The sequence below is a fragment of the Chromatiaceae bacterium genome, from assembly GCA_024235395.1.
Lineage (GTDB): Bacteria > Pseudomonadota > Gammaproteobacteria > Chromatiales > Chromatiaceae > Thiosocius.
The window spans coordinates 801,537-916,879 of the sequence record JACKMK010000002.1; the positions used below are offsets into that span (position 1 = coordinate 801,537).

The following is a 115,343-nucleotide window of genomic DNA, read 5'->3' on the forward strand; positions in this document are numbered from 1 at the left end:
CAATGCCCGTCCGCCCGCGAGCCTCGAACTGTACGAGACGATTCTGCCGCGCGGCGGCTGCCTGACGCATGTCGACGCCTGTCGTGGTCGCCTGCCGGCGCAGCCCGGCAGCGATGTCGTGCGCGGTCTGCGCATCGTGTACGCGCGCCGGCCAATCACCGTGCGCTGCGTCGAATGGCCGTCCTGGGTCAGCGATTGCCCGGTACCCGGCTCTTCGATCCCTGCGGAGGCGCCGCTTTGTACGGTACATGCCGAAGGGCGAACGATCGAGGCGGTCGCCGGGCAGCTGAGGCAACACACCGACAGCGTGTTGCGCCTGGCGGGCAGCGTCCATGAGCAGGCCGCCTGACATGGATGCCCCGACCCAGGACCTGGAGATGAATCGACGCGCCGGGCGATTGCTCGACGCACTGGTCGCCGATGCCGGTACCCTGCGAATCGGTGTCACCCGGCTTGCGGACGGCGCGCAGGTGATCGATGCGGGCATCGAACATCGTGGCGGCCTCGAGGCCGGCCGGCGAATCAGCGAGATCTGCATGGGCGGGCTCGGCAGAGTCGCGTTCAGCGGTCAAGGACCGGTGCCGCAATGGGCGGTCAACGTCACGGTGCACAGCAGCGATCCGGTGATGGCCTGCCTCGGCAGTCAGTACGCCGGTTGGAGCCTCTCGTCGGGCGAGGGCAAGGGGGCGTTCCAAGCGCTCGGTTCCGGCCCCGGGCGGGTGCTCGCGCGCAAGGAAAAACTGTTCGACGAGTTGCGCCTGAGCGAACAGGCGGATCGCGCCATCCTGGTACTCGAGGCGGACCGCATACCGCCACCGGCGTTGGTCAGCAAGATCGTCGACGACTGCGGCGTGTCTCCGGAGTCGTTGTCGTTGATCGTCACGCCGACGCGCAGCCTGGCCGGCACCACCCAGGTGGTCGCGCGCGTGCTGGAGGTCGCGCTGCACAAGGCGCACGAGATCGGTTTTCCTCTGCACGATATCGTCGACGGGATCGGCACCGCACCGCTGCCGCCGCCGGCCGCAGATTTCCTGGCCGCGATGGGGCGCACGAACGACGCGATCCTGTTTGCCGGCCAGGTGCACCTGTACGTCGACAGCGACGACGCCGCAGCGTCGCGGCTGGCGAATGCGTTGCCGAGCAGTGGGTCGAGCGACTACGGACGTCCGTTCGCCGAGGTCTTCAAGGCGTACGGCTTCGATTTCTTCAAGATCGACCCGATGCTGTTCAGCCCCGCAAGCGTCGCAGTCACGGCGCTGCGTTCAGGCCGCACCTTTCGCGGCGGCGCGATCGACGCCGGCCTGCTCGGCGATTCGTTCGGGGTGGCGTTTTGAACATGCATGTCGCGATTGTCACCGACGATCCGGGTTGGCACGGTGCGCGGCTGCGCGAGGCGTTTGCCGCGCGTGGGGTGACCGGCGCGTTTTCCTCGCTCAGCACCGCGGTGTTGCGTCTGCAGGATGTACCGCCGGTGGTACTCGGGGGTTTCACCGATCGGCTGCCCGACGCGGTGTTCGTGCGCGGTGTGCCGGGCGGCACGCTGGAGCAGACGGTGTTCCAGCTGAATGCCCTGCACGCACTGCAGGACCTGGGCGTCCCGGTCTACAACGACGGGCGGGCGATCGAGCGTTCGGTCGACAAGGCATACACCACGCTGCGCCTGCACCATGCCGGCATAGCGACGCCGCCGACCTGGGTCACGGCCGACCCCGACGTGGCGCGTGAAATCGTGCGACGCGAGACCGCGCGGCGTGACGTCCTGTTGTGCAAACCCCTGTTCGGCTCGCAGGGGCAGGGTATTGCCGTCGTTGCCGCGGCGTGCGACCTGCCTGACGTCGCGGAGGTCAACGGTGTCTGGTATCTGCAGCGCTTCGTCGGCGAACGTTCGGATACCGCGACGGATTGGCGGGTGATGGTCGTGGGTGGCCGCGCGATCGCAGCGATGCGCCGCAGCGCACCCGGCTGGCGTGCGAATGTCGCCCAGGGCGGTCAATGCCAGGCGGCCCTGCCCGAAGGCGAATGCGCGCGACTCGCCGAGGCGGCTGCCGGCTGTCTGGACATGGCCTACGCCGGGGTCGATCTGATGCGCGACCGCGATGGCAGCTGGTGGGTGATCGAGGTCAACAGTATTCCGGCGTGGCGGGGACTGCAGAGTGTCTGCCAGATCGACATCGCCGCGAGCCTGGTCGACGACCTGCTGCGGCGCTGTGGGACTTCACGGCTCGACGAGGTGGTGTCGTGACGGATCACGCCAATCCTTCGCTGGCCGACCTCTATCGCGAGGCCTGCGTCGCCGATGTCACGGCGTTCAAGCCCGGCAATGTCTCGCTGGCGTCGCCGGGACACGGCATGACCGCCGACGCCTTTCTGCGTAGTGCCGACGCCAGTGCGCCGCATATGGCGCGCGCTGGCATCCGACTGGGTCGGCGCGTTTGGCTGTCGGTCTCGGCAACCCGTAGCGCGGTCGGCTGCAATACCAACCTCGGCATCGTGCTGTTGTGTGCACCCTTGATCCAGGCGGCGATGGATTTTCCGCGCCATGGGCTGCGCGACGCCATCGACCTGGTGCTCGATGCGGCCGACGCTGCCGACGGTGACGCGGTGTTCGCAGCGATTCGCCTGGCGGCGCCGGGCGGCCTCGGCGAGGTCGCCGAACACGATGTCGCCACGCGATGCCGGGTGCGTCTGACCGAAGCGATGCACGCGGCTGCCGCCGGTGATGCGATTGCACGACAGTACGCGAATGGCTTCGCGGATCTGTTCGACGACGCCGTGCCGGCACTTGCACGCGAGTTCGGGCGGACCGGCGCCGTCGCGCCGGCGCTCACCGGTCTGTTCCTGCACCTGTTGTCGCGTCATCCGGATACCCATATCCGGCGCAAGCACGGTGCCGCTGCCGCGAACCGGGTGATGCAGCGTGCCGCAGAGGTGCGGCGCGACTGTGCGGCGGCAGCCAACGATCACACCGCATATGCCGCGCTGCGTACATTCGACGGCGAGCTCAAGCGCCATGGTTTGAACCCTGGTACGACCGCAGACCTGTGTGTCGCCAGCCTGCTCATGTACCGCCTGCTGACGCGGACGGTACGCAACCCCGGAGACCCCGGAAAACCCCAGCACGCCGAAACGCCGCACCCGGCTGAGAGTGCTGCAACTGTCCATTAGCCAAGCAAAGCAACGAAGGAGAAACGACATGGCAACGATAACCAAAACCCTGGTGGGCGAGTCCCTGGTGGGTGACGGCAACGAGGTCGCGCATATCGACCTGATCATCGGACCGCGCGGTTCGGCAGCAGAGACCGCGTTCTGCAACGGCCTGGTGAACAACAAAGACGGCTTCACCGCGTTGCTGGCGGTGGTGGCTCCGAACCTGCCCTGCAAGCCGCACACGATGATGTTCAACAAGGTGACCATCAAGGGGGCCAAGCAGGCCGTGCAGATGTTCGGCCCGGCTCAGCGTGGCGTCGCGATGGCCGTGGCGGACTGCGTCGAGGACGGCACGATACCGGCCGCAGAGGCCGAGGACCTGTTCATCTCCGTCGGTGTGTTCATCCACTGGGAGGCGGAAGACGACGCGAAGATCCAGGACTACAACTACGAGGCGACCAAGCAGGCGCTGAAGCGCGCCATTGCCGGGACCCCGACCGCAGCGGAGGTGCTTGCCGGCAAGGGCCAGCAGGAACACCCGTTTGCGGCTCACGCCTGAGTGTTGCTCGGTGGGGTCCCAGGGCCCCACCGAGCGCGCCGACCCCGAGGGCAACGCGATGAAATGTCGAGAGTGTGGTGCGGAACCGGAGCGGTTCGACAACGCGCATCTGCTGCATTGCAGCGGTTTGACATTGCAGGAGTACGCAATTCGCCACCAGCTGCCGCTGGAACTGGTCGTACCCAGCGACCTGGTGAATGCGGCCGACTCACCCGACAACTACCGTCGCACATCGAAATGCCCGGGTGAGGACGCACGGGCGACACTGTGCGGCCTGCGTTGGGCCGGTCTGGTGCAGACCCACGACGGCCTGGCCGAGGTGCGCGGCGAGGTGCGCCGTCTCGAATTGCTGTTGTGGGCTCTCGAACGCCTCGCCGACTACGGTTTCCGTTACTGTCAGAGCTACGAGTACACCGCCGACACCCATCGGGTGGTCGCGCGCAACCAGCTGCGCACCAGGGCCGTGAATCTCGGTCGCGACCCTGCCTGGGTGGGGATGGAACCGCCGCCCGCGTTCCTCGACGCGCTGGCCGTCTATGTGGCACACAGCGCGGAACTGCTCGGCGGTTATCTGTTCATGCAGTTCAACTGCGCACATCAAGGCGAGGATGTGCGTCAGGCGTTGTGGCGGGATCACGCCGTGCACTGCAAGGCGCTCGATGCGGCGGACCATCCGGGCGGCCTGCTGCTGCGCACCTGCGAGACGGCCGACACCCGTCGCCTGCTCGATCTGCTGGACGGTCGCCTGCGTTCGATGCCGACCGCGGCGGAGCGGTTCAATGCGGACACGCCGGCAGCCACGGTCAGCAAGGAACTGGTGTTCGATGCGGCGCATTTCATCACCGACCACCCGGCCAAATGTTCCAACCTGCATGGCGGTCGCTACGTTCTGCAGGTCGAGGTCAGCGACCGCATCGATCCGATGACCGGCTGTGTGGTCGACTACGGCTACCTGAAGCGGGTGGTGTCGAAGCAGGTGGTCGAGCGCTTCGATCATCACAACCTGAACTATGCCGCCGGGGAACTCGCCTGGCGCTCGAGTACCGAAATGCTGTGCGCCCACATCTGGGAGTGCCTGATCGACTACCTGCCGGCACTCAGCCGCCTGCGCCTGTACGAGACACCGCAGTCATGGTGCGACTACCGCGGGCCCACGCTGGCCGACTATCAGGCGCAGGGTTCCAACACGCTGCTGCACCCGTTTGCCGGGCCCGCCGACAGTGAACGGCGCAGGCAGTTGTTGTTGGCCGAGCCGGCGACCCTGCGGACCGTAGCCGGGCAGTCGGTTATCGGAGCCGGGCGATGATCCGTGCATCGAGCCTGCCGTCGTGCAAGGCACTGGCCACCAGGGTCCCGGCGGCGCCGGCGCGCGCGATCGTCTCGAGATCGGCGACGTTGCGTACGCCGCCTGCCAGGTACAGGCGCGCCGAAGGTGCCTCAGCCCGCCAGTGCTCCAACATCGCCAGGTCGGGGCCGCTGTCGGCGCCGACACGTTCGAGGTTCATCAGGATCAGGTCGACGGGACGGCGCGCGGCATCGTGCGCGATGCCCGAAGGGTCACGCAGGCCGTCGACGCCTCGGTCGATCGACAACAGCGCCTTGTCGCCGATGGGTGACGCAGGGTCGGTCCAGGTCTCTGACCCGACCACCGGAAGGATGCGTTCGTCAGTCGCCGCTGCCAGGCTGGACGGTGTCCTGAAACCACCGTCAAGCCAGATCTGCAGATCGGGAAAGGTATCGGCGATCTGTCCGACCAGTGCGAGCTGGCTCGCTTGGCCCTGGATGGCATCGAGATCGGCCAGGTAGATCAGCGGGAACTGCAACTGTTCGTGGAGGCGCCGCACCAGCGGCAGTACCTGTCCATCGGGACAGAGCACACTTTGCCAGGGACGGTACGCGGATCGCCGACCACGTATCGCGTGCACGGCGCGACCGCGGAGAAGGTCGATGACGGGAATGATCTTCAAGGAGTCGGGATGCGAATCTTCGTATTCGAATACGTGACCGGCGGGGGATGTTACAACGACGCGATGGTAGCAGACCTCGCCGTCGAGGGCGATCTGATGCTGAACGCCGTGGTGCGCGACCTGCTCGACATCCATGGCGTCGAGGTGTTGGTGTGCCGCGACCGTCGTCTGCAGATGCCGCAGCTGCCGATCGAGGTGCATTGGGTGGAGGGAGATTGGCAGATGGGGTGGGCGCATTGCCTGGCACAGGCCGATGCAGTACTGCCGATCGCGCCGGAGAGCGACAATGTGCTGGAGTCTCTGTGTCACGACGTCGAGTGGGCACGCAAACCCCTGCTCAACAGCACGGCCGGCGCGGTCGCGATTGCCGCCGACAAGCAGCGCACCTTGGATCTACTGGGTCGTTGCGGCGTGCCGGTCGTACCGAGTTGGCGTGCCGACGGTGTGTCGTCGGTCGACACCCCGATCCTGGTAGTCAAACCGAACAAGGGGGTTGGGTGCCGGGGTATCCACCTGCTGACGGACGGGCGTGCGCTCGGCGACTTTATCGACAGCCAGAGCGAGCCGTCGCAGTGGCTGGTGCAACCCTATCTCGAAGGGCAGGCCGCGAGTCTGTCCCTGTTGGTCGACGAACACTGCGTGTGTCTGCTGGGTTGCAACGTGCAACGTGTCGCCCAGGTGGATGACGGTTTCGTGCTGCTCGGTTGCGTCGTCAACGGTCTGAACGAGTCGCGCGAGCTGTTGGGCCAACTCGGTGAACAGGTGTGTCGTGCGATTCCCGGCCTCTGGGGGTATGTGGGCGTGGACCTGGTGATGACGGACCGCGGCCCAGTGGTGCTGGAGGTCAACCCGCGACTGACCACCTCATATGCCGGTATCCGGCGCTCCACCGGCTGGAATGTCGCCGAGCTGTTGATACACATGCTGAACACCACCTCGACGTTGCCGTTGCCACTGGTCGGCGCGCAGAGCATCCATGTGGACCTGGAGTTGGGACGTGTCGCGTAAGCTGGGCATCATCGGCTGGGATCTCGGCGGCGCGCACCTCAAGATGGCGGTGCTCGATGCACAGGGCGGTCTGCAGTGGATCGCGCAGCGAGCGACTCCGCTCTGGCAGGGACTGCAGCCGCTCGACGACGCGTTTTGCGACCTGGGGAAACGTGTCGAGTTCAGTGCCTTCGACCACGTGCTCACCATGACCGGCGAACTGGCGGACCTGTTCGAGAACCGCACGGTCGGCGTCGCCACACTCGCCGCCTTTGTCGCCGAACGCCTGCCCGCGGGCAGCCTGCGGCTGTATGCGGGCCCGCTGGAATTCGTCGATCCCGCGCAGTCCGCCAGCCTGTATCGCAACATCGCGTCGGCCAACTGGTACGCCTCGGCGGCTTGGCTTGCGGCCACTCGTGGTGAAGGACTGCTGGTCGACATCGGCAGTACAACGACCGACCTGCTGCCGTTTCATGGGCGGGTGGTGTGCAACCGCGGCTACAGTGATCGCGAGCGGCTTGCGTGCGAGGAACTGGTGTATACCGGTGTGGTGCGTACGCCGGTGATGGCGGTGGTCCAGCGGGTGCCCTTCGCCGGTGACTGGATGGCGGTCGCGAGCGAACACTTCGCCACCATGGCCGACGTCTACCGCGTTCTCGAGGTGCTGCCGGATGGTGCCGACCAGTATCCGAGCGCGGATGGCCGAGACAAGGACACGACATCCAGCATGCGCCGCCTCGCCCGCATGATCGGCGCCGACCTGGGCGATGCCAGCGTGGACAGCTGGCGGGCGCTCGCGGCGTTCGTAGCCGAACGCCAGCTTGACCTGATCGCCGACGCCTGCTGGCGTCAGCTCAGTGTGGCACCGACACTGTCGCTGCCACTCTATGCCGCCGGTGCAGGCCGTTTCCTGGTGCCGCGTCTGGCACAGCGCCTGGGCCGTGAATGTCACGATGTCGACACGTTGATCGGTGCGCCGGCCAGCGGTGGAGGGTCTGGTGCGGATTGCGTACCGGCGGTCGCCATCGCACAGCTGGTCGCAATGCAGAGGTTGGCATGTGCCTGTTGACCGAGCTTCCCTATCGACCGGACAGCAGCCAGCTATTTGCCGGAATCGCACAGCGCCCCTGGGCGGTGTTCCTGGACAGCGGCCGGCCCTATTCGCAAGCGGGTCGTTACGACGTCTTCGCTGCCGATCCCTATCTGACGCTGTGCACCCGTGGCCTGTTCACCGAGATACGTGACGGCGACGGTGTGCGCCGCAGCAGTTCGGACCCGCTTCGTCTGCTGCGCGAGGCGCTCGGCGAGCCGATCGTCAACGATACCGGGCTGCCGTTCTGCGGCGGTGCGCTCGGTTGGTTGTCATATGACCTCGGCCGTCGATTCGAGCGCCTGCCGAGTTGCGCCCGGGATGCCGAGGACCTGCCGGAAATGGCGATCGGGCTGTTCGACTGGGCCGTGGTCGTCGATCATCAGATGCGGCGCAGCTGGTTGGTCGGGCAGGGCAGGGATCCGCGCACGCGGCGCCGCTGGTGGTCGCTGCTGCGGCAGTTCGGTCGACCTGCACAGAGCGTGGTCCGCCGACCTTTCCGGGTCACAGGTCCGGTGCGTTCCAACATGGATCGTCGACAATACGATGCCGCGTTTGCGCGCATCGCGCGCTATATCCGCGACGGCGACTGCTACCAGGTCAATTTCGCACAACGTTTCACCGCACCGGCAGAAGGCGACGGATGGTCGGCCTATCTGCGTCTGCGCGAGCTCAATCCGGCGCCGTTCAGTGCCTTCGTCAACACGCCTTACGGTCAGGCCCTGAGTTCATCGCCGGAGCGCTTTCTGTCTCTGGTCAATGGGCACGTGGAGACCAAGCCGATCAAGGGCACGCGTCCGCGCGCCGATACCCCCGAGGGGGATTCGGCGATGGCTGCGGAGCTGGCCGGCAGCCGAAAGGACCAGGCCGAAAACCTGATGATCGTGGACCTGCTGCGCAACGACATCGGGCGTACCTGCCGTATCGGCAGCGTGCGGGTACCGAAACTGTTCGACGTCGAGAGCTACGCGACGGTACACCACCTGGTCAGCACGGTGTGCGGCGAACTGGGCGAGGGACGGGATGCCTTCGACCTGGTGCGCGCCTGCTTTCCCGGGGGGTCGATCACCGGTGCACCGAAGATCCGCGCGATGCAGATCATCGAGGAACTCGAACCTCACCGTCGCGGGCTGTATTGCGGTTCGATCGCGTATTTTTCGGCCGACGGCAACATGGATTCGAATATCGCGATCCGTACTCTGGTCTATAACCATGGCAGGGTCCGATGCTGGGCCGGAGGCGGGATCGTCGCCGATTCCACTGCGGATGCCGAGTATCAGGAGACGTTCGACAAGGCCGCGGCGATGTTGCGTCTGCTCAATGGCGAGGGCCTTTCCGATGTGGGTCGTTAAGCTCGGCGGAAGTCTGTGGGACTCCCCCTATCTCGCGGACTGGTTGCAGCAACTGGAGCGCGTGGAGCAGCCGCTGGTGGTGGTGCCGGGGGGAGGTCCGTTCGCCGATCAGGTGCGCACGGTGCAGGCCCGCTGGGGGTTCGACGATGCCGCCGCACATGCGATGGCGTTGCGTGGCATGGAACAGATGGCGCAGATGCTGTGTGCAATGCAGCCCGGGATGGTCCCGGCCGCCGAAGCCGACGAGATGCGTCATGCGCTGCGCAGCGGCAGGGTCCCGGTCTGGCTGCCCAGCCGGATGGTCCTCGCCGAGCCGGCGATCGCAGCGAGCTGGCGTGTCACCTCGGACAGTCTGGCCGTGTGGCTTGCCAGTGTCTTGAACGCCAGCGGTGTGTTGCTGGTGAAATCGGTCGAGTTGCCGGTGACGGTGGCAGACGTCGGTGGCCTGCAGCGCAGCGGCCTGCTGGACGCCGCATTCGACGGCTACCTGCGACACTTCCCCGGTCCGGTCTGGATGATGTCGCGCAAGCACAGCGCAACGCTTGCGGCGGTACTCGACGGGCGCGAAGGACCGATGCTGTCAGTCGCCTGCTGATCGGTCCTTCCGCGTGGCCGGACTGCTGTTCAGGCGTCGTACTTCAGGTACTTGAACCTGGGGTCATCCGGTGTGCCCTCGAGCGCGCTTCCCGGCTCTCGACCCGGTTGCCACATCACGACCTCTTCGATCTTTCTTGCCAGCTCAAAGTCCTTCGCGGTAACGCCCTTGGCGGAATGCGTGCACAGCTTGACGATCACGAACGCGTAGGACGCGGTGAGATCGGGGTGATGAAACGCCGCCTCGGCGAGGTGGCCGACGGTGTTGATCACCATCAGCGTGCCTTTCCATCCGCTGGTCTTGTACTTGCGCCGGATCCAGCCGTCTTCGAGATACCACTTCGGGAGTTCGTCTCGCAGGCGCGCCTCGATATCGGCGTCGCTGTAGACCTCGTCGTTCGATTTGTTACGCCATTGGCTCATGGTTCGATCTCCGTGTTACGCCGCTCGCCAATCACGGACCGCGGCGCAGTGTCTCCGGGTGCCGCGCTCAGACCAGGCGCCATTCCAGGTGCGTCGGATGCAGCGCCTGCTGAATATAGTCCAGGCAGAGTGCCGGTTCGAAGCGCCGGCAAGAGTAGACGTCCAGCGTGAAAAGACGCCGCTCGCGCCAGGTGTATAGCGAACAACCCGATTCGGCCCAGGCCTGAAAGCCGCCAACGCCGTGATGCAGTGTGCTGACCGCATCCGGCGAAAAGATCAGCGCGTCGGCGATCGGTGTCATGCGCAGTCGCTCGGTCAGGCCGCGAAGCAGGGCACCGACGAACGTGGCGTCGACCGCGGGGATGCCGTACAGACCCTCGATGACCAGGCGCTGACGCAACACCTCGGGACACAGGGTCGTCATACGGCTTCCATGCGGCGGTGACGCGGCGCCTTTTTCGTTGTCCGAGTTGGAATCCGTCTACGGACGCGCGCGACCGCGTCCGGGTCGATCCCGGCAGCGCGGTCGCCCACGCACAATGCGCTGCGAAACCCGAGATAGTCGGCACCGATCGGCAACAATCGGGCGATATCGTCGGACCTCAGGCGTCCGGCCAGACCACAAACCAGGCCAACGCTGTGGGCGGCGTCGACGAATCCGGCGATCCACTGCCGTGTCCGGCATTCGGTCAAAGATCCGGCGTGCTTGTCGTGCGTATCGAGCATCGCACCGTAGACGCCGGCATCGGCCAGCTGTGGCAACAGGTCATTCGGGTCGTAGCGATCGGCAAAACACACGGCGACCAGCTTCAGGTCTGCGACGCCGGGTCGCACCGCGGCCAGCATCTGCGATGCGGCGTCGCTGTCGTACAGGCCGAACTTGACCATGTCGACCCCGCAATCCGCCGTTGCCTCGATCTGTTCGCGCAGCGCCCGGGCGTCCGGTGCGGGACGGCCGGTGGTGGCGCTGACCGGACGCTTGCCACCGACCACCGCCACGACCGCACGGATGTCCCTCGCGGGCAGGGCGCCGAGCGCCCCGTCGGCCGGTTCTTTGCAGTCGATGATGTCGGCCCCGCCATGCAAGGCGATCAGTGCCTCGTCGGCGGAGCGGATGCTGGCGAGCAGTCCTGTCATGCACAGGCCCGCGCACGGTGTTCTTCGACCCGCCGCAGCAGCCACCGCCATGCCTCCCGCTCCTCGGCGCCGGCAGTCTTGTCGATCGCGATCTGCAGGTAGGCGATCTCGCTGTCGATCTTGTCGTCCGGCAGCCTGTCCAGGCGACTCACCAGGATCGCAAGTTCGAGTACCGCGGCCTGTGCCCGGTTGTAACCGGCGAACGGACGATGATTCTCGATGTGCACGGTGCGGCACAGGAACTGCGGCCGTTGTTCGTCCTGCTCGACACGCACGACCTCGACCTCGCGGTGGCTCAAGGCCCCGCTCAATCGTGTGCACGCAATCCGGGTGCAGCGCTGCGTCGGCCAGTCGCGCCGCCCGGTCAGGCAGCCGGCATACAGGCGAACGTCATCGGTGGTGTTGATGCTCGCGTGCCGGTCACGCAACAGGTTGTCGAGTGTGCGCGATGGCCGGAAAGGCGCGAGCAGGCAGATTTCACCACGCCAGCGCAGACCCATCGGTGCAATGTGTGCGCTGCCATCCGCATCGTTGGTGACCAGCAGGATTTCGTTGATGCGTTCGCTCATGACAGGTCCTCAATGGAGGACGATTTCGTGGCCCAGGGTCTCCGCGAGGTGCGCAACCGAGAGCTTGAAATTCGTCGGGCTCATGAAATGGTAGCGGTCGAAATAGGTACCGATGGCGCGTTCGATGCCGGGCGTGAACTCGGGGTTTACGGCATGCGTACGACCCGGGCACGACTGAGTGACCCGCCCCTTGTACACCACCTGGCGCCCGTCCTTGAACAACATATGTGCACCGGCAAACATTGCCGCCTTGTCGTCCAGTTCCTCATACACCGCAATGTCGGCACGCGCGCCGACACCCAGGTGACCGCGGTCGCTGAGTCCGAGCAGCCGGGCGGGTGCGGCGCGGGTCATCACGGCGATATCGTTCAGGTCGTATTCGCGCTCGAGGTGACGCAACAGGCATACGTCCGCGGCTTCTGCGTTGATCCGGGAAAGCCAGCGGTTGCGGTGCTCACGATCCATCAGCAGGTGAAACAGTTCCGGATAGCGGGTGAACGGTGCCCCGTTGGGATGGTCGGTGGTGAAAAACACCCGCCAGGGGTCGTCGATCAGCAGGAACAACTCCAGGCCGATCGCCCATTGCAGCGCATTCACGTAGTTCGCGGCCCGGTAACGGTACGGCACAATGCCGCCACCCCCATCCTCGGCCTCCCAGATCACGGGTTTACGCGGGCTGGCGATGCCGCGCGCGTCGAACTGTCGCAACACGTCACCCGAGATCGTGACCGTCTGTCCGAACATCACCTGGCCGATGTCCACCGAGACGTTGCGATGCACGTTGACCGCATCGGCGAGGGCGCGTGCGCCGGACGAGAAGCCGCGTTTGCCCTCGTCGCCATAACCGTAGAACTGCACGTGCGCCAGGTGCATCGGCAGGCCGTCCGCGGCATCGATCGTTGCCAGCGCGGTCTGCACGTTGCCGGCGACGCCGAGGTTGTTGCAATGCACGTGCACCGGATGGGCGATACCCAGTTCGAACACCGCGCGCTGCACCGCGTTCAGGATGGCGCGCGAACTCACACCGTACATCGGCACCTGTTCATCGAGACTCATGTGCCGCTGATTGAACTTGAATGCCGCGGCGCCACCGGCATTGATGACCTTGACGCCGAGACAGCGTGTCGCGTGCAGCGTCCAGGCGACGTAGTCGTTGATCCGCTGCTGCTCGGCACCGTCGCGCAACAGCCGCAACAGAAAATCGTCGTTGCCGAGGATCGCGAGCCCGGCCGTATCGATGATCGGGATGCTGGCCAGTTCGGCGTGCGCCTGGCTCGCGTTGATCGGCAGCACTGCGGGCTCGACGACGGTGGTGAAGCCCATCTCGGCGTAGCGATAACCGGTGTCGAAGCTCGACCACTTGGCGCCGGCGAATGGCAGACGCGCGTAGCGGGCGCGTTCGGCGAGGTGCTGCTCGGGCAGCAGGACGCGCGCCCCGTTGACGTTGCCGCCGGCGATGTGGCTGTGAATATCGATCGCGCCGGCCATCATGACCTTGCCGTGCAGCTCGATGGTCTGATCGGCGCTCTGCGCGTCGCTCGGGGCCGCGCAGATCCGTTCGTCGCGTATCCAGACGTCGCGCACCTCGCCGGCGACCTCGTTCGCGGGATCGTAGACCCGAGCGCCGACCAGACGGGTCAACATGTCCGACCCTCCGTCTGATCGGCGTCGAGCAGCTGCGCGACCAGCTGTGCGGTGCCGGGCAGCGAAGACGCGGCGATCGCCCGCAACGGCAGCATGTGCACACCATCGGCACGGTGCATGTACCCGGCGCGGTGCACACCCGGGACTGCGACCGGCAGAAACACCTGCGGTGGTGCACCGTCGAACCGCATCTGCGGATGGCCGATCGCAATCGTGGGTTGGCGGCATGCCGGCGGTGGGTCGTCGCTGAGGCTACTGAACCACACCATCAGGTCGACTTCCTGATCGGCCAACAGCCGCGGGGCGGCAAAACGTACCCGGTCCTGTTCGGCGCAACCGTGCGCAAACCGGGTACGCAGACCGAATCCACAATGCCATGCACTGGCCTGCAATGCCGTTGCGGCACCGATGTCGGTCGCCAACATCAACAGCGCCGCGCGTCCACTCCCGTTGAGCTGCCCGACCAGGTCGCCTGCCGAGCGCAGCACCTGCTCCGCGAACCGGTGATCCTTCAGTAGTGGTACCAGTACCGGGTAGCGGCTGCGCAGGATCTGTTCGTGCAGGTCGACCGCACGCCGATCCGGGTTCGGCAGCGGGCGCGCACGCTGCAGCACGCGCACCTGGTCGAGGATCTCGAGCGCGTCCTGGTCGAGATGCACTACCTGTGGTGGGTGTTCCGTGTGCAGGCGGTCGGCTGCCTGCAGCAGGCGTTGTCTCAGGCGCGGCATCAGGTCGTCGGGATCGGCGCCGATCCACACGATCAGGTCGGCGCGATTGCGCACCTCGCCCAGACTGGCCGCAAACCAGCCGCTGTCCTGGTACACCGCGAGGCCGTCGGCCACAGCGGCGCCGCTGCGGTGGTCCACGACACCGCCGAACCGCTCGGCGAGTCGCAGCGCAGCGCTGCAGTCGAGCAGATCACCGACCAGGCCGTGCATCAAGGGTGCCCGGGCCGCTTCGAGCAGGGCGCGTGCCTGGTCGATTGCCTCGGTCCAGCCGACCGGCGTGCCGGCGATCGTCGGGGTGGCCTCGGTCGCCTGCAGAGCGTGCGAGAAACCGGCGGTCGCCAGCGCGCAGCGGTGCGGCTCGGTCAGCACGTCGGCGTCGCGCTGTGGCGGTGACAGATCGTCACAAAGCAGCGCGCAAAACGGGCAGACCAGCGTGGGGCGACCGGTTGTGTCGCCGTCGAGTGCGGTGTCGTCGGATCGTGTGGCCATGGCAATGGGCATCCCAGCAAGAGGCGCGCCAATGGGCTTCAGCTGCCGGCCGCGGACTTGGTGCCTTTGGTGGATGCCGGTTCCGCATACTCGAGCCGGTCGTCGGCCTGTTCGGCCAGTGCGGCACCCCAGCGCAGCGGCTGGTCCTGGGTGTAACGTTTGCCCAGCCGCAGCGCGATCTCCGCACGCGCGAGTTCGACACCGAGATAGAATGCATGTCCGCCGTCCTGCGCGACCTCGAGATGAGGAAACAGGGAAAACGGCTCGTCGGCGATACGATGCAGCTCGCGGTTGTAGATATGGATGCCGTCATCGGCGACCTGGATGCGAAAATTGCGGTCCTTGACGGCTTCAGCGGCCCGCTCGATCTCGCGTCGATCGTAGGGGAACGGTTTGCGCTCGTGCAGACCGGTCAGGCCGCCATGCAGCAACTTGGGCAGGGTGCCGTCCTCGCGGGCACGGTACATGATGCGCCGCGCCAGGTCGGCCTCGCGGATCGCCGACCGGCAATGCGGGCTGACCTGGGTGGTGAGTACCGCCGCGACGCGCAGTTCTGAAACGATACCGAACAGCACGGCGTTGATGCCACAGGTGTCCGCCTCGGTCAGCTCGGTGACGTTGCCAATGCCCATCATCAGCGCGGCGTCCGGAAGGCGTTGGCGCAGTTCGCGGTAACGCACGATCGATTCGACGAAGCCGAAATGGATCGGCTCCATGATCGGGTCGACCAGCGCCGCGCGCCCCGCGGCGTGCAACGTCTCCCAGGCCCGCTGCAGGCTGTCGAGATCGCCGGCCTGTGCCGGAATCAGCACCGGCGTCGACGGCACTTCATCGGCGATCCACAGCGTCTGTTCGGTGAGGCTCAACAGGTAGTCGGCGCCGGCCTGGCCGGCGCGGATCAGTTCCTCATCGAGCAGCGAGTCCACGCTGACCTGCAGGCCCGCCTCCTTCAGCATCGCGACCGCCTCGGCGAGATGCGGAAAAGGCTGTTCGGGGAGGCAGCCGAGGTCGATCACCTCGGCGCCGTCCGCGCGGTGGGCGAGGGCACGGGCGAGGATGCCGTCCAGGGAGAGCCGCGGTGCGTCGACGATCTCCGCGAACAGCGTCACGTCGTGCCGGCTCAGGTCGATCGGCCGGCCTGCCTGTCCGAGCCACTCGGGCAGGTCACGCAGTTCCTCGGGTCCGCGCTCGAACGGCACGCCGAAATGGTCGCTCAACCGCGCGAGATCGCCTCGGCAGCGCCCCGGCAGGATGACCCGGTCGGCACGCCCAATGTCTGGCAGGCGCCGGAGGATCATGTCAGCGGTCATCAGTGCGGCGACCTTGAGTCCCAGCTCGCGGACCTCCCAGGAGAACGTGGGCGCCTGCAGATCGTGCAGCACACGGTGCAGGCTGGGGGCGGCCAGCGAGCCGGTCAGAAAGAGGAGATGTTCGGACATGGTTCGGCGGCCGGCAGGGCGTCACGCAGCGCATCCAGGCTGGTGACGACCCGGGTGTGTTCGAACGCCTTCAGGCGCTCGGTGTTCTGCAGGTCGATCGGACGCGGATAGACCTTGACCATGCCACCCGGTGCCTTGGTGTCCATCTCGGGTGCCGCGTCGCAGGCGAACACGATGCTCGGAACCCGGCACTTGCCGGCCTGCGCATAGACGTTCGTGACCAGCGTGTCGGAAATCCCGAGGACCATCTTGGCGACGCTGTTCGAGGTGGCAGGGGCGATCACCAGCAGGTCGTACACCCCCTTGTAGAACAAGCCCACCGGCGGTGCGCTCGCAGTGCTGTCGCGAAACACCCGGAAGCGCTCCTTGAGCCGTTTGACCGGGTGGCCATAGGCCTGCAGGACCTCTGCCGCCGCCTCGCTGAGGAACAGATCGAGCAGTGGCAGGCGTTCGGCGATCTCCAGGCACTCTTCAATGTAGTGCCCTGAGCCGGTGATTGCCCATGCGATGCGTCCGCGCTCATGCATGCTCGATCACCCGGCCGCAGACGCCCCACTGGTTGTCGGCCTCCTCGACCGCCACCTCGAGGAAGTTCAGATTGCCGAGTGCTTCGTTGGCCCGCAGCTCGGTCAGCAGGCGGTCGCTGATGTGGCGTGCGAGCATCTCGGCCGTGGTATTCGGGATCGGCAGCAGGATGCAGCTGGTGCGGCTGAGGATGAACTGTTTGCCGTAGCTGCGGATCTCGACGAGGTCGTCGTCCCGTACCTCGACGGCAATCTCGTCGCCGCTTTGCGGCACCAGCACACCGTCGTGCAGTTCGCGGCAGATCGCGGCCGCGAGCCGGTTCAGCAGCACAAAGTCGACCACGAACGCGTCACCGGTGTTGTCGCCGCGGGCCTCGATGCGCACGTGGAAATTGTGCCCATGGATGTTCTCGCAGACACCGTTGAACGTGATGAAATGTGCGGCGTTGAAATGCAGTTCGCCCGGACTGACGCGAACTGCATAGATGGACGTCGACATGGTGTCCCCGAGGCCGGTAATACGCTCAATCAGTTGCAAGCGGCGGGCCAACAGGTCCCGCGAAGTGCTCCGCCGGCCATCCCGGTCAACGCGGGGGCCTGATGTCGAACCGTTTCATTTTTCGGTACAGGGTGTTACGGCTGATGTTCAATTTCGACGCAACCCGGGTGATGTTCCAGTGGGCGGCCTCGAGTTCGCGCATGATCGCGTCGCGCTCGGCGATGTCCAGCGGGTTGCTGGGGCGGAAGCGTTGGGCGGCCTCGTTGCAGGTCGCGGCACCGAAGATCTCCTCCGGTATGTCGTCGACCCGGATCACCGGACCGTCGCACAGGCCGATCACCGTGCGCAGCGTGCTACGCAGCTGGCGGATATTGCCCGGCCAGTCGTACTGATCGAGGACGTCCAGCGCCTGCTCGTCGATCTCGACGATCTCGGCCCCGCCGGCCTCCTGATCGAGGATGTGCTTGATCAGCTGGCGCCGGTCTTCGCGGTCGCGTAAAGGTGGCATCTGCAGGCTGATGCCGTTAAGGCGGTAGTACAGGTCTTCACGGAAGCTGCCTTCCTCGACCCGGCTGCGGATGTCCTTGTGGGTCGCGCTGATCAGGCGGATATCGACCTTGATCGGGACCTCGCCGCCGAGCGGGATGACCTCGCGCTCCTCGAGCACCCGCAGTAGCCGGGCCTGCAGATGCAGCGGCATGTCGCCGATCTCGTCGAGGAACAGGGTGCCGGTATGGGCCTGGACGATCTTGCCGCGCGAGCCCTCACGGCTGGCACCGGTGAAGGCGCCGGACTTGTAGCCGAACAACTCGCTTTCGATCAGCGTCTCCGGTAGCGAGGCGCAGTTCACCGCAACAAAGGGTTTGTCGGCGCGGTTGCTCGAGCGGTGGACTGCCGTGGCGAACAGGTCCTTGCCGGTCCCGGTTTCGCCGAGCAGGATGAACGGGATATCGCGTTCGAGCAGCTTCTTCGCGCGCTCCACGTTGCGTCGCATGCGGGTGTCGCCGAACTCCAGCCCGTCCAGTTCCGGCGTGGCCTTGCCGCAACGACGCTGCACCTGGGCCGGACAACGGCGGTTGGCCGGGCTCTCGATGGTGCTCGCTGGCGGTTGGAAAGTCGCGAAGAAACGCCGCCCCTGGTGCGTCTCGTGCACGGTGTGCTGCGTACCGGCGCGCTGATGGGCGTTCTCCAGCGCATCGTTCATGCGGATCGTGAACAGTTCCTCGACCGGCTTGCCGAGCAGGCTCTGGGTGTCGCTGGCATCGAGTTGGAACAACGCGCTGCGATTGGCGGCCACGATGCGCCCGTCACCATCGAACGCGATCGCGCCTTCGCCGAGCGTACTGACGAACTCCGGCCGACTGTGGAAACGCAACACATAGTTGTCGCGCATGCGACACAGGAACAACCGGTTCTCGATCAACTGCGCGGACATGTTGACCAGCACCATGGTGTGTTGTTGTGCGCGGCTGGAGTCACTCGAGGCATCCAGTACCGCCAGCAGTTCGCCGGTGGGGTCGAAGATCGGCGCCGCAGAGCAGGTCAGCTTGGTGTTCTTCGTAAAGAAGTGTTCATCCTGGTGGATGATCAGCGGACGCTTTTCGACCAGGCAGGTGCCCATGCCGTTGGTGCCCTGCGCCTGTTCCGTCCAAACTGCGCCGGTCTGCAATGCCGTTTTCGACGCGGTACCGGTGAACATCGGGTCGCCGACATAGTTGAGCACCACGCCGTCGTTGTCGGTCAGCAGGATCGCGTGACCCGAACCGGCAACCTGCTGGTAGAGATTGGTCATCTCTGCGCGAGCGATCTCGGCCAGGGTGCACAGCTTTTCCTGGCGGTCGAGCAGTTCGCTGCGGTCGACCACGATCGGTTCGGGCAGGCGCTCGGGGTCGAGTTCGTACTCGTTGATGCAACGCCGCCACGAATCGATGATCTTGGTGTTAATGGCCAGGGTCGCGGACCGGTTGCCACGAACGGCATCGGCCACTTGGCCGCCGTGGGTTTTCCCGGTGATTAGGTCCATCACTATTCCTCTGTCGTATGGCACCGGTTGGCGGCAGGGCGTTGGACTGCGCTGCGGTCACCGTACCTGTAGTTATTCGACGGCGCCCCTGCCGCGACGCATCGCGTCGGCGGGCCCCGCGTTCTGACCCGGACCTGGTGGGGGTCGCGGGCCGGCCTCAATCGGCCAGGGTCGGCACATTTACAGGCCGGATCGACCGGCCCGACGATCGCCAGATCGTTGCTTCCGGGCCCATTGCGCAGCCCACCGGTACAGCAATCCGCTCGATCGCACCGCCTTGGAAGCAATATTTACACCATTCGCTGCGTCCGAGTGTGATCCTCGGCGCGAATTGGGTTGTCGGGATTGGGAACGCAGGTGGTCTTGAGGGCTCCTTCGCGCGACCGACCCCCTGATCAGGGGCCTTCCGACATCTCACGTCCGTATGCCGGATCTTTTGGTTCCAGTATAGAGCACGCAGCGGGTTTCGACCGTGCTCGTGCGGGTCCTTGCGCGGTGGTGGCGTCGACTGTCAGCTTTTTTTCCGCCGGCGCCGCCTGGTGCTCGATCTGTCGTGAGACAGCGTTGCCAATACGCTGAAAACAAAGCGAATAAATTTTTCGGTATGGGTTTTGCTCGGATTCAGTCAAAGGCATCGGTCCCGTGCGATGCCCGGCCAGCTCAGATGTAGGAGGTGTTGGTCATGAACACGCGGTTTGGTATTCAGCCCGGCGATTCCGGGGCGCCCGAAGGTCGCTCGCAGGTGATTGCGGCGCAGAGCATGGACAGCCTGTCTGGCTGTTTTTCGAGGCCACGCGACCCACAGTATCCGCCGGCGGTCGAACGGCTGGTGTTTCCGCGTGTCGCGGATCGGCTCGGTCGCCCGATGCGCGATTGCGCCGGTCGCTGATCCCGGGTACAGGCGCGACCCGGGACAGCCGGATCGCAGTGGATGCCGCGGAGCGATCGATTGTCACCGGGCGGTGTCGACCCTCGCGCGGTCAGCGCGAGACCAACGTCATCAGCCGGTCGCCCCGGCGCAATCGGATCTGATTCACGCCGCCCTGGGCGGCATCGTGCAATTCGCCGAGTGTCCGCACCCGGACACGGTTGACCTGAAACAGCACGTCACCGGCGCGCAGGCCGCTGTTCCACGCGGTGCTGTCTTCGTCCACCCGGCCGATCGCGATCCCCGGATTCCTGCCCAGACCCGATTCGTCGACGACCTCGCCGAGCAGTGCCCCGTCGAAACGGGAATGCACCTGGCCGCCGCTGACGTAACCCTCGAACGGATCGGCGATCCGCGCCGCGAGTCGCTGACTCCGGCCGTCACGCAGAATGTCGAGATTGACCTGGTCGCCAACACGCATCAGCGCGAACTGGGTGTGCAGATCGGTCGCACTGCGTACCGTGTGCTCGTTCAGATGCACGATCAGGTCGCCTGCGCGCAGGCCGGCGCGTGCGGCTGAAGAGTCCGGCTCCACGCCGGTAACGACTGCACCTTTGCTATCGGGAGGCAAGTGCAGGGCGCGCGCCAGGTCGGGGGTGAGATTCTGGGTCGATACGCCGAAGGTGCCGCGTTGTACACCACCGAACTCGACGATCTGGCGCCTGATGGCCGCGGCCATGTTGATCGGGATCGCGAACCCGATGCCGACGTTGCCGCCGCTCGGCGCCAGGATCGCGGTATTGATGCCGACCAGTTCACCGCGCAGGTTGACCAGGGGCCCACCGGAATTGCCGGGGTTGATCGAGGCGTCCGTCTGGATGAAGTTCTCATAGCCTTCGATACCGAGACCGCTGCGTCCCAGTGCGCTCACGATGCCCGAGGTCACGGTCTGGTTCAGGCCGAAGGGATTGCCGATCGCCACCACGAAATCGCCGACGCGCAATGCATTCGAATCCGCCAGAGGAACCGCGACCAGGTCGTCGGACGCGACCTGTAGCAGCGCGACATCGGTTTCGGGGTCGGTGCCGAGGAGTTCCGCCTTCAGCTCCCGCCCGTCGTGCAGGGTGACGTAGATCTCGTCTGCCTGCTCGATGACATGGTGATTGGTCAGGATGTGTCCCAGGCGCGCGTCGACGATCACGCCCGATCCCAGGCTCTGGTTGCGTTTCTTGCGGGTCTCGCTGGGCAGTTCGAAGAACCAGCGGAAGAATGGATCGCGCAGCAGCGGGTGGTTTTCGGCACGCACCACGCTGACCGTTGAGATGTTGACCACGGCCGGTGTCACTTTCTCGAGCATCGGCGCGAGGCTCGGCAACGCCTGGCCGTCCATCTCGGCGGGCAGCGCGGCCCATGCCGGCAGGGTGCCGAACAGGCACAGACACATCAGCAGCACATGGCCTGTCTGGCGCATGGAAGCGTGACTCCTTCGTTTGCCCCCGGGCGATCTTGCGACCGCCAGGGGGCGTCGACTCAAAGGCTCTGTCAGGCCGCTTCGACCTTGCTCTCGATGAGTTTCTCTTCGCTGCCGCGGATCTGGATGCGCCGCGGCTTCATCGAATCCGGTACCTCGCGTACCAGGTCGATGTGCAGCAGGCCGTCCTTCAGTTCAGCGCCGTCCACGCGCACGTAGTCCGCGAGTTGGTAGCTGCGCTCGAAGTTGCGGTTGGCGATGCCACGGTGCAGGAACCGGCGGTCGGCAACATCGGCGTCCTTCTTGCCGGTGACCGTCAACCGATTCTCCTTCACCTCGATGTCGATCTCGTCCGCGGTGAAGCCGGCGACGGCCATGCTGATCCGGTACTGGTCCTCGCCGGTCAGTTCGATGTTGTACGGGGGGTAACCACCGGCCTCGGCGCGATTTGCCGTCTCAAGGGCGTGAGCGAGGCGGTCGAAACCGATGGCGGTGCGGAACAGCGGGGTGAAATCAAAAGTCGTCATGGTTTTGTCCTCATGCAAAGCAACAAAATAGAAAAGGCGTTCGTAACGAACCGCCGTTGCACGGGCCCGTGAAGCACCCGTGGCGGGGAGATAGGGGCGGCCGGATGCTTTTCAAGAGGTCGGTCGGCGGCGTGGCAATCGGCGCACGGCGAGTTTCTCGAGTTCGACCAGCCATAGAACGCTCGATCCGACCAGGACGATCAGACCCCAGACCCCGGGCGCCAGCGGCGCGGTGCCGAACAGTGCATGGCTCAGCGGCAGGTAGGTGAAGCCGAGCTGGAACAGCACCAGTATGGCCACGGCCACCAGCACGTATCGATTGCCGAGCAGGCCATCGCGGCTCAACACGGGTTCGACGATGAAGCGCGAGTTGAACAGATAGAAGATCTCGAACATCACCAGGGTGTTGACCGCCACGGTGCGCGCGTGCGCGATGTCGGACCCGCGTCCTATGTCCCAGATGAACAGCCCGAAGGTGCCGGCGACCAGGATCAGCGCGACGAACAGGATGCGCCACAGGAACAGCGGCGTGAGCACCGGCATGCGCGGGTCGCGCGGCGGTCGCCGCATGATGCCGCGCTCCGGTGGCTCGAATGCCAGCGCGAGCGCCAGCGTGGCGGCGGTGATCATGTTGACCCACAGGATTTGCACCGGGGTCAGGGGAAACGCCTCGAAACCGAGCAGGATCGCGAACAGGATCACCAGCGCCTCGCCGCCGTTGGTCGGCAGGATGAACAGTATCGCCTTGCGCAGGTTGTCGTAGACCGTGCGTCCCTCCCTGATCGCGTTGACGATGGTCGCGAAGTTGTCGTCGGTCAGCACCATCTCGGCCGATTCCTTCGCGACCTCGGTCCCGCTCCGCCCCATCGCGACACCGACATCGGCGCGTCGCAACGCGGGGGCGTCGTTGACCCCGTCTCCGGTCATCGCGACCACGCGACCGTGCGACTGCAGCAGCTGCACCAGGCGCAGCTTGTGTTCCGGCGTCACGCGGGCATAGACATCGATGTCCTCGACCCGGGCGCTCAGCTCGCTGTCGGTCATCGACGCGATGTCCTGGCCGGCGAGCACTTCGGCGGTATTGCGTACGCCGATCTGGGCGGCGATCGCACGCGCAGTGACACGGTGATCGCCGGTGATCATCTTGACCCGGATCCCGGCCCCCTGACAGGTCGCGACCGCATCGATCGCCTCGGGGCGGGGCGGGTCGATCAAACCACACAGGCCGAGCAGCTGCAGCCCCTGTTCGACGTCGGCGAAACGCAGTTCCTGCGGTTGGCCGTCGGCGTGCTTCATCGCCACGGCGATCACCCGATACCCTTGTTCACCCAGTCGCTCCATGCGCGCCTCCCAGGCCGCCACGTCGAGGGAAGCGCCGGCCGGGTGCGTCGCCGACCATTCCGCGCTGCAGTGTTGCAGCACCTGTTCGGGCGCACCTTTGACGAACAGGAACGATTGCCCGTCGTGACTGTGGTGCAGCGTCGCCATGAACTTGTGTGCCGTGTCGAACGGGATCAGGTCGGTTCTCGGGTAGCGCTGCGCCTCGAGGTCGGGGTCGAGACCGGCCTTGATCGCCGCTACACCGAGCGCGGCCTCCATCGGATCGCCCTGGATGACCCAGCGTCCGTGCTGGTTGTGCACACTCGCGTCATTGCACAGCAGCAGCGCACGCAGGCTCTGCACCGCGCCGGCGTGCGTCTGCGGATCGATCTCCCGGCCATCCTGGCTGAAGCCGCCGTGTGGATCGTAGCCGGTACCGCGGACCTCGAAATCGCCGGTGGGCAGGGCCAGGGCCCGCACGGTCATCTCGTTGCGTGTCAGGGTGCCGGTCTTGTCCGAGCAGATCACCGACAAGGTACCGAGGGTCTCGACGGCCGGAAGACGGCGGATGATCGCGTTGCTCGACGCCATGCGTTGCACGCCGATCGCGAGCGTGATGGTCATGATGGCGGGCAGTCCCTCGGGGATCGCGGCCACCGCAAGACCGACCGCGGCGAGGAACATGTCACTGGCGGTGTAGTCGCGCACCCAGACGCCGTAGACGAAGCTGAAACCGGCCAGCGCGACGATCCCCAGCGTCAGCCATCGGCCGAACTCGGCCATCTGACGCAACAGCGGCGTCGTGAGCTGTTCGACCTGTGCGACCAGCGTGCTGATCCGTCCCAGCTCGGTGTCGCGCCCGGTGGCGACCACCACGCCCAGTCCCTGGCCGGCGGTGACCAGGGTGCCCGAGTACGCCATTGGGCGGCGGTCGGCGAGGACCGCGTGTTCGGCGCAGGCGTGAGCGCTCTTGTCGACTGGCGTCGATTCTCCGGTCAATGCGGCCTCGTCGATGCGCATGCCGTGTGCGTGCAACAGTCGCAGGTCGGCGGCAATCTTGTCCCCCGCCTGCAAAGGCAGGATGTCGCCCGGCACCAGATCGGCGGTGTCGAGCGTGACGCGCCGCCCGTCGCGGATGACCAGGGAACGGGATGCGAGCATCTGCCGGATCGCCGCCAGCGCATCCTCTGCCTTGCCTTCCTGGACATATCCGATCAGCGCGTTGACCAGCACCACGCCGAGGATCACCGCCGTGTCGACCCAGTGCTGCAGCGACGCGGTGACCCCCGCGGCGCCGAGCAGGACATAGATCAGCACGTTGTGGAACTGCGCCAGCAGGCGCATCAGGCGGCTGCGCGGCCGGGTCTGCGGCAACCGGTTGGGTCCGTACTCGGCGAGGCGTCGTGCCGCCGTGTCCGATTCCAGCCCGGATTCGCGGCTGCCGAGCACTTCGAGCACCTCGGAGGTCGGCATCGCGTGCCACACGGGACTTTGGGTCTCTATCGGCCTATCCGTGTCCATCAGTCTGCCGACTCGAACCTGTGTGGCGGGATGGCCGTTTTTTGATCAGAGCCAGCGCACCAGATAGTAGATCCGCTGGCTCTCCGATGAAACCGACGGGCCGTAGACGACCGCCGGATGCAAGCGCCGCTCCGGATCGGCCTTCGCGTGCGCGGCCTCTGCGCTGTCGACGACCGTGACACAGGCCTCGGGATAACGCTGGCGCGTCTTGCGCGGCGTCTTGATCAGCGCAAAGCGTTCCTGCAGCGAGACGGATTCGGGATCGACGATGACATGCGGCATGGTCCGATGGTAACACCCGACGCCCGGTACGTCGCACGTGCCGGCGGCATTCCTGGAGGGGTTTCGAAAAACGCCCTGTGGCCCACTAGAGGTAGTAGAGCAACAGCGAGAGTCCGAGCAGCGAGGCGACCCAGATCACCATGCTGCCGGTTGGCCAGGTGGCAGCCAGCACGCCGTAGGATCCGTGGTGCCGTGACAGGCCCTGCAGTATCAGGTGCAGTATCCGCATCGCGAAGGCACGCAACGCCCGGTCGATCGGGGCCAGCCTGCGCAGACCGGCCTGTACGGCGTCCGGCACGACGCGGCGGTAAAACCAATCGGCGTCCAGGTTTACCGAGCGCAGCTCCGGTGGATAGATGCCGGCGAGCTTCAACCAGGTAAAGGCAAGCGCCGAAAACGCCAGCAGTTGCAGTTGCGCGAGGACGTGGCTGACATCGTACGGCGAATAATCGGTGGCAAATGGCAGCAAGCTGTACAACAGCCCCGGGAAACTGCCGATGGCAATGCACAGCGTCGCCGCCAGGGTCATCGCGATCAACATGTTGCGCGGTGGTTCGTGGGCATCCGCGACGAAACGTGAATCATGGGAAAAGAAAGCGAAAAACGGGATCTTGATCCCGGCGTGGTGGAACACACCCGCGGAGGCGAACAGCAGTGCCAGCCAGACGAAGGAATAACCCTCGCTGATCGCCGCGCTGACCACCATTGACTTGCTGACGAAACCGCTGAACAGCGGGAAAGCCGAAATGGATGCCGCGCCAACCATGCAGAGCATCGTGGTCTTCGGCATCTTCTTGTACAGACCGCCGAGTTCGGAACCACGTATCTCACCGGTGACGTGCAGCACGGCACCCATGCTCATGAACAGCAAGCCCTTGAAGATCACGTCGTTGAACGCATGCGCGACCGCACCATTGAGCGCCAGTTCCGTGCCGATGCCGATGCCGACCACCATGAAGCCGAGCTGGTTGATCAGGCTGTATGCGAGCACGCGGCGTAGGTCGTTCTCGATCACCGCGTAGAAGATCGGAAAGCAGGTCATCAGGGCCCCGATGTAGACCAGCAGCTCGGTACCTGCGAAACCGCGTGCCAGCGCATAGATCGCGACCTTGGTCGTGAAGGCACTGAGGAACACGGTACCGGTGGCGGTCGCCTCGGGATAGGCGTCGGTCAGCCAGCCGTGCAACATCGGGAATGCGCTCTTGATGCCGAACGCAATGAAGATCAGCCAGCCACCCGGCGCGTCCAGGCCGATGTGGTCGAACGCAAGGCCCTGTCCGGCCTGCGCATAAAGGATGACCCCGGCGAGCAACAGCACCCCCGATCCGATCTGCACCACCAGGTAACGGATGCCGGCGGCGAGTGCACGTTCGTTGCGGCGGGCGAAGATCAGGCCTGCCGAGGTCAACGCAAGCAGCTCCCAGTAGATGAACAGCGTCAGCAGGTCGCCAGCGAACACGGCGCCGACCGCGCTGCCGGCATAGGCCAGCGCCGTGGTGTCCTGAAGACGGTCCCTGAGATGCAATGCGAAGAGCACCCCGATGAACGCCGCGAGGTGGAACAGGTAGGCGAACAGGATGGCGAGCCCGTCGACCCGCACCGGCGTGAGGCTGTATCCGAGCATCACGACCTGGGTGGTGGTGCCCGGTTCCAACTGGTAGACGCCATAGGCGCCCAGCAAGGGTGCAGCGAGCATCACCGCGGCACGTAGGTGGCCGCGGACGAACAGCGTCAGCAAGGCGCCCAGAAAAAGCGGTAGCGCGGGTGAGGCGTCAAGCATCGCCGTCCTCGCCGTGATCGTCGTAGTAGCACTCGTCGCGTTTCAACAGCGTGCGCAGTTCCTTGGCCAGCAGTACCAGCAGGACGCAGGCGACGAACCCGTACAAGGCGTAGAAACCGAACACGTCCTCCCAGGGATGGACGACGTGCCGGTGCAATATCAGATCGAGGCCGATCAGCACGATGCACAGTGCAACCAGTCCTCGCACCACGCGGCGGACGTTGCGCGGTTCATCGAACAGGTAGCGTCGCTGCCGGTCGCCGCTCATCGTGTGATCTCCCCGGCCACCTGATACACGGGGTCGGCCCAAAAGAACAGCGCCACGCATCCGACCGCAGTCACTCCGATCGCGATCAGGCTGGCCAGGGGTGCCTCCCGGATACCGTCCTGCGCCGCGGTCGGCTTGCGGAAAAAACCACGCACCGGGATGGACACCAGGTAGGCTACGTTCAACAGCGAACTCAACAGCAATACCGCGGTCAACAGCCAGGCGCCGGTGTCCAGCGTGCCCTGTACCAGCACCCATTTGCTCCAGGTGCCGCCCAGTGGCGGTAGTCCGACGATCGACAATGCGCCCACCAGAAATGCAAACATCGTCAGCGGCATGCGCCGACCCAGGCCGTCCAGTTCGCTGACCCGGGTCTTGTGCGCGGCGACCAGGATCGCCCCGGCGCAGAAGAACAGGGTGATCTTGCCGAATGCGTGCATCACGATGTGCATGCTGCCGCCGACCACGCCAGCGGTTGCGCCGAGCATGGCGCCGAGCACGATGTAACCCAGCTGGCTGACCGTCGAATAGGCCAGCCGCGCCTTGAGGTTGTCCCGGGTCATCGCCACCAGCGAGGCAATCAGGATGGTGAGCGCGGCCAATGCGGCGAGCAGGTCCGCGACCATCAGGTCGGCGATCACGTCGATGCCGAACAGATAGACGACCACCTTGAGTATCGTGAATACACCGGCCTTGACGACCGCGACGGCGTGCAACAGTGCGGAGACCGGTGTCGGTGCGACCATCGCTGCCGGAAGCCAGCGATGAAACGGCATCAGTGCGGCCTTGCCGGTGCCAAATACGTACAAGGCGAGCAGCACGCCCAGCATGACGCCGTCGACCTGGCCGTCGAACACCCCGCCACGGGTGAACTCCAGGGTCCCGGTCAACTGCCAGGTCCACACGGTCGCAAGCAGCAGCAGGCTCACCGAGGTCCCCATCAGTATGCCGAGGTACACGCGTCCCGCACGGCGCGCCTCGTCGGTGCCGGCGTGGGTCACCAGCGGATAGGTGGCCACCGTGAGGATCTCGTAGAACACGAACAGCGTGAACATGTTCGCGGCGAAGGCGATCCCCATGGTCGCACCGATCGATACCGCGAAGGCCGCAAAGAAACGCGTCTGGTGCTGTTCGTGGTGGGCGCGCATGTAGCCGACCGCGTAGACCGAGGTGACCGGCCACAGGAATCCCGCGACCATCGCGAACAGCAGGCCGAGGGGTTCGGGCTCGAACGCCAACTGCAGTCCGGGAAAGGGTTCGGCGAGTACCAGGCGTGACGGGTTGTCCCAGTCGAGCGAGCGATACAGGGCCACGACGAGGAGAAAGAGCACGATACCCGAGGCGACGGTCAGCGATTCGCGCAGGTTCGGTCTCGCGCGCGCGACGACCACGGCGCACGCCGATATCACCGGCAGCGCGAGAATCCAGGCGAGTAGCGCGACGCCGCTCAACCTCCACCTCCCAGCAACGCGGTGGCGGCGCGCGTCGCGACGCCGGCGCTGACTTCGGTAAAGATGCCGAAGTAGAAGTTGGTCGCGACCAGGAACCAGATCGGCAACAGCATCGACAACGGCGCCTCGCGGACCGGCGGCGCCTCGGCGGCCGGTTCGCCGAAGTAGGCCGCTTCGATCAGTTTCCAGACATACACCAGCGCGAGCAGAGTGCCGGCGAGGATCAGGAGGGCCACGGGCCACAGTCCCTGCTCCATCGTCGCCAGCACCAGATACCATTTGCTGACGAAACCGACGCTTGGCGGGATGCCGATCAGACTGAAGCCGCCGAGCACGACAGCCGCCATGGTCCACGGCATGCGGCGGCCGAGGCCGGCGAAATCGCCCAAGGTGACGCGGCCGATGCGATACACGATCGCGCCCAGGGCGAGGAACAATGCGCCTTTCATCAGGGCATGGTTGAACAGGTGCAGGATCGCGGCGCTCACGCCGAGCGTCGATGTGAGGCCGATGCCCAGCACCATGTAGCCGATCTGCGCGACGCTGGAATACGCGAACATGCGCCGGATGTCGTCCTGGTAGACCGCGACCAGCGATGCCGAGAATATCCCGATCATCCCGAGCACCATCAGGATGTCGTCGAACGGCATGCGCTGCAGGGCGAATTCGGCGCCGAACACCTCCAGCATGAAGCGCAACAACGCATAGACCGCGACCTTCGTTGCGGTGCCTGCGAGCAATGCGCTGACCGTCGAGGGTGCATGGGCATAGGCATTCGGCAGCCACAGGTGCAAAGGAAACAACGCCAACTTCAGCCCCAGACCGACGGTGAGAAAAGCGAAGCCCGCACGTACGGTGCGCGTATCGGTCACCGATGGCAGTCGTTCGGCAAGATCCAGCATGTTCAGGGTGCCGGTCATCATGTACAGCAGGCCGATACCGATCAGGATGAAGGTCGCACCGATGGTACCCATCACCAGATACTGGAATGCGGCGCTCAGGGCGCGGCGGTCGCGCCCCATGCTGATGGCCGCGTACGAAGCGAGCGACGAGATCTCGAGAAACACGAACAGGTTGAAGGCGTCGCCGGTGACCGTGATGCCCGCCAGTCCCGCGACCACCAGCAGCAGTGTCGCGTAGAACCGTGCGATGAGTCGCTCTGCGATCTCCGACTGCACACTCTCGCGCGCGAAGGTCATGACCAGCGCGGCGATCGCCGTCACGACCAACAGGACATAGGCGCCGAGCAGATCGACGTGATATTCGATCCCCCAAGGGGGTGCCCAGCCACTCAGGTGGTAGCTGACGGGACCTCCATCGACCACCTGGACCAACAGCGCCACGGCGGCGATGAACCCGAGCCAGGTGGAGACGAGTGCGACAAGCCATGCCGGCCCGGGGCGGTCGATCAGGACGCACAATGGCGCGCCCAGCAGCGGCAGGACCACCGCGAGCACCGGCAGGTGGTCTATGAGGGTCAAGTCTCCGACTCCGCGGATCCGTCATTGGGACGTGCGCCCGGTGCGTCCGCAGATTCGGCATCGCGGGCCTGGATCTCGTCTTCCTCGACGCTGCCGTAGGCCTCCTGGATACGCACTATCAATGCCAGGCCCACCGCAGTCGTGGCGACCCCGACCACGATCGCAGTGAGGATCAGCACGTGCGGAAGCGGGTTCGAATAGTCGCCAAGCCCCGCAATGAAGATCGGCGCATTGCCGTCGGCCACCTTGCCGATCGAGATATACAGGATGAACACCGAGGTCTGGAACAGCGCCAGGCCGATGATCTTCTTGACCAGATTGCCCTGTGAGATGACGACGTAGAATCCCGCCATCATCAGGAACACCACGATCCAGTAGTTGTACAGACCGGGCAGGCTACTCATGGAATCCGTCTCCGTCCGGCGAGCGCGTAGAACACGGCCATCACCACCGAGAAGACGGTGATCCCGACACCCAGTTCGACCAACATCACGCCGAGGTGCTGGCCGTCGACCGGGTCTGCCGCGAGGGCGCTGTAGTCGAGAAAGGCATACCCGCGCAGCATCGCGAACAGGCCGACCGCGGCATAGATCAACACACCCAGCGCCGCCAGTCGGTGCAGCCAGCGCGGAGGGACCACCAGGCGGGCGTCACCGTCACCGAAAACCAGGTCGTACAGGATGAAACCGGTTGCGAGGATCACGCCGGCCTGAAAGCCGCCCCCGGCACCGAAATCGCCGTGAAACTGGACGTAGAGCGCAAACAACAGGATCAGCGGCAGCAGCATCTTGACCACCACGCGCAGCACCAGGTGTTCGCCGATCGCCGAACTGCCGGGACGCGTACCCGGTCCGTCCTGGATACCGAGCAACAGCAGGACGCCCAGGCCGGCGGTGAAGATCACGAATGTCTCGCCCAATGTGTCATAGCCGCGATAACTGGCGAGCACCGCCGTCACGATGTTCGGCATTCCTACCTCGGTCGGCCCCTGCTGGATGTAGCGAGGTGCGACGTGCACATGTGCCGGGGCTGTCGGGTCCCCGAGCAGTGGCGCATCGAGCGTCGCGTAGACCAGCGCCGCACCGGTTACCGTGACCACCATCAGCGGCAGCAACGGGCTGTGCCTCGGGCGTTTTTCCCAGCGGGTGGTCAGGCGCAGGCTGGACAACAGCAGTACCGTGGTCACGCCGGCACCGACCGCGGCCTCGGTGAACGCCACGTCGACTGCATCCAGGTCCATGAACAACGCGGCCGTCATGAAACTGTAGACACCGAACAGCATCGCGACCGCGAACAGGTCACGCTGGCGGATCGCGGCCACGGCGATCAGCACCAGGAAACCCAGCACGAAGACGTCGATCAACCCTTCGATGACCGATCCTCCTCCGCCGGGTCGGTGTCGTGGATCACCAACGGCTTGTGGTCGCCGTGCAGGGCCGCCTTGGCCATCGCATGGGTCGCGGTCGGGTTGGTGGCCAGGATGAGCAGAAGGATCAGGAAGACCTTGATCAGGTCGGCCGACCAGTCCATCTGCAGCATGAGTCCGCACAACAACAACGGTGTCGCGAGCGTCTCGGTCAGGCCGGCGGCGTGTACCCGGGCATAGAAGTCCGGCAGGCGCAGCAGTCCGACCCCACCGGTGAGACACAAAATGCCGCCGGTGAGAAAGCAGAGGCTGCTCAGCAGTTCCAACGGCGTGCTCACAGTTCGCCCCCGCGCCGCCGTTGCGGCGGGTCGTTGTCGCTGTATTCGAAGAATCGCATCACGGCGATCGTGCTGACGAAATTGACCATCGCATACAGCAGCGCGATGTCCAGATAGCTGTGCCACGACAGGGCATAGCCACCCAGCGCGATCAACAGCACGGTCTTGGTTCCAAACGCATTCGCGGCGAGCATCCGGTCGTAAGCGCTCGGCCCCTCGAACGCACGGATCAGGGCAAGGATCATCGTGACCAGCACAGCGGCTATCGCGGCGCTCAGCATCGGCTCATACCTTCAACCGCAGGATGCGCCGTTCCATCTCCCCGCAGCGGAGTTCGTCGATACCTTCTTTGTACAAGCTGTGCACCATGAAGTGGTCGTCGTTGACATCCGTGGTCAACGTACCGGGCGTCAGCGTGATGGAGTTGGCGTAGAGGGTCTTCTCGAACGGTGTCGTGACGCGCGTGTCGAGTCGGGTCCAGGTCGGGTGGATCGGCATCCGTGGGTCCCAGATGCGGCGTGCGAGATCGATGTTGGACTTCACTACCATCCAGAACAACCATGGCAGGTACCCCAGAAGGCGGAGGTTCGGGTACAGGATGCTCGGGTCGTGATCGGTAGCATCCATGCGTCGCAGGAACCATACCGTCAGCAGTACCGAAAACAGACCGAGGGACAGCATGAACGCCGAGAACAGCCCGGACAGCAGCATCCAGAATCCGAAGAGCATGACGGTCGCGTAGAGGTAGCGCATATTCGATCTGTCGTTGGTTCCCCGCCAAAACCTGACGGGCACGGGCTTACGGTTTCCCGTTCAAAGCTAGTCAATCACCGACGACCTGGCAATCCGAGGGGTGGCTTCCGCCATGTGGGCAGCATTGATTTTTTCGATCCAGACCCTTGTTCCGGGCCCCTTTCCCGGCGTCGTGCGGCGGTCGCCAACGGCCGGGACGCCGGCTTGGCGAAGCCGGCAATGCCCGTTATGCTGCCGGCAGACCGCGGCGCAAGTCGCGGCCGTGCGGCGTATCAGTCAATCCAGCATCAGGACCCGGACTTGATCGGACCAGTCAGCAACAAGACCCTGTCGGCCTGTGCGCGGCACGAACGTGCGATCGGAGCGCTGGGCAGCAGCAACGAGATCTTCTTCAATCTCGATGCGCGCCGTGTCTACTTCGACCGAAGCCTCGGTCATCTGTATTTCTGCGCCACCCAGGACGACCTGATCCCGGCGACATTGCGTGCGGTGTTTTCGGGCATGGGCAGCGGCATCGTCGTCGAACAGCTGCACCTCGACGAACATCGCTGTTTCAACGCGGCCCGGCGGGTCACCTTGAGCGCCGATCAGGCCGGTGCGGCACTGGTCGCATTGCGTCTGGCGGGGGTGAGGGCGACCATCGCCTGAGCCAACCGGGCCTGGATCTCGAATCGATGATTCAATCCGGGCGTGCCCGCCGCAACAACGCGTCGATCCCCGGATAGTCCGGTGGTGTCACCTCGAACTTGCGGCCTGCGCCGCCCCAGGATTCGCCGGCGGCGAGTTGCGCCAACAGCTGCGTCCGGTCACCGAACTGAATGCCGCCGACCGAGGCGATGCCGCGCGCGAACAGCGGGTCCGGCGCGCCGCTGCCGCTTGGGCCGATCAGCTCGATGCGTACCCCACCGCCGAGTGTTGCGAGCAGTTCGTCAAGACTGTCGTTGACCAGGGTCGACGCGGTGCATAGCACCTGGCTGCAGGCGCGCAGGTCGGCGGCCACGGTGGTTGCGGTGATCCCTTCGCGTGCCGGAATGCGTTGGGGCACCCGTTCGAGCACCACGACCTCGGCCCCTTTGCCCAGCAGTCGGTCGACCAGAGGGCGGAAGTAGCCGACCATCCCGACCCGGTTACCCGCCGGCGGCCACTGTTGGGCTGCCGCGGCGGCGCGGTCCGGTGGTACATAATGCGCCCTGCGGTACAACGCTGCGCTCAGCGCATTGTAGGCACCAAGTGCCAGGGCGCGTTCCGGCAGCCCGCGCTCGGAGAAACCCGTCAACAGCTCAGCTGTGTCCGCGCTGAACCGTGCCGGTTCCGGGTAGCGGGTCCGCAGCTGCTGCAGCATCCCACCCATGCTCACGTAGAACGGACCGACGCTGCCGTCGGCGAGGAACACAAAGCCGAACTCGTCGCGGAAGTCCTCGTCGTCCACCGGCGTCGGCAGGTGCATGCCGGCGATCTGCGGATGCCCCAGATGGCGCGCGATACGTTCGCCGATGCGCTGGTAGTCGTCGTTGATCGACATCCTGCTGCCCCTCGTTCCCAGGCTGATAGGTTGTTTCAAGCACCGCGCGTCGGCGCTACTCCGGGTAGTTCCACACCCGCCAGTCGGCGAACAGTGGGAAGTACAGCGCGAGACGAATCGGACGTGGGTCGATCTCCCGCACGATGCGCGCATAGTTCTCGAGTTGATCGCGGTAGCGCGCCTGCTCCTGGTCGAGGAAGGCCGCGCGATCGCCGGCCAGATGTTCGCCGGTTTTGTAATCGATGATCCAGCGTACACCGTCATGATCGACGAAACTGCGGTCGATCACATAGTGCCGCGGATGGCCATCGAACATGGTCAGCGGCCACTCGCAGCGCGCCTCGGCGTGGTCATCGAGGATCCAGCGACCGGTCGGGTCGGCCAGTGTCTGCTGCAGTGCCCGCAGTGCCTTGTCCAGTGCGCGATCGAGTTCGGCGGGGGCGACCCCGAGGTTCTGCAGGCCGCTGCGCAGGGTCGTGTCGAGTTCCTGTGCACGTTGCGTCGGCCAGTGTTCGATGCCCTCGGTCGCGATGCGCTGCAGCAGCCGGTGTACCAGGGTCCCGACATGCCGTGCGCTGTCGCCGGCCCAGTCGAACTCGATCGCCCCGGCGACCTCGCCGGCCGGTTGCGGCACTGCGGTCGGGGGTTCGCCTGGCGGCAGTCGTGCCTGCCAGTCCGCGGCGAGGCGCAGTTGTGCGTGCGGCGCGGTCGATACGCGCGGCGGCACAGATCCTCCGCCCGGCGCGAGCCCGGTGAACGCCGCACCGACCACCGGCCACAGGCGTTCGAGCAGCGAATCCGCCTGCGGTGCGCGCGGCTCGCCGTTCGCGTCGAACACGATATGCCCGAGCAGGTGCAGACGGCGCCTGGCACGCGTCGCGGCGACGTACAGCAGTCGGGTCGTCTCGAGGCGATCCTTGTCACGTTCGAGTTCGCGCAGGTAAGCCGAGATCGGTTCGTGATCGCTGCCGACCGCACGAATCGGCGCCATCAGCAACTGTGTCTGGCCATCTGCGGAAGGGCGCTCCAGCCAGTACAACAATTCACTGTCGCGGCCGCGGGGACGGCGCCCGAGACCGGGCAGTATCACGCTGTCGAACTCGAGTCCCTTGGCCTTGTGCATCGTCATGAGCTGAACACGGCCGTCGGCGTGGCTGTCGGGCGCGGCGTACAGGCCGTCCAGGGCGCTCGCGAGGCGCGTGAAATCGACCAGTCCGCCGGCCTCGGCGCAGTCGTCGAGCAGACGCAGGAAGGCCTGCGCGTCATCGGCCGCCGCATCGCCGGCGGCGGCAAGCCCGCCCAGGCGCAGCCAGATGCCCTCGATCCACTGGCGCAAGGGGCGCCGTCCGCGTGCCGGCAGCTGACCGTCGAGCAGGGCGATCAGGCGTTCCACACGTCGTCGGCCGTCGCTGCTGAGCGCAGTGCGCAGGCCCGGGTCGCGTAAGCGCGCCGGGATGCAGTGGTCGGGGTCGCCACCGATCGTCAGCAGATCCGGCAGGTCGAGGCCGAGCCAGGGTGTGCGCAGCACCACCGACCAGGCGAGGCGGTCTGCCGGATGCAACAAGGCGCGCGTCAGGTGGTAGAGATCCTGGACCACCGGGCGCTGGGCGAGCGGATCGACCTCGACCGCCTGGAAATCGATACCGGCGTCTTTCAGTGCGGCCGCGATCGCATGCAGGTGGCTGCGCGCGCGCGCCAGTACCGCGACCTCGCCGTCGGTCGTCTCGGTGAGCGCGGCGCGTACCAGATCGACCACGCAGCGCGCCTCGGCCTCGGTATCGGCACCCGCGAACGGGTGCACCTGGACCGCCCGCGCATCGCCGCCGTGGTCAAAGGCGACCGCCGGCGCATAGGGCACCGCACCGCGGCCCACGTCGGTCGCGGCCGGCATCACGTCCGGAAATCCGCGGTTGACCCAGTCGACGATCGCGCGGTTCGAGCGGAAGTTCACGCTCAGGGTCAACGGGGTCAGCGGCAGGCCGCCGATGCCCTGTTCACGTGCGGCCAGGTACAGGCCGACCTCCGCCTCGCGGAACCGGTAGATCGACTGCATCGGATCGCCGACCGCGAACAGGGTACGGCCGTCGCCGGGCATCCAGCCGGCCGTCAGGGTCTCGAGCAGCCGGTACTGGCTGCTCGAGGTGTCCTGGAACTCGTCGATCAACAGGTGGCGAACCCGGTAGTCGAGGCTCAGCGCCAGGTCGCTGGGTGCCTGCGGCGTGCCGAGCGCGCGCTGGGCACGCATCTGTATCTCGGCGAAATCGACCTCGCCCTGTTCCCGGAAGACCAGCTGCAACTGCGCGCTGGCGTGCAGCAGTACCTGCAGCAGGCCGGTCAGCACGGCCTGCTGCCGCGCATCCGGACCGTGCAGCGGCAGAGTCCTCACCGCGGCCCACAGCGCGCGCTCGTCCGGCGCCTCGGCGAGCCGCGCGGTGAGTGTGGCGATCTCGGCCTTGGCCTGTTGCCGCTGAGCCTTCGTGGCGCCGTCGATGCCTTTCTCGCTGGGTGCGGGGAAGCCTTGCCGGGCGTTCCAGCTCTTGCGCGGCGTCGCGTTTGCGGTCAACAGCAATTCGGTCAGGGCGCGCCACGCCGGCAGCGCCTCCCAGTCGGTGCCGAGCGCGCCGGGCGGAGGCTCGCCGAGCTGGTCGGCGGCCTGCGCCGCGATAGTCTGCAGACGGGTCAGCCAGTCGGGCGGGCAGGTCGATCGCAGGTGCGCGAGGTGATCGGTGACGGCCGCACCCAGGGCCTGCTCGATGGCACTGCCGTCGGGCGAGGCCAGCGCGTGCGCGAGCCACTGGTCGCGGCGGGCGAGCAGTGCGGTGAGCAGGTCCTCCAACTGCGCCTGGCGGTTGTCGAGATGCGTCAGCACCTGCGCGAGGTCGTCGCCGAGGTCGCGATCGTCGAGCATGCGCAGCGTCGCACGCGCGGCATCGCGGTAGTGCGTCGCCGCCTGTTCGGTCACCTTGGGTACCGCACCGAGCTCGCTGGTCAATGGCAACTGCCGGGCGAGCGACGCGGCCATCGAGTCGAACGTCTGGATGCGCAGGCGGTTGGGATTGGCCGCCAGCCGCCAGTCGCCGGCATGGTCGCGATCCAGCACGCGACGTGCCAGTTCCCAGGTCTGCCGGCGGTGTGGCTGGTCCGGCCGCGCGGACTGTGCGGCGTCGAGCGCCGCCAGCACGCGATTGCGCATCTCGGCGGCCGCTTTGCGCGTGAAGGTGATCGCATACACCTCTTCGGGATGGTCCACCTCGGCCAGCAGGCACAGGTATCGCTGGGTCAGCAGCTCGGTCTTCCCCGAGCCGGCCGGTGCCTGGACGATGAACGATGCAGCGGTATCGAGTGCCCGGGCACGCTGCGCGGCGTCGGCAACGTCATTCATCGGCGACCTCGGACGGCTGCTCGGCGAGCCCCGTATCCTGCACGCGGCACAGGGCACCGAACGGACAGTAGCTGCATGCCGCCGGCGATGGTGTGGGATCGGCGCGACCGGCGCAGACCTCGGCGGCGAGTGCATCGAGTGCGGCCCGCCAGCGCGTCAGCAACGCCGGCCAGGCGATCGCCTGATCGGCATCGTGGGCCGGGTCGACACCCGGTGCCACGCCCTGTTCGCGGCTCACGCCGACGAAACCGCAACCCTTGGCGTCGCGCCTGACCCGCCCGAGCAGCGCGGCATCGACCCGTTGCGGATCGCTGATGCAATACAGCGGCAGCTGCGGTTCGCTCAGGCGCGCATCGAACCAGCCGGCGTTGCTGACCTCGCGGCCGGTCTTGTAGTCGATCACCACCAGCCGATCTCCGGCCAGCCGGTCGATACGGTCGGTACGCAGCCGCAACCGCAGGCCGCCCAGTTCGACCACGCGCTCCTGCTCGAGTGCGGCGATCGCGAACGGGATCTCGCGGCGACGCTCCACGGCCAGCCAGTCGAGCACCAGGCGTGTCAGGCGTTCCGCCTCCAGCGCCTTGAAACGCGGCGTGAACAGATCCGGGCGGCGCCGGCCGAGGTCGTCGAGGGTCGCGGCGGCGAGCGGTGCGACCCGTGCGGCGAGTGCCGCGTCGTCGTGCGCGGCGAGTGTCGTGGCATCCTGCAACACGGACCAGACGCGCTGCAGCAGTTCGTGCACCAGGGTGCCGAGCAGCGCGCCGTCGATCGCATGGGACGGCTCTTCCAGCGGCGTCGCGGCCAGCCGGTACTGGGCGAACGCACGGAACGGACAGGCCGCCTGGGCACCCAGCAGTGCGGCGCCGCCGCGTTGCTCGGGAGGCGCCGGTGGCGCCTGTGGCGCCGGCATCGGGTCGTGCGCTCGCGGTGTCGTACACCCCGGGTGCAGCGGCGAACCGGCGAGGGTCGGTGTCTGCGCGAGTGGCCAGTCGCCGATCAACGGGCTCGGTCGACGCTGTTGGTCACCGTCGCGCAGCGCGTGGCTCGCGATCACCCGGGGCGCGGCGTTCGCGAGTTCCGTCGTCAGTCGGGCGGCGAATGCGTACTCGCGCTCCGCCGAGGCGTGCGGCATGCCGAGTTCGCGCTGCAGGCCGGCCGGCAGCAACGGGTCGGGACGTGGCGCCGGTGGCCAGTCCTGGTCGTGCAGGCCCAGCAACCAGACGGCGTCGAACGCGATCCCGGCGGCCTCGAGCGGACCGAGGATGCGGACCGGTGTCGCCGGCGATTCCGCCTGGAACAGGGTCTCGGCGGCCAGTGCGCGCAACTGACGCAGGGCCTCGCCGAGCGACATGCGTGGCCGCACCTTGGCCAAGGCGGCGAATTCGCTGAACAACCGGAGCAGGCGCTCGCGGGTCTGGAACTCGTAGCTGTCGAGGCCCTGGTCGCCGGGCCAGCCGAGCACCGCCAGGGCGCGCTGCAGGTGCGCGGCCCATCGTTCCGGACCCTCCATGGCCGGCAGCGTCCGCTGCAGCTCGATCAGTCCCTGCAGGCGGGCTGCGAGGTCGCCGCAGTGACGCCGGTCGGGGGGGCTGTACTGGCCGATTCGATGGTGCAGCCGGGTGAGATCGATGCGCGGCACGCGGTCGGCCCGCAGTGCGGCGTCCAGCAGGGCGCGCGCTGCCCATTCGGTGGCATGCCCGCCGACGAACGGACTGCGCAACAACTGGCCGATCGCCGCCAACGGCTGGTCGCCGTGCAGCAGGTCCAGCGCGAGCAGCGCGTGGGCGACAAGGGGTCGCTGCGCCAGCGGTTCGCCGAGCGAGATGTCGAACAGCGCCGGGCGCGGCCCCTGGGTCAGGTAGGTGTGTGTTGTGAGTACCTCGTCGAAGATCCGTTCCAGATCCTGGCGACGCGCCCCGATCTGTACACAGACGATGCCGATCCGCGCCCGCGGATCGGCCTGCAGGCGCTCGCGGGCCCAGTCCGCCGCAAGGCGGATCTCGTGCTCGTCGTCGTCCGCGGCGATTCGCTGACGGATGGCGGCGCGGGTCGGCGGACGGTGTTCCGTGACCGTGACGCCGTGCGCACGCAGCGTCTCGAACAGCGCGGTCTGTGCCGGTGCCAGGGTGTCGAAGCCGCTGTGCACCAGGCGTTTCGGCGGAGGGATCACGGCCCGCGCGAATGCCTGCTGCAACAGTGCCGGCAGCGATGCACCGCTCATGAGGCCGCGCCGTCGCAGCACGTCGTCGAACCTGTGTCGCCAGGCGAGAAAACGGCGCCCGTCGTCGCCGGCACGTTCCGCCAGCACGTCGGCGTCGAGTCGCCAGTCGTGCAGCAGTTGGTAAGTCGCACGCGCGGCCTGCGCCGCGGCGGCCGGTCGCAACAGCGGCCCGGCATCGGGATCCTGTGCAATGACCTCCTGCCAGAGAAGCGCCTCCTGGGCGGGGTTGAGCAGATCGAGCGAGGTCTCGCCGGTATCCAACAGCTGTTCGTAGCCGCGCCTCAGCCAGGCGCTCCACGGCAGGATGTCGGCGCTCGGCCAGACGTGCCGACCGGCGTCCGCCTGCGCGGCGTCGAAACGCGCGCGCAGTTCGCCGGCGAGGCGCTGGTTGACGGTCAGCAGGGTGGTCTCGTCGTCGAGCGCGTCGAGTGTCCAGGTCACGATGGGTCGGGGCTGCGGGGTTGGATGGTGCAAGGCTAACAGAAGCACCACCGCGCGGGGTGAGCGGCGACGGTTGGCGCCTCGGCTGCGGCTATACTCCCTCACTGATTGCCGATGCAGTGCGCGCCGGTGCTCGGCCAGCGGGGCGTATCCGAATCTTCTGGGGAGAGCCATGCTCAGCCAGTATCCTTGTCGGTCTCCGGCTGTGAGCGATGCCTGTCTGCGGGCCCTGTGGCTGCTGGTGCTGCTGCTGGGCAGCGCGGGTGTCACGGCGGATGCATTCGAGCGGCACACCGCGCACGGTGGCCCGGTACGCGGTCTGGCGTTGTCGCCGGACGGACGTTGGCTGGTCAGTACCAGTTTCGATTACACCGCGGTGCTGTGGTCCGTGGATGGCCTGACCGAGCGGCGCCGGCTCATCGGACACGAGGCGGCGGTCAACGCCGCGGCCTTCTCTCCGGACGGGCGTTTCCTGGTGACCGCGGGCGACGACCTCACGCTGCGCGTCTGGTCGCTCGACGAACTGCTGGACGACCGTCGTACGCCGCAGCCCAGGGTATTGCGCGGTCATACGGCGAAGGTCGTACATCTCTCGTTCTCGCCCGATGGACATTGGCTGGCTTCGAGCGGCTGGGATCACAGCATCGGACTGTGGGCGGTACCGGGATTCACGCTTCGGGGGTTCCTGAGTGCACACGAGGGGCCGGTCAACGCCGCCCAGTTCTCCAGCGACGGGCGTCAGCTGTACAGCGCCGGCGGCGATGGTCACATCCGTTTGTGGGACCTGCGCAGCGGTAAGTATCTGAAGAGCGTGGTGGAGAACGGCTGGGGCATCAATGTGCTCGCGGTCGACGAGGGGCTGGATCTCATCGCTTACGGCACGGCGAACGGCCGCATGCGCAGTGCTTCGCTCAGCGGCACCCGCCCGCGCCACGACTACGTGGTCGACGGCAAGCCGGTACTGGCGTTGGCGCTGGACAGCGCCAGCCGCCGCATTGCGTTTGCCGATGCGCAGGGCAGGGTGGTGATCGCCACGATTGACGGCGACATCCAGCGCGACTTTCACGCGGTAATGGGACCGGTCTGGTGTCTCGCACTGATGCCCGGTGGCGAGTCACTGGTCTTTGCCGGCCTCGACGATTTCGTCACGCGGATGCCGCTGGACGATGCCTTTCTGCCGGCGCCGCTGGTCAGCCAGGGAGCGCTGCGCTTCGATCTCAACAGCCAGCAGGACAACGGGGCGCAGCAGTTCGCGCGCAAGTGCAGCGTTTGTCACTCGCTGGACGCAAACGACAGGCGTCGAGCCGGACCGACCCTGTATGGAGTGGTCGGCCGGCGCGCCGGCAGCCTGCCCGGGTACCCCTTCTCGGCGGCACTGAGCGGGGCCCACCTGGTCTGGGACGAGAAGACCATCGACGCGCTGTTCAGGGAAGGGCCCGAGGTCGTCACACCGGGCTCGAAGATGCCGCTGCAACGGATCGACAGCGCCACCGATCGGCGCGACCTGATCGACTTCCTGAAGACCGCGGCGCATTGACTCGCCGGCGGCCGCGCCACGCGGTCTGCGGCCTTCGATCACGGCGCATCCAATGCGGTCGGAGCGACTTTGCGTCGTCGGTTGACGTAGTAACCCCGTGAACGCTAGGGTCGCGTGCTTTCTGCGTGGGCCTGATGTCATGGCGTCGGCGCCACGCGTTGCCAGCGTGAACTTTTGCAAGGGACGACGAACGGTGCTGGGCCTTTTCCGATGCGACGGCCTGTGGCAGTCGTGAGCCAGGCGCGATACCGCGCAGACATCGATGGACTGCGCGCTGTGGCGGTACTGAGCGTGCTGCTGTTCCACCTCGGCGTTGCGCCGTTCAGCGGCGGTTATGTTGGCGTTGACGTATTCTTCGTGATCAGCGGTTTTCTGATCACGCGCCTGATTCGCGACGAGGTCATCGCCGGAACCTTTCGTTTCGGCAACTTTTATCTACGCCGCGCGCGGCGCCTGTTCCCGGCGCTGTTCGTCACGCTGGTCGGCAGCTTTGTTGCGGCCTATGTGCTGCTGTCGCCTGCATTGCTGGAGCGTTTCGGCGGTGCCCTGCTGCACGCCATACTTTCGCTTTCGAATGTCTATTTCTGGGCCGAAGGCGGCTACTTCGACGTCGAGGCACACTACAAGCCTCTGCTGCATATGTGGTCGTTGAGCGTCGAAGAGCAGTACTATCTGGTGTGGCCCCTGTTGCTGGTTTTGCTGTTGACCAGGGCCCCGCGTGGTGCGGCCGTTGCGGCGTTGTCGATACTCGGCGTTGGCAGCCTCGGCCTCAATGCATTGTATGTGGACCAACCCGCCGCGATGTTCTATCTGGCGCCGTTTCGTGTGTTCGAGTTCGCGATCGGCGGGGTGTTGGTGTGGGCGGACCGGTTCCGACTGCGGGCCAACCCGGTCGACGAAATTTTGCTGCTGCTCGGGCTCGGCTTGATCGCTTACGCGGTGTTCCGCTTCACCGACGAGACTCTGTTCCCCTGGTTCAATGCCCTGCTGCCCAGTGGCGGCGCGGCAATGGCGATCTACGCGGGAAGGGCACGCTTCGCGGGCTGGCTGCTGCGCAACCGGCTGATGGTCGGGATCGGGCTGATTAGTTATTCCCTGTACCTGCTGCACTGGCCACTGATCGTGTTCTACCGTTACCTGACGTTCGAAACACTGACGCCGATTGTCCAATGGGTGCTCGGTGGCACAGCGGTCGGCGGTGCGGTGCTGATGTACCGGTTCGTCGAACAACCCATCCGGCGTCCCCATGGGGTGCGCCGACTGTCGCCACCGGCGTTCGGCCTGAGTTGTGCGCTCGCGGCGTTGGTGCTGACGCTGCCGGCCGCAAGCAGTTGGGCCAACGGCGGCTGGGGTTGGCGCTTCCCCGATCTGCCGGCGAACCTCGAATTGTCGGCGCGACATCTCGAACGGCAGCAGACGGACACGTCCGAACTTGCCCGCAACGCCGAGACCATCGCGCCGTTTTCGGAAGGGGCGACCAAGGTGCTGGTGGTGGGTGACAGCCACGCCAACGACGTGTTCAACGCGCTGTATCTCAACCGCGAGCGCCTGGCGGACTTCGAATTCCGCCGTCTGTGGATCGGTCGGCACTGCCTGCACTTTCTCGACGACGCGCATCCGCCGCCGGCACACCTGACCGCGCAGCACCGCCGCTCTTGTGATGCCGCGCTGCGCGTCCTCGCCGGTGGTCGCAACGTGCGGGAGGCTGACTACGTCGTGTTGGCGATGCGCTGGGATCCTTTCATTCTGAGGCAGCTGCAGGCGCTGCAGCGCGCGCTCGCCAGGTACGGTGCCCACCTGGTGGTGCTGGGGCGAACCGCGGAGTTTCCCGACGTGCCGAGCCTGGTGCAGCGACACCGCGGTGCGCTCGACCGCCTGCCGAAGATCATGGCGAGCTACAGGGACACGGAGATCGACAAGATCAACACGGTACTGCGTCAACGCCTGGACGCACTCGGCATCGCCTATTTCGATCGTCGAGCCCAGCTGTGCGACGCCGAGGCGACGCGGTGCCGGGTGTTGAGCGACGACCATCGCCTGCTGGTGTTCGATTACGGCCACTGGACACTGGATGGCGCACGGCTCTACGGCGAGCTCATGCTGGATCAGGGTTTTCTGCGATTGTTGCAGCGGGGTGCCGGCTAACGGACGTCGCGTCAGCCTTCGAGGATCCGGATGCGAGCCGGGTCGAGCCCGACCACGACCTGGTCGCCCACGTTGAGTAGGGTTTCGCTGCTGCGCGACCGGTCCATCCACACGGTCTTGCCTGCGATCTCGATGCTGTAGCGCATGCTGTCTCCGAGGAACTCGGTCTGTTCGACCCGGCCGCTGAAGCGGATCTGGTCACCGAAGGGCGCGGCATTCGGATGCACGACATGCAGGTCGTGCGGACGGAACATCGCGGTGCCGGTGCGTGGCCGGATCAGCGGGTGGTCGAACAACGGAATCACGATGCCGTTCTCCGCCCGGAACAGTGCCTGCTCGCCGGCAAACTCGATCTCCCCGTCGATCAGGTTAGCGCTGCCCATGTATTCGGCCACGTAGCGGTTGCGCGGTGTGTCGTACAACTCGATCGGTGTTCCGGTCTGTTGTATCTCGCCTTCGTGGACGACCGCGATGCGGTCGGCGACGCGCAGTGCCTCGCTGCGGTCCTGGGTTGTCAGCAGCGTGGTCGCAGCGCTCTGCTGCAGGCGCTTGCGCAGGACGCGCAACAGGTGCTCGCGGCGTTGCGCGTCCTGGGCACTGAACGGTTCGTCGAGCAATATGACCCGGGCGTCCGCGGCCAGCGTTCGGGCCAGCGCGACGCGCTGCCGTTGGCTTGGGTTCAGCTGCCACGGCAGATGGCGTGCGAACTCCGAAAGCCCGACGAACGCCAGTTCACGCGTCACCCGGCCGCGCCGGTCGCTGGCACCCAGGCCGCTGCGATCCAGCGCGAAGCCGACGTTGCGGGCGACCGGCATGTGCGGCCACAGGCGGTACGACTGAAACATCAACGCGATCGGTCGGCGGTTGGCGGCGCTGCGGGTGATCTCCTGGTCGTCGATCCACAGCGAGCCGGCGGCGACCGGGTCCAGTCCGGCGATCGAGCGCAACAGCGTCGACTTGCCCGACCCGGCGCCCCCGAGCACCACGAACAACTCGCCCGGGAGCACGTTCAGATCGATATGCCGCAGGATCTCGCGCTGGTTGACCACGACATCGACGCCGCGCAGCTCGACGCTGGCCGGTTGGCTGTGTGTCATGCGCTGCCTCGCTGCCATTCGGCCGGCAGGCGGAATGGCTGTTCCACGCCGCTATGGAGCCGGCGACGCGCGCGGACCAGCACCACCGCCGTGGCTATCAGGCCGACGATGATCAGGGTAAGCAGAACACCGGGCACCGCCCAGTCGAGCGCCGGCGCATCACCCTGCAGCGCCATGTACACGGTCTGTGTGAAAGGCAGCGGCGGGGTGTGCACCAACACCAGCATCGCGGAGATCTCGGCGAGCGCACCGACCGCCGCAAAAGCGAATGCGGCGACCAGCAGCGGCAGCGTGGCACGCAGTCCCAGCCCCAGGACCGCGACCGGTCGGCCGGTGTCGAGATCCAGCACTGAACGGCCCGCGAACAGCCGCTCGAGCAAGGGGAGCAGTTTCAACGCCACCACTGCGGCGAGCAGCCCGGTGCTGCCGAACGGGATCGCGACCCCCAGTGCATCGAGCCGGTCCGAATTGACCAGGTAGGCCGCGGCGAGTACCAGACCAGGTATCGTCCACAACGCGACCGTCGCCCCGCGCAGCGCCCGCGCGACGGGTCCGTGCCCGCGCGCCGCGGCGGCCGAGGCGCCGAGCAACACCGCAAGGCCTGCGCTCAGGCCGATGTAAGGGAGCGAGTCGTGCAGCACGGGCCATTGCGCGAACAGTGCGTCGGCGAGCGCCGTGGACGGGTCGCCTGTGCGGTCTATCAACGCTCCGGATGCCAGGTGCAGCAGCCACCCGAGGACCGGAAGGGCCACCAGCGCGAACGCCGGCAGTGCCAGGACGGCGACCACCCTGGCCGGCGCGCGCGGCCAGCGGCGCGCCCGCACCCGTGTGTCGTCGCCCGCGGCGAGATCACGCGACGACAGGGACGACCAGGCACCAGCGACGAGCAGCGCCGCGACCAGCAACAGCGCGATGGCGAAAGGTGAAGCGGCGTTTGCGCCGCCAGCCTCGCGGCCCAGCGCGAGCAGCAGTTGTGGCGCAAGCATCTCGCGGACGCCGAGTACCAGCGGTGTCGCCGCGTCCTCCAGCATGCGCAACGCGGCGAGGGTGGCACCCGCGAGATACCCCGGCATCGCCAGCGGGCGGGTGATCTGCCACCAGACCTTGAGGCGCCCTGCACCGAGATTGCGGGCACTCTCCTCGAGCGAGGCATCGATCTGCAACAGCCCCATCAGGGTGGTCAACGCAATCAGCGGCGAGTAATGCACGGCGTAGGTCAGCACCAGGGTCGCGAAGGCGCCGAACGGCTCCAGGCCCATGAGCCAGGAGGCTGGCACAACGCCCGCGGCGAGACTGGCGAGATCCTGCAGGACCGCGGCAACCAGGAATGCCGGCATCGCGAAGGCGATCAACGCGAGCGCCGCGACGGACCAACGCACCGCCGGCGAACAGCGCAGCGCGACGAATGCGACCGGTAGCGCGATCAGGCTGGCCAGCGCGCTGCCGAGCAGCAGTACGCCGACGCTATTGCGAAATGCCTGCTGCAGCACGTCGTCGGTCCACAGTTCGGCGAGTCGCAGGGCACCCGTCAGGTCGGCGAACCATTGCGCCAGAGGCCAGACGACTGCTGCGGCAATCACTGCCAGCACCAGCAATCCCAGGCCATTGCACTTCCAGGTGGTGTAGGTTCGTTCGCTCATTCGGCTTGTTGTTTCTGCGGCGGCGCGTCCGCCGTCATCGGCCGCGGCCGTTCCGCGGGCGCGGTTTGAGCGATCAGCAGCGGGTGTGGCTGGCGCCGCTCCGCGGCGCTGAACCGGGTCAACGCCTCATTCTGCCCCTTTTGACGGCGGCCTGCCAACTCCGCTGAAGGCCGCTGGAAGCCGGGCGAGCATCAGCATTTTATTATTGACGTCAATAGCTTGAGATCGAGCTTCCGGCCGCTGGCCGGGGTGCTCCGATATACTCGCAGGCGACAACAACCCAAACGGAGGCCTTAGCGATCGTGCGACCGATCGGCGCCCTACTTGCGGTTACCGCGATCGTGGTCCTGGCGTCCTTGCTGGTCGCCTGCGACGGCCGCGCAGCGTCGGCGGGTGCAACCCAGGTCGCTGCTCCCGTCGAAGCCGTGACGCCGGCCCGTGCGGCGGAGGGGCCGCCCGAAAGCACGGGTTTGCCGCCGCGCGTGCCGCCACCGGCAGTACCCGAACGTTATGTCGGTGACCTGCGTGCGCTGAAGCGACGCGGTCGGTTGCGGATCCTGATACCGGCCAACATCGGAGGCGTGTTCTATCTGCCGCGGGCGGGCTGGCCGGTCGAGGCGCAGCACGAGGCCGCGGAGCAGTTCGCTCGCAGTCAGGGCCTGGAACCCGAGCTCGTCCCTGTCGAGCGATTCGCCGACATGATCCCGGCATTGCTCGAAGGGCGCGGTGACATCATCGCCGCCAACATGACGGTCACCGCCGCGCGACGCCGGCGGATCGCGTTTTCGGTGCCCCTGACCAGTGTCCGCCAGCAGGTGTTGGTCGCCAGCGATCGGACGGATGTCGCCGCGGTCGCCGACCTGGCCGGCAGGCGGGTGATGGTCGACGAGGGGTCGTCGTTCTGGGAGCGACTGCGCGGCCTGCGCGACGACCTGCCAGGCATGGAACTGGTGCCGCGACCCGAGGGAATGTCCGACGAGGAGGAACTCGACGCGGTCGCCGGCGGCCGGGTCGACGCGAGCGTGCGTGACAGCAACGTCGCCAGCATGTACCTGGCGTACCGCGACGACCTGAGGGCCGCGTTCGAGCTGCCGGGAAACGACGATATCGCCTGGGGCGCGCGGCCGGATTCACCGCAGCTGCTTTCGGCGTTGAACAAGTTCCTGCACCTCGAGTTCGCCAGCGATGCGCGCGCGCGCCGGCATACCGACGGTCTTGACGGCATCCGCCAGCGCAAGGTGTTGCGCATATTGTTGCCGAACAACGCCGCGTCGTATTTCCTGCATCGCGGCGAGCTGCACGGATTCGAGTACGAACTCGCCAAGGCGTTCGCCGATGCGCAGAAGGTACGCCTCGAGGTGATAGTGCCGGAGACCCCTGCGCAGCTCATCGACTGGCTGCTCGAAGGCCGCGCCGACATCGCCGCGGGCTTCCTCGAGCCCAGCGAGGAGTATGCCGCGCGCGGTGTGGCGTTCTCGCGTCCCTACCACTATGCGCCGCGGCACCTCGTGGTGCGTGCAGATTCTCCGGTCGAGGGTGCAAACGCGCTCACCGGACGGACGGTCAGCGTACGGCGTTCGAGCCCGTATTGGAGCGAGCTGATCGCGTTGCAGGCCGGTGGGGCCGGTTTCACGCTGGTCGCCGCGCCGGAGGACCTCGAGACCGAGGAGTTGATTGGAATGGTGGCGTCCGGCACGATCGAGGCGACAGTGGCCGATGGACACCTGCTGGACATCGAACTTGCGCGTGGCCTGCCGGTAAAATCCGCTTTCCAGATCAGCCAGGAGCGTGCGCACGCGGTCGCCGTGCGCAGTGACAATCCCGCGTTGCTGGCCGCGCTGAACCGTTTCGTCAAACGGCAGTACAAAGGTCTCGTCTACAACATCCTGTACAAGAAGTACTTCACCAACCGCCGCCAGATCCGCGATCTCACCGCGGGGCGACCCGATGGCAGGACCGGTCAGGGACTCTCACCCTACGACGATGCAATCCGCCGCTATGCCGAGCAATACGGTTTCGACTGGCGCCTGATCGCCGCCCAGGTGTTTCAGGAGAGTCGCTTCGATCCGGACGCCGAGTCGTTTGCGGGGGCACAGGGGCTGCTGCAGGTGCTGCCGCGGACCGCGCGTTCGATGGGTTTCACCAGCCTGGAAGTCCCGGAAGACGGCATCCACGCCGGGGTCAAGTACCTCGACTGGGTTCGCAAGCGATTCGAGACCGACCTGCCGTTCAGTGAACGCATCTGGTTCACGCTGGCGGCGTACAATGCCGGATACGGACATGTGGCGGACGCGCGCCGCCTGGCGCGCCAGCAGGGCCTCGACGGCGACCGCTGGTTCGACAACACCGAACAGGCGATGTTGCTGCTGTCGAAGAAATCATTCGCCAGCAAGGCGCGTTATGGTTACGTTCGTGGCATCGAGCCGGTCAGCTATGTGCGCGACATCCAGCACCGTTATCGTGCCTACGTGGAGATCGCCGGCCACCGCCTGTCACAGACATCGTCTGCCGAGGGGCGCAGTACAGCGCAAGACCGCGAATGCTGCGGCACGTTCGCGTTGGCGCAATGATCGGCAAACACTCGATGGCAACCCGGGACCTGTAGCGTGATCACGATCGACTATTTCTCCGACGTGCTGTGTATATGGGCGTACGGTGGGCAGATCCGGCTCGCGGAACTGCAACGCGAGTTCGGCGACCGCATACGAGTGCGTCATCGGTTCATGCGCCTGTTCGCCGACACCGCGACCAAGGTGGGTGAGGGCTGGAAGGATGAGGGCGGCTACGAAGGATTCGGCCGGCATGCCCGGGAGGTGTGCGCGCAGTGGCCGCACACCCGCCTGCATCCGGATGTCTGGACGCGCTGCCGTCCGTCCAGCGCGGAGACTGCGCACGTGTTCCTGCGGGCGGCCGGCCTGTGCCTCGGGATCGATGCCGACGATACGGTCGATGACGAGGCCCGTGCGCGTTTTGACGACCTGATCGTGCGCACGCGGTGTGCGTTCTTCGAACGAGCGCAGGACATCTCGCACCTGGACGTCCTCGTCGGCCTGCTCGGGCCGGCCGGCATCGCGGCGGACGCGGTGCGCGCAAAGATCGACAATGGCGAGGCGTACGCGGCCTTGCACCGCGATGCCGAGGCAATGAAGACCTACGGCGTGCTCGGCAGCCCGACTTACGTTTTCAACGAGGGACGTCAGCTGCTGTACGGCAACGTGGGTTACCGCATCGTCGAGGCCAATGTGCGAGAGCTGCTCGAGCACGGGCACGTCGCCGGCGCCCCGAGCTGGTGTTGAACGCCTGAATCGCCGGCCGTATGCCAACGCATGTCAGCCGCCTGTTCGCCTGGTTGAACGTCTGGCGCGCAGACGAACTGCAAGGCCGTTTGATCGATATCTTCGTCGCACCGCAGGCCGGCGCCGCGATGCGGCGCGTGACAAGCGCGGACTGCATCGCCGGTGCGGGGCTCGATGGCGACCGCTATGCGCTGGGTCGCGGGCACTGGATCAAGACGGACGGCTGCGAGGTGACGCTGGTTGCACGCGAGGACCTCGAGCGTGCGACCCGACGCGGGGGGCAGTCGTTTGCCGAAGGGGAACACCGGCGCAACCTCGTGATCGAGGGGATACCGCTGGATGCCCTGCGCCGTCGTCGAGTGCGCATCGGCGAGGTGTTGTTCGAATTCCACCGGCTGCGCCCGCCCTGCGGTTACCTCGACCGATTGCTGCAACCCGGTGCGGGCAAGGCCCTGGGAAGGGGTGCGGGGGTCGGTTTGCGGGTGCTCGAGGCGGGCCGCATCCGGGTCGGCGATCCGGTGCAGGTCCTGCAGCCCGATGGTGCGTCCGGCGAAACGCCGGATCAGCGGTAGATCGCGGTCTCGCGCGCGTGGCGCAAGGGATCGGGGTCGGCGACCGTGTCCACCGCCTCGATCGCCGCGATGTATGCATCGGGCAGGCCGGCCTCGCGGGCCCCGTACAGCACGTGTGCCTTGTACCAGGGGTAGGGTTTCAGCGCCGGATCGATCAGGACGGCGGCGTACAGAAAAGCCTCCGTCGAGGATCCGTCGGCGAGGTGGACCCTGACCCGGCGCTCGACGTAACCACGGCCCAGGTCTTCCCAGGCATCGAGCCGCGGCTTGTCTTGTTCACGGATGCGATAGACCACGCCATGCACCGCGGCATGCTCGGTCGGTATCGCCTGCACGTTGCACTTGCCCGAACCGTCGCGCCCGATCTTGTGGAACGCGAGGCGATACCCGGGCAGGGTGGCGGTCGACAACACCGTGGCATCGGGAACGCGCGCACGTATCCGTCGCAGCGACATGTTCGAACCATAGGCGAAGTAGTGCACGCGTTGTCCGGCTGGCGCTGGGGAGCGCGACCCGGTCCGCGGCTATTCGTGGGCGATGGTCTTCTCGGTGAACAGGTAGTCCTTGAGTTCTTTGTCGAAGGTCGGGTCGCGACGCCGGATCCATTCGAGCACCATCGCCGCATGCTCTTTCTCCTCGTCGCGGTTGTGCGCGAGGATGGCCCTGAGCTCGGGATTCTTGCAGGCGTCCACGCGCTGGTTGTACCAGTCGACGGCCTCGAGTTCCTCCATCAGAGACACGATTGCGCGATGCATGTCGCGGGTTTCGTCCGAGAGTTCCTCGATCGACTCATGGTAGCCTTCGTTCGACATCGGTCGTTCCTCCAGATTGCTGTTGCCTCTGGTTTCGATGATACCCGGATTCGCTGTCCGGATCGCACCGCACGCGGCGTGGTTACAGCGAATGCGCCATCACGTCGCCGTCGCTCAGCAGGGCGTCGTAGATCGCGCGATCGGCCGCCGAGAAACAGCAGAACACGACCCGTTCGACCGATCCGGATTGTCGCGCCGCCGCACGCACCGTGCTGACCGCGGTGCGTGCGGCGGTCTCGACCGGGAAACCGTAGACCCCGGTGCTGATGCCGGGAAATGCGATCGAGCGGATCCGGTGTTGGGCCGCGAGTTCCAGCGAACGCCGGTAACACGATGCCAGCAGTTCGGCCTCGCCGTGGCCGCCGCCACGCCATACCGGCCCGACGGTGTGGATCACGTAGCGGGATGGCAGGTCGAAGCCGGCAGTCAGCTTGGCATCCCCGGTCGCACAACCGCCGAGGTCGCGGCATGCCTGCAGCAGGCGCGGCCCGGCCGCGCGGTGAATGGCACCATCGACACCGCCGCCGCCGAGCAACGAGTTGTTCGCCGCGTTGACGATTGCATCGGTGGTGAGGGTGGTGATGTCCGCGGTCAGTGCCAGCAGCTCGCAGGTCGTCCCGTCAGTCATGCCGTTTCCAGAAGTCCATTGCGCCCTGATGGACATTATGCGCTCGCGGCATCGGAGAACGCGGCGCGTAACCAAGGATGTCAGTGACTCAATGGCCGGGTGCGAGCGCCGCATCGAAATCGGATTTGGGGCCGCGGTCGCCGCTTGCCGCTGTGAAAGGCAGGCACTGACGCACAGACGACGCCTGTTCCAGGCTGCCGATCAGCCCGTGGCTGCCCGTTTTTGTCAGCGGCTGTATTTCTGGGTGGTCACGGCCGGGGCCGCGGAGATCGCCGGGCATGCAGCGCTCGACGAGTAGAGAGATGGTGCCGAAGAGAGGACTTGAACCTCCACCGGGTTTCCCCGACATGGACCTGAACCATGCGCGTCTACCAATTCCGCCACTTCGGCAGCGACTGGGGCGAAGCCCCAAAACGGAAGCGCGGACTCTACAGCGACACCCGGGGAGTGTCAACGCTACAATAGGGCCCAGGACATCCGAGTCAAGAACCAAGGGAATCCCCGTACGTGTCGAAACGCAAACCGCGTCGCGCCGGTCGCGACCGCGACCCCTACCAGGCCCGTGAGGCCCGCAAGTACGCCAATCCGATCCCGAGTCGCGAGTTCATCCTGAGCGTGATGCAGGAACACGGCGCGCCTTTGCCATTCGACGATCTCGCGGTGGCGCTCGGGCTGCAGGATCCTCAGCAACTCGACGCGCTGTCGCGTCGCCTCAACGCGATGGCGCGCGACGGCCAGGTCGTCTGCAACCGGCGCGGCGGCTACTGCGTGGTCAACCACGAGGATCTGATCCACGGTCGGGTGATCGGGCACCCGGACGGTTTCGGTTTTCTGAAACCCGACGAGGGCGGCGACGACCTGTTCCTGAGCCCGCGCGAGATGCGTCGCCTGTGGCACGGAGACCGCATCGTTGCGCGCGTCGCCGGCGTCGATCGACGCGGTCGCCGCGAGGCCGCGGTGGTCGAGGTGCTCGAGCGCGCCTTCGAGAACATCGTCGGCCGGGTGCAGATCGAGGCCGGCGTGGCCTTCCTGTTGCCGGACAACAAGCGCGTCACCCAGCAGGTGTTGATCACGCCGGACCGGCTGAAGGGCGCCCGCCATGGCCAGATGGTGGTCGTGCACATCACTGAACAGCCCGAGGCGTGGCGACAACCGCTCGGCGAGGTGATCGAGATCCTCGGTGACCACCTTGCGCCGGGCATGGCGACCGACGTTGCGATCCGCGCGCACGACATCCCGCTGGATTGGCCTGGCGAGGTCGAGCAAGAGATCGCCGGGCTGGCGGCCGTGGTGCCGGAATCGGCCAAGCACGGACGGGTCGATCTGCGGAGCCTGCCGCTGGTCACGATCGATGGCGCCGATGCGCGCGACTTCGACGACGCGGTGTTTTGTGAACGCACCAAGAAGGGTTGGCGCCTGCTGGTGGCGATCGCCGACGTATCGTTCTACGTCGGCAGCGGCAGCGCGCTCGACGGGGAGGCCTACAAGCGCGGCAATTCGGTGTATTTTCCGGACCGTGTGATCCCGATGCTGCCGGAGGTCCTGTCCAACGGACTGTGCTCGCTGAATCCACACGTCGACCGTCTGTGCATGACCGCGGAGATGTACTTCGATGCCGACGGCATCCTGTATCGCTCGCGCTTCTTTGAAGCCGTGATGAACTCGCATGCGCGTCTGACCTACGACCAGGTCGGCGCGATGCTGCTCGACGGTGATGCGGAACTGTGTGCCCAGTATGCGACGCTGCTGCCGCATCTGCATGACCTGTACGGTCTCTATCGACTGCTCCATGCAGCGCGCGAGGAGCGCGGTGCGATCGACTTCGATACCGTCGAGACACGCTTTCGCTTCGACGAGCAGGGCAAGCTGGCGGCGATCGAGCCCTTGGTGCGGCATGACGCGCACAAACTGATAGAGGAATGCATGCTCGCGGCCAACGTGGCCGCGGCCCGCCACCTGTTGCGCAACAAGATGCCGGCGCTGTATCGCATCCATGAGAAACCCAGCGCCGAGAAGCTGTCCGATCTGGCCGAGTTCCTCGCCGAACTCGGACTGCGCCTGGAAGGTGGCACGAGTCCAACGGCGAAGGACTACGCGAACCTGCTCGATCAGGTGAAGGACCGTGCGGACTTCCATGTAATCCAGGTCGTGTTGCTGCGTTCGATGATGCAGGCCGTGTACTCCGACAACAACGTCGGCCACTTCGGTCTGGCGTTTCCGGCGTACGCGCATTTCACCTCGCCGATCCGACGCTATCCCGACCTGATGGTGCATCGTGCGCTCAAACACCTGCTGACCAGCGAACCGCCGGAGGCCTTCGAGTACACCCACCAGCATCTCGCGGCGATGGGTGAGCACTGCTCGGCGACCGAGCGACGCGCCGACGACGCGACCCGTGATGCCGGCGATACGCTGAAATGCGAGTTCATGCTCGACAAGGTCGGTGACAGCTTCGACGGCGTGATCTCAGGGGTCAACAGCTTTGGCATCTTCGTCGAACTGGTCGGGATCTACGTGTCCGGCCTGGTACACATCACGGCTCTGGACTACGACTATTTTCATTTCGATCCCGCCGGCCATCGCCTGCGTGGCGAGCGCACCGGCAAGGTCTACCGACTCGGTGACAGTCTGCGTGTCACGGTTGCGGCAGTGAACATCGACGACCGCAAGATCGACTTCGTGCTTGCCGACAAGGTCGCCGGCCCGGGCAAGCGCCGCGCCGATCCGGACGACGGCCGGTCGAAACGGTCGAAGGCGGGACGACGCAAGGCGCGCGCCGGACGAAAAGGCTGAACGATGGCCGGGCAGTTGATCGTGGGCATCCATGCCGTGCGCGCTGCGCTCAAACACGGTGCACAGCAGGTCGAGGCCGTGTGGTTCGATGCGGCCCGCAACGATCGACGGCTACGGCAGCTGCTGGACGAGGCGCGCAGCGCTGGCGTCAAGGTCCAACCGAGCGACAAGGGTGCCCTGGATCGCATGACCGGCGGGGCAAATCACCAGGGGGTGGTCGCGCATGGCGAGATGCCGACGAGCCTTGGTGAGGCGGCGCTGGAACGGCTGCTGAACGCACTCGACGAACCGCCGTTCCTGCTGGTGCTGGATGGCATCACCGATCCGCACAACCTGGGCGCCTGCCTGCGCAGCGCCGAAGGCGCGGGCGTGCATGCGGTGATCGCACCGCGCGACCGTGCCAGCGGCCTGACCCCGGTAGTGTGCAAGGTGGCGAGCGGCGCTGCGGAGACGATGCCGTTCGTGCAGGTCACGAATCTCGTGCGTACCCTGCGCTACCTGCAGGATTCGCATCGGGTGTTCGTCGTGGGTGCCGATGGTGCCGCGGATGACGAGTTGTACCGGCTGGATCTGACGGGGCCGCTGGCACTGGTGATGGGCTCGGAAGGCGAGGGCATGCGTCGCCTTACACGGGAAAGCTGTGACCGGTTGGCGCGTCTGCCGATGCGTGGCCAGGTCGAGAGCCTCAACGTTTCGGTCGCTACCGGGGTCTGCCTCTACGAGGCGCTGCGCCAACGCACAGGCAGCCCCATCTAAGCGTTTGCATTGTTTCGTTTTTTCCCATAGAATCCCGCGCCTTTCCGGTTGGCCCTGACGGCCGACCCTCCTTGCCTCACCGCAGCACGCGGGAGGCTGCTTAAACCGTAAGGAGTAACAATGCGTCACTACGAAGTAGTGTTTCTGGTCCATCCGGACCAGAGCGAGCAGGTGCCCGCGATGGTCGACCGTTACCGCGCGACCATAGAGGGCAGCGGCGGCACCATCCATCGCCTGGAAGACTGGGGTCGTCGGCAGCTCGCTTACCCGATCAACAAGATCCACAAAGCGCACTATGTGATGATGAACATCGAGTGCGGTGCGGAAGCACTGGCCGAGTTGGAGAGCGCGTTCCGCTTCAACGATGCCGTGCTGCGCAACCTGGTGATCCGTCGCAAGAATGCGATCACAGAGGCGTCGCCGTTGGCCAAAGACGACGACAAAGAAGACAGCCACACCCCGGCGCCCGCGCGTGAAGAAGCGGCTGCCGGGCAAGAATCCGCCTGACGCCTCGGAGGTATCGCCATGTCACGTTTTTTCCGTCGCCGTAAGTTCTGCCGGTTCTCAGCCGAAGGCACGGTCGAGATCGATTACAAGGACCTGAACCTGCTGAAACAGTACGTCAGCGAGTCGGGCAAGATCGTGCCGAGCCGGATCACCGGTACCAGTGCGAAGTACCAGCGTCAGCTGGCGGACGCGGTCAAGCGCGCCCGTTTCCTGGCGCTGCTGCCGTATTCGGACAGTCACTGAGCGCGATGAGCCGGACCGGTCGTCCGGCTCATTGGTGAAGGGCCCATGAAGGCATTTGCCCACTGGGTGATGAAGGGCCGCATGCAGGCGGTCATCGCGGCCAGCGTACTCGCGATGCTGGGCCTGTTGGTCACCCCGGCAGTCCTGTTGAGCGCGGCAGTGATCATGCTCACGGTGTTGCGCCAGGGCTGGCGGGAAGGCCTGCTGGTGCTGGCGTCGGCACTGTTGGCGATCGCGGGCCTCGGCGGTCTGGTGTTCCAGATGCCGATCGCGCTGGCCGTGCTCGGTGCGATGCTGTGGGTCCCGGCGGCAGTGCTCGGCGGGATTCTCGGCAAGACGGGTTCGCTGCGCCTCGCGATCGAGATCGCGAGCATCGGAGCGGGGCTGATTGTCCTGGCGCAGTATGCGTCGCTCGGCGATCCTGCGGCATTCTGGTCCGATGCGCTGAACGCGTTTCTCAGCCTGCGTATCGACGCCGAGACATTGGCCAACGCGGACCTCGGTCCGCTGGTCGAACTGATGGCGGGCTGGATGGCCGGCGGGGTTGCCGCGACCTGGTTGCTCGGCAACGTGCTGTCATTGTCGCTGGCACGTTACTGGTCGGCATTGCTGGACCGCCCCGGTGCGTTTGGCGACGAGTTTCGCGCACTGCGTTTCGGCCGCTGGCTGCTGATCCTGGTCCCGGCGTTGCTGGTGTTCGGGGTGATTCTGACCGGTGGCAGACCCAACCTGGTCGGTCAGCTTTACCTGGTCGGGATGGTGGTGTTCCTGATTCAGGGGCTGAGCTTCGCGCATTGGCTGGTCGCCGAGTTCAGTGGCTCGGGCGCCTGGATCGTGGGTCTGTATCTGTTGTTGATTCTGGTCGCGCCGCAGAGCGCGACGATGGTCGCCCTGGCAGGTTATGCCGATGGGTGGCTGGATTTCCGGACTCGTGTCCGGGCGCGCCGGCCGGGTGCCGGCGGCAAATGAATTCGCAAGACGAGGTTGAATAACGATGGAAGTCATTCTTCTGGAAAAAGTGGCCAACCTGGGTGGCCTGGGTGAGCGGGTCTCGGTGAAATCCGGTTTCGGTCGGAACTTTCTGATTCCTCAGGGCAAAGCGGTTTTCGCGAGCGCCGAGAACATCAAGGTCTTCGAGGAGCGCAGGGCCGAGCTGGAACAGCAGGCCGCTGACAAGCTCGCGGCGGCAGAGGCTCGCAAGGCGCAGATCGAAGCGCTCGGCAGCGTTACCATTGGCCACAAGGCCGGTGAAGAAGGGCGCCTGTTCGGCTCCGTCGGCACCAGCGACATCGCCAACGCGTGTGTTGCCGCCGACGTCGAGGTCGCCAAGTCGGAGGTGCGTCTGCCGGAAGGTCCATTCCGGGTCGCCGGTGAGTATCAGGTCGAGCTGCATCTGCACACCGACGTCGATGCGACGCTCACCGTGAAGGTCGTCGCCGAAGACTGACCGACGCGACGCATTCGCGCCGTCGCGGATGCTTCGCTCCATCAGAAGCCGGGGTGAGCCGCAGGTGCCCGCCCCGGCTTTCGTCTGCTCGCGCCGGCCGTTCGGTCGCGAGGGACATATCGAATCTGTGGTGTAATGGGGCCTTCCCGACGAACCTCTTCTGGGTAGCCGCATGGTCGACGCAGTTCACGAGCCTTTACCCGATCTGATGACCGAGCAGGCCGGCGACCCTCAGATGGAGGCGCTGCGTCTACCGCCGCATTCGACCCAGGGCGAGCAGGCGGTGCTCGGCGGTCTGATGCTCGACAATGGCGCCTGGGACAAGATCGCCGACCTGATCGTGGAGCAGGACTTCTACCGCCGGGAACACCAGCTGATCTTTTCGGCGATCTCCAGCCTGGCCGATGCCGATCAGCCGTTCGATGTCGTCACGCTGGCCGAGGAACTGGATCGCAAGGATGTGCTGCAGGACGTCGGTGGACTCGCCTATCTCGGCATGCTGGCCAACGACACGCCGAGCGCGGCGAACATCCAGGCCTATGCGGCGATCGTGCGTGAACAGTCGGTGATCCGCCAGCTGATCCGGGTGGGCGGCCTGATCGCCGATGCGGGCTACCGGCCGAAGGGCCGCAAGGTCCACGAGTTGCTCGATCACGCCGAGAACATGGTGTTCCAGATCGCCGAGCAACAGGCACGTGGCGGCGGTGGGTTCCGCTCCATCTCACGCCTCCTGACCGAGACGATCAACCGCATCGAAGAGCTGTACGGCAGCGACGACGCTCTGACCGGTGTCTCCAGCGGCTTCACGGATTTCGACGGCAAGACCTCCGGCTTGCAGAAGTCCGACCTGATCATCGTTGCGGGCCGGCCATCGATGGGCAAGACCACATTCGCGATGAACGTCGCCGAAAACGTCGCGCTGACGTCGGGCCTGCCGGTCGCGATTTTCTCCATGGAGATGCCGGGCGAGGCGCTGACGATGCGCATGATCTCTTCGCTCGGTCGGGTGAATCAGCAGGCGGTGCGTTCCGGCAAGCTCGAGGACGATGATTGGCCGCGCATCACCTCGGCGGTCAACCTGCTCAACAACACCAAGTTGTTCATCGACGACACACCGGCGCTGACGCCGACCGAGCTGCGCGCACGCTGCCGCCGTCTGACCAAGGAGCACGGTACCCTGGGACTGGTGGTGATCGATTATCTGCAGCTGATGCAGGCGCCCGACGTCGGCGAGAATCGCGCGACCGAGATCTCCGCGATCTCCCGCGCCTTGAAGGCGCTGGCCAAGGAACTCAAGGTGCCTGTGGTCGCGTTGTCGCAGCTCAACCGTTCGCTCGAACAGCGACCCAACAAGCGTCCCGTGATGTCGGATCTGCGCGAGTCGGGGGCAATCGAGCAGGATGCGGACCTGATCGTGTTCATCTACCGCGACGAGGTGTACAACGAGGACAGTCCGGACAAGGGCAAGGCCGAGATCATCATCGGCAAGCAGCGTAACGGCCCGATCGGCACCGTGATGCTGACCTTCCAGGGGCAGTTCACGCGCTTCGACAATTTCGCCTATGACGTCTATGGCGACGACCAGTATTGAACGACGCATTGGGTGGCATAGGACTTCGGCCACCGCGCGCTGCGCACGCATAAGGCGCACGGTTTGAGCAAGGCCGCGAAGACCGTCTACGTCTGCGGCGCCTGCGGCGCCCAGTCACCCAAGTGGGCGGGGCAATGCAGCGAGTGCGGCGCCTGGAACACGCTGCAGGAGACGCTCGCCGCGCCGTCGGCCAAGGCCGACACACGGTTCTCCGGTTATGCAGGGGATGGCGATGGCGCGCGTATCCGCAGTCTTTCCGAGATCGCGGTGCACACCACCGAAAGGCTGTCGACCGGCCTCGATGAACTTGACCGGGTGCTCGGCGGCGGACTGGTGCCCGGTTCGGTCGTGCTGATCGGTGGTGACCCCGGTATCGGCAAGTCGACGCTGCTGATCCAGGCGCTGGCACTGCTCGCCGAACGTCTGCCGGCGCTGTACATCAGCGGCGAAGAGTCGGGAGAACAGATCGGCCTGCGCGCGCGGCGCCTCGGCCTGCCGACCGAGGGGCTGCGCCTGCTGACCGAGACCTGTGTCGAACGCATCCTCGCGCTGCTCGCGAAGGAGCGGCCGCGCGTACTGGTACTCGATTCGATCCAGACCTTCTACACCGAGACGCTGCAGTCGGCGCCCGGCTCGGTGGCCCAGGTGCGCGAATCGGCGGCGCGCCTGGTGCGCTTCGCCAAACAGACCGGCAGCGCCCTGTTCCTGGTCGGTCACGTCACCAAGGAAGGCGCCCTGGCCGGTCCGCGCGTGCTCGAACACATGGTCGACACGGTGCTGTACTTCGAGGGCGAGAGCGGCGGGCCTTTTCGGCTGGTGCGTGCCATCAAGAACCGTTTCGGGGCGGTCAACGAACTGGGCGTGTTCGCGATGACCGACCGTGGCCTGCGCGAGGTCAGCAATCCGTCCGCGATCTTCCTGTCGCGTCATGAACAGCAGGTGGCGGGGAGTTGCATACTGGTCACCCGCGAAGGCACGCGGCCACTGTTGGTCGAGGTGCAGGCCCTGGTCGATCAGAGTCCCCTGGCGAATCCGCGTCGCATTGCGCTCGGTCTGGAACAGAACCGCCTGTCGATGCTGCTCGCGGTGTTGCACCGACACGGTGGCGTCGGCATGTTCGATCAGGACGTGTTCCTGAACGTCGTCGGTGGCGTGCGGGTCACCGAGACCGCGGCCGATCTGCCGGTGCTGCTCGCAGCGCTGTCGAGCTTCCGCGACCGGCCGCTCGCGGGTGATCTCGCGGCCTTCGGTGAGGTCGGGCTGGCCGGGGAGATCCGTCCGGTACCGAACGGGCAGGAGCGCCTGCGCGAGGCGGCCAAGCACGGTTTCACCCGGGCGATCGTGCCCAAGGCCAATGCGCCGAAAAAGAAGATCGCCGGGTTGGAGGTGATTGGGGTGAGCCGGGTCGGCGAGGCGATCGAGGTGATCGAGTGATCGGGGTCATCCACCAAGCCGCACCTTCGAGCGAAGCGGGCGGATGCCGTTGCAAATAAATTAGATACTTCTAATATGGAAACAGCGGCGCCGAGCCCGGTTCTCGGCCCCGACGTCGCGCGATCGGAAAAGCAGCGACGGGGGGGCAAGCAAGATGAAAACGTCAATCTTCCGCAGGGTGTTGGGCATCGCCATCGTCGGAGCAGGGATCCTGTCGTCGGGATCGGTGGCCGCCGGCTGGTACGGTGATCCCTGGTCCCGGCCATACGGCTCCGGGGCCGTGACCTACCAACGCCAGACCGTGATGCGCGACCACGGGTACGTGATGAAGCAGCTTTCGGACATGTTCGACGGCCGGCGGTCGTTCAACCGCGACGAGGCGGCCCGCCTCGCCCGGGAACTGCAGCAGGGCTTCGGCGACAATCTGATCAGGAATTTCCCCCCGGGGACCATGGTCGCCGGGTCACGCACACTGCCGGCAACCTGGCGGCACTTCGACACCTTCGTGGCCTATGCCAAAGGGGCCGAAGGTGCGGCATACAGGCTTGCCGAGGTACTGGCGCAGCCGCCGAGCGGGGACGACGCGGATAACGCCGGCACCCGGATCCCGCCGATGGGCATGGGGCCGGGCCGCAGGGGGCCCTGGCAGCCTGGCTACCGGGGACCGGCGGGCGCGGGTCAGCGCCCCGGCGAACGCATCCCGCTCGATGCGGTCCGCGAGTTCGGCGAGCTCAACGCGAACTGCCATTCCTGCCATATGCTGTTTCGCGGCGGTCGCTGGTAGTCAATGGCGATCACCGGTTTCCGGTGATGCATGTCGCGAAAGCGCCGGCCTCTCTGCACAACGGGGTGGCGGGCGCCGCACCTAACCGGCGATCAGCTCGGCGAGATCGCGTTCCAGCAGCTGTTCGTCGGCGAGGTTCAGTTCCACCATCCGTCGCAGACGACTGGCGCTGTCCAGATCGATCGCGGTGCAATGCATGCCGACGTGGTTCCCTTCGACGTGCGCGACCTCGCCTTCCATCTGGATGCAGCACAACTCGCCATCGAGTTCGAGCAGCGCGCTGATCGCCGTACCGCTGGTCGGCTGCCAGTCATCGGCGACTTCGAACAGCAGGCCGCGCAGAGACAAGTCGAGCACGGTACCGGGGTGCACTGCGGACCCGGCAGTGATCTTCACCGGTTTGTCGGTGGCGATGCGATGGAAGCGGCGGCGCTCGTCGGCAGGGTTGGACATGTCGGGCTCCTTGCGGTTACCCCGCATAGCGGCCGCAGTGGCCGCTTCCTGAACGGTGTTCAATCGTCGGCGGTGCCTGGACGGCGCTCCTGCGGGCGGATGCGCGCGGTCTTGACCGCGTTGTCCTGCGTCTGCACCACCTCGACCGGATAGCCGGCGATCAGTAGCGAGGTGCCGGGTTCGGGCAGGCTCTCGAGGTGCTCGACGATCAGCCCGTTGAGTGTCTTGGGGCCGTCGGTCGGCAACTCCCAGTGCATGGTACGTACGAGTTCACGCAGGTTCGCGCTGCCATCGACCAGGAAGCTGCCATCCTCCTGCGGCTGGACGTCGGCGATTGCATCCGACGGATCGGTCGCGAACTCGCCGACGATCTCCTCGAGCAGATCGGCCATGGTCACCAGTCCCTGCACGTCGCCATACTCATCGACCACCAGCGCGGTCCGCCGTCGGTTGCGCTGGAAGTTGATCAGCTGCCGGTTCAGCGGCGTGCCTTTCGGGATGTAATAGGGTTCGCGGATCAGCCCCTCGAGGACCTCGCGCGTCAATTCACCGTCGAGCTGGGCCTGCATGACCCGGCGTGCGTGCACGAAGCCGGCGACCCGGTCGATGCTGCCGCGGTACGCGAGCACCCGGGTGTACGGCAGCTTTTCCAGTTGTTCCAGCAGCACGTCGAGCGGGTTGTCGAGGTCGATACCGTCCAGTTCGTTGCGCGGCACCATGATGTCGTCGACCGTGACCTTTTCCAGGTCGAGGATGTTGAGCAGCATCTTCTGGTGGCGCTTGGGGATCATCGCGCCGGCCTCGTTGACGACGGTGCGCAGTTCTTCGCGACTCAGCGCAGTCCCTTCGGCATCGTCCTCCGGGTAGGCGCCGAGCACACGCAGTACCGTGTTCGCCACCAGATTGACCGCCCACACCAGCGGGAAGAGTACGCGCAGCAGCGGCGTGTAGACCCAGGACGCCGGGAACGCGATCCGTTCCGGATGCAGTGCCGCGAGGGTCTTGGGGGCGACCTCCGAGAACACCAGGACGACCAGGGTCAGCAGGCCGGCAGCCGCTGCAATGGCGCCTTCGCCGCCAAGCCGCAGCGCGATCACGGTCGCCAGCGATGACGCCAGTATGTTGACGAAGTTGTTGCCGAGCAGGATCAGGCCGATCAACCGGTCGGGCTTGCTGAGCAGGCGCTCGGCGAGTCTCGCTCCCGGATGCCCGGCCGCCGCGAGGTGGCGCAGCCGGTAACGGTTGAGCGTCATCAGCGCGGTCTCGGAACCGGAGAAGAAGGCCGACAGCAGGAGCAGGAAGCACAGGACGCCGAACAGGACGGCGAGGGGTAGATCGTTCAAACAGGCATGCCCAGGCTGCTTCAGAAGCCCGGTCACTTTCCAGGTTCGATGCCGATGCTGTCAAGCGCCGTTGCCCGGGCAGATGGGGCGAGATTTTGCTGGCTGACGTTTTTTTGACATATTGAAACCAGCATGCTTAACTTGCATACGAAATACAATCGTCTTTGTAAACCGCACAGACAGCCCCGAGCCGGCGCGTCACGGCAGGGGGTGGTGCAACCCGGGGTCGACCGATGAATACCTTCACCGCGATGCTCGTAACGTCGGACCCCGGTTCGCTCGATTACCTCAAAAACATCCTGCAGTTTATCGACTGTGACACGCATGTGCCTGAGTCGCCGGAGGATTTGCGTCGTCTGGTGGAACGCTTCAGTGACCGTCCGGTGGCCGTCTTTCTGAGTGGGCAGCTGCCGGATCAGGCGCGCAGCGGCTACCTGGGCGCGCTCAACGAATGCACGCCGCGGCCGGCCCTGATCCAGGTGCAGGAGCGTTCGGGCGACGAAATGCTGGTCAGCGGCGATGTCCTGGGTACGTTGCGGCTGCCTTGTCACTTCGACGCAATTTCGGCGCTCATGCACAAAGCGCAGGTCTACAGTGAATCGCAGCAGCAGGGCGAGGGGCCACGCCGGCCGCTGGAACTGTTCCGCAGCCTCTCGGGCAACAGCCGCGCGACCCGCGGTATCAATAAAATGATCGAGCAGGTCGCCGACACCGAGGCGACCGTGCTGATCCTCGGCGAATCCGGTACCGGCAAAGAGGTGGTGGCGCGCAAGCTGCACTACCACTCGAAACGTCGCGGTAGACCCTTCGTGCCGGTCAACTGCGGGGCGATTCCCGGGGACCTGTTGGAGAGCGAGTTGTTCGGCCACGAAAAGGGCGCGTTCACCGGTGCCATTACCGCGCGCCAGGGGCGGTTCGAACTGGCCGAGGGCGGCACCCTGTTCCTCGACGAGATCGGTGACATGAGCATGCACATGCAGGTCAAGCTGCTGCGCGTGCTGCAGGAACGGACCTTCGAGCGGGTCGGCAGCAACCGCACGATCCACTGCAACGTGCGCATCGTCGCCGCGACCCATCGCAACCTCGAGCAATCGATCAAGGACGGCACCTTCCGCGAGGACCTGTATTACCGCCTGAACGTGTTTCCGATCGACGTGCCGCCGTTGCGCGAGCGGGTCGAAGACATCCCGGTGCTGGTCAATGACCTGATCCAGCGCATCGAGCACGAGAAGCGCGGCTCGGTGCGCCTGACCCCGGCGGCGGTGACCGCGCTGACGCATTATCGCTGGCCGGGCAACGTGCGCGAGCTGGCGAACCTGATCGAACGCCTCGCGATCCTGTATCCCTACGGCGTGGTCGACGTGGTGGATCTGCCGGAAAAGTTTCGTGTCGGGATCCCGGTCTCGGCGCCGGCCGACATCGTCGACGACGAGGCCCTGCCGGTGATCAGTACCCACGGCGACCAACCGAACACGGTATCGACGATGCCGCGTCTGCCGGCCGAGGGAATCGATCTGAAGGTACACCTCGCGAACATGGAGCAGAGCCTTATCCGCCAGGCGCTCGAAGAGGCCAACGGCGTCGTCGCGCACGCCGCGAAAAAACTCAAGATGCGGCGTACGACGCTCGTCGAAAAACTGCGCAAATACGGTCTGCAGCGCGGCCATGAGCTGACGGGCCTTTGACGCAATCGTTTAGTTCATTCCGTAACCAACTGATATAAAAGCAATTCACGTGGTGGCACGCGTTTTGCCTGATCTGTCCGCAGACAGAATGGGCAACGGGAATCAGCCACATGGGCGAATTGCAGAGATCCGCTTTCAAGACCCCTCAGGAGCTGGAGCACGCGTTCGGCGTGTTCAATGAACTGTCGGAGCGGCTGACCGACGCCTATGGCCGACTCGAGACCCGGGTTGCGGCGCTCAGTCAGGATCTGGCGCGCTCGCGGCGCGAACGGCTGACCGAACGGGCCGAAAAGGAACACCTTGCCGACCAGCTCGGCGTATTGCTCGAGGCGCTGCCGGCAGCGATCGTGCTGGTCGACGCGCGTGACCGCGTCGACCGATTCAACCCCACCGCCGAACTCCTGTTTCCAAGCCTGGCCTGGGGACGGCGCTGGAGCGAGGTCAAGGCCGAGGTCGTTGCCGCCGAGCCGGCGCCGGGCGACTGGCGACTGCGCGACGGGCGCCGGGTCAGCGTCTCGCAACGTCCGCTGAACGACCGCGGGCGCATCCTCGTCGTGGTCGACATCACCGACCAGCGCCGCCTGCAGGAACGTCTCGAACGCCAGGACCGCCTGAGTGCGATGGGCGAGATGGCGGCGCAGCTGGCGCATCAGGTGCGCACCCCGTTGTCGAGCTGCGTTTTGTACGCGGGACAGTTGGCGAAAGGCTCGCTCAGCGACCTGCAGCGTGGCCAGTTCAGCGCCAAGCTGCTCGACAGCCTGCGGCATACCGAGACCCTGGTGCGCGACATGCTCGCATTCAGCCGAGGCGGCAGTTTCACCGCGACCCCGGTCCTGATCGAAGACGCCTTGAGTACCGCGCTGGTCGGGTTGCAGCCGCGCCTGCGGCAGCTCGAAGCGACCGTCGAGATCGACCTGGACGCCACGCCCCGGCGGCTGATCGCCGGCAATCTGGATGCGCTCGCCGGCGCCTTCAGCAATCTGATCGACAACGCCCTCAACCATGGCGGCCAGGGGGTCGGTATCCGGATCCGGGCGTGCGGCGGTTCCGAAGAACTCCTGTTGCTGCAGTTCGACGACGATGGCCCCGGTATCGAACCCGGTGTGATGCCGCGCATCTTCGACCCCTTCTTCACCACCCGCGAACGGGGGACGGGGCTCGGTCTCGCGGTCGTCCAGGCGGTGGTACTGGAGCATGGCGGTGCCGTTCGGGCGGCCGCCTCGCCGCTCGGCGGCGCACGTTTCGAGATTCAGCTGCCGTTGCTGTCCGATCCGCGACCGGCAGTGTCAACATCGAGGAAGCCATCGTGATGAATGCATCGCGCATCCTGGTCGTCGAGGACGACAGCGCCCTTGCGCAGGCGCTGACCGACACATTGATGTTGTCGGGCTACGAGGTACTGACGGCGACCGACGGTGAACAGGCGCTTGCGCGTCTCGATCGCGACCCGGTCGATATGGTGCTCACCGACGTCCAGATGCGGCCGATGGACGGCCGTGCGCTGTTGCGCAACCTGCGCGCGCGTTTCCACGAGTTGCCGGTGCTGATCATGACGGCCTACGGCACGGTCGAGCAGGCCGTGGAGGCGATGAAACTCGGCGCGGTCGATTATCTGGCCAAGCCGTTCGAGGTCGACGACCTGCTGGAGAAGGTCGAGCGCTATCTCCCGCAACGCTATCGTGACGAAGGGCAGATGATTGCCGAAGACCTGCGCACGCGCGAGCTGGTCGAACTGGCCGGGCGTGTGGCCGCCAGCGACGCGACGGTGATGATCGGGGGCGAGTCGGGCACCGGCAAAGAGGTGCTGGCGCGTTTCATCCACAACCGTTCGGCGCGTGCCGATGGCCCGTTCATCGCGATCAATTGTGCGGCGATCCCGGACAATATGCTCGAGGCGGTGCTGTTCGGCTACGAGAAGGGCGCCTTCACCGGCGCGCTGCGCGCCAGCGCCGGCAAGTTCGAACAGGCGCAAGGTGGCACGCTGCTGCTCGACGAGATCTCCGAGATGAGTCTGCCACTGCAGGCCAAACTGCTGCGGGTACTGCAGGAACGCGAGGTCGAGCGGCTCGGCGGACGCGAGGTGATCCAGCTCGACGTGCGCGTGCTGGCGACATCGAACCGCCTGCTGCGGGAAGAGGTGGCCGCCGGACGTTTCCGCGAAGACCTGTTCTACCGTCTGAACGTGTTTCCACTGACGCTGCCGCCGCTGCGCGAACGTCCGCGCGACATACTGCCACTGGCCAACCATCTCATGCGCCGCCACCTGCGGGGCGGTGAGACCTTGCCGGTGCTCGAGGCCGAGGCGCAGGCCGGCCTGTTGGCGCACCGCTGGTCGGGCAATGTGCGTGAACTCGACAACCTGATGCAGCGTGCGCTGATCCTGTGTGACGGTGAGCGTATCCGCGCGGCCGACGTGCATTTCGAGGCGCTCGATGGCGAGGTGCCGTCGGCGGCACCGACCGCAACGCCCGCCTCCGCGGCGATCGATGAAGCGGCCAAGAGCCGGCTGACCGACGATCTGCGCAATGTCGAGGAACAGATGATCCTGGATGCGCTGCGCAGCGGTCACGGCAGCCGTAAACAGGCCGCCGAGATCCTCGGCATCAGCCCTCGCACGCTGCGCTACAAGCTGCAGAAGCTGCGCGAGGCGGGGGTCATGATTCCGCGCTGAGGTGGCGCGAAATCTGCAGTAATCCGCGAAGCGGCAAACAAGCGTCAAAAACTGAACGGACCGCAGGGGCAAACAGCTATGAGCACACCGGAGATCAACCAAGTCCTCGCGCAGATGCGCGTAGCGCGCGCCCAGGCCATGGGGGTGCCGGCCGTCGAACAGCCGACCCAGGACAACTTCGGCGACCTCCTGAAACGGTCGATCGATGCAGTGAACGAGACGCAGCAGCAGGCCAATTCGCTGCGCACCGCGTTCGAGCAGGGCGAAGAGGGACTCGACCTGGCACAGGTGATGATTGCGGTACAGAAATCCAGCCTGTCGTTTCAGGCGATGGTCGAAGTCCGCAACAAGCTTGTCGACGCGTACAAGGACGTCATGAACATGCCGGTCTGACCCGGTACTGGCGGCAGGCGGTAGAACACTCGAAATAACAGGTCGCAGACATGGCGGAAGCAGGCAGCGCGAAAAATCTCCCGATGACAGGCTCGGCCGGCGGCATGACCGCGATCGTGGCAAATCCCTGGATGCGACAGCTGGCGGTGATGGTCGGCATCGCGGCGAGCGTCGCACTCGGTGTCGCGGTGGTGCTGTGGTCCCAGGACCCCAGCTATGCGCCGCTGTACGGCAACCTCGCGGAGAAAGACGCCAGCCAGGTGATGGAGGCACTGCAGCAGGCCGGCGTCGATTACCGGGTCGACGAGGCCACCGGCATGGTGATGGTACCGGCCGCCAAGCTCAAAGAGATCCGCATGCAGCTTGCCGGCCAGGGGTTGCCGAACAGTGTCGGCATGGGCTTTGAGCTGCTGCAGCAGGAGACAGGGTTCGGCACCAGCCAGATCGTCGAGAAGGCGCGTTACCAGCAGGCGATGCAGGGTGAACTGGCACGCACCATTGCGACCATTGGCGCGGTACACAGTGCGCGTGTGCACCTGGCGATCCCGAAACAGTCGGTATTCGTCCGCAAGCGCCAGCCTGCCAGCGCCTCGGTTACGCTGCGCCTGCACAACGGTCGCGTGCTCGAAGACGGGCAGGTCGAGGCGATCGTGCACCTGGTCGCATCCAGTGTGCCGGAACTCGAACCCAGTCGCGTGATCGTGGTCGACCAGAAAGGTCGGCTGCTGAGCGGCGACCCCGGCAGTCAGGAGATGAAGCTCTCGGCGACCCAGTTCGAACATACGCGGCGTATCGAGCAGCACTACCGTGAGCGCATCGAGGATCTGCTGGCGCCGATCGTCGGGCGCGACAAGGTGCGCGCACAGGTCACAGCGAATGTCGACTTCACGGTCACGGAGCAGACGCAAGAGCGTTACAACCCGGACCAGCCGGCGCTTCGCAGCGAGCAGGTCAACGAGGAATCGAGCCGCGGCGCGGGTGCCGGTGGCGTACCCGGTGCATTGTCCAATCAACCGCCGGCGGCGGGTGCGGCGCCCGAGACCGCAGCCGGCGCAGAGGGCGAGCAGACGGCTGCGGTGGTCAATGCGAGCACCCAGGCCACCCGCAACTACGAGCTCGACCGGGTGATCAGCCACACCCGTATGTCGCCGATCTCGCTGCGCCGCCTCTCGGTGGCCGTGGTCGTCGACGATATCGCGGTCGCGGCCGCCGACGGCACGGTCACGGTCCGTGAGCGCACACCGGAAGAGATCGAACGCCTGACCGAACTGGTTCGTGAGGCGATTGGCTTCGACGCCCGGCGCGGTGACAGCGTGCGGGTCATGAACAGCGCCTTCCTGGCACCCGAAGCGGTTGCGGAGATGCCTGAGATCCCGATCTGGGAACAGTCCTGGTTCGTCGACATCATCAAACAGGTCGGCGGCCTGCTGCTGGTCCTGGTGCTGATCTTCGTCGTCCTGCGGCCGACCATGAAACGCCTGACCGCGACCCATGTCGAGGTGCCGGGTGTCCAGGGTGCGCGCGTCGAAGGTCCGCTGGGGCAGGCCGAAGGGGGTGCCGTGGCAGAAGAGGACCTGATGCTCGGCAGCGACGGCGAACCGATCCGTCTGCCAGGCGGTGGACGCTACGAGAACATCATGGACGCGGCCCGCGAACTGGTCGACGAGGACCCGAAGCGTGTCGCGCAGCTGGTCAAGACCTGGATGAGCGAAGAAGCCGCCTGATATGGATGCGAACTCCGACGCACAAGTCGTCAAGAATCTGACCGGGCTGCAGCGCTCGGCCCTGCTGATGCTCGGTCTCGGCGAGAAGCACGCCGCCGAGATCCTGCGTCACATGGGACCCAAGGAAGTCCAGGAGATCGGACTGGCGATGGCCAGCCTGACGCACGTCACGAATTCGCAGATGGAACTGGTGATGCAGAATTTCGTCGAGGCGATCGGCGAACAGACCTCGCTCGGGATGGGTTCCGACGAGTACATACGCAATATGCTGACCTCCGCGCTCGGCGCCGACAAGGCCAGCGGCATCATCGACCGCATCCTGCTCGGGCGCAACAGCAAGGGCCTGGAGCAGCTCAAATGGATGGATCCCCGGGCGATCGCCGAACTGATCCGCCTCGAGCATCCGCAGATCATCTCGATCGTGATGTCGTTCCTCGACCCCGATCAGGCTGCCGGCGTGCTCAGCGAATTCCCCGAACGGGTGCGTACCGACGTGATCATGCGCGTCGCGGCGCTCGAGGGGATTCAGCCGGTTGCGTTGCAGGAACTCGACGAGATTCTGGAGAAACAGTTCTCGGGCGGCGCGAACGTGAAATCGTCGGCGCTCGGCGGTGTCAAGAAAGCGGCGGATATCCTGAACTTCGTCGACGGTGCAATCGAGAGCAAGGTGATCGAGCAGATCAGCGAGGCCGACGAGGAGCTGTCGCAACAGATCCAGGACAACATGTTCGTGTTCGAAAACCTGATCGACGTCGACGATCGCGGCATGCAGACGCTGTTGCGCGAGGTCTCATCCGACCAGTTGCTGCTGGCACTGCGCGGTGCGCCCGAGGCGCTGCGTGAAAAGATCTTCAAAAACATGTCGTCGCGCGCCGCCGAGATGCTCAAGGACGACCTCGAGGCCGCGGCGCCGGCCAAGATCAGCGACGTCGAGGCGGCGCAGAAGGAGATTCTCACCGTCGCGCGGCGGTTGTCCGATGCCGGCGAGATCAATCTCGGTGGCAGCGGTGGCGACGAGTTCATCTGATGTGGCGCTACCCCGATGAATGAGCGCAAGAAGGCCGGTGCCCAGGTCATCCGTTCCGGCGACATCGAGGTCACCCAGTGGTTGCCGCCTCATGTGCATCGCCAGGGCGAGACTCCGATCGATGAGGCCGGCGGACTGCTGACCGCCGGGCAGCTCGACCAGATTCAAAAGGCCGCGCACCAGGAAGGCTTCGAGCAGGGGCGCCGGGAAGGGCAGGAATACGGTCACCGCGAAGGTCTCGAGCAGGGCCGTGCCGACCTGCAGGCGCGAATCGCGCGACTGGATCAGCTGCTGCACAGTCTCGACAAGCCGTTCGAGGAGCTCGACCAGCAGGTCGAGGACGAGGTCGTGACCCTGGTCATCAACATGGTGCGCCAGCTGATCCGTCGCGAGGTCAAACTCGATCCGGGGCAGATCGTCGGTGTGGTGCGTGAGGCGCTGGGCATCCTGCCGGTCAGTGCGCGCAGTATCCGCGTCGCGTTGCATCCGGATGACGCGGTGCTGGTGCGCGAGGCGTACGCGCTCGGTGAACACGATCAGAAGTGGCAGATCGTCGAGGACCCGGTGATTCAACGCGGCGGCTGTCGTATCCACACCGACACCTCGCAGGTCGACGCGACGCTCGACTCGCGGTTGAGCAGTCTGATCGCCCCCTTGCTCGCCGGCGAGCGGGTGCGTGACAGCGAAGGGGGTGACTAGCATGGTCACACCGGTCGGCCGCAATGACATCTGGTCGGCACGTATACGCCGGCTCGGTGACCGCCTCGGCGGGAGCCGTGGCCTGGTGGTCGAAGGCAAGCTGACCCGCATGGTGGGACTGACGCTGGAAGCGGTCGGTTGCCGCGCGGCGATCGGTGGACGCTGCGATGTGATCAACAGCAACGGCGAGCGGATCGAGGCCGAGGTGGTCGGATTCTCGGGCGAAAGCCTCTACCTGATGCCGACGGGCGATATCCGCGGGCTCGAGCCGGATGCCCGGGTGGTACCGACCGGCCGGATCAGCGAAGCCACGGTCGGCGACGAACTCCTCGGGCGCATCATCGACGGCAGCGGTCGGCCGCTGGATGGCAGGGGTCTGCTGCACGCAAACAAACGCTGGCCATTGAACGGCGGCTATATCAATCCGCTGGCGCGCGCACCGATCCGCAAACCCCTGGACGTCGGGATCCGGGCGATCAATTCGCTGCTGAGTGTCGGCCGGGGACAGCGGCTCGGCCTGTTCGCCGGGTCCGGTGTCGGCAAGTCCGTGCTGCTCGGCATGATGACGCGCTACACCGATGCCGACGTGGTGGTCGTGGGGCTGATCGGCGAGCGTGGCCGGGAGGTCAAGGAGTTCGTTGACAATATCCTCGGCGAGGAAGGGCTTGCGCGTTCGGTGGTGGTCGCCGTGCCGGCCGACCAGCCGCCGTTGCGGCGTATGCACGGGGCGATGCTGGCCACCGCAATCGCCGAATATTTCCGCGATCAGGGCAAGCACGTCCTGTTGCTGATGGACTCGCTGACACGTTTCGCCCAGGCGCAGCGCGAGATCGGTCTGGCCATCAACGAACCGCCGGCGACCAAGGGATATCCACCCTCAGTCTTTGCCAAGCTGCCGCAGCTGGTCGAACGCGCCGGCAACGGCGACCGGGGTGGTGGTTCGATCACTGCTTTCTACACGGTGCTGGTCGAGGGGGATGACCAGAACGACCCGATCGCCGACGCGGCCCGCGCAATCCTCGACGGGCACATTGTGCTTTCCAGGCGCCTGGCCGAATCCGGTCAGTATCCGGCGATCGATATCGAGGCCTCGGTCAGTCGCGCAATGAACGAAATTACTGACCGTCAGCATCAACAGGCAGCGCGAGAGTTCAAACAGCTCTATAGTCTGTACGAGCAGAACAGGGACCTGATCTCGGTCGGTGCCTACGAGCTGGGCTCGAACGACCAGATCGATCTGGCGATCGGTGCCATGCCATCGTTGCGGGAGTTTCTGCATCAGGACATGCGTACGCGATTCGACCTGCGAGACAGTCTGGACGACCTGATGACCCTGTTTCCACAGGAACAGTTGCCGGTCGCGAGTGGTACGAGGTAGAGGTAAGGGATGTCGCCGTCACAACGATTCAAACCGATCCAGAAGATCGCCTCGCATCACGAGCGCAAGGCGGCAGCCGCACTTGGTGAGTCGCTGAAGCAGCGAGAGGCGGCGATGCAGCGACTCGATGAGCTCAGGCAATACCTCGCGGAGTATCTCGAGCGGTTCTCGCGTGCGGTGGCGAGCGGCCTGTCGGGCAGCCAGGTGATGGAGTACCAGGTGTTCATCGGAAAACTGGAGACCGCGATCGAACACCAGGAAAAGGTGGTCTTGCAGTCCCAGCAGGCATGCGCCTCCACCAAGGAGCAATGGCGAGGCCGCTATACCAAGTCCAAGGCCATGGAAAATGCGGTCGACCGCCTGTCTCAGGCGGAGCGTCGGGACGAGGAACGCAAGGAACAGTCCGAGAGCGACGACCGTGCGCAGCGTAAGCGCTAGTCGGCCAGGCACACGCCAGGCGCCCCTTCATATCTTTCGCGGCAACCGGGCGATGTTTGGCTGCAGTGCCTGGTCAACCAGCACGTGCTGCAGGTCCGACGCCGACATCGGTCTGTACAGCAGGTAGCCCTGACCGAACTGACATCCCTCGTCGACCAGGAACCGACGCTGCGTCTCGGTTTCGACACCTTCCCCGACCAGATTGAGATTGAGACTCTTCGCCAACGCGATCACTGCGCGGGTGATCGCAATGTCGTTGGGGTCGTCGGGTATGTCGCGGATGAACGATTTGTCGATCTTCAGCCGTTGTACAGGCAACGACTTCAGGTAGGACAGAGACGAGTAGCCGGTCCCGAAGTCGTCGATCGCCAGCACGACGCCCAGTTCACGTACCTTCCTCAACACTTCGATCGCCTGTGCCGACTCGCCCATGATGAAACTCTCTGTGACTTCGAGCTCGAGGTTCGCCGCGGGTAGGCCCGTTTCGAGAAGCACGCGTTTGACCAATTCCGCGAGATCACCGCGTCGCACCTGTGTGCCGGAGATGTTCACCGCGAGCGTGCCGCTCAGTAGCCCCTGGTCCAGCCACTCTCTCGCCTGTCGGCACGACTCCCTCAGTACCCATTCACCGATCTGCAGGATGGCACCGTTGTCCTCCGCCACCGGTATGAAACGGTCCGGGGAGACCTGGCCGAGGTCCGGGTTGTACCAGCGTGCCAGCACCTCCACACCGACGATCTCGCCGCTGGCCAGATCGACCTGGGGCTGGTATCGGAGGTCGAATTCGCCTTTGCGGATGGCATTGCGCAACGCGCTGTCCACCAGCATGCGTTCGAACGCCTGGCGCGTCAGATCCTCGGTATAGAACTGGTAGGTATTGCGTCCCAGTGCCTTGGCCCGATACATCGCCGCGTCGGCGTTGCGCATCAGGGTGTTCGCATCCTTGCCATCGTCCGGCGATACCGCGACGCCGATACTTGGCGTCACCCGGACCTGGGCAGCGCCCAGGACGAACTCCCGGTCGAATGCATCGATGACCTTTTCGATCACCGATGCCAGCGAGGTGCGCACATCGAATTCCTCGATCAGCACCGTGAACTCGTCGCCGCCAATCCGCGCGACGGTGTCCTCCTGGCGCAGTACAGAGGCCAACAGCCGGGCGACCTGCACCAGCAGCTCGTCACCGTATTCGTGGCCGAGGCTGTCATTGACGTGTTTGAAGTTGTCCAGGTCGACGAAGATTGCCGCGACTTGACCATGACGCCGTGCGGCGCGCTCGAGTGCGTGTTGCAGGCGCTCGTTGAACAATGCCCGGTTGGGTAGGCCGGTCAGGGCATCGTGATGCGCGAGATGGGCGAGCTTCTGTTGCGACTCCTTGAGGTGACTGATATCGGTATAGATCGCGACATAGCTGGTCACTTCGCCGGCTTCGTCGCGCACGGCGTTGATCGCGACCAGTTCCGCGGTCAGTACGCCGTTCTTGGACCGATTGATGAGTTCCCCGCGCCAGGCACCGGTGTCGATAATCGAACGCCACATCTCCTCGTAGAATGCATCGTCATGTCGGTCGGACCGCCACAGGTTCGGTGTCTTGCCGATCACTTCATCACGCGTGAAACCCAGAATCCGGGTGAAGGATTGATTGACGTCCAGCACGACGCCCTGCGGATCGGTAATCACGATCGCCTCTGTGGACGAGTCGAACACGGTGGCCGACAGTTTGAGGCGCTGCTCGGATTCCAGGCGAGCGGAGATGTCGTGGAATACCGCGATGTAGAACTCCTGGTCGTCGAACGCGAGGTGATTGGCGTGTACCTCGATCGGGAATTCCTCGCCATCGGCGCGCCGGTGGCTGCTCTCGAAGCGCAGGCTCCCGCCCTGTTTCAACGCCTGCCAATGTGTATTCCAATCGGCTTGCCGGGTGCCCGGCGCGATCTGGGCCACCGAGAGGCCCACTGCTTCGCTTGTGTCGAAGGCCAGCGCCTTGCGTGCGGCGTCGTTCAGGTAGATCAGACGACCATCGGCGTCTGCCCAGTACACACCGATGCTGACATGGTCGACAGTGTTCTGGGTGAGCGCGAGCCGGTGCTCGATGCGCTTGCGCTCGGTGATGTCCGTGGCGATGCCACAAATGCCGTTGACCTTGCCTTGCTCGTCGAGGAGCGGAAACTTGGTGACCAGGAAGTCTTGGATGGCGTCTCCGGTCGGTGGCTTTTCGTCGACGGTCACCGCGGCACCGCTGGCAAGGACTTCGCGGTCGGTGAGTCGGGTCGATGCGGCGAAGTCCTCGGCAAACAGCTGGTGGTCGAATTTGCCGACGATCTGTCCCCGTGGCCGGTCGACCAGACGCTCGTAACTGCTGTTGACCAGTACGTACCGGCCGAGTGGATCCTTGATGTAGATGATTTCCGGTGCGTTGTCGATGACTGCCTGCAGCCTGGATTGGTCGGCCTTGATGGTTTCCAGCAACTCGGCGTTGCGTCCGAGCAGGTCCTGCAGCCGGTGGCGTTCGGCCGAGATCTCTGCGACGAGTGGGCTGGTCGCCAGGCGTGTCAATGCGATGCCCAGCAGAGCCAATGCGAGCACCGCCAGGGCCGCTACGACAGCCTGGCGCCTCGCTGCCGCGAAAAACACGTCGTGCTCCGACTCGAACAGGATCAGCCAGTTGGTGTGGCTCAGTGTGCGGAAGGCCAGCAGTAGCTCGCGGCCGTCAACGTCGTCAAGTGTGAAGGTCCCAGTGGCATCGCCTTCGGAACGCGACTCGCCGAGCCGTTGCGACAGCAGGTTTTCGTCGGTCCGATGCGTTCTGAGGCCGGTGCGGTACAGGTCGACCAGACGGTCGCCCTCGAGCGCCACCACCCGGATGTCACCCACTGCCTCGATATGATCGAGAAATCCGCGCAGTATCGCCTGCAACCGGTCGTCGCGGAGCATCACGAGATCGGTGCCCAAGGCGCGTTGCGTGTTGTCCCGGATCGGCGCCGACACGACGATGCGGCCATCGGTCGGCCTGCCGACCCCTGTCACGACGGTGGAGGGTTCGTCCGGCCAGGCGGACCTTGGAATCGGCGCACCGACACTCAGCAGGGGTTCGCCGGCTGTGCCCAGCCGTGTGATGCCGAGGATGCCGCTGTCGGAGACCATCGCATCCTGCAAGGGGGGCGCGGTGAATTCCTGCACCGCAGACAGGGTCGTTTCCCCGTGGAGATAGTGGCCCAGCTTTTCACGGATGTGGCTACGGCTGGCGATCTGGGAGGCTATGTCTTCCAGGCGCCCGAGTTCCGCCTCGAGCGCGGTCGTCTGCAGTTCCAACGCAAACGACAGCTGGTGCATCAGGTTGTCCGTTTGAGAGCGGTACAGCAGCACCGTCGCAATTCCGCCCACCAGGAAACTCGTCAACAGGATGCCAAGCACCGTCAGCAGCATGACGCGCCGTTCGGTCGTGTTGACCGGAGCGGGCTCGGGGGCCGGCGTTGTTCGGGCGGGTGGCGGCATAGCTGGAGACGGACACTGGAACGTCCACCGTTAGCGGCTGGCGCACCGATTTGTGAAGGTGCACAGGGTGTGGGTACTCCACTCAGCCGGTGTGTTTGCGCTCCGCCGCCTCGCGCAATCGCTTGATCTGGAACAGCGTTCCGCGCTCTTCTTCCTCGAGCGCTTCGGCGATCTGTTTGATCTTGCTGCGATAAGAGGGAATTATGTTGTATTTCAGCGCGTTGACGCGCTTTTGTGCCTTTCGCTGCTCGCTGATCAGACGATACAGCGCCATCTCCACCGTGGCCAGTTCGGACAGGTGGACCGCCGCGCGGGCAAACGCCTGGCGGGCCTCGTCGAAGCTCGGGTCCGTACCCAGCAGGCCGACCGGCTGAGGGGCGACCACCTCGGCCTCGACGGAGGGATACTGGACACCGAGCGACCGGCGCGCCAGGACTTTCATTCGCGTCGAAGGCGATGCCCCCAGGGAGGCCTGGGCAATCGAACGATCACCCATGCGTAACTGCGCGATGCTCAACCAGCGATAGGCGGTTCTCAGCGTCTCGTGCGCAGCGCGTTTACGGTCCTGGTACTCCTTGATGTGCTGATACACGAGGCGGGTCAGCAACTCGCGCTTGCGTTCCAGCAGGGCATGTCCGTCTTCGAGGAAGCGGACCTGTTTGCGCAGGTTCAGCAGCGCACTCTTGGTGGGTGCCGTGCGCAGCCGGCTCATGCGGCCTTTTCTCCGCTGCGGTGGTAGTGCGCGAGGTCGGTCTCGCTGACGCGCGTGAGCGCCTCGCGCGGAAACTGCGAAAGCAGCTCCCAGGCCAGGTTGAGGGTCTCGATGATGCTGCGGTTCTCGTCCTCGCCCTGGCCGACGAAATGGCGGTCGAACTGCTCGGCGAATTCGAGGTAGCGTTGATCGCGCGCCGAGAGTTCCTCTGCACCGATGATCGAGGCCAGGTTGCGCGCCTCCTGGGCCTTGGCGTACAGCGCATACAGTTGATTGGCGACCCGCGGATGATCGTCGCGCGTATCGTCCTTGCCGATGCCGTCCTTCATCAGGCGCGACAGCGAAGGCGCGATGTCGACCGGTGGGTAGATGCCCTGGTTGTGCAGTTCGCGCGACAGCACGATCTGACCCTCGGTGATGTAGCCGGTCAGGTCGGGGATCGGGTGGGTGATATCGTCGGACGGCATCGACACCACCGGAACCATCGTCACCGAACCGTGGCGCTCGCGGATGCGACCGGACCGCTCGTAGATCTCGGCAAGATCCGAGTACAGGTAGCCCGGGTAGCCCTTGCGCGCGGGGACGTCGCCCTTGGCGGTCGCGACCTCGCGCAACGCCTCTGCGTAGTGTGTCATGTCGGTCATCACGACCAGGACATGGCGGTCGAGATCGAATGCGAGGTACTCGGCCGCGGTCAGAGCGACACGCGGCAGCGCCAGCCGCTCGACCGGAGGATCGTCGGCGTGGTTGATGAACATCACCACATTGCCGAGCACGCCGGAGTCGGAGAATGATTCGCGGAAGAACCGCGCATCGGTGTACGAGACGCCCATCGCCGCAAACACGATCGCGAAATTGCTCGCCTCGCCGGGCAGGCGGGCCTGGCGAACGATCTGCGCGGCCAGTCGGTTGTGCGGCAGGCCGGATGCCGAAAAGATCGGCAGCTTCTGTCCGCGTACCAGTGAATTCAGGCCATCGATCGTCGATACGCCGGTTTGGATGAACTCGCGAGGGTAGTTGCGCGCCGCCGGATTGATTGCCGAACCATTGATGCCACGTTCCTCACCGTCGACGATCGGCGGCCGGCCGTCGCGCGGTTCGCCGATCCCGTTGAACACGCGACCGAGCAACCCGGGGCTGACCGCTAGGGTGAGCGGCTTGTCGAGGAAACGCACCCAGGTGTTGTCCAGATCGATGTCATCGGTGCCCTCGAACACCTGGATCAGGGTCTCGCGCTCGGCGGCCAGGATCACCTGGCCGTTGCGCTGCCTGCCGCGGTGGTCACGGATGCGCACACGATCACCGAACGCGACCTCGTCGACCCCCCTTACGATCAGCAGACCTCCCTGCGCGGCCTCGGCGCGACGGTACTCGACATCACTCATGAGGCTTTCTCCTGACTCGATGCGTACTCGCTGTGCAGTGCCGCAAACGCCTTGTAGACCTCGCCGGCGAACTCGGCGAGCTGGTCGGTCTCGTCACTGCTCCAGGTCGACTTGGCGCGGCGTATGCGCGCCAGCACCGGGTGCTCGGCGAGTTCCTGGACCGGCGCACCCATTGCGATCAGTTCGCGTCCGCGATCGAAGACCTGCATCACCAGTTCCAGGAGTTCGAACTGCTTGTGCGGCGAGCAATAGCTGTCGGCGGCATCCAGCGCGCTCTGCTGCAACACCGCCTCCTTGATCAGCGAGGCACCTTCGAGTTCCCAGCGCTGGGCCGATGAGAGTGCCTCGGGCCCGACCAGATTGACGATGCGTGAGAGTTCGGCGTCGCGCGCGAGCAGCGACAGCGCCTCGGTACGACGTTTGTTCCAGGCGCCACTGATGTTCTGCGCCCACCAGCCGGCCGCCGTCGAGACATCCTGCGAGAAACTGTCGACCCAATCCACCGATGGGTAATGCCGCGCGTCGGCGAGTTCCTTGGACAGTGCCCAGAAGGTCTGGATGATCTCCTTGGTGTGGCTGGTGACCGGTTCGGAGAAATCGCCTCCCGGCGGTGACACCGCGCCGATCAGGGTCACCGAACCGCGTTCGCCGTCCAGGGTTTCGACCCGGCCGGCGCGTTCGTAGACCGCGGCCAGCCGCGAACCGAGGTAGGCCGGATAGCCTTCTTCGACCGGCATATGCCCGAGTCGTCCGGCGACCTCGCGCAACGCTTCGGCCCAGCGTGAGGTCGAATCCGCCAGCATCACGACGTCGTAACCCTGGTCACGGAAATACTCGGCCATCGTCATGCCGACATAGATGGACGCCTCGCGGGCGACCACCGGCATGTTCGAGGTGTTGGCCACCAGCAGCGTGCGTTCCATCATCCCGCGCCCGGTATGCGGATCCTGCAGCTGTGGAAAACTCTCGAGTACGTCGACCAGTTCGTTGCCGCGTTCGCCGCAACCCACGTAGATCACGATGTCGGCGTTCGACCACCGCGCGACCTGCTGTTGGACCATGGTCTTGCCGGCGCCGAACGGGCCCGGCACCGCGCCCTTGCCGCCCTTGAGCAGTGGGAAGAAGGTGTCGAGGATGCGCTGGCCGGTGATCAGCGGTTCGACGCCGTGGTCACGTTGGCCATAAGGACGCGGCGTGCGGACCGGCCAGCGGTGGTACAACTTCAGCTTGTGCACCTCGCCGTGCGGGTCGCGGACGCGCGCGATGGTCTTGTCCAGCGTGTATTTTCCGGCGGGGGCGAGGTCGATCAACTCGCCGGACACATCCGGTGGCACCAGTATCCGGTGCTCGATGGTCTCGGTTTCCTGCACCATGCCCAGGCGTGCACCGGCGATGATCGGGTGACCCGGTTCCAGACCCTGTGTCGGGGCGAACGGCCATTCCCGTTCGCGATCCAGGGAGGCGATCCGCAGGCCGCGCGGGATATTGTCCCCGGCGACGCTGGCGATCTGCTGCAGCGGTCTCTGCACGCCATCGAAGATGCCCTGCAACAGGCCGGGACCGAGTTCGACGGTCAGTGGATGACCCAGACCCTCGACCGATTCGCCTGGCCGCAGCCCCTCGGTGGATTCATAGGCCTGCACCACCGCATCCTCGCCGTCCAGGGCGATGACTTCGCCGACGATGTCGAGACTGCCGATGCGGACCTGCTCACCGTTGCGCGCACCCGAGAGGCGGACGCGCAGAATCGGGCCGTTGATCTCACGAATGTGTCCAGTGCGTGCGTCGCTCACTGCGGTCCTCCGCTACGTGCGCTGGCGTTGATGCCGGCCGGGAACAGCTGCTGCAGGATGGAGCGCTGGATGTTCGCCGCGAAGCGCGCGGCGCGACCCTCGAAGCGATTGTCGACCTGGGCGCGATTGTCACTGGTCCGCAGCCTGATGCCGCCGCTGCCCCAGGTCGGGTTCTCGGCCAGCGTTATCTGCCTGTCGGGCGCGGCTTCGCGGCTCAGCGCATCCCATTCGGCCGCCAGCCAGCCGAGATCATCGGCATTCACCTCGGCGGTCAACTCGCCGGCCGGCAGGCGTTCAACCGCGTCTGCGATCATCGTGGCCAGCCACTGCCTGTAGCTGTCACGATCGGAGGTCAAAGATCGAATCCGTTCTGCGAGACGTGCCTGGACGGTCTGCACCATTTCCCAGCGCAGCTGGTCGAGGCGCGCCTGCATCTTCAATTCGCTGGCCTGGGTGACACGGCGAAAGTGGCGTTCAGCATCGGCCTTGGCGACCAGCACCTCGCGTTCCTCGGCAATGTGCAGGCGTTCGGCAGTGTCACGCAGGATGCTGTCGCGCTGCCGACTGGCCTTGTCGGTGAACTCCTGGGCCAGTTCCCCGGCGCGCGCCATGATCGCCTGCTCAAGCGAACGCAGTTGGTCTTCCCCGGAATCACTCATGTCGCTTCACCATCGAGGCCTAGCAGTAGTCGGATGTGATCGTCGATTGCGCTGTGCATCTGATCGGGTTGGGTGAGCGGCGGGACCTGGGTCAACAGTATCCGTCCGCCTTCGCGGCGAACCTCCTGCAGCCGCCGGCTGCCGCACTGCGCCAGCTGCTGGTCGATGACCACGAATGCCGGGGTACGTGTGGTCTGCAGATGCTCGAGCAGCTGGTCCAACTGTGCCTCGTTGGCATCCGGGTAGACCTCGAAGCCGGCCAGGTGGAACCCCGTCGCCAGCGACGCTTCGCCCAGGAACAGCTGTCGGGTGGCCTCCATTTCGCCGGCTCAGACGCGGTTCAGCAGCAGAATCGAAAGCACCAGGCCGTAGATCGCGATGCCTTCGGCCAAACCCAGGTAAACCAACGTGCGGCCGAACATCTCCGGCTTTTCCGAAACGGCCGCGAGGGATGCAGCGCCGATCGGGCCGACGGCGAGGCCGGCGCCGACGGTGCTGAACGCCGTCGGCAGGGCAATGCCAATAAAGGCCAGGCCGAGTCCAACGCTGATCTCTCCGCTGGCTACCGCCGTTTCGACCTCGGGTGCGGCGAGGGCATCACGCACGCCCAGAACGGCGAGCGCGAGCTGGGCGCCAAAGAACAACACCAGATTGAACCCGATCGTCGGTCTGAACAGGCGACGGGCGCGCGCGGCTTCGAGCGGCCGGTAATGCAGGTAGACGCCGCAGGCGATCATGCCCAGCAGGGCGAGGGTCAGCAGGGTGATGATGGTCGTCATAAGTGCTCCTGAATCAGCGGGTGACAGAACGGCCGACGCGCAAGGGACGGAACGGCGTCCCGTCACCGTAGAAATACCGTGAGAAACCTTCGTAGTACTCGAGTCGCAGCGTCTGGATGGTCACGATGGTCCCTTCGAGGACGATGATGAAGACATTACCCAGCACCAGCGTTATCCAATGGCCGACCATGCCCATGCCGTCGGCCAGTGTGAACACCGCGAGCGACAGGGCCACGTGATTGAGGCTGAATGCGGCCACGCGCAGAAACGACAGCGAGCTCGCCAGGTAGCCGTTGACGATCTCAAAGGTCTCTATCAACGTGGTGAAGATGCGTTCGCCCGCGGAACCCTCCGACGAGCGCCACTGGTAGACGACCAGTACCAGCAGGGTCAGCACGACCAGAACAGTGGCCACCAGCGGGAAACTCCCGCGTTGGACAAGATTCGCCAGGCCGCCGAGCAGCGCGAGATACAGTACCAGGGAGATCAGTCCACCGGGGCCGAACAGCGCACCGAGCTGATCGCCGGAACCCAGCCGGTTGGTGATCGCGATCGCGGAACCCAGGGTCAGAAACGCTACGCCCCAGACCAGTGCGACCGTCAGCATGTAGAGCGGATCCGACATCGGGGCGATCCACAGCGGATGCAGCCAGTGTTCGACACCGAACACGCTGCCGTACAGCCAGCCGAACAGCATCGACGAAAGGCCGGCCAGGACGAACAGCGTCGTGAACGCCTTGAGCCGTCGGCGCAACAGCAACCCGATCACGAGGATGACTGCGCCGTGCCCGACGTCGCCGAACATCATCCCGAACATGCCGACGAAGGTGATGGCGAACAGTATCGTCGGGTCGAACTCGCCGAAGCGAGGGACCCCGTATTGCTGCACGAGTACGGAGAACGGTTTCAACAGTCCCCGGGTTCGGGTGGGCACGGGTACCAGATGACGTTCCTCGGGCCGCGGCCTGCGCGACTGCAGCACGAACGGCAGGCTCATCCGCTCGTGCAGCTGCGCCTCGACCTCGGCAATCTTCCTGGCCGGAATCCAACCCTGCAATGCAGCCAGCTGCCCTCGCGAGCGCGCGGCGCCCCGCAGATTGACGTACGGCTCCGCGCTTTCGAGCATCTGCCGGGCTCGTAACATCTCGCGGCGGTTGCTGTCCATCCAGTTCGCCAACTGGCCGTTCAGTTCCCTGGCGTCGTCCTCCAGCTTCAGCCGGCGCGCGGTGAGATCAGCGCGGAGCGCTTCCGGGTTGTCGTTGAAGCTGCTCGGGATCGTTATCTGTTGAAACGCGGCTGCATGCAGCACACTGTCCAGCACGGTCGCGTCCTCGCGCCGCCCGGCCACCAGGATCCGTACGATCTCCCCCTCGCTGGCGACGTCCAGCACGATGTGATTGGACAGCGCGAGGATGTCTTTCAGTCGTGGCAGGTTGTCCGCCGGTACTGCCCCGATGCGCAGATCGAGGTGCATGTGTTCGCCCTGCAACTGGCCGAGGTCGACGTCCAGGCCGGCGAAGTCCTCCAGCGATTGCTCGAGTTGGCGTAGTTCGCGGAATTCATCCTCGATGCGATGGAGCGCCTCCTCACAGGGTGCGCATTGACGCCAGGCTGCCGCCAGCCACTGATCGATCTCGATCAACTGCTCACGGCGCAGCACCAATAACGGCATGTCACTGGTATCGCGGGGCAGGTCACCGAGCAAGGTCGTGAGGCGGTCGAGATGCCCCCACGCACGGCGGATCCGCGCACGAAAGGTCGTCCCGGGCACTTCGGGCAGCTCGGATTCGAGCAGTGGGCGCTCGTCCGGCGCGAAGGTCTCGGTCTCGGCGAGTATCAGGCTGGCGAGCGCCAGGTCTTCCCGCATCAGAGTCAACGTGATGTGGCGGATATCGTAGCCTGCGCGCATTACGCGGCTACCTCGTGCAGCGGGTCGAGTGCCTCTCTCAATACTTCGCTGGTCATCCCGTGCAACCGCGCATGGGCGATTGCATAGAGCGTCTGGATCTCGAAGTGTCGCACCACCAGGTAGGCCAGCACGCTGGTCAGGACGGACGGGCTGCGGCGCATCACGTGCAGCGCGTGTTCAATCAGATCGCTGCGCATTGCCGCCTCGATCAGCGTGATCTCCCGCGGCGTGGGTCTGCCCTGGAACAGGCCGGCTGGCACACGTTTCAGCGCGTCCTCGAGCGTGTCCGCATTGACGATCTGTAGCAATACATCGCGATTGACCACGCGGCCGCCATCGATCGCAAGGTACAGCACCTCGCTCGGTTGCAAGCGGTAGTTGTAGCGGTAGCGCAGACTCCATACCAAATTGTGCCGATCGACGATACGTCCAATCAGATTGAGGATCTCTTCGCGGTCGGTGCTCGCCAGCTGGCGTGCCCGATCGCTGAGTTCACTGTAGAACTGCTGGTCGAGCGTGGCATCCAGCAGAAACGGATCCGGCCTTTCCTCGTAGCGCCGCAGTGCCTGGGTCGCAATTCGTTTGTAACGGGTCTTTTGCAGATGGCGGAGCAGTTCGGGCACGCTGTCGGTGTTCAACAGCTCGTCGTGGTTCAGGCTCAGGAACCCCGGCAGCCGGAACAGATTGCGTTCGATGTCCTCGTTCGGCAGCTGTCCGATCTTGCCGCGTACCAGTGCTTTGATATTGAGCAGCTCGTAACGGCTGGCCCACTGCATCAGCAACCGTCGCGCCGGACCACCGAGCGGCCGCAGCAAGGCGCTGAGTTCGTCCAGCCAGGTCTGCATCAGCGCGCGCTCGAATGCCGCGAGGCGTTCGCTGTTTCTGCCATCCTTGATTTCGTCCAGGCCGCTTGCCTTGGCCATTTCATCGAGGGGTAGTTCGGCGAGGCCATTCAATCGCTGGCGACCGAGCAGATGGGTGCTCATGATCGCCAGCCGAGTGCGCAGATATGCCTGGTCGGCCAGCCTGCTCACGGGCGACCCGCGCTGTTCTCGCCGAGCAACTCGCGGAAACCCGCCTCGAGTGCCGCGTCTTCATGCGCTTCGGCGGCATCCCGCAGTTGTACCAAACGCTCCTGGAAGCGTCGTTCCATTTCCGCGACGGTCTGCTCTGCTCGCTGGTCGGCCTTTTCTAGAAAGGCCGCGTGCAATTCGGGGATGCGTGCCTGGAACCGCTCTTCCTGCTGGTGCGCATCGTGCAGAGTGGTCTGCACGAGTTGTTCGCTTTCTGCCTGGGCCTTTGCAACCATATCCCTGGCGGCACCCTCTGCAGCAAGCAGACGCTTCAATGTGTCATCCACGGCCTGGGTCACCCTGAAAGTGGGGAATGACTTTTTTGGCCCAAGTCTAGTCGACGTCGCGGGGTGCCTGAAACAGAACCCCTTTTTTGTTGACTTGGGTCATAGCCCCAGGACGCGTTCAATCGGCTTCGCTCGCGAACATCAACGCAAGCGCCGCGCGCCGGTCTTCGGCGAGCAGCACGTTGAAGGTGCGGCAGGCCGCGGCGTTGGCCATTGCCTCGACCCCGATCCCGCTGTCGATGAGGCTGGTCAGCAGCGCAGGATCCGGGAAGGCCTGCGCCTCGCCGGTGCCCAGGATCAGGACCTCCGGGCGGTAGCTCACGATGGCTTCGAAGTGGCTCGAGCGCAGTGTCTCGATACGGTCCGGTTCCCAGTCGGTGATCAACCGGTCGCGCAGGATGATCAGGCTGGTGCTGTAGCTGTGTTCGCGGATGCGAACCCTGCCGGGCTCATAACTGCTGACCATGTTGACGTTGCCGGCATTGTCCAGGGCCATTTTCATTCGCATCTCCAGCGCGGGCCGGGTCATGGGTGGTCCGCGAGTTGGTGGCTAATCGGTTAATTTCATTGACATTTTGACAAACGCTGCTGTAGCGTACGAGGTTTGATTTTTGCCGCCCTGTGCGCCCGAGGTCTCGTCGTGTCGTCGCCCGAAATGGAAGATTTCCCCAGAATCAAACGCTTGCCGCCGTACGTGTTCGCGATCGTGAACGAACTGAAGGCGGCTGCGCGTGCGCGCGGCGAGGACATCATCGATTTTGGCATGGGCAACCCGGATCAGCCGACGCCCAAACACATTGTCGACAAGCTGGTCGAGGCGGCGCAGCGCGGCGACACCCATCGCTATTCGGTGTCGCGTGGCATTCCGCGCCTGCGCCGCGCGATCTGCCGGTGGTACAAGGACCAGTACGACGTCGATCTCGATCCCGACAGTCAGGCGATCGTCACCATCGGTTCTAAGGAGGGGCTGGCTCACCTGGCGCTGGCGTGCATGGGACCGGGCGATTCGGTGCTGGTGCCGAACCCGGCCTATCCGATCCACCCCTACGGCTTCATCATCGCGGGTGCCGACGTGCGCCATGTGCCGATGACCCCGGAGCATGACTTCTTCGAGGAACTGCACAAGGCGATCGAGGAGTCCTGGCCACGACCGAAGATGCTGGTGGTGAATTTCCCGAGCAATCCGACTGCCGAGTGCGTCGACCTGCCATTCTTCGAACGTATCATCGAGATCGCACGCGCGAACAATATCTGGGTGGTGCACGATCTGGCGTACGCGGCGATCTCGTTCGATGGCTACAAGTCACCTTCGATCCTGCAGGTCAAGGGCGCCGACGAGATCGCAGTGGAGTTCTACTCGATGTCCAAGACCTACAGCATGCCGGGCTGGCGTGTGGGCTTCATGGTCGGCAACAAGACATTGGTCGCGGCACTGGCGAAGATCAAATCGTATCTCGACTATGGGATGTTCACGCCGATCCAGGTCGCCGCGATCGCCGCGCTGGAAGGTCCGCAGGACTGTGTCGCAGAGATCCGCGACATGTATCAGCGTCGCCGCGACGTGTTGTGTGACGGCTTGAATGCGATGGGGTGGGTGGTGAAACGCCCCAAGGCGACCATGTTCGTCTGGGCGCCGATTCCCGAGCCGTACCGCCAGATGGGTTCGCTGGAGTTCTCCAAAAAGCTGTTGCGCGACGCCAAAGTGGCGGTGTCGCCGGGAATCGGATTCGGGTCTTACGGCGACGATCACGTGCGGTTTGGATTGATCGAGAACGAACACCGCACGCGTCAGGCGTTGCGTGGCATCAAAGAGATGTTCCGCCGTGACGGTGTGATAAAGGTGTCCGGCTGAGTGTCGGGACCGAGAAGTATCAGAGTGGAGTAGTTAGAGTGTTGAACCCTGTCAAAGTGGGCCTGCTGGGCCTCGGCACCGTTGGCGGTGGCACGTTGAACGTGCTTGTGAGAAACGCGTCCGAGATCGCGCGCCGCGCTGGTCGGGCCATCGTGGTCGCCCAAGCGGCCGCGCGCGACTACGATCCGCAGTCACTGGAGGGTCTCGACCAAGTCGAGGTCGGCGACGATGCCTTTGCGGTGGTCAACAGTCCTGATGTGGATATCGTGGTCGAGTTGATCGGCGGTTACAGCCCGGCGCGGGAGCTGGTATTGCAGGCGATCGCCAACGGTAAGCACGTGGTCACCGCGAACAAGGCATTGATCGCGATGCACGGAAACGAGATCTTCGCCGCCGCACAGCGCAAAGGAGTCACGGTTGCGTTCGAGGCGGCAGTTGCCGGCGGGGTGCCGATCATCAAGGCCTTGCGCGAGGGACTGGCGGCGAACCATATCGAGTGGATCGCCGGCATCATCAATGGCACCGGCAATTTCATCCTCACCGAGATGAAAGACAAGGGTCGCGCGTTCGCCGATGTGCTTGCCGAAGCGCAGGCACTCGGCTATGCGGAGGCCGATCCGACGTTCGATGTCGAAGGGATCGATGCCGCGCACAAATTGACCATCCTGGCGTCGCTTGCGTTCGGCATCCCGCTACAGTTCGACCGCTGTTACACCGAGGGCATCAGCCGAATCGAGCCGCAGGATGTCGTCTATGCGGAAGAGTTCGGTTACCGAATCAAGCACCTTGGCGTGACGCGACGCACCGAGCGGGGGATCGAGCTGCGCGTGCATCCCACGCTGATCCCGGAGCGTCGCCTGATCGCCAACGTGGATGGCGTGATGAACGCGGTCCTGGTCAAAGGGGACGCGGTCGGGCCGACGCTGTATTACGGCGCCGGCGCCGGCGCCTATCCGACGGCCTCGGCAGTGGTCGCCGACATCATCGATGTCACGCGCACCCTCACGACGGACCCGGAGAACCGCGTCCCGCATCTCGCCTTCCAGCCCGGTGAGCTGTCGGATCTGCCGGTACTGCCGATGGCCGATGTGGAGACCGCGTACTATCTGCGGATGACCGCTGTGGACAAGCCGGGCGTGGTGGCCGCCGTCGCCGGCATTCTCGGCGATGCGGGCATCAGCATCGAAGCGATGCAGCAGAAGCAGCCGCCGGACGGAGAGGTCGAAGTGCCGCTGGTGATGCTTACCCATCGAGTTCGGGAACAACAGATGAACGACGCGATCAAACGGATCGAGGCGCTCGATACGATTCGCGCGGGCGTCACCCGGATTCGCGTCGAAGACCTCGACTGACGGTTTGATTCGCCACCTTTTCGTGCCCGGCCTGCTCGGCCCCATGGCGGGGCTCGAGCGCGTGGACCGACAGGCCTTTCCGCACCTCGAGTTGTTGTTGGCGCGCGCCGACCGGCTGGTCGAGCCCGTCGGCTATGCCGCGGGCCTGTTTGCGCTGTTCGGCGTCGAGTCATCGGCCGGGGGCGATCTGCCGACTGCGGCAGTCAGTTTCCTGGCCGACACCGGGGAGACGCCGGCCGGGTTCCTGCTGCACGCCGATCCGCTGCTATTGCTCGCCGACCGGGATCGTCTGCTCGCCTTCGCCCTCGACGACGATCCGCTGGACGCCGACGAGATCGCCGGGCTTGTGGAGACCTTCAACGCCCATTTCTCCGACGACGGCGTGCGTCTACATGGCAGTCGCGCGGGACGCATGTATCTGCACTGCGATAGCGCACCATCGATCACGACGCACCCATTGTCGGCGGTGCTCGGCCGCAGTCTCGACCGTTACCTGCCGGATGGCGAGGACCGGCGCTACTGGCGCGGCCTGCTCAACGAGACCCAGATGCTGTGTCATGCGCTGGCATTCAACCGCGAACGCGAGTCCCGGGGCCGGCCGACGCTCGGTGGCCTGTGGTTCAGCGGCGGCGGCCGCCTGCCGGAACGGGCGACGGGGCCGTTCGGCCGGCTGGTTGGGGATTGCGCGCTCGCACGCGGACTGGTCGCGCTGCGCCCGGGAACGGGTCGCGATGAAATGATCGTCGAGCACGCACCGGGCAGGGCGGTGATACACGCCGACCCCGGCCGCTGGCTGCAGGCGCTTGCCGAACTCGAGGTTCGGATCGCGGGCCTGATGCGGGATGGTGGGGAGTTGCATGTCCACCCCGGCAACGGGGCCGTCTACCTTTGGCACGCGCGCTCGGCACGGCGCTGGTGGCGCAGGAGGCGGCCGTTGTTCGCGAGTCTGGACGCACATCCCGATGCGTCGCACGGTCCCCGCGACGACAAAGGGCTATAATGCGCCCCTTTGTTGAACACGCAGTAAGCACCATGGACTTCATCGAAACCCGCGGCAACGATGGCATTCGTCCGTTGTCGGTGAGCTTCTCGCACGCGATTCTCAGCCCGATGTGCTCCTTCGGTGGTATCTACGTGCCGGAGAGCCTGCCGGCACTGGGCGAGCCCTTTCTGCGTGCCCACCTGGGCAGCGACTACAAGACGCTGGCGCGCGCGGTGCTCGATGCCTTCGAACTGGACATCGACCCGGCGGTGATCGACCGCGCTCTCGCGCTATACGATGGCTTCGACGACCCGGCGCATCCAGTGCCCGTGACGAAGGTGCGCGAACAGCTGTTCGTCGCCGAGCTGTACCACGGGCCCACGCGGGCATTCAAGGACATGGCCCTGCAGCCCTTCGGCGTGCTGTTGTCCAGCCTGGCTCAGGCCCGGGGCGAGCAATACCTGATCCTTGCGGCGACCAGTGGTGATACCGGGCCTGCGACCCTCGAGACGTTCAAGGACAGGGCCAACGTCAAGGTCGCGTGTCTGTACCCCGATGGCGGGACCTCCGACGTGCAGCGCCTGCAGATGGTGACCGAGGATGCCGCGAACCTGAAGGTGATCGGTATCCACGGCGATTTCGATGACGCACAGTCAGCGCTGAAGACCCTGTTGTCGTCGGATGCCTTCCGGGCCCGGCTGCGCGAGCGCCACACCCACCTGTCCGCGGCCAACTCGGTCAACTTCGGTCGCATCATCTTTCAGCAGATCTATCACATCCACAGTTACCTCGAGCTGGTGCGTCAGGACGCGATCGCGCTCGGCGACCGGGTGTATCTCAACGTCCCCAGTGGCAACTTCGGCAACGCGCTCGGCGGCTATTACGCGATGAAGATGGGGCTTCCGGTGGAGAAGATCCTGATCTCCTCGAACAGCAACAACGTGTTGACCGAACTGATTCGCACCGGGCGCTACGATCTGCGCGACCGCAAGGTGGTCGCAACCAGCTCGCCAGCCATGGACATTCTGAAGTCGTCGAACGTCGAGCGCGTGCTCTATGACCTGTTCGGCGCACAGCGCACACGCGAGTTGATGACCGAGTTGGACGAGAACCGCGTCTACCGTTTGACGGACGATGAATTGGCCTCGCTGCAGGCGGTGTTCGCCGCCGACTATGCCGACGATGCCGAGGTCGATGGCTACATACGCGACACCTTCCGCAACGACGGCTACCTGATGGATCCGCATACCGCGACCTGTTTCAAGGCGCATGACAGTTGCCGCGAAAAGCCGTTGCCGGGCATCGTGTATTCCACGGCGGAATGGACCAAGTTCTCACCGACCATCGCTCATGCCCTGACGGGCGAGGTCGACAGTCACGATATCGATGCCCTGAAATCGATTTCCGCCACCGCGAACACGCCCATCCCGCCCATGATAGAGGCCTTGTTCGACAGACCGGTGGTGCAGGACACGGTGATCGACAAGCGGGACATAGAGGAGCAGGTGCTCGCGTTCATCTGATGAAGGCGGGCAAAGAAAAACGGGGTCCGGCCCCGCTTTTCCGCGTCTCGCGCTATCGGCCCTTCACGTTCAGACCTTGTAGTACTCGCGGTACCAGGCGACGAATTTTGCCACGCCGTCTTCGACCGAAGTGGCCGGTTTGTAGCCGAGGTCCGCGACCAGGTCCTCGACGTTGGCATAGGTATCGGGCACGTCGCCCGGCTGCAGCGGCAACAGATCCTTCTCGGCTGTCTTGTCGAGGCATTTCTCCAGCGTTTCGATGTAGTGCATCAGCTCGACAGGGCTGTTGTTGCCGATGTTGTACAGGCGATACGGCGCCCGGCTGGTGGCCGAATCGGGCTCGTCGCCATCCCAGTCCGGGTTGGGTTTCGCCGGTTGGTCCAGCACGCGGATGACCCCCTCCACGATGTCGTCGATGTAGGTGAAATCACGACGGTGCTTGCCGTAGTTGAAGACCGGAATGGGCTCACCGGCGAGGATGGCCTTGGTGAACTTGAACAACGCCATATCGGGGCGTCCCCAGGGGCCGTATACGGTAAAGAAACGCAGGCCGGTGGTGGGTACGTTGTACAGATGACTGTAGGTATGCGCCATCAGTTCGTTGGCTTTCTTGGTGGCCGCGTACAGGCTGACCGGGTGGTCGACGTTGTCGTGCACCGAAAACGGCATGTTGGTATTGGAACCGTATACGGAGCTCGAAGAGGCATAGACCAGGTGCTCGACGGCATGGTTGCGGCAGCCCTGCAGGATATTGCCGAAACCCACGACATTGCTGTCGATATACGCCTCGGGGTTCTCTATCGAATAGCGCACGCCGGCCTGTGCCGCCAGGTTCACCACCCGCTGTGGCTGGTACTTGGCGAATGCCTCCGCCATCGCCTGTCGATCTTCGATGCGTTCCCTGACCTCGGTATAGCCGTCGTAGGCCAGTGTGCGCGCCAGGCGGGCTTCCTTGAGCGAGACGTCGTAATAGGGATCGAGACAGTCGACGCCGATCACCTCGTCGCCCCTTTCCAGAAGTCGCAGGGAAAGCGCCGAGCCGATGAAGCCCGCACTGCCGGTAATCAATACACGCATGCTTTCGAATCCAGATGACTGTAGTTAGAGGCGACCGTCGGTCTCGGACCTTGGGAACAGATATTTGACATCGAACAGAACGGCATCGGGGGCACCGAACTCGCGGATCTTTCGGCTGCCGAGCTCGGTGAACTGGTGATGTCCGACAGCGATGACGATGGCCTGATACGAACCCGTCTCGGGCTGTGCAATCGGCGTAATGCCGTACTCGTGTTCGGCCTCTTCGGCGCTCACCCAGGGGTCCCAGACATCCACCTGCATCCCGTAACTCTTCAGCTCGTCGATGATATCGGTGACGCGGGTGTTGCGCAGATCAGGGCAGTTCTCTTTGAACGTGAGGCCCATGATCAGTGCGCGCTGACCGTTCACCGCCAGCCCACGTTTCAACAGCAATTTGACCAGGCTGCTGGCCACGTGTGAGCCCATACCGTCGTTGATGCGCCGACCCGCGAGGATCATCGCGGGATGATAGCCGATCGCCTGTGCCTTGTGCGTCAGGTAGTAGGGGTCCACACCGATACAGTGCCCACCTACCAGACCGGGGCGGAATGGGAGGAAGTTCCACTTGGTGCCGGCTGCCTTGAGCACCTCTTCGGTGTCGATGCCCATCTTGTCGAAGATCAGCGCCAGCTCGTTCACCAATGCGATGTTCACGTCGCGCTGGGTGTTCTCGATCACCTTCGCGGCCTCGGCGACCCGGATACTGCTGGCCTTGTGGGTGCCGGCAACGATGATGCTGGCATACAGCGCATCGACGAAGTCGGCGATTTCCGGTGTGGAGCCTGAGGTGACCTTCTTGATCGAAGTGACGCGGTGCTCCTTGTCGCCCGGGTTGATGCGCTCCGGGCTGTAGCCGGCAAAGAAGTCCTGGTTGAACTTCAGGCCCGAGACCTGTTCGATGACCGGAATGCAGTCCTCCTCGGTGGCACCGGGGTAGACCGTGGATTCATAGACCACGACATCCCCTTTGCCGATGACCTGGCCGACCGCGCGGCTCGCGGCGATCAGCGGGCGCAGATCGGGGGTCTTGTACTCGTCGATCGGCGTTGGGACAGTGACGATGTAGATGTTGCAGTGGCGGATATCGTCCAGTTCAGCGGTGAACTTCATCGCGACCGCTTTCAGTTCTTCGGGTTCCACCTCTAAAGAACTGTCTCTGCCTTGCCGCAATTCAGCAATACGCGGGACACTAATATCGTAACCGGTGACCGGGAACTTCCTGGCGAACTCGACGGCCAGCGGAAGTCCGACGTAACCGAGCCCGATCACGGCGATGTTGGCGTGTTGAATGTCCATGGTGGCGAACGGCTTTCCTGAATCGTGCTGGCGGGCATGTCGCTCCGCGGCGCGAATGATACCTCAGCCTTGCTGGCAGAGGCGAGGTCGTCGGCTGTATATAGTGAGCAGGACGTGAATTTTTCGATTCCTTGGTTGATCAGCCGGGTGTGGTTTGTCAGGCTCGGCACGCTTACTGGCAGCGAGGTCAGGTACCCCGAATGATGATCCGGCTTTTTGGTCACTATGTGTCCAAGCTCTACCTGCTGCTCGGCGGGGTCGAGTTCCTGGTCATGTTCTACTCGTTGCTGGCCGGGTTCTACATGCGGTTGCCGCCGGAAGAAATGAATCTGGCGGCGATGCCGGAGACGCTGTCCTACACCGCGCTCGCCTATGCGTCGGCGATGACCATCGCGATGGTTTCCGTCGGCCTCTACCAGCGTGGGTTGCCATTCAGCGCCGGTCTCCTGGTGCGACTCGGCCTGAGCTTCCTGATCGCCAGCGTGGCGATGAGTGCGGTGTTCTACACCTTCCCCGATCTGGTCGTCGGTCGTCGCACCATGGCGTACGCGATGTTGTTCACCTTCGTCGGCGTTTTGGGGCTGCGCAGTCTGTTCTTCCGGCTGACGCACAGCGAGCTGCAGTCGACCACTGTCCTGGTGCTGGGTACCGGCAGGCAGGCGCAGATGATCGCCGACCTGGCGCCACGCCAGGCCGGTTTCCGGGTCGTGGGCTACATCCCGGTCAACGAGCAGGAGACCAACATCCCGCGGGATCTCTGGTTGCCGCACGATCGGCGCCTGATGGATATCGTGCTGGCAAACGAAGTGGACGAGATCGTGGTCGCGCCCGACGACCGCCGGCTTCGGCTGCCGGTGGACGAGATTCTCGATTGCAAGATGTCGGGCACCATGGTGCTGGATCTGCTGAGTTTCTTCGAAAAGGAGACATCCAGGATCAAGCTCGACGTGCTGCACCCGAGCTGGATATTTTTCTCCGACGGTTTCCGCCTCAGCGGTGTCGCGCAGTATTCGAAGCGCGCCCTGGACCTGTTGGTGGGACTGCTGATCTTCCTGCTATCCTGGCCACTGATGGTGCTGGTGGCGTTGGCGATCGTGGCGGAGAGCAGGGGTCGGGGGCCGATCCTGTTTCATCAGGTGCGCGTTGGCCTGAACGGGCGAACCTTCCACGTGCACAAGTTCCGTAGCATGCGCACCGACGCGGAGGCGGATGGCGTCGCGCGTTGGGCAACCAAGAACGACAACCGGATTACCCGGGTGGGCGCACTCATCCGCAAGACCCGGCTGGACGAACTGCCGCAGGTCTTCAACGTCCTGCTCGGTGAGATGAGCCTGGTGGGTCCACGTCCGGAACGTCCCGAGTTCGTGGAACAGTTGGAAAAGGAGATCCCGTTCTATGCCGAGCGCCACCGGGTCAAGCCGGGCCTGACCGGCTGGGCGCAGCTCTCGTACCCCTACGGCGCAACGATCGATGATGCCCGCAACAAGCTCGAGTTCGATCTCTATTACGTCAAGAATGCAAGCGCCTTCCTCGATCTCATCATTCTGCTCGAGACCGTCGAGGTCGTTTTGTGGGGCAAGGGTGCTCATTAGCGGCTGGCATCAACGGTCACGTCAACGGGGCAGCGCCTGGTTTGGCGGGACGGATACCCCGCGGTGGTAAAGGAACTCGCGTTTTTCAGTTACGGCCTGGCGGCGCTTGCGTACCTGTTTCTGCTGGTCCTGCTGCTGACCGGCTGGCGGGCGCGTTTCCAAGGCTCGCAGCTGATGGTCTCAGTCGCGGGATCTGCGGTATGGGCCATCGCAGCGGCCACCCAATCGCGATACGGGGTGCCCGATTTCAACCTGGTGCTAGCCGCGGAAGTCGTACGCAATCTGCTGTGGATCTTCTTCCTGCTCTATCTGTTGCGGCCTTTTGCGGAAGGCAACGCCCTGTACACACGGATGCTGGGCCACGTCAGACTCGGTTGCCTGGTCCTCGGTTTGTTGATGCTGTTGACGCTGGTCGAGATTCCGGCGCTCACCGACTGGTTGCGGCCCAGCGCGTTGCGCGGCGAGTTCTCTTTGATGGGGCAGTTGTTGTTCGCCGTGCTGGGCATGGCACTCGTCGAGCAGTTGTTCCGTAACACCCCGATCGAGCAGCGCTGGGGTATCAAGTATTTGTGTTTCGGACTCGGCGTGCTGTTCGTGTTCGACTTCTACCTGTACACCGATGCGTTGTTGTTCCATCAACTCGATGGGGCCATCTGGTCGGCGCGGGGTTTTGTCAATGTAACCGCAATTCCGCTGATTGCCATCACAGCGGCGCGAAATCCGGATTGGAATCTGCCGGTATTCCTCTCGCGTCGCATGGTGCTGCATTCGACCACGTTGTTCAGCGCCGGGCTGTACATGCTGCTGATGGCCCTCGCGGGCTACTACATCAAGCTGTACGGCGGTGAGTGGGGCGGTGTGTTGCAGATCGCGTTTCTGTTCGGCGCGATCACCGTGTTGGTGGCCCTGTTGTTTTCCGGGCAGTTCCGTGCCCGGACAAAGGTTTTCCTCAACAAGCACTTTTTCAGTTACCGGTACGACTACCGCGAAGAGTGGCTGCGGATAATAGGCCTGTTGGCAGGAGTCCGTGGTGATCTGCCGTTGAACGAGCGCGTGATCTGGGCCCTGGCGGAGATTGTCGAAAGTTCCGGCGGGCTGTTGTGGACACGTACCGAAAAAGGCAACTATCGCTTCAGGGCGCGCTTCAATGCCCAGTACGCGGTGGAGCACGTGATCGAGGCAGAAGAACCGATGGCGCCGTTCATGGAGCGACAGCGCTGGGTGATCGATCTCGACGAATACCGATCCGCACCCGACGTGTACGGTGATCTCGGGCTGCCGGAGTGGATTCTGCAGAATCCGGATGCTTGGCTGATCGTGCCGCTGATCCACGACGAACGCCTGCTGGGTTTCGTAATGTTGTTGCAGCCGCGGGCGCCGCAATCCATCAACTGGGAGAATCTCGATCTACTGAAGACGGTCGGTATGCAGGCAGCCAGTTACCTGGCACTCAGCCAGGCGGCCGAGGCGCTCGCCGAGGCACGCCAGTTCGAGGGCTTCAACCGCTTGTCCGCATTCGTGATTCACGATCTGAAAAACCTGATCGCGCAATTGTCGCTCGTCGTCAAGAATGCCGCCCGCCACAAGCACAATCCCGAATTCATCGAAGATGCGGTACATACCATCGAGAACGCGGTTAACAAGATGAACCGGTTGATGGCGCAGTTGAAGAGCGCCGATGTGACCGGGGAGCGCCGGCGTATTGATTTGGTCACGGAGGCGCAACACGTGGTGGCGGCGAAGGCCAGTGGCAAGCCCGTTCCGGTCTTCCGGGCCGATGTGCCATCAGCGCATGTGTTGGCGGAACCTGATCGATTGTCGTCGGTGTTGGGGCATGTCGTGCAGAATGCCCAGGATGCGACGCCACCGGACGGCAAAGTCGAGGTGGTGCTGCGGGTTTCCGGCGACCAAGCTATAGTTGAGGTTCGCGATACCGGATCGGGAATGGATGCAGATTTCATAAAGACGCGCCTGTTCAGGCCGTTTGATTCCACCAAGGGCCTGACCGGCATGGGGATTGGTGCGTACGAGTGCCGCGAGGTCATCTCGGCGTTGGGTGGTCAGGTGGTCGTCGAAAGTGCCCCTGGGCGTGGCACGACATTCCGCATCATGCTGCCGCTGGTCGACCATTCGTCGTCGAGCTGATGCCGCATATCCTGTTGTGAGACTGATTTGAGGACCGATAGACGTTGGCAGAGAGCAAAGATAAGCTGCTGATAGTAGAGGACGACCCGGGTCTGCAAAGCCAGCTCAAGTGGAGCTTTGCAGATTTCGAGGTGGCGGTGGCCGAGGAGCGCGACAGTGCCTTGGCCCACCTGCGCCGGCTGGAGCCGCCCGTTGTGACACTCGACCTCGGGCTTCCGCCGGATCCCGGCGGCGTCACCGAAGGCTTCGGTCTGCTGGAGAAGATCCTGGCCCTGGCCCCCGATACCAAGGTGATCGTGGTGACCGGGCACAACGATCGCACCAACGCAATGCGTGCCATCGCCATGGGCGCGTATGACTTCTACGAGAAGCCGATAGACCCCGACCTGTTGGGGATCACCATCAAGCGTGCCGCGCGGCTGTATCACATCGAGCAGGAGAACCGGCGTCTGCAGACGGCGACCGGCAGTTCGGTTCTCGAAGGCCTGATCGCATCCAGTGCGGAGATGTTGAAGGTCTGCCGGACCGTCGAGAAACTTGCACCTACCGACGTGTCGACGCTGATTCTCGGTGAAAGCGGCACCGGCAAAGAGGTCCTGGTCAAGGCACTGCACAACCTCAGCGACCGCCACGACAAACGATTGGTCGCAATCAATTGCGCCGCTATTCCTGAAGCGCTGCTCGAGAGTGAACTGTTCGGTTACGAGAAAGGTGCATTCACCGGCGCGGCGAAAACGACACAGGGCAAGATCGAGGTCGCGAATGGCGGCATCCTGTTTCTCGACGAGGTCGGCGATCTGCCGCAACCGTTGCAGGCGAAGCTGCTTCGATTTCTCCAGGAGCGCGTGATCGAGCGTATCGGCGGCCGCTCGGAGATTCCGGTCGATGTCCGCGTGATCTGTGCCACCCATCGCGATCTGCCCGAGCTGATTCGCGCCGGCGACTTCCGCGAAGACCTTTACTACCGCATCAACGAGGCGACGATACGCGTTCCACCGCTGCGCGAGCGACCGGGCGACAGTCTGTTGCTGGCACGGGCCTTCCTGGAAAAGTTCGCTGCACAGTTCAAGCGGCCGCTGAAGGGATTCAGTCCGCAGGCGATCGAGGGGATCGAGGCCTACCCATGGCCGGGAAACGTCCGCGAACTGGAGAACCGTGTCAAACGTGCGGTGATCATGGCCGACGGCAATCAGGTCTCGCTCGAAGACCTGGAACTGCCGACACAGGAGGCCGACGAGCCGGCCGAGCCCTTCAACCTGCGTGAGGTTCGTGAGAAAGCGGAATCCCAGGCGATCCTACGGGCCTTGGCGCGCGTCGATGGCAACGTCTCGAAGACCGCTGAGCTGCTGGGGGTGACCCGGCCCACGCTGTACAATCTGATGAAAAAATACGGGATCAGCGATTGAATCGCCGATCGGCCGATCTGGTGCCTCAGCGCAGGCAACACTGCTGTGACGAAGCGTAGTATCGGCGGATGGCGCAAGATCGCGCACCGGCCGGTTTCTGCATGAGTGGGAGGATTGCATGCTGTCACGTGCCCTGTTCTGTTTTGTTGTCGCGGTCGGCCTCGCGGTCACGTGTGGAAGTTCCGTTGCGGCATCCGCCGACGACTATTTCTCCGAGGCGCAAAAGTACGTCGCGGAGGGGTCGGTCAAATCCGCAATTATCGAATTGAAGAATGCGCTGCAGAAAGACCCCACGCATGTGAAGTCGCGTCTGTTGCTCGGTTCGTTGTACCTGCGCAATGGCGACACTGCTGCAGCGGTTAAGGAATACGGGCGGGCGCGCGAACTTGGCGCGGCGGACGACCTCTGGATGAGGGGCTATGCGCGTGCGCTGGTGCTACAGGGAAGCTTCCAGCAACTTCTGGACGAGGTGCGGGTCAAGCCCAGTATGCCGGGCGAACTGCGCGCTCAATTGCTTGCAATGCGCGGCAATGCACAAATCGCGCTGCGCCACATCGATGAGGGAATCGCGGAGTACGATGCGGCGTTGGCACTGGAGCCCGGGAACCCGGTCGCGCGTCTGGGCAAGGCGCAGATCATGTTGGGTGAGGGGCGCGAAGACGAGGCGTTGGCACAATTCAACGAGGTCCTTGCGGAGAACCCTGGCCATGTCGAGACCCGGCTGGCGCGTGGCGATCTGCGACGCCGCATGCATCAACTGGCGGATGCCGCCGCAGACTACCAGCGCGCGGCTGAAGAGGACCCTGTCAATCCGCGGGCGCGCATCGGGCTCGCGCTCGTGCACATCGCGCAACGCGATATAGCGGCTGCCAAACAGGATCTCGAGGCGTTGAACAAGATTGCCCGCGATGTGCCGGCGGTCAATTATCTGCGGGCCCTGGTTTCGTTCCAGGAAGGTGATTACGACCGCGCCTCGGACGAGTTGCAGACCCTGCTGCGGGTCGCACCGAGCAATGTACAGGCGCAGTTGCTGTACGGAATCGTCAGCTATGCACGCAACCAGTTCACGATTGCGGACGACTACCTCACCCGTGTCTATTCAAGTATCCCAGGCAATGTCCAGGTGGCGAAAATACTCGGTGCGACCCGTCTGAAGCTTCGCCAACCGGACCGCGCCGTCCAGGTTCTCGGTGGCGTGGTAGACGCCAACTCGGGTGATGCACAGTTGTTGGCCCTCCTGGGTACCGCATACATCCAGTCGGGCAACAACAGCAAGGGCGCTGAGTACATCGAAAAAGCCGTCGAGATCGACCCGGACCGGGCGTTGCTGCGTACGCAGTTGGCGATCGGGAAGATCGCATCCGGCGATACCTCTGGAGCTATCTCGCAGCTGGAATCCGCGGTCGCGTTGGATCAAGACGTGCTGCAGGCCGACGTCCTGCTGGTGCTCAGCTATCTCAACAAGCACGAATTCGACAAGGCGATCGCAGCGTCCGAGGCTTTGGAGAAGCGGATGGTGGACAGCCCGATCCCCTACAACCTGACTGGGCTTGCATATCTTGCACAGAGTCGGTTCGACGAGGCGCAGGCGAAGTTCGAGCAGGCTTTGGAGAAGGACCCGAATTTCCTGGTCGCGATAATGAACATCGCCCGCAAATCGACGTTGCAGGGGGATGCCGAGGCAGCAGCTCGTGCGTATGAACGCGTGCTGCAGCGTGACCCGAAACACTTGGGTGCGCTGCTTGGGATGGCGGCACTGGCGAAGGCGGGGGGCGATGCTGCGGCTACCGAGCAGTGGTTGCTCAGGGCCAACGAATCCAATCCGAAAGCGTTGCAGCCGATGCTGATTCTCGCCGAGCACTACCTGCGTGCCAACGAAGGGCTGAAAGCGATGACAGCGCTCTCGGGACTGGCTCCAGAGCAGGCGGAGCACCCCGCAGCGTTGCGCCTGAAAGGTATGGCTCAATTGCAAAGTGGCGACTATCCGAGTGCGGTGTTCACTTTTTCGACGCTGACCGAACGGCAACCGGAGTTGCTCGAGGGCTGGTTTCAACTTGCCCGCGCCCAAGTGGCTGGCGGCGATCCGGACGCCGCGCGCGACAGCTTCCGGCGTGCCATCGAACTCGATCCCGAGCACAAGGTACCGCTGGTATGGATAGGCCTCGCGGAACTCGAGTTGCGTGAAAATCGCTACGATCAGGCGCTGGAACAGGCGAAACAGATCAAGACGTACTTTCCGGACAACGTCTACGGTTACGACATTGAGGCGGCCGCCTATCGCGGCAAGGGCGATATCGAGGCATCGCTCGCAGCCACTGAAGCCGGCCTGGCGGTCGAACGTACCTCGCGTCGCGTGCGGATCTTTGCGAATGCCCTGACTGCCGCCGGGAAGGCCGACAAAGGGGTCAAGGTGCTCAACGACTGGCTCGCTGAGCATTCGGATGACGGCAGTGCGTGGGCCAACCTCGGAATGCTGCAGCAGCAGGCAGGTCGTGCCGGTGAGGCGATCGCGGCCTATGAACAGGCGATCTCGAAGGTCGAGGTAAATCCGGTAATCCTCAACAACATGGCGTGGTTGTATCTGGAACGCGATGGCAAGCGTGCACTGGAGTTGGCGACCCGTGCATATGAACTGGCGCCGTCACGTGCCGAGATCGTCGATACCTATGGCTGGATCCTGTTCCAGCAGGGCCGCGCCCCGGAAGGTCTGGCAGCACTCCAGCAGGCGTTTGTGATCGCACCGCGCAATGCCGAGATCGGCCTGCACGTGGCCGAGGCGCTGCATCGGTTGGATCGCGACTCGGAGGCGCGCCCGGTGCTGGAACGCATTGTCCGCGAGAACCCCAATACGCAGCACGCGGAAGCCGCGAACGCCTTACTGCAGCGACTGCGAGGTTGAGCGCGCGCCGACGGCGGCCCGCGCCAGCAGGGCCGTGCCATAGGCCGCCTCTGTGTGCACGGCGCGCAGTACCGGCAGACCGAGCCGACGCGCGCGTATGCGCTGCCACGCCTCGTTGGCGGCACCCCCGCCGCTGGTGAATACGCGACGTGGCGTCGGCGCACCCAATGCGGTCAGGCGCGCGTACCCGGTAGCCTCCACGTCCGCAATGCCCTCCAGCATGGCCTGTAGAAACTCGGCAGGATCCTCGGGACGCGGGGTCAGTCGCGGTTCCAGATGTGGATCGTTTCGCGGAAACCGCTCTCCGGGGGTCGGCAAGGGGTAGTAGCCGAGGTTGAGCACGCGTTCCGTGTCGATCCGCGCACTCAGCTGCTTGATTTGCCGGTCGCTGAAGAACTGGCGCAATACGCGCCCTCCAGTATTGGAGGCACCGCCGATCAGCCAGCTGTCACCGAGTCGGTGGCTGTATACGCCGTAGTCGGCTGCGAAGACCGGGCGTTCGGCGAATATCTTCAGTACCAGGGTGCTGCCGAGCGACGTCACGGCGTCGCCGGGTGCTTCGATGCCGGCCGCCAGCGCCGCCGCGTTGCTGTCGGTGGTGCCGGCCACCACGAGCACATCGGTCGGAAGGCCGAATGCCGCTGCAATGGCAGGCGCGATGGGGCCGACCGGAGAACCCACCGGCAGGACCTCGGGCAGCAGTTCGAGCGGTAGCGGTAACCGGGTCATCCACTCAGGCCAGTGGCGCTCCACCACGTCGTAACCCAGCTTGAGGACGTTGTTTTCGTCGCTGATACCGTGCCGAGCGGCCAGGCGCCCGCTGATCCAGTCCGCTTGATGGACCGCGTGCGCCGCGACATGCGGATGTTTTTCATGCAGGTAGAGCAGCTTGGCGAGGGCCGATCCGGGGCCGCGTGCGGCGCAGTCGGCCGGCGCATGCTGGGCGATGGTCTGCGCCTGCGGCACGGCGCGCCGATCGTCATACATCAGCCCTGGAGAGCAAGGGACGCCGTCGGCGTCACATAGCAACAGCGTCGACGATGTCCCGTCGACGCTCAGTGCCCGCACCCTGCCCGGTTTCTGGGTGAGCAGCTCGCGCAATACGCGCGCGACCGCGGCCCACCAGTCATCCGGCGATTGTTCGCTGGCGCCTGGACGAGGATGCCGCGACGGCGGCAGTACAGTGGCTGCCTGCGCCAGGGTCACACCCCGATCGTCGATCGCCACCCCCCGGCAGCCCGAGGTGCCGAGGTCGATGCCGATGAAGCAGTCAGCCAAGACCGGGCCTACGGCAGGTGCACCGGCGCCGGCGCCGCCCAGCCGTCGGCGCGGTACTCGGCGACCACGTTCGTATAGATCCCGCCGCGCACGTTGAACTCCGCGGTCAGACGCATGAACCGGGGCTGCGTGGCGCCCGTCAGGTCGTCGAGGATGCGGTTGGTGACCGCTTCGTGGAATGCGCCTTCGTCGCGAAACGACCATACGTACAGCTTTAGCGACTTGAGCTCCACGCACAGGCTGTCCGGCACGTATTCGATGTGCAGCGTCGCGAAGTCCGGTTGGCCGGTCTTGGGACACAGGCAGGTGAATTCCGGGACCCGGATGCGGATGGTGTAATCACGCTCGGGGCGCGGGTTGGGGAAGGTTTCCAGGTCACGGCTGGGAAGGGTCGACATCGTGGCTCCGAGAGGCGAATCGCAAATCGCCGAATATTATACGTCAGCGCCGCCGCGTAAAGCCGACAGGGAACTTGAGGTTCGGTTGGAAAAGTCCGCCAAAACAATCTTTTGTGAGGCAGTGTTCAGGCTCGCGCGCGGGTATCCGGGCCGCTTGTGCGGGTGCTCGCGCATCCTGTATCTTTGCCCGCCATGCGTCTGGAAAAGATCAAGCTGGCGGGCTTCAAATCCTTTGTCGACCCGACCACCGTGCATTTCCCCAGTAATCTCGTCGGCATCGTTGGACCCAATGGCTGCGGCAAGTCCAACGTCATCGACGCGGTGCGCTGGGTCATGGGTGAGAGTTCGGCGAAGATGCTGCGCGGCGAATCGATGGCCGATGTCATCTTCAACGGTTCGAGCAGCCGCAAACCGGTCGGCACCGCGAGCATCGAATTGCTGTTCGACAACGCGGACGGCAGCGCGGGAGGCCAGTACGCTCAGTACAGTCAGATCTCGGTAAAGCGTCAGGTGTCGCGCGACGGCCAGTCGCTGTACTACCTGAACGGCGTACGTTGTCGCCGGCGTGACATCACCGACCTGTTTCTCGGCACCGGCCTGGGGCCGCGCAGCTATTCGATCATCGAACAGGGCATGATCTCGCGCATCATCGAGGCGCGCCCCGAGGACCTGCGTGTATACCTCGAGGAAGCGGCGGGGATATCCAAATACAAGGAGCGACGGCGCGAGACCGAAACGCGCATCTCCCACACCCGTGAAAACCTTGAGCGACTCGACGATCTGCGCGAAGAGGTGCAGAAACAGCTGCGGCACCTCGAACGGCAGTCGGCGACCGCACAGAAATACAAGTCGCTGCGCGACGAAGAGCGGCGTGTGCGCGCCGAGTTGCTGGTATTGCGTCTGGACCAGATGTCGGCCGAGGTCGAGCAGCGCGACCGGATGATCGCGGAGCAGGAAAACCGCCTCCAGGCGGCGATCGCCGAGCAACGCAATCTCGAAGCACAGATCGAACAGCAGCGCGCGGCACATGCCGAGGCGAACGACGCTTTCAACGATATCCAGGGGCGCTTCTACGCGGCTGGCGCGGAGATCGCCCGTCTCGAAGACGCGATCCAGTACGCCCGGGACGCACGCCGGCAGCAGGAGGCAGACCTCTCCCAGGCACGCCAGGCGCTGGCCCAGGCGCAGTCTTTGAGCGAACAGGACAACAGCCGACTGGCGCAACTCGCCGACGAACTCGAACGCGACCGGCCGATGCTCGAAGAAGCCCGTGCCGAGGCCGACACCTCGGCGGAGCAGCTGCAGCGGGCCGAAGAGTCGATGCAGGCCTGGCAGGCCGAATGGGATCGATTCAACCAGAGCGCCAACGAACCGGCACAGCAGGCGCAGGTGGAGCGTACGCGGATCAATCACCTCGAGCAGCAGGAGGTGCAGCTCAAACGCCGGCTGACCCGAAACGAGGAGGAACGTCAAAACCTCTCGGATATTGCATTGCAGGCCGAGATCAAAGAACTGCAGCACCGCGAAGCGGAGGGCGAGGCCGGGCTGCGTGCGGTGCGTGAACGTGTCGAAGACCGGGTGCAGGCGATCGCCAGGTTGCGCGAAAGCAACCAGCAGGTCCAGGAGGATCTCGCCGACGCGCGCAGCGAACTGGAGACGCTCAAGGGGCGGCTGGCATCGCTGCAGGCACTGCAGCAGGCCGCGCGCGGCGAAGGCGACGAGGTCATCGCGCGTTGGCTGGATGTCCAGCGCCTCGGCCAGGCGCGGCGCCTGCTCGAAACGATGCAGGTGACGGATCAATGGCAGGCGGCGGTAGAAGTGGTACTCGCCGGGCAACTGCAGGCGGTGATGGTCGACGAGCTGGATGGGCACGGCGCCCAGCTGAACACGCTCGAGCAGGGCGTGCTGACACTGTTCGAATCGAACGGCTATCCAGTGGCTGCGCGCCCAGGGACCCTGGCGGAGCAGGTGCAGGGTCCGGCGCAGTTGACCCATCTGTTGAATGGAATCCACACCGCGCCCGATCTGGCGGAGGCGCTGCGGCGTTGCCGCGACCTTGCACCGGGAGAGTCGCTGGTGACCCCGGACGGCCTGCAGGTGGGTCGCGGTTGGATCAGCCTGCGGCGCGGAAACGACGCGAACGCGGGCGTATTGGGCCGCGAACGCGAGATCCGTGATCTCGTGCAGCACCAGGCGGAACTGGAGCCGCGCGTCCAGCAGCTGGCCGAACAGCTCGCGACCGACCGCCAGACATTGCTCGAGGCCGAGCAGGCGCGTGAGTCGCAGCAACGTGAAATGGAAGCGGCACAGCGTGTGCTTTCCGAGGTCAGGGCGCTGCTCAGTGGCAAACAGGCACGCGCCGAACAGATCCGGCATCGCATCACCGGGCTGGAAGACGACGCCCAGGAGATACGCGAGCACATCGAGCAGGGCCTGGCGGAGATGGAGGAGGCGCGTAGCCGGCTGCATCAGGCCTTGGCGTCCATCGAAGATCTGAGCCGGCAGCGCGAGCAGCTTGTCGGACAGCGCGATGCCCTGCGCGATGCGCTGGACCAGGCGCGCACCGCGGCGAGCGAGGCGCGCAACCGCATGCATGAGATCGCACTGCGTGTCGAATCGATGCGTACCTCGGAGGATTCGTTGCGTTCCGGCATCGACCGGGTGCAGCAGCAGTTGGTGCAATTTGGTCAGCGCTGTTCGGAACTCGAGTCAACGCTCGAATCCGGCAGGGCGCCGATCGGAGAGCAGCAGGCGCGTCTCGAGGAGCAATTGCGACTCCGCGCCGAGATCGAGGCGCAGCTCACCCAGGCGCGCAAACGCCTCGAGGATATCGATCACCAGTTGCGCGAGCATGATCGCGCGCGGCACCAGGTGGAGCAGCGTGTGCAGGATGAACGCAGCCGCCTGGACCAGACGCGGATGTCGCGCCAGGAGATCCAGGTGCGCGGCAGCACACTCGAGGAGCAGCTCGCCGAGACCGGGTTCGAACACGGTGTGTTGCAGGACGAGATGCCAGCCGAGGCGGAAGTCGCTGCCTGGCAGAAGCGCTCCGAGGACCTGGCGACGCGCATCCAACGCCTGGGCCCGATCAATCTCGCGGCGATCGATGAGTTCAAGGAGCAAAGCGAGCGCATGGCCTACCTGGATAGCCAGCACGAAGACGTCAGCAGTTCGCTGGCGACCCTCGAGGAGGCGATCCGCAAGATCGACCGCGAGACGCGGTCACGTTTCAAAGAGACCTTCGATCTGGTCGATGCGGGGTTCAAGGAGCTGTTCCCGAAACTGTTCGGCGGTGGCCAGGCTTACCTGGAGATGACCGGCGAGGACCTGCTGGACACCGGCATTACGGTCATGGCGCGCCCACCGGGCAAGCGCAACAGCAGCATTCATCTTCTGTCTGGTGGCGAGAAGGCGCTCACCGCGGTCGCGCTGGTGTTTGCGATCTTCCGCCTCAATCCGGCACCATTCTGTATGCTGGACGAGGTCGATGCACCGCTCGACGATGCCAATGTCGGACGCTATTCGGCGCTGGTCAAAGAGATGTCCGAGCATGTGCAGTTCATTTTCATCACGCATAACAAGGTGACGATGGAGATCGCCAATCAGCTGACCGGCGTGACCATGCATGAACCGGGCGTCTCGCGCCTGGTTTCTGTGGATGTCGAAGAGGCGGCGGCACTGGCGGCGGTGTAAGACTGGGGCGCGCGACGCGCTGGCAAAAAATAGAGGTCGACTCGGCGGCATGCGGCGATGGATCCGGATCTGGTCAGATTGATATTGGTGGTGCTCGGTGTCCTGTTGGTCGCCGGCATCTATCTGTGGGACCGCTACAAGCGGGCGCTGCCGCATCGGCGTCGGGTGCGACGCCGGGTGGTGGATCATTCGATGGACAGCGTCTCGCTGGACGACGCCGCGGAGGGCAATTCCGATCCGGGTATGTACGACGGATCGGAGAGGGTTCCCGAGATGCGGATCGAGGACGACGATCGTGACCGCCCGTCGGTCGTCGGCCGCGCAGTGCGGCGCAGCGCCTCGGCGTTGGACCCGGAACCCGCGGAGATTGGAGAATGGACGGCGGCGGCCGGCGACGGTGACCGCCAGTTCTCGATGGACCTGCAATTCGACGCGCATGGCGACGCCGACTACCTCAGCACCGACCCGGCATTGCGCGACGAGGTCGAGCGCAAACTGGTCATCATCAACCTGGTGGCCAAATCCGGGGACTTTGCGGGCCCGGACATCGAACGCGCCTGCGCCGACAACCGCCTGGGGCTTGGCGACATGTCGATCTACCACCGCCGCGAGGGCGGGGGTGGCCGGGTCATCTTCAGCATCGCGAGCATGGTCGAACCGGGAACCTTCCCGGTGGATGGCATGGACGATTTCCAGACGCCCGGACTGACGATGTTCACCCAGTTGCCGGGCGTCCGTGACGGCGTCGAGATCTACGACGAGATGCTGGTGACTGCGAACCGTCTGGCCGTCGCATTGCAAGGCGAACTGCAGGACGAGCGACACAACAAGCTGACCCGGCAGATGGAGAAGCACACCCGCGAGTCGATCATCGAGCATCGTCACCGCGTCAAGCTGGCGCGGAGCCGGCATTGAAAGGCAACGCCAGGCTGCGCGCTGAAGCGCAGCGCCTGCGTGAACTCATCGAACATCACAACTACCAGTATTACGTGCTCGACCAGCCCGAGGTGCCGGACAGCGAGTACGACCGGTTGTTTCGCGCGCTGCAGCAACTGGAGGCGGAGCATCCGGACCTGATCACCCCCGATTCGCCAACGCAGCGGGTGGGTGGGGTGCCGCTCGCGGCTTTCGAGGAGGTCGAGCACCGCATACCGATGCTGTCGCTGGAAAACGCCTTGACGGCCGAAGCGATGGCCGAATTCGATCGACGTGTACGCGATCGCCTGAAGCGCGAGGACGACGTGGACTACGTGGCCGAGCCCAAGCTGGACGGCCTCGCAATCAGCGTGCGCTACGAATCGGGCCACCTGGTCCAGGCGGCGACCCGGGGCGACGGTTCGCGTGGTGAGAACGTGACGCAGAACGTGCGTACGATCGACGCGGTGCCGCTGCGCCTGCGCGGCAGGGACTGGCCGGCTGTGCTCGAGGTGCGCGGCGAGATCTTCATGCCGAAGAAGGGATTCGTCGAGCTCAACGACCGACAGAGGGCACTCGGTGAGAAGACCTTCGCGAATCCGCGCAATGCCGCGGCTGGCAGCCTGCGCCAACTCGATTCGAAGGTCACCGCAAGTCGCCCCTTGACGATGTTCTGCTACGGGACCGGCGAGGTCGAAGGGCATCCGATGAGTGCGACGCACAGCGGCAACATGGCGCTGCTGCGCGAATGGGGGCTGCCGGTGTCACCGGAATTGCGGCTTGTGACCGGGGTGCAGGGCTGTGCGGCGTACTACGAAGAGATTGGCAGGCGGCGCGCCTCGCTCCCCTACGAAATCGATGGTGTCGTGTTCAAGGTCGACAGCATCACCGATCAGCAGGCGCTGGGTTTTGTCTCGCGCGCGCCGCGCTGGGCCGTTGCACAAAAGTACCCGGCACAGGAAGAACTCACCGAGGTCGAGGCCGTCGAATTCCAGGTCGGCCGCACCGGGGCGGTGACGCCGGTCGCGCGTCTGAAGCCGGTGTTCGTCGGCGGCGTCACCGTCAGCAACGCGACCTTGCACAACATGGATGAGGTCGAACGCAAGGATGTGCGTGTGGGTGACACCGTATACGTTCGGCGCGCTGGCGATGTGATCCCGGAGGTCGTCCGTGTGCTCCCGGAACGGCGCCCCAAGGGGACGAAGCGGGTGCGGCTTCCGAAGCACTGTCCGGTGTGCGGCTCCGATATCGAGCGGATCGAGGGTGAAGCCGTCGCGCGCTGTTCCGGCGGTCTGTTCTGCGCGGCTCAGCGCAAGGAATCGATAAAGCACTTCGCCTCCCGGCGTGCATTGGATATCGAGGGTCTCGGTGACAAATTGATCGAGCAGTTGGTCGACAACGGCCTGGTCGACGATCCGTCCGACTTGTTCGGGCTGGCGGCCGAAACACTGGCCGGGCTCGAACGCATGGGCGACAAATCCGCGCAGAACCTGGTGGCCGCCCTGGCCAAGTCGCGCGATACCACGCTCGCGCGATTCCTGTACGCGCTGGGAATCCGCGAGGTGGGTGAGGCCACGGCTTTGGCGCTTGCCAGCCATTTCGGTTCCCTGGACGGGATCCGGTCGGCCGACGAAGAGGCGTTGCAGCAGACGCCAGACGTGGGTCCGGTCGTTGCCCGGCACGTCCATACCTTCTTCCGTCAACCGCACAACCTTGAGGTGATCGCACGGTTGAGGGCAGCCGGCGTGCACTGGCCGGAGGCCGAGCCGGGTACCGCCGCAGCGGCGGCGCAGCCGCTGTCGGGTAAGACCTTCGTGTTGACCGGCACGCTGTCCGAGCCGCGCGATGTCGTCAAACAGCGACTGCAGGCGCTCGGCGCGAAGGTGGCCGGCAGCGTTTCGAAGAAAACCGATTTTGTCGTTGCGGGTGAGGATGCCGGGTCCAAGCTCGCCAAGGCACGTGAACTCGGCATCGAGGTGCTCGACGAGCCGGGGCTGCAGGCGATGCTCGGCGAACACAACGTCTGATCGCTGTGACGCATCGGTCGAATCGGAGGTCTTGTCCGGTTTTGTCGGACGCTTAAATGCCCTGTAGCGCAAGGGTGCATGCAAACCGGGCGCACCGCCTTCGCCTTGACGGTCGCTGCGCGCGGGGTGACACTCAGGCGACCGTGCTGATCGTGCGATGCACGTCCTGGCGCTTGGCACGCGGCAAAAACGAACCCAGAAGAATCTGTGGCACACTCGGAGGAGCACAATCATCATGAAATCCACATTCGCCATCGGAATCGGTGCGGTACTCGCCTTTGCCGGTACCGCTTATGCCGGTGCCACCCTCGATGCCGTCAAGGGCAAGGGATTCATTCAATGCGGCGTGAGCACCGGCCTACCTGGGTTCTCGGCAGCCGACGACAAGGGGAAATTCACCGGCATCGACGTCGACATGTGCCGTGCCGTGGCCGCCGCGATCTTTGGTGATGCCGGCAAGGTGAAGTACAGCCCGCTTACCGCAAAGGAGCGCTTCACCGCGCTGCAGTCGGGCGAGATCGATATGCTGCCGCGCAACACCACCTGGACCTACACCCGTGATACCTCGCTGGGATTGAACTTCACTGGCGTCAACTACTACGACGGACAGGGCTTCCTGGTCAGCAAGAACCTTGGGGTGAAGAGTGCGCTGGAGATGGATGGGGCCTCGTTCTGCATCCAGGCGGGGACGACTACCGAGCTCAACCTCGCGGACTATTTCCGCAGCAACAAAATGAGCTACACGCCGATCACATTCGATACCTCCGACCAGACCATCAAGGCATTCGAGGCAGGACGCTGCGATGCGCTGACCTCCGACCAGTCCCAGCTGTACGCGCTGCGCATCAAGCTGCAGAAGCCCGACAGCGCGATGGTGCTGCCTGAGGTGATTTCCAAGGAGCCGCTCGGTCCAGTTGTGCGCCAGGGTGACGACGAGTGGTTCAACATCGTCAAATGGTCGCTGTACGCCATGATCAACGCCGAGGAACTGGGTGTCACTTCGGCCAACGTCGACGAAATGAAGGCGAATTCCACCGATCCCAACGTGCGGCGACTGCTCGGGGTTGAAGGCGTCAAAGGCGAGTGGATGGGCCTGCCCGACGAATGGGGTTACAACATCATCAAGCTGGTCGGCAACTACGGCGAGGCGTTCGACCGCAATGTCGGCAAGGGTAGCCCGCTTGGCATATCGCGGGGCCTGAACGCGCTGTGGAGCAAGGGCGGCATCCAGTACGCACCGCCGATTCGCTGATTGTCGGCCGTTTCGGAAGCGGCACACAGGCGACGAGTGCCTGTGTGCCCCAGATCGCACATGAACCCTGAATCATCTGCGTGCACGGCCCGGTATGGGTCCGCCGAGGTGCACAAAGCGCGGAGCTTCCATGCCGGTTGAGCAGTCCCGTTCGGGTGCGACGCACAAGGTGCCGCTCTGGCGGCAGCCGGTGTTCAGAGCGGTCGTGTTTCAGGTCCTTCTGGTCCTGGGGATCGCGGCGTTCGGTTACTACCTGCTCAGCAACACGCTGTCCAACATGGAGCAGCGTGGCATCACCACCGGCTTCGGTTTTCTCTCCAACGAGGCAGGCTTCGGCATCCTGCAGAGCCTGATCGAGTACGACGAGACACATACCTACGGGCGGACCTTTTTTGTCGGGCTGCTCAACACGCTGCTGGTGGCGGGCCTCGGCATCTTTTTTGCCACCTTGCTGGGTTTCTTCATCGGCGTAGCGCGCCTGTCGCACAATTGGCTGGTCGCACGCCTTGCCACGGCGTATATCGAGATATTCCGCAATATCCCGCTGCTGCTGCAGATCATCTTCTGGTACTTCGCCGTCTTGCGACCGCTGCCGCTGCCCCGCCAGAGTCTCTCGGTCGGCGATGCCGTTTTCCTCAACAACCGGGGATTGTTCCTTCCGCGCCCGGTGGCTGAAGACGGAATCTGGCTGGCGGGCATGGCGTTGATCGGGGCCATCGTACTGATGATGGGCATTGCCTATTGGGCGAAACGGCGTCAGGCAGCCACCGGCCGGCAGTTTCCCACGCTGCTGGTCGGATTCGTCGCGATAACAGGACTGCCTCTGGCGGTCTTCCTGGCGAGTGGTTCGCCATTGCACTGGGATTACCCCGCGCTGAAGGGATTCAACTTCCGTGGCGGTCTGGAGGTGATTCCAGAACTCGCCGCACTGCTGCTCGCACTGAGCATCTATACCGCGGCGTTTATCGCCGAAGCGGTGCGTTCCGGGATCATGGCGGTCAGCCATGGTCAGACGGAGGCCGCCTATGCGCTGGGACTAAGACCACGCGTCACGCTCAAGCTCGTGATCATTCCGCAGGCGATGCGGGTCATCATCCCTCAGCTCACCAGCCAGTATCTCAACCTGACCAAGAACTCGTCGCTCGCGACGGCGATCGGTTATCCGGATCTGGTCAACGTGTTTGCGGGCACAACGCTCAACCAGACCGGACAGGCCGTTGAGGTCATCGCAATGACAATGGCGGTGTATCTTGCGATCAGCCTGCTGATCTCGACGTTCATGAACTGGTACAACAAGCGCAAACAACTGGTCGAGCGGTAGACGAAATGAGTGTTCATACACCCCATCCAGATCTTCCGCCGCCATCCACCAGCGTGGGCCTGATCGGTTGGATGCGCGCCAACCTGTTTTCGTCGTGGTCCAATGCCCTGTTGACGGCCGCGGCGATCTACCTGCTGTACCTGACCATACCCCCGTTGATCGAATGGGCCTTCATCAAAGCGCACTGGATCGGTGATTCGCGTGCGCCCTGCGATGCGGACAAGAGCGGTGCGTGCTGGGTGTTCGTCAACGTCCGGTTCAACCAGTTCATGTACGGGCTTTACCCGCAGAGCGAATACTGGCGGATCAATCTGGCGGGAATCCTTCTCGTGGCGCTGATGGTGCCGTTGTTCATCAAGCGGTTTCCACGCAAGGCATGGCTTGGCCTGTTCATCCTCGTTGGTTATCCGGTGATCGCGTTTTATCTGTTTTCCGGCGGAATATTCGGCCTCAAGCATGTCGAGACCAGCCTGTGGGGCGGGTTGACCTTGACGCTGGTGTTGTCTTCCGTCGGCATGGCGGCATCGTTCCCGCTCGGCATCCTCCTCGCGCTCGGCCGGCGCTCCAATATGCCGATCGTCAAGTCGCTGAGTATCATTTTCATCGAGTTCTGGCGCGGGGTGCCGTTGATCACGGTGCTGTTCATGTCGTCTGTGATGTTGCCGCTGTTCCTGCCCGAAGGAACGCATTTCGACAAACTGCTGAGGGCGATGATCGGCATCGCGTTGTTCCAGTCGGCCTACATGGCAGAGGTCGTGCGCAGCGGTTTGCAGGCTATTCCGAAAGGTCAGTACGAGGCGGCACAGGCACTGGGTCTGCGTTACTGGCAGAGCATGGGCCTGATCATCCTGCCGCAGGCGCTGAAACTGGTGATCCCCGGCATAGTCAACACCTTCATCGCGCTGTTCAAAGACACCACGCTGGTGCTGATCATCGGGCTGCTGGACATGCTGGCCATGATCCAGTCCGCATTGGCCGACCCGAATTGGCTCGGGTTTGCGCTCGAAGGGCTGACGTTCGCCGCTGTGGTGTATTGGGTCTTCTGCTTCGGGATGTCGCGTTACAGTCTCGCCCTGGAACGCAAACTGCACACGGGTCACAAAAGATGAACGATAGTCCAACGACCACGAAGGAAACCTCTTCGGAGCCTCCTGCAATGTCCGATCAGGTGATGATCGAGATGCGCCAGGTTCACAAGTGGTACGGGCAGTTTCACGTGCTGAAGGACATCAACCTGTTGGTCCAGAAGGGTGAACGGATCGTCATCTGCGGTCCGTCCGGCTCAGGCAAATCGACCATGATCCGCTGCATCAACCGCCTCGAGGAGCACCAGCGTGGGCAGATCATTGTCGACGGAACCGAGCTGACCGATGACATAAAGCACATAGACCAGATCCGCCGTGAAGTCGGGATGGTGTTTCAGCACTTCAACCTGTTTCCTCACCTGACGGTGCTTGAGAACTGCTGTCTGGCACCGATCTGGGTGCGCAAGATGCCGCGGCGGGAGGCCGAAGAGACTGCGATGCAGTACCTCGAGAAGGTCAGGATCCCAGAGCAGGCCAAGAAGTATCCCGGTCAGCTTTCCGGTGGCCAACAACAGCGCGTGGCCATCGCTCGCAGCCTGTGCATGCATCCCAGTATCATGTTGTTCGACGAACCCACCTCCGCGCTGGATCCCGAGATGATCAAGGAGGTGCTCGATACCATGATCGAACTCGCCGAAAGCGGAATGACGATGCTGTGCGTCACGCACGAGATGGGGTTCGCCAGGACCGTCGCGAATCGCGTGATTTTCATGGATGGCGGCGAGATCATCGAGCAGAACGAGCCGGGCGAGTTCTTCGCCAATCCGCAGTCCGAACGGACCAAGCTGTTTCTGAGCCAGATTCTCGAGCACTGAGGCCGGCCTTCTCAATCCTGTCGGCGGGCGACGGGAGAAGACCGGCGCCCGCTCGACTCGCACCAGCGGCCCCGACGCGTTCTCAAGATCGGGCGTCCTCGGCCGAAGCATCGTGCATATCGGCAACCAGCCCGGGTCTCGCCGTAATCACTCCCCGGAGGACGTCGTGTACCTGCCTTTTGATTCCTGCGACAAGGTCGCATCAGCGCTGTTGGCGGCGTCCGCGCCGCATGCGGCACCGCTGTGGGCGCTGTGTGTGGCCGACGCTCACGGCGATCAGGTGCCCGCACTGATCGACCACTGCCGGGCACAGGGGCTGCGCATCTGTGGTGCCATCTTCCCCGGACTGATCGTTGGCGAAAAGGTTGAAAAGCGGGGTCTGGTAGCGATTCCCCTACCGGGTGACAGCAGCGTCCATCTGGCCGATCTGCAACGGGATGGCGTCCAATGGCGCGACGAGCCGGCGGTTCTGCCGGAGGGGCCCGCCGCGAGTTCGCTGTTGTTCATCGACTGCCTGGCGCCGAATATCACGGCGTTGCTCGAAGATCTCTACAACCGCTACGGGCGACGACTGACGCACTACGGTGCGGGCACCGGGTACCACGACCTCCGCCCAGCGCCGTCGGTATTCACGGAACAGGGCTGTTTCAGCAACGTGGCCCTGGCGGTCATCTCGACGCAGCGCATGACGGTGCGGGTACGCCACGGATGGACACGGGTCGCCGGACCGTTCGTTGCGTCGCGCACCGAGGGTAACGTCATCAAAGAGTTGAACTGGGAGCCGGCCGCCACGCTGTATCGGTCCGAGGTCGTCGCGCTCGATCCCGCGTTCGCCGAGCGGCCGATGTTCCCCGACCTCATGTCCGTGTTCCCGCTGTGCATTGCCAAAGAGGGCGGCGAAGACGTGATGCGGGACCCGATCGGTCAGGGTGACGGTGACGACATCGTCGTTTTGACCGACGTGACCGAGAACTCCGTGATGTACCTGGCGCGCGGTGATCGCGAGACCTTGATTGCCGCTGCGGTCCAGGGAGTGGACGACTGCGGCGCTCCGGGCGACGTCGAGCGGTGTTTCATTTCGGACTGC

Annotated in this window: 100 protein-coding genes and 1 tRNA gene (2 of these 101 cut by a window edge); 51 read left to right on the top strand and 50 right to left on the bottom strand. The window is 64.8% G+C overall.

The genetic code is table 11. From position 1 onward, the window contains the following. The 6 genes in view from H6955_11765 to H6955_11790 are tightly spaced (at most 58 nt apart) and all read left to right on the top strand, a layout consistent with a single transcriptional unit that may run on beyond the window. On the top strand, positions 1–349 hold the 3' portion of the coding sequence (locus H6955_11765; GenBank protein MCP5314233.1) for an ATP-grasp domain-containing protein. The gene continues 761 nt to the left of window position 1, outside the view; only the last 349 of its 1,110 coding nucleotides appear in the window; the start codon falls outside the window, past its left edge; it ends in the stop codon at positions 347–349. Position 350: 1 nt separating this feature from the next. Further along, entirely contained in the window at positions 351–1,334 is a 984-nt protein-coding gene (locus tag H6955_11770) for a methenyltetrahydromethanopterin cyclohydrolase (GenBank protein ID MCP5314234.1), read from the top strand. Between the two features lie 2 nt (positions 1,335–1,336). Continuing rightward, positions 1,337–2,242, top strand: a complete 906-nt coding sequence (locus H6955_11775) for an alpha-L-glutamate ligase (GenBank protein MCP5314235.1) — start codon at positions 1,337–1,339, stop codon at positions 2,240–2,242. A gap of 20 nt (positions 2,243–2,262) precedes the next feature. Beyond that, positions 2,263–3,165 carry a triphosphoribosyl-dephospho-CoA synthase gene (locus H6955_11780; GenBank protein ID MCP5314236.1) on the top strand — a complete coding sequence of 301 codons (903 nt, stop codon included), beginning with the start codon at positions 2,263–2,265 and terminating at the stop codon, positions 3,163–3,165. Positions 3,166–3,193: 28 nt separating this feature from the next. After that, positions 3,194–3,706 carry a formaldehyde-activating enzyme gene (gene fae, locus H6955_11785; protein MCP5314237.1) on the top strand — a complete coding sequence of 171 codons (513 nt, stop codon included), beginning with the start codon at positions 3,194–3,196 and terminating at the stop codon, positions 3,704–3,706. 58 nt (positions 3,707–3,764) lie between these two features. Then, on the top strand, positions 3,765–5,012 hold the full coding sequence (locus H6955_11790; GenBank protein ID MCP5314238.1) for a 6-carboxytetrahydropterin synthase: 1,248 nt from the start codon (positions 3,765–3,767) through the stop codon (positions 5,010–5,012). Here the strand turns inward: H6955_11790 and H6955_11795 are convergent. Beyond that, entirely contained in the window at positions 4,993–5,673 is a 681-nt protein-coding gene (locus H6955_11795) for a nickel transporter (GenBank protein ID MCP5314239.1), read from the bottom strand. The genes H6955_11790 and H6955_11795 overlap by 20 nt on opposite strands. A 9-nt stretch (positions 5,674–5,682) precedes the next feature. On the opposite strand from H6955_11795, the gene H6955_11800 reads away from it, so the two are divergent. The 4 genes from H6955_11800 to H6955_11815 are packed head-to-tail and all read left to right on the top strand — an operon-like array spanning position 5,683 to position 9,697. Further along, positions 5,683–6,681 carry an ATP-grasp domain-containing protein gene (locus tag H6955_11800; GenBank protein ID MCP5314240.1) on the top strand — a complete coding sequence of 333 codons (999 nt, stop codon included), beginning with the start codon at positions 5,683–5,685 and terminating at the stop codon, positions 6,679–6,681. Next, on the top strand, positions 6,671–7,729 hold the full coding sequence (locus H6955_11805) for a hypothetical protein (protein MCP5314241.1): 1,059 nt from the start codon (positions 6,671–6,673) through the stop codon (positions 7,727–7,729). The genes H6955_11800 and H6955_11805 overlap by 11 nt, the downstream gene beginning before the upstream one ends. Next, a complete protein-coding gene (gene pabB / locus H6955_11810) occupies positions 7,717–9,102 on the top strand; it encodes an aminodeoxychorismate synthase component I (GenBank protein MCP5314242.1) in 1,386 nt (461 codons plus the stop codon). Before H6955_11805 ends, pabB begins: the two co-directional genes overlap by 13 nt. Continuing rightward, on the top strand, positions 9,089–9,697 hold the full coding sequence (locus tag H6955_11815) for an amino acid kinase (GenBank protein ID MCP5314243.1): 609 nt from the start codon (positions 9,089–9,091) through the stop codon (positions 9,695–9,697). Before pabB ends, H6955_11815 begins: the two co-directional genes overlap by 14 nt. Positions 9,698–9,726: 29 nt before the next feature. Here the strand turns inward: H6955_11815 and H6955_11820 are convergent, their stop codons facing one another. The 10 genes from H6955_11820 to H6955_11865 form a co-directional block, all read right to left on the bottom strand. Further along, positions 9,727–10,119, bottom strand: a complete 393-nt coding sequence (locus tag H6955_11820) for a 4a-hydroxytetrahydrobiopterin dehydratase (protein ID MCP5314244.1) — start codon at positions 10,117–10,119, stop codon at positions 9,727–9,729. Positions 10,120–10,186: 67 nt separating this feature from the next. Continuing rightward, positions 10,187–10,543, bottom strand: coding sequence for an S-adenosylmethionine decarboxylase (locus H6955_11825; GenBank protein MCP5314245.1), 357 nt, complete (start codon positions 10,541–10,543; stop codon positions 10,187–10,189). Continuing rightward, positions 10,540–11,256 carry a (5-formylfuran-3-yl)methyl phosphate synthase gene (locus tag H6955_11830; GenBank protein ID MCP5314246.1) on the bottom strand — a complete coding sequence of 239 codons (717 nt, stop codon included), beginning with the start codon at positions 11,254–11,256 and terminating at the stop codon, positions 10,540–10,542. Before H6955_11830 ends, H6955_11825 begins: the two co-directional genes overlap by 4 nt. Then, complete coding sequence (locus tag H6955_11835; protein ID MCP5314247.1) at positions 11,253–11,825, bottom strand: DUF447 family protein; 573 nt, start codon at positions 11,823–11,825, stop codon at positions 11,253–11,255. Before H6955_11835 ends, H6955_11830 begins: the two co-directional genes overlap by 4 nt. A 9-nt stretch (positions 11,826–11,834) precedes the next feature. Then, entirely contained in the window at positions 11,835–13,469 is a 1,635-nt protein-coding gene (locus H6955_11840; GenBank protein MCP5314248.1) for a formylmethanofuran dehydrogenase subunit A, read from the bottom strand. Continuing rightward, on the bottom strand, positions 13,463–14,686 hold the full coding sequence (locus H6955_11845) for a hypothetical protein (protein ID MCP5314249.1): 1,224 nt from the start codon (positions 14,684–14,686) through the stop codon (positions 13,463–13,465). The genes H6955_11840 and H6955_11845 overlap by 7 nt, the downstream gene beginning before the upstream one ends. Before the next feature lie 38 nt (positions 14,687–14,724). Next, entirely contained in the window at positions 14,725–16,125 is a 1,401-nt protein-coding gene (locus H6955_11850; protein MCP5314250.1) for a dihydropteroate synthase, read from the bottom strand. Beyond that, on the bottom strand, positions 16,101–16,652 hold the full coding sequence (locus tag H6955_11855; protein ID MCP5314251.1) for a flavoprotein: 552 nt from the start codon (positions 16,650–16,652) through the stop codon (positions 16,101–16,103). Before H6955_11855 ends, H6955_11850 begins: the two co-directional genes overlap by 25 nt. Beyond that, positions 16,645–17,148 (bottom strand): 6-carboxytetrahydropterin synthase, encoded by a 504-nt coding sequence (locus H6955_11860; GenBank protein ID MCP5314252.1) that lies wholly within the window; start codon positions 17,146–17,148, stop codon positions 16,645–16,647. The genes H6955_11855 and H6955_11860 overlap by 8 nt, the downstream gene beginning before the upstream one ends. 85 nt (positions 17,149–17,233) lie before the next feature. Then, on the bottom strand, positions 17,234–19,171 hold the full coding sequence (locus H6955_11865) for a sigma-54-dependent Fis family transcriptional regulator (protein ID MCP5314253.1): 1,938 nt from the start codon (positions 19,169–19,171) through the stop codon (positions 17,234–17,236). A gap of 682 nt (positions 19,172–19,853) precedes the next feature. On the opposite strand from H6955_11865, the gene H6955_11870 reads away from it, so the two are divergent. Beyond that, a complete protein-coding gene (locus H6955_11870) occupies positions 19,854–20,060 on the top strand; it encodes a hypothetical protein (protein ID MCP5314254.1) in 207 nt (68 codons plus the stop codon). 91 nt (positions 20,061–20,151) lie between these two features. Here H6955_11870 and H6955_11875 read toward each other — a convergent pair whose 3' ends face one another. The 13 genes from H6955_11875 to H6955_11935 all read right to left on the bottom strand — a co-directional run bounded on the left by H6955_11875 (position 20,152) and on the right by H6955_11935 (position 32,597). Continuing rightward, positions 20,152–21,510 (bottom strand): DegQ family serine endoprotease, encoded by a 1,359-nt coding sequence (locus H6955_11875; GenBank protein MCP5314255.1) that lies wholly within the window; start codon positions 21,508–21,510, stop codon positions 20,152–20,154. 71 nt (positions 21,511–21,581) lie between these two features. Then, positions 21,582–22,037 carry an Hsp20 family protein gene (locus tag H6955_11880; protein MCP5314256.1) on the bottom strand — a complete coding sequence of 152 codons (456 nt, stop codon included), beginning with the start codon at positions 22,035–22,037 and terminating at the stop codon, positions 21,582–21,584. 111 nt (positions 22,038–22,148) lie between these two features. Further along, positions 22,149–24,878: a cation-transporting P-type ATPase gene (locus H6955_11885; protein ID MCP5314257.1), complete on the bottom strand. Its 2,730-nt coding sequence runs from the start codon at positions 24,876–24,878 to the stop codon at positions 22,149–22,151. A 45-nt stretch (positions 24,879–24,923) separates the two neighbouring features. After that, on the bottom strand, positions 24,924–25,160 hold the full coding sequence (locus H6955_11890; GenBank protein ID MCP5314258.1) for a hypothetical protein: 237 nt from the start codon (positions 25,158–25,160) through the stop codon (positions 24,924–24,926). An 85-nt stretch (positions 25,161–25,245) separates the two neighbouring features. Next, positions 25,246–26,940, bottom strand: a complete 1,695-nt coding sequence (locus tag H6955_11895) for a Na(+)/H(+) antiporter subunit D (protein MCP5314259.1) — start codon at positions 26,938–26,940, stop codon at positions 25,246–25,248. Further along, the gene (locus tag H6955_11900; GenBank protein ID MCP5314260.1) at positions 26,933–27,208 is read right to left on the bottom strand and encodes a hypothetical protein; all 276 of its coding nucleotides are present in this window, start codon (positions 27,206–27,208) and stop codon (positions 26,933–26,935) included. The genes H6955_11895 and H6955_11900 overlap by 8 nt, the downstream gene beginning before the upstream one ends. Next, positions 27,205–28,659 (bottom strand): monovalent cation/H+ antiporter subunit D family protein, encoded by a 1,455-nt coding sequence (locus tag H6955_11905; protein ID MCP5314261.1) that lies wholly within the window; start codon positions 28,657–28,659, stop codon positions 27,205–27,207. Before H6955_11905 ends, H6955_11900 begins: the two co-directional genes overlap by 4 nt. Further along, positions 28,656–30,140, bottom strand: a complete 1,485-nt coding sequence (locus H6955_11910) for a monovalent cation/H+ antiporter subunit D family protein (protein ID MCP5314262.1) — start codon at positions 30,138–30,140, stop codon at positions 28,656–28,658. The genes H6955_11905 and H6955_11910 overlap by 4 nt, the downstream gene beginning before the upstream one ends. Further along, a complete protein-coding gene (locus H6955_11915) occupies positions 30,137–30,544 on the bottom strand; it encodes a cation:proton antiporter subunit C (protein MCP5314263.1) in 408 nt (135 codons plus the stop codon). The genes H6955_11910 and H6955_11915 overlap by 4 nt, the downstream gene beginning before the upstream one ends. After that, positions 30,541–31,512: a DUF4040 domain-containing protein gene (locus tag H6955_11920; GenBank protein MCP5314264.1), complete on the bottom strand. Its 972-nt coding sequence runs from the start codon at positions 31,510–31,512 to the stop codon at positions 30,541–30,543. Before H6955_11920 ends, H6955_11915 begins: the two co-directional genes overlap by 4 nt. Then, entirely contained in the window at positions 31,500–31,844 is a 345-nt protein-coding gene (locus H6955_11925; protein MCP5314265.1) for a monovalent cation/H(+) antiporter subunit G, read from the bottom strand. Before H6955_11925 ends, H6955_11920 begins: the two co-directional genes overlap by 13 nt. Continuing rightward, positions 31,841–32,125: a pH regulation protein F gene (locus tag H6955_11930; protein MCP5314266.1), complete on the bottom strand. Its 285-nt coding sequence runs from the start codon at positions 32,123–32,125 to the stop codon at positions 31,841–31,843. Before H6955_11930 ends, H6955_11925 begins: the two co-directional genes overlap by 4 nt. Positions 32,126–32,129: 4 nt before the next feature. Then, positions 32,130–32,597: a Na+/H+ antiporter subunit E gene (locus H6955_11935; protein ID MCP5314267.1), complete on the bottom strand. Its 468-nt coding sequence runs from the start codon at positions 32,595–32,597 to the stop codon at positions 32,130–32,132. 300 nt (positions 32,598–32,897) lie between these two features. Here H6955_11935 and H6955_11940 point away from each other — a divergent pair, with 300 nt between their 5' ends. After that, the gene (locus H6955_11940) at positions 32,898–33,245 is read left to right on the top strand and encodes a hypothetical protein (GenBank protein MCP5314268.1); all 348 of its coding nucleotides are present in this window, start codon (positions 32,898–32,900) and stop codon (positions 33,243–33,245) included. Between the two features lie 31 nt (positions 33,246–33,276). On the opposite strand, the gene H6955_11945 is transcribed toward H6955_11940, so the two are convergent. From H6955_11945 to H6955_11955, 3 genes are read right to left on the bottom strand one after another with little or no spacing between them, the layout of a single operon-like run. Continuing rightward, on the bottom strand, positions 33,277–34,119 hold the full coding sequence (locus tag H6955_11945) for a hypothetical protein (protein MCP5314269.1): 843 nt from the start codon (positions 34,117–34,119) through the stop codon (positions 33,277–33,279). A gap of 55 nt (positions 34,120–34,174) precedes the next feature. Beyond that, the gene (locus H6955_11950; protein ID MCP5314270.1) at positions 34,175–37,501 is read right to left on the bottom strand and encodes a UvrD-helicase domain-containing protein; all 3,327 of its coding nucleotides are present in this window, start codon (positions 37,499–37,501) and stop codon (positions 34,175–34,177) included. Next, positions 37,494–40,163 (bottom strand): PD-(D/E)XK nuclease family protein, encoded by a 2,670-nt coding sequence (locus H6955_11955; GenBank protein ID MCP5314271.1) that lies wholly within the window; start codon positions 40,161–40,163, stop codon positions 37,494–37,496. The genes H6955_11950 and H6955_11955 overlap by 8 nt, the downstream gene beginning before the upstream one ends. Before the next feature lie 205 nt (positions 40,164–40,368). Between H6955_11955 and H6955_11960 the strand changes: the two genes are divergently transcribed. Together H6955_11960 and H6955_11965 are read left to right on the top strand one after the other, a co-directional pair. Continuing rightward, the gene (locus H6955_11960) at positions 40,369–41,700 is read left to right on the top strand and encodes a c-type cytochrome (protein ID MCP5314272.1); all 1,332 of its coding nucleotides are present in this window, start codon (positions 40,369–40,371) and stop codon (positions 41,698–41,700) included. Between the two features lie 231 nt (positions 41,701–41,931). Continuing rightward, on the top strand, positions 41,932–43,845 hold the full coding sequence (locus H6955_11965) for an acyltransferase (GenBank protein MCP5314273.1): 1,914 nt from the start codon (positions 41,932–41,934) through the stop codon (positions 43,843–43,845). An 11-nt stretch (positions 43,846–43,856) separates the two neighbouring features. On the opposite strand, the gene H6955_11970 is transcribed toward H6955_11965, so the two are convergent. Beyond that, the gene (locus H6955_11970; protein ID MCP5314274.1) at positions 43,857–44,942 is read right to left on the bottom strand and encodes an ABC transporter ATP-binding protein; all 1,086 of its coding nucleotides are present in this window, start codon (positions 44,940–44,942) and stop codon (positions 43,857–43,859) included. Continuing rightward, the gene (locus H6955_11975) at positions 44,939–46,582 is read right to left on the bottom strand and encodes an ABC transporter permease subunit (protein ID MCP5314275.1); all 1,644 of its coding nucleotides are present in this window, start codon (positions 46,580–46,582) and stop codon (positions 44,939–44,941) included. The genes H6955_11970 and H6955_11975 overlap by 4 nt, the downstream gene beginning before the upstream one ends. Before the next feature lie 302 nt (positions 46,583–46,884). Here H6955_11975 and H6955_11980 point away from each other — a divergent pair, with 302 nt between their 5' ends. The 3 genes from H6955_11980 to H6955_11990 are packed head-to-tail and all read left to right on the top strand — an operon-like array spanning position 46,885 to position 50,450. Continuing rightward, positions 46,885–49,152: a transporter substrate-binding domain-containing protein gene (locus H6955_11980; GenBank protein ID MCP5314276.1), complete on the top strand. Its 2,268-nt coding sequence runs from the start codon at positions 46,885–46,887 to the stop codon at positions 49,150–49,152. 36 nt (positions 49,153–49,188) lie between these two features. Continuing rightward, positions 49,189–49,878, top strand: a complete 690-nt coding sequence (locus H6955_11985; GenBank protein ID MCP5314277.1) for a DsbA family protein — start codon at positions 49,189–49,191, stop codon at positions 49,876–49,878. Between the two features lie 20 nt (positions 49,879–49,898). Beyond that, positions 49,899–50,450 (top strand): MOSC domain-containing protein, encoded by a 552-nt coding sequence (locus tag H6955_11990; protein ID MCP5314278.1) that lies wholly within the window; start codon positions 49,899–49,901, stop codon positions 50,448–50,450. Here the strand turns inward: H6955_11990 and H6955_11995 are convergent. From H6955_11995 to H6955_12010, 4 genes are all read right to left on the bottom strand, one after another. Continuing rightward, positions 50,441–50,905: a gamma-glutamylcyclotransferase gene (locus H6955_11995; GenBank protein MCP5314279.1), complete on the bottom strand. Its 465-nt coding sequence runs from the start codon at positions 50,903–50,905 to the stop codon at positions 50,441–50,443. The genes H6955_11990 and H6955_11995 overlap by 10 nt on opposite strands. A 69-nt stretch (positions 50,906–50,974) precedes the next feature. Further along, positions 50,975–51,262 (bottom strand): ferritin, encoded by a 288-nt coding sequence (locus tag H6955_12000; GenBank protein ID MCP5314280.1) that lies wholly within the window; start codon positions 51,260–51,262, stop codon positions 50,975–50,977. 82 nt (positions 51,263–51,344) lie between these two features. Continuing rightward, positions 51,345–51,890, bottom strand: a complete 546-nt coding sequence (locus H6955_12005; GenBank protein MCP5314281.1) for an O-acetyl-ADP-ribose deacetylase — start codon at positions 51,888–51,890, stop codon at positions 51,345–51,347. Positions 51,891–52,193: 303 nt separating this feature from the next. After that, positions 52,194–52,280: transfer RNA gene (locus H6955_12010), tRNA-Leu, on the bottom strand. A 117-nt stretch (positions 52,281–52,397) separates the two neighbouring features. Between H6955_12010 and rnr the strand changes: the two genes are divergently transcribed. The 9 genes from rnr to H6955_12055 all read left to right on the top strand — a co-directional run bounded on the left by rnr (position 52,398) and on the right by H6955_12055 (position 61,445). After that, entirely contained in the window at positions 52,398–54,683 is a 2,286-nt protein-coding gene (rnr, locus tag H6955_12015) for a ribonuclease R (protein ID MCP5314282.1), read from the top strand. A gap of 3 nt (positions 54,684–54,686) precedes the next feature. Then, positions 54,687–55,439: a 23S rRNA (guanosine(2251)-2'-O)-methyltransferase RlmB gene (gene rlmB, locus H6955_12020; protein ID MCP5314283.1), complete on the top strand. Its 753-nt coding sequence runs from the start codon at positions 54,687–54,689 to the stop codon at positions 55,437–55,439. A 120-nt stretch (positions 55,440–55,559) separates the two neighbouring features. Further along, on the top strand, positions 55,560–55,946 hold the full coding sequence (gene rpsF / locus H6955_12025) for a 30S ribosomal protein S6 (protein ID MCP5314284.1): 387 nt from the start codon (positions 55,560–55,562) through the stop codon (positions 55,944–55,946). Between the two features lie 18 nt (positions 55,947–55,964). After that, positions 55,965–56,189 (top strand): 30S ribosomal protein S18, encoded by a 225-nt coding sequence (locus tag H6955_12030; protein MCP5314285.1) that lies wholly within the window; start codon positions 55,965–55,967, stop codon positions 56,187–56,189. A 45-nt stretch (positions 56,190–56,234) separates the two neighbouring features. Further along, a complete protein-coding gene (locus H6955_12035) occupies positions 56,235–57,158 on the top strand; it encodes a hypothetical protein (GenBank protein MCP5314286.1) in 924 nt (307 codons plus the stop codon). A gap of 25 nt (positions 57,159–57,183) precedes the next feature. Further along, positions 57,184–57,636, top strand: a complete 453-nt coding sequence (rplI, locus tag H6955_12040) for a 50S ribosomal protein L9 (protein ID MCP5314287.1) — start codon at positions 57,184–57,186, stop codon at positions 57,634–57,636. Positions 57,637–57,844: 208 nt separating this feature from the next. After that, positions 57,845–59,227: a replicative DNA helicase gene (gene dnaB / locus H6955_12045; GenBank protein ID MCP5314288.1), complete on the top strand. Its 1,383-nt coding sequence runs from the start codon at positions 57,845–57,847 to the stop codon at positions 59,225–59,227. A 63-nt stretch (positions 59,228–59,290) separates the two neighbouring features. Next, complete coding sequence (gene radA / locus H6955_12050) at positions 59,291–60,661, top strand: DNA repair protein RadA (protein ID MCP5314289.1); 1,371 nt, start codon at positions 59,291–59,293, stop codon at positions 60,659–60,661. 154 nt (positions 60,662–60,815) lie between these two features. Beyond that, positions 60,816–61,445: a cytochrome c gene (locus H6955_12055; protein MCP5314290.1), complete on the top strand. Its 630-nt coding sequence runs from the start codon at positions 60,816–60,818 to the stop codon at positions 61,443–61,445. An 81-nt stretch (positions 61,446–61,526) separates the two neighbouring features. On the opposite strand, the gene H6955_12060 is transcribed toward H6955_12055, so the two are convergent. Both H6955_12060 and H6955_12065 read right to left on the bottom strand, forming a co-directional pair. Beyond that, positions 61,527–61,898, bottom strand: coding sequence for a PilZ domain-containing protein (locus H6955_12060; protein ID MCP5314291.1), 372 nt, complete (start codon positions 61,896–61,898; stop codon positions 61,527–61,529). Between the two features lie 59 nt (positions 61,899–61,957). Further along, on the bottom strand, positions 61,958–63,241 hold the full coding sequence (locus H6955_12065; protein MCP5314292.1) for an HlyC/CorC family transporter: 1,284 nt from the start codon (positions 63,239–63,241) through the stop codon (positions 61,958–61,960). Between the two features lie 251 nt (positions 63,242–63,492). Between H6955_12065 and H6955_12070 the strand changes: the two genes are divergently transcribed. From H6955_12070 to fliJ, 9 genes are all read left to right on the top strand, one after another. Then, positions 63,493–64,926 carry a sigma-54-dependent Fis family transcriptional regulator gene (locus H6955_12070; protein ID MCP5314293.1) on the top strand — a complete coding sequence of 478 codons (1,434 nt, stop codon included), beginning with the start codon at positions 63,493–63,495 and terminating at the stop codon, positions 64,924–64,926. A gap of 110 nt (positions 64,927–65,036) precedes the next feature. Continuing rightward, positions 65,037–66,236: a histidine kinase gene (locus H6955_12075; GenBank protein MCP5314294.1), complete on the top strand. Its 1,200-nt coding sequence runs from the start codon at positions 65,037–65,039 to the stop codon at positions 66,234–66,236. Beyond that, positions 66,236–67,597 (top strand): sigma-54-dependent Fis family transcriptional regulator, encoded by a 1,362-nt coding sequence (locus tag H6955_12080; protein MCP5314295.1) that lies wholly within the window; start codon positions 66,236–66,238, stop codon positions 67,595–67,597. Before H6955_12075 ends, H6955_12080 begins: the two co-directional genes overlap by 1 nt. Positions 67,598–67,675: 78 nt before the next feature. Then, a complete protein-coding gene (fliE, locus tag H6955_12085; protein MCP5314296.1) occupies positions 67,676–67,990 on the top strand; it encodes a flagellar hook-basal body complex protein FliE in 315 nt (104 codons plus the stop codon). A gap of 50 nt (positions 67,991–68,040) precedes the next feature. Continuing rightward, positions 68,041–69,714 (top strand): flagellar M-ring protein FliF, encoded by a 1,674-nt coding sequence (fliF, locus tag H6955_12090; protein MCP5314297.1) that lies wholly within the window; start codon positions 68,041–68,043, stop codon positions 69,712–69,714. Position 69,715: 1 nt separating this feature from the next. After that, the gene (gene fliG, locus H6955_12095; GenBank protein ID MCP5314298.1) at positions 69,716–70,741 is read left to right on the top strand and encodes a flagellar motor switch protein FliG; all 1,026 of its coding nucleotides are present in this window, start codon (positions 69,716–69,718) and stop codon (positions 70,739–70,741) included. A 15-nt stretch (positions 70,742–70,756) separates the two neighbouring features. Next, the gene (locus H6955_12100) at positions 70,757–71,440 is read left to right on the top strand and encodes a flagellar assembly protein FliH (protein ID MCP5314299.1); all 684 of its coding nucleotides are present in this window, start codon (positions 70,757–70,759) and stop codon (positions 71,438–71,440) included. A gap of 1 nt (position 71,441) precedes the next feature. Further along, entirely contained in the window at positions 71,442–72,818 is a 1,377-nt protein-coding gene (fliI, locus tag H6955_12105; protein ID MCP5314300.1) for a flagellar protein export ATPase FliI, read from the top strand. 9 nt (positions 72,819–72,827) lie between these two features. After that, entirely contained in the window at positions 72,828–73,256 is a 429-nt protein-coding gene (fliJ, locus tag H6955_12110) for a flagellar export protein FliJ (GenBank protein ID MCP5314301.1), read from the top strand. A gap of 27 nt (positions 73,257–73,283) precedes the next feature. On the opposite strand, the gene H6955_12115 is transcribed toward fliJ, so the two are convergent. From H6955_12115 to H6955_12165, 11 genes are all read right to left on the bottom strand, one after another. Then, positions 73,284–76,682, bottom strand: a complete 3,399-nt coding sequence (locus H6955_12115) for an EAL domain-containing protein (GenBank protein ID MCP5314302.1) — start codon at positions 76,680–76,682, stop codon at positions 73,284–73,286. Between the two features lie 151 nt (positions 76,683–76,833). Continuing rightward, positions 76,834–77,463 carry a V-type ATP synthase subunit D gene (locus H6955_12120; GenBank protein ID MCP5314303.1) on the bottom strand — a complete coding sequence of 210 codons (630 nt, stop codon included), beginning with the start codon at positions 77,461–77,463 and terminating at the stop codon, positions 76,834–76,836. Then, on the bottom strand, positions 77,460–78,848 hold the full coding sequence (locus H6955_12125; GenBank protein ID MCP5314304.1) for a V-type ATP synthase subunit B: 1,389 nt from the start codon (positions 78,846–78,848) through the stop codon (positions 77,460–77,462). The genes H6955_12120 and H6955_12125 overlap by 4 nt, the downstream gene beginning before the upstream one ends. Further along, positions 78,845–80,641: a V-type ATP synthase subunit A gene (locus tag H6955_12130; protein MCP5314305.1), complete on the bottom strand. Its 1,797-nt coding sequence runs from the start codon at positions 80,639–80,641 to the stop codon at positions 78,845–78,847. Before H6955_12130 ends, H6955_12125 begins: the two co-directional genes overlap by 4 nt. Further along, on the bottom strand, positions 80,638–81,300 hold the full coding sequence (locus tag H6955_12135; GenBank protein MCP5314306.1) for an ATPase: 663 nt from the start codon (positions 81,298–81,300) through the stop codon (positions 80,638–80,640). The genes H6955_12130 and H6955_12135 overlap by 4 nt, the downstream gene beginning before the upstream one ends. Further along, positions 81,297–81,620, bottom strand: coding sequence for an ATPase (locus H6955_12140; GenBank protein ID MCP5314307.1), 324 nt, complete (start codon positions 81,618–81,620; stop codon positions 81,297–81,299). Before H6955_12140 ends, H6955_12135 begins: the two co-directional genes overlap by 4 nt. 9 nt (positions 81,621–81,629) lie before the next feature. Further along, positions 81,630–82,079: an ATPase gene (locus tag H6955_12145; GenBank protein MCP5314308.1), complete on the bottom strand. Its 450-nt coding sequence runs from the start codon at positions 82,077–82,079 to the stop codon at positions 81,630–81,632. A 13-nt stretch (positions 82,080–82,092) separates the two neighbouring features. Next, a complete protein-coding gene (locus tag H6955_12150; protein MCP5314309.1) occupies positions 82,093–83,988 on the bottom strand; it encodes a V-type ATP synthase subunit I in 1,896 nt (631 codons plus the stop codon). After that, on the bottom strand, positions 83,988–85,022 hold the full coding sequence (locus H6955_12155) for a V-type ATPase subunit (GenBank protein MCP5314310.1): 1,035 nt from the start codon (positions 85,020–85,022) through the stop codon (positions 83,988–83,990). The genes H6955_12150 and H6955_12155 overlap by 1 nt, the downstream gene beginning before the upstream one ends. After that, entirely contained in the window at positions 85,019–85,348 is a 330-nt protein-coding gene (locus tag H6955_12160) for an ATPase (GenBank protein ID MCP5314311.1), read from the bottom strand. Before H6955_12160 ends, H6955_12155 begins: the two co-directional genes overlap by 4 nt. 118 nt (positions 85,349–85,466) lie before the next feature. Further along, positions 85,467–85,850, bottom strand: coding sequence for an Mth938-like domain-containing protein (locus H6955_12165; GenBank protein MCP5314312.1), 384 nt, complete (start codon positions 85,848–85,850; stop codon positions 85,467–85,469). A 153-nt stretch (positions 85,851–86,003) separates the two neighbouring features. Between H6955_12165 and alaC the strand changes: the two genes are divergently transcribed. The 4 genes from alaC to H6955_12185 are packed head-to-tail and all read left to right on the top strand — an operon-like array spanning position 86,004 to position 91,057. After that, a complete protein-coding gene (alaC, locus tag H6955_12170) occupies positions 86,004–87,200 on the top strand; it encodes an alanine transaminase (protein MCP5314313.1) in 1,197 nt (398 codons plus the stop codon). A gap of 41 nt (positions 87,201–87,241) precedes the next feature. Beyond that, positions 87,242–88,552, top strand: a complete 1,311-nt coding sequence (locus H6955_12175; GenBank protein ID MCP5314314.1) for a homoserine dehydrogenase — start codon at positions 87,242–87,244, stop codon at positions 88,550–88,552. A gap of 4 nt (positions 88,553–88,556) precedes the next feature. Beyond that, positions 88,557–89,552: a hypothetical protein gene (locus H6955_12180; GenBank protein MCP5314315.1), complete on the top strand. Its 996-nt coding sequence runs from the start codon at positions 88,557–88,559 to the stop codon at positions 89,550–89,552. 32 nt (positions 89,553–89,584) lie between these two features. Next, positions 89,585–91,057: a threonine synthase gene (locus H6955_12185; protein ID MCP5314316.1), complete on the top strand. Its 1,473-nt coding sequence runs from the start codon at positions 89,585–89,587 to the stop codon at positions 91,055–91,057. Between the two features lie 69 nt (positions 91,058–91,126). Here H6955_12185 and H6955_12190 read toward each other — a convergent pair whose 3' ends face one another. Together H6955_12190 and tviB are read right to left on the bottom strand one after the other, a co-directional pair. Continuing rightward, entirely contained in the window at positions 91,127–92,134 is a 1,008-nt protein-coding gene (locus H6955_12190) for an NAD-dependent epimerase (GenBank protein MCP5314317.1), read from the bottom strand. Positions 92,135–92,158: 24 nt separating this feature from the next. Beyond that, the gene (gene tviB / locus H6955_12195; GenBank protein ID MCP5314318.1) at positions 92,159–93,430 is read right to left on the bottom strand and encodes a Vi polysaccharide biosynthesis UDP-N-acetylglucosamine C-6 dehydrogenase TviB; all 1,272 of its coding nucleotides are present in this window, start codon (positions 93,428–93,430) and stop codon (positions 92,159–92,161) included. 203 nt (positions 93,431–93,633) lie between these two features. On the opposite strand from tviB, the gene H6955_12200 reads away from it, so the two are divergent. From H6955_12200 to prsT, 4 genes are all read left to right on the top strand, one after another. Then, on the top strand, positions 93,634–95,022 hold the full coding sequence (locus H6955_12200) for a TIGR03013 family PEP-CTERM/XrtA system glycosyltransferase (protein MCP5314319.1): 1,389 nt from the start codon (positions 93,634–93,636) through the stop codon (positions 95,020–95,022). 63 nt (positions 95,023–95,085) lie between these two features. Further along, positions 95,086–97,167, top strand: a complete 2,082-nt coding sequence (prsK, locus tag H6955_12205; protein ID MCP5314320.1) for a PEP-CTERM system histidine kinase PrsK — start codon at positions 95,086–95,088, stop codon at positions 97,165–97,167. 44 nt (positions 97,168–97,211) lie between these two features. Further along, complete coding sequence (gene prsR / locus H6955_12210; protein ID MCP5314321.1) at positions 97,212–98,573, top strand: PEP-CTERM-box response regulator transcription factor; 1,362 nt, start codon at positions 97,212–97,214, stop codon at positions 98,571–98,573. 118 nt (positions 98,574–98,691) lie between these two features. After that, positions 98,692–101,472 (top strand): PEP-CTERM system TPR-repeat protein PrsT, encoded by a 2,781-nt coding sequence (gene prsT, locus H6955_12215; protein ID MCP5314322.1) that lies wholly within the window; start codon positions 98,692–98,694, stop codon positions 101,470–101,472. Here prsT and H6955_12220 read toward each other — a convergent pair. Continuing rightward, positions 101,449–102,750 (bottom strand): FGGY-family carbohydrate kinase, encoded by a 1,302-nt coding sequence (locus H6955_12220; GenBank protein MCP5314323.1) that lies wholly within the window; start codon positions 102,748–102,750, stop codon positions 101,449–101,451. The genes prsT and H6955_12220 overlap by 24 nt on opposite strands. A gap of 8 nt (positions 102,751–102,758) precedes the next feature. Then, entirely contained in the window at positions 102,759–103,148 is a 390-nt protein-coding gene (gene queF / locus H6955_12225) for an NADPH-dependent 7-cyano-7-deazaguanine reductase QueF (protein MCP5314324.1), read from the bottom strand. Positions 103,149–103,340: 192 nt separating this feature from the next. Between queF and smc the strand changes: the two genes are divergently transcribed. The 8 genes from smc to H6955_12265 all read left to right on the top strand — a co-directional run. Continuing rightward, the gene (gene smc, locus H6955_12230) at positions 103,341–106,841 is read left to right on the top strand and encodes a chromosome segregation protein SMC (GenBank protein ID MCP5314325.1); all 3,501 of its coding nucleotides are present in this window, start codon (positions 103,341–103,343) and stop codon (positions 106,839–106,841) included. 57 nt (positions 106,842–106,898) lie between these two features. Then, entirely contained in the window at positions 106,899–107,756 is an 858-nt protein-coding gene (zipA, locus tag H6955_12235; protein ID MCP5314326.1) for a cell division protein ZipA, read from the top strand. Further along, on the top strand, positions 107,753–109,783 hold the full coding sequence (gene ligA, locus H6955_12240; protein ID MCP5314327.1) for an NAD-dependent DNA ligase LigA: 2,031 nt from the start codon (positions 107,753–107,755) through the stop codon (positions 109,781–109,783). The genes zipA and ligA overlap by 4 nt, the downstream gene beginning before the upstream one ends. 235 nt (positions 109,784–110,018) lie before the next feature. Continuing rightward, a complete protein-coding gene (locus tag H6955_12245) occupies positions 110,019–111,035 on the top strand; it encodes an amino acid ABC transporter substrate-binding protein (GenBank protein MCP5314328.1) in 1,017 nt (338 codons plus the stop codon). A 130-nt stretch (positions 111,036–111,165) separates the two neighbouring features. Further along, positions 111,166–112,356, top strand: a complete 1,191-nt coding sequence (locus tag H6955_12250; protein MCP5314329.1) for an amino acid ABC transporter permease — start codon at positions 111,166–111,168, stop codon at positions 112,354–112,356. A gap of 5 nt (positions 112,357–112,361) precedes the next feature. Next, on the top strand, positions 112,362–113,465 hold the full coding sequence (locus H6955_12255) for an amino acid ABC transporter permease (GenBank protein MCP5314330.1): 1,104 nt from the start codon (positions 112,362–112,364) through the stop codon (positions 113,463–113,465). Next, positions 113,462–114,256, top strand: coding sequence for an amino acid ABC transporter ATP-binding protein (locus tag H6955_12260; protein MCP5314331.1), 795 nt, complete (start codon positions 113,462–113,464; stop codon positions 114,254–114,256). Before H6955_12255 ends, H6955_12260 begins: the two co-directional genes overlap by 4 nt. A gap of 166 nt (positions 114,257–114,422) precedes the next feature. Further along, positions 114,423–115,343 carry the 5' portion of an FIST C-terminal domain-containing protein gene (locus H6955_12265; GenBank protein MCP5314332.1) on the top strand. 186 nt of this gene lie beyond the right edge of the window, so the window shows 921 of its 1,107 coding nt (coding positions 1–921); the start codon lies at positions 114,423–114,425; its stop codon lies off the right edge, out of view.

Excerpts from the sequence above, each read along its gene's own strand:
- H6955_11770 (MCP5314234.1), top strand. The coding sequence starts at position 351 with ATGGATGCCCCGACCCAGGACCTGGAGATGAATCGACGCGCCGGGCGA.
- H6955_11775 (MCP5314235.1), top strand. The coding sequence starts at position 1,337 with ATGCATGTCGCGATTGTCACCGACGATCCGGGTTGGCACGGTGCGCGG.
- fae (MCP5314237.1), top strand. The coding sequence starts at position 3,194 with ATGGCAACGATAACCAAAACCCTGGTGGGCGAGTCCCTGGTGGGTGAC.
- H6955_11790 (MCP5314238.1), top strand. The coding sequence starts at position 3,765 with ATGAAATGTCGAGAGTGTGGTGCGGAACCGGAGCGGTTCGACAACGCG.
- H6955_11800 (MCP5314240.1), top strand. The coding sequence starts at position 5,683 with ATGCGAATCTTCGTATTCGAATACGTGACCGGCGGGGGATGTTACAAC.
- pabB (MCP5314242.1), top strand. The coding sequence starts at position 7,717 with ATGTGCCTGTTGACCGAGCTTCCCTATCGACCGGACAGCAGCCAGCTA.
- H6955_11815 (MCP5314243.1), top strand. The coding sequence starts at position 9,089 with ATGTGGGTCGTTAAGCTCGGCGGAAGTCTGTGGGACTCCCCCTATCTC.
- H6955_11820 (MCP5314244.1), bottom strand. The coding sequence starts at position 10,119 with ATGAGCCAATGGCGTAACAAATCGAACGACGAGGTCTACAGCGACGCC.
- H6955_11825 (MCP5314245.1), bottom strand. The coding sequence starts at position 10,543 with ATGACGACCCTGTGTCCCGAGGTGTTGCGTCAGCGCCTGGTCATCGAG.
- H6955_11830 (MCP5314246.1), bottom strand. The coding sequence starts at position 11,256 with ATGACAGGACTGCTCGCCAGCATCCGCTCCGCCGACGAGGCACTGATC.
- H6955_11835 (MCP5314247.1), bottom strand. The coding sequence starts at position 11,825 with ATGAGCGAACGCATCAACGAAATCCTGCTGGTCACCAACGATGCGGAT.
- H6955_11840 (MCP5314248.1), bottom strand. The coding sequence starts at position 13,469 with ATGTTGACCCGTCTGGTCGGCGCTCGGGTCTACGATCCCGCGAACGAG.
- H6955_11845 (MCP5314249.1), bottom strand. The coding sequence starts at position 14,686 with ATGGCCACACGATCCGACGACACCGCACTCGACGGCGACACAACCGGT.
- H6955_11850 (MCP5314250.1), bottom strand. The coding sequence starts at position 16,125 with ATGTCCGAACATCTCCTCTTTCTGACCGGCTCGCTGGCCGCCCCCAGC.
- H6955_11855 (MCP5314251.1), bottom strand. The coding sequence starts at position 16,652 with ATGCATGAGCGCGGACGCATCGCATGGGCAATCACCGGCTCAGGGCAC.
- H6955_11860 (MCP5314252.1), bottom strand. The coding sequence starts at position 17,148 with ATGTCGACGTCCATCTATGCAGTTCGCGTCAGTCCGGGCGAACTGCAT.
- H6955_11865 (MCP5314253.1), bottom strand. The coding sequence starts at position 19,171 with ATGGACCTAATCACCGGGAAAACCCACGGCGGCCAAGTGGCCGATGCC.
- H6955_11870 (MCP5314254.1), top strand. The coding sequence starts at position 19,854 with ATGAACACGCGGTTTGGTATTCAGCCCGGCGATTCCGGGGCGCCCGAA.
- H6955_11875 (MCP5314255.1), bottom strand. The coding sequence starts at position 21,510 with ATGCGCCAGACAGGCCATGTGCTGCTGATGTGTCTGTGCCTGTTCGGC.
- H6955_11880 (MCP5314256.1), bottom strand. The coding sequence starts at position 22,037 with ATGACGACTTTTGATTTCACCCCGCTGTTCCGCACCGCCATCGGTTTC.
- H6955_11885 (MCP5314257.1), bottom strand. The coding sequence starts at position 24,878 with ATGGACACGGATAGGCCGATAGAGACCCAAAGTCCCGTGTGGCACGCG.
- H6955_11890 (MCP5314258.1), bottom strand. The coding sequence starts at position 25,160 with ATGCCGCATGTCATCGTCGATCCCGAATCCGTCTCGCTGCAGGAACGC.
- H6955_11895 (MCP5314259.1), bottom strand. The coding sequence starts at position 26,940 with ATGCTTGACGCCTCACCCGCGCTACCGCTTTTTCTGGGCGCCTTGCTG.
- H6955_11900 (MCP5314260.1), bottom strand. The coding sequence starts at position 27,208 with ATGAGCGGCGACCGGCAGCGACGCTACCTGTTCGATGAACCGCGCAAC.
- H6955_11915 (MCP5314263.1), bottom strand. The coding sequence starts at position 30,544 with ATGAGTAGCCTGCCCGGTCTGTACAACTACTGGATCGTGGTGTTCCTG.
- H6955_11930 (MCP5314266.1), bottom strand. The coding sequence starts at position 32,125 with ATGCTGAGCGCCGCGATAGCCGCTGTGCTGGTCACGATGATCCTTGCC.
- H6955_11935 (MCP5314267.1), bottom strand. The coding sequence starts at position 32,597 with ATGCGCTACCTCTACGCGACCGTCATGCTCTTCGGATTCTGGATGCTG.
- H6955_11945 (MCP5314269.1), bottom strand. The coding sequence starts at position 34,119 with ATGTCGATCAACGACGACTACCAGCGCATCGGCGAACGTATCGCGCGC.
- H6955_11950 (MCP5314270.1), bottom strand. The coding sequence starts at position 37,501 with ATGAATGACGTTGCCGACGCCGCGCAGCGTGCCCGGGCACTCGATACC.
- H6955_11970 (MCP5314274.1), bottom strand. The coding sequence starts at position 44,942 with ATGACACACAGCCAACCGGCCAGCGTCGAGCTGCGCGGCGTCGATGTC.
- H6955_11975 (MCP5314275.1), bottom strand. The coding sequence starts at position 46,582 with ATGAGCGAACGAACCTACACCACCTGGAAGTGCAATGGCCTGGGATTG.
- H6955_11990 (MCP5314278.1), top strand. The coding sequence starts at position 49,899 with ATGCCAACGCATGTCAGCCGCCTGTTCGCCTGGTTGAACGTCTGGCGC.
- H6955_11995 (MCP5314279.1), bottom strand. The coding sequence starts at position 50,905 with ATGTCGCTGCGACGGATACGTGCGCGCGTTCCCGATGCCACGGTGTTG.
- H6955_12000 (MCP5314280.1), bottom strand. The coding sequence starts at position 51,262 with ATGTCGAACGAAGGCTACCATGAGTCGATCGAGGAACTCTCGGACGAA.
- H6955_12005 (MCP5314281.1), bottom strand. The coding sequence starts at position 51,890 with ATGACTGACGGGACGACCTGCGAGCTGCTGGCACTGACCGCGGACATC.
- rlmB (MCP5314283.1), top strand. The coding sequence starts at position 54,687 with ATGGCCGGGCAGTTGATCGTGGGCATCCATGCCGTGCGCGCTGCGCTC.
- rpsF (MCP5314284.1), top strand. The coding sequence starts at position 55,560 with ATGCGTCACTACGAAGTAGTGTTTCTGGTCCATCCGGACCAGAGCGAG.
- H6955_12030 (MCP5314285.1), top strand. The coding sequence starts at position 55,965 with ATGTCACGTTTTTTCCGTCGCCGTAAGTTCTGCCGGTTCTCAGCCGAA.
- H6955_12035 (MCP5314286.1), top strand. The coding sequence starts at position 56,235 with ATGAAGGCATTTGCCCACTGGGTGATGAAGGGCCGCATGCAGGCGGTC.
- rplI (MCP5314287.1), top strand. The coding sequence starts at position 57,184 with ATGGAAGTCATTCTTCTGGAAAAAGTGGCCAACCTGGGTGGCCTGGGT.
- dnaB (MCP5314288.1), top strand. The coding sequence starts at position 57,845 with ATGACCGAGCAGGCCGGCGACCCTCAGATGGAGGCGCTGCGTCTACCG.
- H6955_12055 (MCP5314290.1), top strand. The coding sequence starts at position 60,816 with ATGAAAACGTCAATCTTCCGCAGGGTGTTGGGCATCGCCATCGTCGGA.
- H6955_12060 (MCP5314291.1), bottom strand. The coding sequence starts at position 61,898 with ATGTCCAACCCTGCCGACGAGCGCCGCCGCTTCCATCGCATCGCCACC.
- H6955_12070 (MCP5314293.1), top strand. The coding sequence starts at position 63,493 with ATGCTCGTAACGTCGGACCCCGGTTCGCTCGATTACCTCAAAAACATC.
- H6955_12075 (MCP5314294.1), top strand. The coding sequence starts at position 65,037 with ATGGGCGAATTGCAGAGATCCGCTTTCAAGACCCCTCAGGAGCTGGAG.
- H6955_12080 (MCP5314295.1), top strand. The coding sequence starts at position 66,236 with ATGAATGCATCGCGCATCCTGGTCGTCGAGGACGACAGCGCCCTTGCG.
- fliE (MCP5314296.1), top strand. The coding sequence starts at position 67,676 with ATGAGCACACCGGAGATCAACCAAGTCCTCGCGCAGATGCGCGTAGCG.
- fliF (MCP5314297.1), top strand. The coding sequence starts at position 68,041 with ATGGCGGAAGCAGGCAGCGCGAAAAATCTCCCGATGACAGGCTCGGCC.
- fliG (MCP5314298.1), top strand. The coding sequence starts at position 69,716 with ATGGATGCGAACTCCGACGCACAAGTCGTCAAGAATCTGACCGGGCTG.
- H6955_12100 (MCP5314299.1), top strand. The coding sequence starts at position 70,757 with ATGAATGAGCGCAAGAAGGCCGGTGCCCAGGTCATCCGTTCCGGCGAC.
- fliI (MCP5314300.1), top strand. The coding sequence starts at position 71,442 with ATGGTCACACCGGTCGGCCGCAATGACATCTGGTCGGCACGTATACGC.
- fliJ (MCP5314301.1), top strand. The coding sequence starts at position 72,828 with ATGTCGCCGTCACAACGATTCAAACCGATCCAGAAGATCGCCTCGCAT.
- H6955_12115 (MCP5314302.1), bottom strand. The coding sequence starts at position 76,682 with ATGCTGCTGACGGTGCTTGGCATCCTGTTGACGAGTTTCCTGGTGGGC.
- H6955_12120 (MCP5314303.1), bottom strand. The coding sequence starts at position 77,463 with ATGAGCCGGCTGCGCACGGCACCCACCAAGAGTGCGCTGCTGAACCTG.
- H6955_12125 (MCP5314304.1), bottom strand. The coding sequence starts at position 78,848 with ATGAGTGATGTCGAGTACCGTCGCGCCGAGGCCGCGCAGGGAGGTCTG.
- H6955_12135 (MCP5314306.1), bottom strand. The coding sequence starts at position 81,300 with ATGAGTGATTCCGGGGAAGACCAACTGCGTTCGCTTGAGCAGGCGATC.
- H6955_12140 (MCP5314307.1), bottom strand. The coding sequence starts at position 81,620 with ATGGAGGCCACCCGACAGCTGTTCCTGGGCGAAGCGTCGCTGGCGACG.
- H6955_12145 (MCP5314308.1), bottom strand. The coding sequence starts at position 82,079 with ATGACGACCATCATCACCCTGCTGACCCTCGCCCTGCTGGGCATGATC.
- H6955_12150 (MCP5314309.1), bottom strand. The coding sequence starts at position 83,988 with ATGCGCGCAGGCTACGATATCCGCCACATCACGTTGACTCTGATGCGG.
- H6955_12165 (MCP5314312.1), bottom strand. The coding sequence starts at position 85,850 with ATGAAAATGGCCCTGGACAATGCCGGCAACGTCAACATGGTCAGCAGT.
- alaC (MCP5314313.1), top strand. The coding sequence starts at position 86,004 with ATGGAAGATTTCCCCAGAATCAAACGCTTGCCGCCGTACGTGTTCGCG.
- H6955_12185 (MCP5314316.1), top strand. The coding sequence starts at position 89,585 with ATGGACTTCATCGAAACCCGCGGCAACGATGGCATTCGTCCGTTGTCG.
- H6955_12190 (MCP5314317.1), bottom strand. The coding sequence starts at position 92,134 with ATGCGTGTATTGATTACCGGCAGTGCGGGCTTCATCGGCTCGGCGCTT.
- tviB (MCP5314318.1), bottom strand. The coding sequence starts at position 93,430 with ATGGACATTCAACACGCCAACATCGCCGTGATCGGGCTCGGTTACGTC.
- H6955_12200 (MCP5314319.1), top strand. The coding sequence starts at position 93,634 with ATGATCCGGCTTTTTGGTCACTATGTGTCCAAGCTCTACCTGCTGCTC.
- prsT (MCP5314322.1), top strand. The coding sequence starts at position 98,692 with ATGCTGTCACGTGCCCTGTTCTGTTTTGTTGTCGCGGTCGGCCTCGCG.
- queF (MCP5314324.1), bottom strand. The coding sequence starts at position 103,148 with ATGTCGACCCTTCCCAGCCGTGACCTGGAAACCTTCCCCAACCCGCGC.
- smc (MCP5314325.1), top strand. The coding sequence starts at position 103,341 with ATGCGTCTGGAAAAGATCAAGCTGGCGGGCTTCAAATCCTTTGTCGAC.
- zipA (MCP5314326.1), top strand. The coding sequence starts at position 106,899 with ATGGATCCGGATCTGGTCAGATTGATATTGGTGGTGCTCGGTGTCCTG.
- H6955_12245 (MCP5314328.1), top strand. The coding sequence starts at position 110,019 with ATGAAATCCACATTCGCCATCGGAATCGGTGCGGTACTCGCCTTTGCC.
- H6955_12250 (MCP5314329.1), top strand. The coding sequence starts at position 111,166 with ATGCCGGTTGAGCAGTCCCGTTCGGGTGCGACGCACAAGGTGCCGCTC.
- H6955_12255 (MCP5314330.1), top strand. The coding sequence starts at position 112,362 with ATGAGTGTTCATACACCCCATCCAGATCTTCCGCCGCCATCCACCAGC.
- H6955_12260 (MCP5314331.1), top strand. The coding sequence starts at position 113,462 with ATGAACGATAGTCCAACGACCACGAAGGAAACCTCTTCGGAGCCTCCT.